At 34.0% G+C, this 115,343-nt stretch carries 100 protein-coding genes and 1 tRNA gene (2 of these 101 only partly in view); 48 read left to right on the forward strand and 53 right to left on the reverse strand.

Annotation, left to right across the window (positions count from 1 at the left end):
- Both B0A68_RS16120 and B0A68_RS16125 read left to right on the forward strand, forming a co-directional pair.
- Positions 1 to 192 carry the 3' portion of a TlpA family protein disulfide reductase gene (locus B0A68_RS16120; RefSeq protein WP_035686642.1) on the forward strand. 804 nt of this gene lie to the left of the window's left edge, so 192 of the gene's 996 nt are visible here — the last part of the coding sequence; its start codon lies off the left edge, out of view; it ends in the stop codon at positions 190 to 192.
- Positions 193 to 402: 210 nt separating this feature from the next.
- Positions 403 to 750: a toxin-antitoxin system YwqK family antitoxin gene (locus tag B0A68_RS16125; protein WP_035686640.1), complete on the forward strand. Its 348-nt coding sequence runs from the start codon at positions 403 to 405 to the stop codon at positions 748 to 750.
- 44 nt (positions 751 to 794) lie between these two features.
- On the opposite strand, the gene B0A68_RS16130 is transcribed toward B0A68_RS16125, so the two are convergent.
- From B0A68_RS16130 to B0A68_RS16160, 7 genes are all read right to left on the reverse strand, one after another.
- Positions 795 to 1,907 (reverse strand): PepSY-associated TM helix domain-containing protein, encoded by a 1,113-nt coding sequence (locus B0A68_RS16130; protein ID WP_035686638.1) that lies wholly within the window; start codon positions 1,905 to 1,907, stop codon positions 795 to 797.
- Between the two features lie 120 nt (positions 1,908 to 2,027).
- Positions 2,028 to 3,575 (reverse strand): PepSY-associated TM helix domain-containing protein, encoded by a 1,548-nt coding sequence (locus B0A68_RS16135; protein WP_035686636.1) that lies wholly within the window; start codon positions 3,573 to 3,575, stop codon positions 2,028 to 2,030.
- A gap of 3 nt (positions 3,576 to 3,578) precedes the next feature.
- Complete coding sequence (locus B0A68_RS16140) at positions 3,579 to 3,881, reverse strand: hypothetical protein (protein WP_035686634.1); 303 nt, start codon at positions 3,879 to 3,881, stop codon at positions 3,579 to 3,581.
- Position 3,882: 1 nt separating this feature from the next.
- Complete coding sequence (locus B0A68_RS16145) at positions 3,883 to 4,215, reverse strand: hypothetical protein (protein WP_035686632.1); 333 nt, start codon at positions 4,213 to 4,215, stop codon at positions 3,883 to 3,885.
- Between the two features lie 61 nt (positions 4,216 to 4,276).
- A complete protein-coding gene (locus B0A68_RS16150; RefSeq protein ID WP_035686629.1) occupies positions 4,277 to 6,745 on the reverse strand; it encodes a TonB-dependent receptor in 2,469 nt (822 codons plus the stop codon).
- 218 nt (positions 6,746 to 6,963) lie between these two features.
- Entirely contained in the window at positions 6,964 to 8,202 is a 1,239-nt protein-coding gene (gene odhB / locus B0A68_RS16155) for a 2-oxoglutarate dehydrogenase complex dihydrolipoyllysine-residue succinyltransferase (protein ID WP_035686627.1), read from the reverse strand.
- Between the two features lie 77 nt (positions 8,203 to 8,279).
- Positions 8,280 to 11,054: a 2-oxoglutarate dehydrogenase E1 component gene (locus tag B0A68_RS16160; protein ID WP_035686625.1), complete on the reverse strand. Its 2,775-nt coding sequence runs from the start codon at positions 11,052 to 11,054 to the stop codon at positions 8,280 to 8,282.
- A 114-nt stretch (positions 11,055 to 11,168) separates the two neighbouring features.
- On the opposite strand from B0A68_RS16160, the gene B0A68_RS16165 reads away from it, so the two are divergent.
- Positions 11,169 to 11,720, forward strand: coding sequence for a hypothetical protein (locus B0A68_RS16165; RefSeq protein ID WP_035686624.1), 552 nt, complete (start codon positions 11,169 to 11,171; stop codon positions 11,718 to 11,720).
- A 46-nt stretch (positions 11,721 to 11,766) separates the two neighbouring features.
- Entirely contained in the window at positions 11,767 to 12,165 is a 399-nt protein-coding gene (locus B0A68_RS16170; protein ID WP_051892706.1) for a hypothetical protein, read from the forward strand.
- Positions 12,166 to 12,178: 13 nt separating this feature from the next.
- Here the strand turns inward: B0A68_RS16170 and B0A68_RS16175 are convergent, their stop codons facing one another.
- Together B0A68_RS16175 and B0A68_RS16180 are read right to left on the reverse strand one after the other, a co-directional pair.
- Complete coding sequence (locus B0A68_RS16175; protein ID WP_035686623.1) at positions 12,179 to 12,532, reverse strand: hypothetical protein; 354 nt, start codon at positions 12,530 to 12,532, stop codon at positions 12,179 to 12,181.
- Between the two features lie 50 nt (positions 12,533 to 12,582).
- Positions 12,583 to 13,557 carry a polyprenyl synthetase family protein gene (locus tag B0A68_RS16180; protein ID WP_035686622.1) on the reverse strand — a complete coding sequence of 325 codons (975 nt, stop codon included), beginning with the start codon at positions 13,555 to 13,557 and terminating at the stop codon, positions 12,583 to 12,585.
- Between the two features lie 258 nt (positions 13,558 to 13,815).
- Between B0A68_RS16180 and B0A68_RS16185 the strand changes: the two genes are divergently transcribed.
- The 6 genes from B0A68_RS16185 to B0A68_RS16210 all read left to right on the forward strand — a co-directional run bounded on the left by B0A68_RS16185 (position 13,816) and on the right by B0A68_RS16210 (position 22,191).
- A complete protein-coding gene (locus tag B0A68_RS16185) occupies positions 13,816 to 14,337 on the forward strand; it encodes a YceI family protein (protein WP_035686621.1) in 522 nt (173 codons plus the stop codon).
- A gap of 107 nt (positions 14,338 to 14,444) precedes the next feature.
- Complete coding sequence (locus tag B0A68_RS16190; RefSeq protein ID WP_035686620.1) at positions 14,445 to 15,044, forward strand: TetR/AcrR family transcriptional regulator; 600 nt, start codon at positions 14,445 to 14,447, stop codon at positions 15,042 to 15,044.
- 70 nt (positions 15,045 to 15,114) lie between these two features.
- Positions 15,115 to 16,449: a TolC family protein gene (locus B0A68_RS16195; RefSeq protein WP_035686618.1), complete on the forward strand. Its 1,335-nt coding sequence runs from the start codon at positions 15,115 to 15,117 to the stop codon at positions 16,447 to 16,449.
- A 9-nt stretch (positions 16,450 to 16,458) separates the two neighbouring features.
- Positions 16,459 to 17,526 (forward strand): efflux RND transporter periplasmic adaptor subunit, encoded by a 1,068-nt coding sequence (locus B0A68_RS16200; protein ID WP_035686616.1) that lies wholly within the window; start codon positions 16,459 to 16,461, stop codon positions 17,524 to 17,526.
- Positions 17,527 to 17,616: 90 nt separating this feature from the next.
- Positions 17,617 to 20,793, forward strand: coding sequence for an efflux RND transporter permease subunit (locus B0A68_RS16205; RefSeq protein ID WP_035686615.1), 3,177 nt, complete (start codon positions 17,617 to 17,619; stop codon positions 20,791 to 20,793).
- Positions 20,794 to 20,946: 153 nt separating this feature from the next.
- Entirely contained in the window at positions 20,947 to 22,191 is a 1,245-nt protein-coding gene (locus B0A68_RS16210) for a TCR/Tet family MFS transporter (RefSeq protein ID WP_035686614.1), read from the forward strand.
- 66 nt (positions 22,192 to 22,257) lie between these two features.
- On the opposite strand, the gene B0A68_RS16215 is transcribed toward B0A68_RS16210, so the two are convergent.
- The 6 genes from B0A68_RS16215 to B0A68_RS16240 all read right to left on the reverse strand — a co-directional run bounded on the left by B0A68_RS16215 (position 22,258) and on the right by B0A68_RS16240 (position 33,016).
- Positions 22,258 to 26,106, reverse strand: a complete 3,849-nt coding sequence (locus tag B0A68_RS16215) for a T9SS type A sorting domain-containing protein (protein ID WP_035686613.1) — start codon at positions 26,104 to 26,106, stop codon at positions 22,258 to 22,260.
- A 153-nt stretch (positions 26,107 to 26,259) separates the two neighbouring features.
- Positions 26,260 to 26,697, reverse strand: coding sequence for a retropepsin-like aspartic protease (locus B0A68_RS16220; protein WP_035686612.1), 438 nt, complete (start codon positions 26,695 to 26,697; stop codon positions 26,260 to 26,262).
- Positions 26,649 to 29,333, reverse strand: a complete 2,685-nt coding sequence (locus tag B0A68_RS16225; protein WP_240475264.1) for a CHAT domain-containing protein — start codon at positions 29,331 to 29,333, stop codon at positions 26,649 to 26,651. The genes B0A68_RS16220 and B0A68_RS16225 overlap by 49 nt, the downstream gene beginning before the upstream one ends.
- A 129-nt stretch (positions 29,334 to 29,462) precedes the next feature.
- Positions 29,463 to 31,415, reverse strand: a complete 1,953-nt coding sequence (locus B0A68_RS16230; RefSeq protein WP_035686611.1) for a PKD domain-containing protein — start codon at positions 31,413 to 31,415, stop codon at positions 29,463 to 29,465.
- A 184-nt stretch (positions 31,416 to 31,599) separates the two neighbouring features.
- On the reverse strand, positions 31,600 to 32,574 hold the full coding sequence (locus tag B0A68_RS16235; protein WP_035686608.1) for a hypothetical protein: 975 nt from the start codon (positions 32,572 to 32,574) through the stop codon (positions 31,600 to 31,602).
- Between the two features lie 142 nt (positions 32,575 to 32,716).
- Positions 32,717 to 33,016 (reverse strand): hypothetical protein, encoded by a 300-nt coding sequence (locus B0A68_RS16240; RefSeq protein WP_035686605.1) that lies wholly within the window; start codon positions 33,014 to 33,016, stop codon positions 32,717 to 32,719.
- Positions 33,017 to 33,141: 125 nt separating this feature from the next.
- On the opposite strand from B0A68_RS16240, the gene B0A68_RS16245 reads away from it, so the two are divergent.
- The 7 genes from B0A68_RS16245 to B0A68_RS16275 all read left to right on the forward strand — a co-directional run bounded on the left by B0A68_RS16245 (position 33,142) and on the right by B0A68_RS16275 (position 41,096).
- Positions 33,142 to 33,726: an RNA polymerase sigma factor gene (locus tag B0A68_RS16245; protein WP_035686602.1), complete on the forward strand. Its 585-nt coding sequence runs from the start codon at positions 33,142 to 33,144 to the stop codon at positions 33,724 to 33,726.
- Positions 33,727 to 33,728: 2 nt separating this feature from the next.
- Complete coding sequence (locus B0A68_RS16250; protein WP_035686599.1) at positions 33,729 to 34,454, forward strand: tetratricopeptide repeat protein; 726 nt, start codon at positions 33,729 to 33,731, stop codon at positions 34,452 to 34,454.
- A 118-nt stretch (positions 34,455 to 34,572) separates the two neighbouring features.
- Complete coding sequence (locus tag B0A68_RS16255) at positions 34,573 to 36,234, forward strand: S41 family peptidase (RefSeq protein ID WP_035686597.1); 1,662 nt, start codon at positions 34,573 to 34,575, stop codon at positions 36,232 to 36,234.
- A 32-nt stretch (positions 36,235 to 36,266) separates the two neighbouring features.
- A complete protein-coding gene (locus B0A68_RS16260) occupies positions 36,267 to 37,928 on the forward strand; it encodes a S41 family peptidase (protein WP_035686594.1) in 1,662 nt (553 codons plus the stop codon).
- A 170-nt stretch (positions 37,929 to 38,098) separates the two neighbouring features.
- Positions 38,099 to 38,878 carry a TatD family hydrolase gene (locus B0A68_RS16265; protein ID WP_035686591.1) on the forward strand — a complete coding sequence of 260 codons (780 nt, stop codon included), beginning with the start codon at positions 38,099 to 38,101 and terminating at the stop codon, positions 38,876 to 38,878.
- 63 nt (positions 38,879 to 38,941) lie between these two features.
- On the forward strand, positions 38,942 to 40,078 hold the full coding sequence (locus tag B0A68_RS16270) for a 1-acyl-sn-glycerol-3-phosphate acyltransferase (RefSeq protein WP_035686588.1): 1,137 nt from the start codon (positions 38,942 to 38,944) through the stop codon (positions 40,076 to 40,078).
- Positions 40,068 to 41,096, forward strand: a complete 1,029-nt coding sequence (locus B0A68_RS16275; RefSeq protein ID WP_035686586.1) for an asparaginase — start codon at positions 40,068 to 40,070, stop codon at positions 41,094 to 41,096. Before B0A68_RS16270 ends, B0A68_RS16275 begins: the two co-directional genes overlap by 11 nt.
- Positions 41,097 to 41,180: 84 nt before the next feature.
- Here the strand turns inward: B0A68_RS16275 and B0A68_RS16280 are convergent, their stop codons facing one another.
- Positions 41,181 to 42,413, reverse strand: a complete 1,233-nt coding sequence (locus B0A68_RS16280; protein WP_035686584.1) for an MFS transporter — start codon at positions 42,411 to 42,413, stop codon at positions 41,181 to 41,183.
- 90 nt (positions 42,414 to 42,503) lie between these two features.
- Here B0A68_RS16280 and B0A68_RS16285 point away from each other — a divergent pair, with 90 nt between their 5' ends.
- The 3 genes from B0A68_RS16285 (at position 42,504) to B0A68_RS16295 (ending at position 45,333) form a co-directional block, all read left to right on the forward strand.
- Positions 42,504 to 43,373, forward strand: coding sequence for a LysR substrate-binding domain-containing protein (locus B0A68_RS16285; RefSeq protein ID WP_035686581.1), 870 nt, complete (start codon positions 42,504 to 42,506; stop codon positions 43,371 to 43,373).
- A 60-nt stretch (positions 43,374 to 43,433) separates the two neighbouring features.
- Positions 43,434 to 43,520 (forward strand) — tRNA-Ser (locus B0A68_RS16290).
- Positions 43,521 to 43,842: 322 nt separating this feature from the next.
- The gene (locus B0A68_RS16295) at positions 43,843 to 45,333 is read left to right on the forward strand and encodes a serine hydrolase (protein WP_035686579.1); all 1,491 of its coding nucleotides are present in this window, start codon (positions 43,843 to 43,845) and stop codon (positions 45,331 to 45,333) included.
- A gap of 68 nt (positions 45,334 to 45,401) precedes the next feature.
- Here B0A68_RS16295 and B0A68_RS16300 read toward each other — a convergent pair whose 3' ends face one another.
- The gene (locus B0A68_RS16300) at positions 45,402 to 45,779 is read right to left on the reverse strand and encodes a DUF5640 domain-containing protein (protein WP_035686576.1); all 378 of its coding nucleotides are present in this window, start codon (positions 45,777 to 45,779) and stop codon (positions 45,402 to 45,404) included.
- A 141-nt stretch (positions 45,780 to 45,920) separates the two neighbouring features.
- On the opposite strand from B0A68_RS16300, the gene B0A68_RS16305 reads away from it, so the two are divergent.
- The 3 genes from B0A68_RS16305 to B0A68_RS16315 are packed head-to-tail and all read left to right on the forward strand — an operon-like array spanning position 45,921 to position 47,351.
- On the forward strand, positions 45,921 to 46,511 hold the full coding sequence (locus tag B0A68_RS16305; protein ID WP_035686574.1) for a hypothetical protein: 591 nt from the start codon (positions 45,921 to 45,923) through the stop codon (positions 46,509 to 46,511).
- A gap of 42 nt (positions 46,512 to 46,553) precedes the next feature.
- Positions 46,554 to 46,982, forward strand: a complete 429-nt coding sequence (locus tag B0A68_RS16310) for a hypothetical protein (protein WP_035686571.1) — start codon at positions 46,554 to 46,556, stop codon at positions 46,980 to 46,982.
- Between the two features lie 33 nt (positions 46,983 to 47,015).
- Positions 47,016 to 47,351 (forward strand): hypothetical protein, encoded by a 336-nt coding sequence (locus B0A68_RS16315; protein ID WP_035686568.1) that lies wholly within the window; start codon positions 47,016 to 47,018, stop codon positions 47,349 to 47,351.
- Between the two features lie 137 nt (positions 47,352 to 47,488).
- On the opposite strand, the gene B0A68_RS16320 is transcribed toward B0A68_RS16315, so the two are convergent.
- From B0A68_RS16320 to B0A68_RS16330, 3 genes are all read right to left on the reverse strand, one after another.
- The gene (locus B0A68_RS16320; RefSeq protein WP_035686565.1) at positions 47,489 to 48,247 is read right to left on the reverse strand and encodes an SGNH/GDSL hydrolase family protein; all 759 of its coding nucleotides are present in this window, start codon (positions 48,245 to 48,247) and stop codon (positions 47,489 to 47,491) included.
- A 66-nt stretch (positions 48,248 to 48,313) separates the two neighbouring features.
- The gene (locus B0A68_RS16325) at positions 48,314 to 49,096 is read right to left on the reverse strand and encodes a DUF3050 domain-containing protein (protein ID WP_035688327.1); all 783 of its coding nucleotides are present in this window, start codon (positions 49,094 to 49,096) and stop codon (positions 48,314 to 48,316) included.
- A gap of 87 nt (positions 49,097 to 49,183) precedes the next feature.
- A complete protein-coding gene (locus B0A68_RS16330) occupies positions 49,184 to 50,365 on the reverse strand; it encodes an acyl-CoA dehydrogenase family protein (RefSeq protein WP_035686562.1) in 1,182 nt (393 codons plus the stop codon).
- 1,619 nt (positions 50,366 to 51,984) lie between these two features.
- Between B0A68_RS16330 and B0A68_RS24865 the strand changes: the two genes are divergently transcribed.
- A complete protein-coding gene (locus B0A68_RS24865; RefSeq protein WP_394332271.1) occupies positions 51,985 to 52,278 on the forward strand; it encodes a helix-turn-helix domain-containing protein in 294 nt (97 codons plus the stop codon).
- 147 nt (positions 52,279 to 52,425) lie between these two features.
- Here B0A68_RS24865 and B0A68_RS16340 read toward each other — a convergent pair whose 3' ends face one another.
- From B0A68_RS16340 to B0A68_RS16350, 3 genes are read right to left on the reverse strand one after another with little or no spacing between them, the layout of a single operon-like run.
- On the reverse strand, positions 52,426 to 52,566 hold the full coding sequence (locus B0A68_RS16340; RefSeq protein WP_089069757.1) for a TIGR04149 family rSAM-modified RiPP: 141 nt from the start codon (positions 52,564 to 52,566) through the stop codon (positions 52,426 to 52,428).
- A gap of 38 nt (positions 52,567 to 52,604) precedes the next feature.
- Complete coding sequence (locus B0A68_RS16345; protein ID WP_089069758.1) at positions 52,605 to 52,748, reverse strand: rSAM-modified peptide; 144 nt, start codon at positions 52,746 to 52,748, stop codon at positions 52,605 to 52,607.
- Between the two features lie 5 nt (positions 52,749 to 52,753).
- Complete coding sequence (locus B0A68_RS16350; RefSeq protein WP_035686555.1) at positions 52,754 to 52,936, reverse strand: hypothetical protein; 183 nt, start codon at positions 52,934 to 52,936, stop codon at positions 52,754 to 52,756.
- Between the two features lie 429 nt (positions 52,937 to 53,365).
- On the opposite strand from B0A68_RS16350, the gene B0A68_RS16355 reads away from it, so the two are divergent.
- The 5 genes from B0A68_RS16355 to B0A68_RS16375 all read left to right on the forward strand — a co-directional run bounded on the left by B0A68_RS16355 (position 53,366) and on the right by B0A68_RS16375 (position 60,558).
- On the forward strand, positions 53,366 to 54,922 hold the full coding sequence (locus B0A68_RS16355) for a vitamin K epoxide reductase family protein (protein WP_035686552.1): 1,557 nt from the start codon (positions 53,366 to 53,368) through the stop codon (positions 54,920 to 54,922).
- A gap of 34 nt (positions 54,923 to 54,956) precedes the next feature.
- Positions 54,957 to 55,139 (forward strand): hypothetical protein, encoded by a 183-nt coding sequence (locus tag B0A68_RS16360; protein WP_035686550.1) that lies wholly within the window; start codon positions 54,957 to 54,959, stop codon positions 55,137 to 55,139.
- A gap of 692 nt (positions 55,140 to 55,831) precedes the next feature.
- Complete coding sequence (locus B0A68_RS16365) at positions 55,832 to 56,857, forward strand: hypothetical protein (RefSeq protein ID WP_123947519.1); 1,026 nt, start codon at positions 55,832 to 55,834, stop codon at positions 56,855 to 56,857.
- A 215-nt stretch (positions 56,858 to 57,072) separates the two neighbouring features.
- A complete protein-coding gene (locus tag B0A68_RS16370) occupies positions 57,073 to 59,265 on the forward strand; it encodes a peptidase domain-containing ABC transporter (protein ID WP_035686538.1) in 2,193 nt (730 codons plus the stop codon).
- A 3-nt stretch (positions 59,266 to 59,268) separates the two neighbouring features.
- On the forward strand, positions 59,269 to 60,558 hold the full coding sequence (locus B0A68_RS16375) for an HlyD family secretion protein (protein WP_035686536.1): 1,290 nt from the start codon (positions 59,269 to 59,271) through the stop codon (positions 60,556 to 60,558).
- Here the strand turns inward: B0A68_RS16375 and B0A68_RS16380 are convergent.
- The 3 genes from B0A68_RS16380 to B0A68_RS16390 form a co-directional block, all read right to left on the reverse strand.
- Entirely contained in the window at positions 60,555 to 61,262 is a 708-nt protein-coding gene (locus B0A68_RS16380) for a tRNA1(Val) (adenine(37)-N6)-methyltransferase (RefSeq protein WP_035686535.1), read from the reverse strand. The genes B0A68_RS16375 and B0A68_RS16380 overlap by 4 nt on opposite strands.
- A gap of 114 nt (positions 61,263 to 61,376) precedes the next feature.
- Entirely contained in the window at positions 61,377 to 61,901 is a 525-nt protein-coding gene (rimM, locus tag B0A68_RS16385) for a ribosome maturation factor RimM (RefSeq protein WP_035686533.1), read from the reverse strand.
- Positions 61,902 to 61,916: 15 nt separating this feature from the next.
- A complete protein-coding gene (locus B0A68_RS16390; protein ID WP_035686531.1) occupies positions 61,917 to 62,483 on the reverse strand; it encodes a 30S ribosomal protein S16 in 567 nt (188 codons plus the stop codon).
- 206 nt (positions 62,484 to 62,689) lie between these two features.
- Here B0A68_RS16390 and B0A68_RS16395 point away from each other — a divergent pair, with 206 nt between their 5' ends.
- A complete protein-coding gene (locus B0A68_RS16395) occupies positions 62,690 to 63,172 on the forward strand; it encodes a DUF6252 family protein (RefSeq protein ID WP_035686529.1) in 483 nt (160 codons plus the stop codon).
- Between the two features lie 133 nt (positions 63,173 to 63,305).
- A complete protein-coding gene (locus B0A68_RS16400) occupies positions 63,306 to 63,662 on the forward strand; it encodes an RNA recognition motif domain-containing protein (protein ID WP_035686525.1) in 357 nt (118 codons plus the stop codon).
- Positions 63,663 to 63,786: 124 nt separating this feature from the next.
- Here B0A68_RS16400 and leuB read toward each other — a convergent pair whose 3' ends face one another.
- From leuB to leuC, 5 genes are all read right to left on the reverse strand, one after another.
- Positions 63,787 to 64,848 carry a 3-isopropylmalate dehydrogenase gene (gene leuB, locus B0A68_RS16405; protein WP_035686522.1) on the reverse strand — a complete coding sequence of 354 codons (1,062 nt, stop codon included), beginning with the start codon at positions 64,846 to 64,848 and terminating at the stop codon, positions 63,787 to 63,789.
- 125 nt (positions 64,849 to 64,973) lie between these two features.
- Complete coding sequence (locus B0A68_RS16410; protein WP_035686520.1) at positions 64,974 to 66,494, reverse strand: alpha-isopropylmalate synthase regulatory domain-containing protein; 1,521 nt, start codon at positions 66,492 to 66,494, stop codon at positions 64,974 to 64,976.
- A gap of 232 nt (positions 66,495 to 66,726) precedes the next feature.
- Positions 66,727 to 67,323: a 3-isopropylmalate dehydratase small subunit gene (gene leuD, locus B0A68_RS16415; protein WP_035686517.1), complete on the reverse strand. Its 597-nt coding sequence runs from the start codon at positions 67,321 to 67,323 to the stop codon at positions 66,727 to 66,729.
- A gap of 11 nt (positions 67,324 to 67,334) precedes the next feature.
- Entirely contained in the window at positions 67,335 to 68,171 is an 837-nt protein-coding gene (locus B0A68_RS16420) for a hypothetical protein (protein WP_035686515.1), read from the reverse strand.
- Between the two features lie 37 nt (positions 68,172 to 68,208).
- Positions 68,209 to 69,603, reverse strand: coding sequence for a 3-isopropylmalate dehydratase large subunit (gene leuC, locus B0A68_RS16425; protein WP_035686514.1), 1,395 nt, complete (start codon positions 69,601 to 69,603; stop codon positions 68,209 to 68,211).
- Between the two features lie 661 nt (positions 69,604 to 70,264).
- Here leuC and dnaE point away from each other — a divergent pair.
- Both dnaE and B0A68_RS16435 read left to right on the forward strand, forming a co-directional pair.
- The gene (dnaE, locus tag B0A68_RS16430) at positions 70,265 to 74,800 is read left to right on the forward strand and encodes a DNA polymerase III subunit alpha (RefSeq protein ID WP_035686511.1); all 4,536 of its coding nucleotides are present in this window, start codon (positions 70,265 to 70,267) and stop codon (positions 74,798 to 74,800) included.
- Positions 74,801 to 74,978: 178 nt separating this feature from the next.
- The gene (locus tag B0A68_RS16435) at positions 74,979 to 75,938 is read left to right on the forward strand and encodes an outer membrane beta-barrel protein (RefSeq protein WP_035686508.1); all 960 of its coding nucleotides are present in this window, start codon (positions 74,979 to 74,981) and stop codon (positions 75,936 to 75,938) included.
- A 96-nt stretch (positions 75,939 to 76,034) separates the two neighbouring features.
- Here the strand turns inward: B0A68_RS16435 and B0A68_RS16440 are convergent, their stop codons facing one another.
- The 4 genes from B0A68_RS16440 to B0A68_RS16455 all read right to left on the reverse strand — a co-directional run bounded on the left by B0A68_RS16440 (position 76,035) and on the right by B0A68_RS16455 (position 82,273).
- Entirely contained in the window at positions 76,035 to 77,030 is a 996-nt protein-coding gene (locus tag B0A68_RS16440) for a Gfo/Idh/MocA family protein (RefSeq protein WP_035686505.1), read from the reverse strand.
- Between the two features lie 184 nt (positions 77,031 to 77,214).
- Positions 77,215 to 79,323: a prolyl oligopeptidase family serine peptidase gene (locus B0A68_RS16445; protein ID WP_035686502.1), complete on the reverse strand. Its 2,109-nt coding sequence runs from the start codon at positions 79,321 to 79,323 to the stop codon at positions 77,215 to 77,217.
- A gap of 223 nt (positions 79,324 to 79,546) precedes the next feature.
- Positions 79,547 to 81,754 (reverse strand): TonB-dependent receptor, encoded by a 2,208-nt coding sequence (locus B0A68_RS16450; RefSeq protein WP_035686500.1) that lies wholly within the window; start codon positions 81,752 to 81,754, stop codon positions 79,547 to 79,549.
- 165 nt (positions 81,755 to 81,919) lie between these two features.
- Positions 81,920 to 82,273, reverse strand: coding sequence for a hypothetical protein (locus B0A68_RS16455; protein WP_035686498.1), 354 nt, complete (start codon positions 82,271 to 82,273; stop codon positions 81,920 to 81,922).
- Positions 82,274 to 82,540: 267 nt separating this feature from the next.
- Between B0A68_RS16455 and B0A68_RS16460 the strand changes: the two genes are divergently transcribed.
- The gene (locus B0A68_RS16460) at positions 82,541 to 83,200 is read left to right on the forward strand and encodes a porin family protein (protein ID WP_316930992.1); all 660 of its coding nucleotides are present in this window, start codon (positions 82,541 to 82,543) and stop codon (positions 83,198 to 83,200) included.
- Here the strand turns inward: B0A68_RS16460 and B0A68_RS16465 are convergent.
- Positions 83,195 to 83,800: a hypothetical protein gene (locus B0A68_RS16465; protein ID WP_035686492.1), complete on the reverse strand. Its 606-nt coding sequence runs from the start codon at positions 83,798 to 83,800 to the stop codon at positions 83,195 to 83,197. The two genes, B0A68_RS16460 and B0A68_RS16465, sit on opposite strands and share 6 nt — an antisense overlap.
- Before the next feature lie 89 nt (positions 83,801 to 83,889).
- Here B0A68_RS16465 and B0A68_RS16470 point away from each other — a divergent pair, with 89 nt between their 5' ends.
- The 6 genes from B0A68_RS16470 (at position 83,890) to B0A68_RS16495 (ending at position 89,935) form a co-directional block, all read left to right on the forward strand.
- Positions 83,890 to 86,358, forward strand: a complete 2,469-nt coding sequence (locus tag B0A68_RS16470) for a bifunctional UDP-N-acetylmuramoyl-tripeptide:D-alanyl-D-alanine ligase/alanine racemase (RefSeq protein ID WP_035686481.1) — start codon at positions 83,890 to 83,892, stop codon at positions 86,356 to 86,358.
- 67 nt (positions 86,359 to 86,425) lie between these two features.
- Positions 86,426 to 86,809 carry a large-conductance mechanosensitive channel protein MscL gene (gene mscL / locus B0A68_RS16475; RefSeq protein ID WP_035686478.1) on the forward strand — a complete coding sequence of 128 codons (384 nt, stop codon included), beginning with the start codon at positions 86,426 to 86,428 and terminating at the stop codon, positions 86,807 to 86,809.
- A gap of 88 nt (positions 86,810 to 86,897) precedes the next feature.
- Positions 86,898 to 87,512 (forward strand): hypothetical protein, encoded by a 615-nt coding sequence (locus B0A68_RS16480; RefSeq protein ID WP_035686476.1) that lies wholly within the window; start codon positions 86,898 to 86,900, stop codon positions 87,510 to 87,512.
- Positions 87,513 to 87,650: 138 nt separating this feature from the next.
- On the forward strand, positions 87,651 to 88,640 hold the full coding sequence (locus tag B0A68_RS16485; RefSeq protein WP_035686473.1) for an aspartate-semialdehyde dehydrogenase: 990 nt from the start codon (positions 87,651 to 87,653) through the stop codon (positions 88,638 to 88,640).
- A 175-nt stretch (positions 88,641 to 88,815) separates the two neighbouring features.
- A complete protein-coding gene (locus B0A68_RS16490; protein ID WP_035686472.1) occupies positions 88,816 to 89,424 on the forward strand; it encodes a DUF1877 family protein in 609 nt (202 codons plus the stop codon).
- Between the two features lie 118 nt (positions 89,425 to 89,542).
- The gene (locus tag B0A68_RS16495; protein WP_035686470.1) at positions 89,543 to 89,935 is read left to right on the forward strand and encodes an immunity 22 family protein; all 393 of its coding nucleotides are present in this window, start codon (positions 89,543 to 89,545) and stop codon (positions 89,933 to 89,935) included.
- A 59-nt stretch (positions 89,936 to 89,994) separates the two neighbouring features.
- Here the strand turns inward: B0A68_RS16495 and B0A68_RS16500 are convergent, their stop codons facing one another.
- The 4 genes from B0A68_RS16500 to B0A68_RS16515 form a co-directional block, all read right to left on the reverse strand.
- Complete coding sequence (locus B0A68_RS16500; RefSeq protein ID WP_026982672.1) at positions 89,995 to 90,312, reverse strand: 2Fe-2S iron-sulfur cluster-binding family protein; 318 nt, start codon at positions 90,310 to 90,312, stop codon at positions 89,995 to 89,997.
- Between the two features lie 57 nt (positions 90,313 to 90,369).
- Positions 90,370 to 90,849 carry a hypothetical protein gene (locus B0A68_RS16505; RefSeq protein WP_035686469.1) on the reverse strand — a complete coding sequence of 160 codons (480 nt, stop codon included), beginning with the start codon at positions 90,847 to 90,849 and terminating at the stop codon, positions 90,370 to 90,372.
- 182 nt (positions 90,850 to 91,031) lie between these two features.
- Positions 91,032 to 91,271: a NifU family protein gene (locus B0A68_RS16510; protein WP_035686467.1), complete on the reverse strand. Its 240-nt coding sequence runs from the start codon at positions 91,269 to 91,271 to the stop codon at positions 91,032 to 91,034.
- Positions 91,272 to 91,367: 96 nt separating this feature from the next.
- Positions 91,368 to 92,498, reverse strand: a complete 1,131-nt coding sequence (locus tag B0A68_RS16515) for an Mrp/NBP35 family ATP-binding protein (protein ID WP_035686465.1) — start codon at positions 92,496 to 92,498, stop codon at positions 91,368 to 91,370.
- A gap of 413 nt (positions 92,499 to 92,911) precedes the next feature.
- Between B0A68_RS16515 and B0A68_RS16525 the strand changes: the two genes are divergently transcribed.
- Entirely contained in the window at positions 92,912 to 94,528 is a 1,617-nt protein-coding gene (locus tag B0A68_RS16525) for a L,D-transpeptidase family protein (RefSeq protein WP_035686461.1), read from the forward strand.
- 63 nt (positions 94,529 to 94,591) lie between these two features.
- Here B0A68_RS16525 and B0A68_RS16530 read toward each other — a convergent pair whose 3' ends face one another.
- The 4 genes from B0A68_RS16530 to B0A68_RS16540 form a co-directional block, all read right to left on the reverse strand.
- The gene (locus B0A68_RS16530) at positions 94,592 to 97,024 is read right to left on the reverse strand and encodes an ABC transporter permease (protein WP_035686458.1); all 2,433 of its coding nucleotides are present in this window, start codon (positions 97,022 to 97,024) and stop codon (positions 94,592 to 94,594) included.
- A 4-nt stretch (positions 97,025 to 97,028) separates the two neighbouring features.
- A complete protein-coding gene (locus B0A68_RS24780) occupies positions 97,029 to 97,151 on the reverse strand; it encodes a hypothetical protein (protein ID WP_262486754.1) in 123 nt (40 codons plus the stop codon).
- A gap of 7 nt (positions 97,152 to 97,158) precedes the next feature.
- Positions 97,159 to 97,866 (reverse strand): ABC transporter ATP-binding protein, encoded by a 708-nt coding sequence (locus B0A68_RS16535; protein WP_035686456.1) that lies wholly within the window; start codon positions 97,864 to 97,866, stop codon positions 97,159 to 97,161.
- Positions 97,867 to 97,987: 121 nt separating this feature from the next.
- A complete protein-coding gene (locus B0A68_RS16540; protein ID WP_035686454.1) occupies positions 97,988 to 99,232 on the reverse strand; it encodes an efflux RND transporter periplasmic adaptor subunit in 1,245 nt (414 codons plus the stop codon).
- A gap of 157 nt (positions 99,233 to 99,389) precedes the next feature.
- On the opposite strand from B0A68_RS16540, the gene B0A68_RS16545 reads away from it, so the two are divergent.
- Together B0A68_RS16545 and B0A68_RS16550 are read left to right on the forward strand one after the other, a co-directional pair.
- Positions 99,390 to 100,733 (forward strand): sigma-54-dependent transcriptional regulator, encoded by a 1,344-nt coding sequence (locus B0A68_RS16545; protein ID WP_035688326.1) that lies wholly within the window; start codon positions 99,390 to 99,392, stop codon positions 100,731 to 100,733.
- Positions 100,734 to 100,735: 2 nt separating this feature from the next.
- Positions 100,736 to 102,061 (forward strand): sensor histidine kinase, encoded by a 1,326-nt coding sequence (locus B0A68_RS16550; protein ID WP_035686451.1) that lies wholly within the window; start codon positions 100,736 to 100,738, stop codon positions 102,059 to 102,061.
- Positions 102,062 to 102,227: 166 nt separating this feature from the next.
- Here the strand turns inward: B0A68_RS16550 and B0A68_RS16555 are convergent, their stop codons facing one another.
- From B0A68_RS16555 to B0A68_RS16575, 5 genes are all read right to left on the reverse strand, one after another.
- Positions 102,228 to 102,554 (reverse strand): MGMT family protein, encoded by a 327-nt coding sequence (locus tag B0A68_RS16555; protein ID WP_035686448.1) that lies wholly within the window; start codon positions 102,552 to 102,554, stop codon positions 102,228 to 102,230.
- A gap of 153 nt (positions 102,555 to 102,707) precedes the next feature.
- Positions 102,708 to 103,346: a LysE family transporter gene (locus tag B0A68_RS16560; RefSeq protein ID WP_035686444.1), complete on the reverse strand. Its 639-nt coding sequence runs from the start codon at positions 103,344 to 103,346 to the stop codon at positions 102,708 to 102,710.
- Positions 103,347 to 103,387: 41 nt separating this feature from the next.
- A complete protein-coding gene (gene trmB, locus B0A68_RS16565) occupies positions 103,388 to 104,065 on the reverse strand; it encodes a tRNA (guanosine(46)-N7)-methyltransferase TrmB (RefSeq protein WP_035688325.1) in 678 nt (225 codons plus the stop codon).
- Between the two features lie 158 nt (positions 104,066 to 104,223).
- Entirely contained in the window at positions 104,224 to 105,606 is a 1,383-nt protein-coding gene (locus B0A68_RS16570; RefSeq protein ID WP_035686442.1) for an ammonium transporter, read from the reverse strand.
- Between the two features lie 262 nt (positions 105,607 to 105,868).
- Positions 105,869 to 106,357 (reverse strand): nuclear transport factor 2 family protein, encoded by a 489-nt coding sequence (locus B0A68_RS16575; protein ID WP_035686440.1) that lies wholly within the window; start codon positions 106,355 to 106,357, stop codon positions 105,869 to 105,871.
- A 164-nt stretch (positions 106,358 to 106,521) separates the two neighbouring features.
- Here B0A68_RS16575 and B0A68_RS16580 point away from each other — a divergent pair, with 164 nt between their 5' ends.
- On the forward strand, positions 106,522 to 107,175 hold the full coding sequence (locus B0A68_RS16580) for a hypothetical protein (protein ID WP_035686438.1): 654 nt from the start codon (positions 106,522 to 106,524) through the stop codon (positions 107,173 to 107,175).
- 77 nt (positions 107,176 to 107,252) lie between these two features.
- On the opposite strand, the gene B0A68_RS16585 is transcribed toward B0A68_RS16580, so the two are convergent.
- The gene (locus B0A68_RS16585; RefSeq protein WP_035686430.1) at positions 107,253 to 107,567 is read right to left on the reverse strand and encodes an HPF/RaiA family ribosome-associated protein; all 315 of its coding nucleotides are present in this window, start codon (positions 107,565 to 107,567) and stop codon (positions 107,253 to 107,255) included.
- A gap of 347 nt (positions 107,568 to 107,914) precedes the next feature.
- On the opposite strand from B0A68_RS16585, the gene B0A68_RS16590 reads away from it, so the two are divergent.
- Entirely contained in the window at positions 107,915 to 108,145 is a 231-nt protein-coding gene (locus tag B0A68_RS16590; RefSeq protein WP_035686429.1) for a hypothetical protein, read from the forward strand.
- A 197-nt stretch (positions 108,146 to 108,342) separates the two neighbouring features.
- Here the strand turns inward: B0A68_RS16590 and B0A68_RS16595 are convergent, their stop codons facing one another.
- Positions 108,343 to 110,802, reverse strand: coding sequence for an AsmA family protein (locus B0A68_RS16595; protein WP_035686428.1), 2,460 nt, complete (start codon positions 110,800 to 110,802; stop codon positions 108,343 to 108,345).
- Positions 110,803 to 111,038: 236 nt separating this feature from the next.
- Between B0A68_RS16595 and trxA the strand changes: the two genes are divergently transcribed.
- Entirely contained in the window at positions 111,039 to 111,356 is a 318-nt protein-coding gene (trxA, locus tag B0A68_RS16600; protein ID WP_035686427.1) for a thioredoxin, read from the forward strand.
- A 51-nt stretch (positions 111,357 to 111,407) separates the two neighbouring features.
- On the opposite strand, the gene B0A68_RS16605 is transcribed toward trxA, so the two are convergent.
- Positions 111,408 to 113,486, reverse strand: a complete 2,079-nt coding sequence (locus tag B0A68_RS16605) for an ATP-binding protein (protein ID WP_051892703.1) — start codon at positions 113,484 to 113,486, stop codon at positions 111,408 to 111,410.
- Positions 113,483 to 114,190 carry a LytR/AlgR family response regulator transcription factor gene (locus B0A68_RS16610; RefSeq protein ID WP_035686424.1) on the reverse strand — a complete coding sequence of 236 codons (708 nt, stop codon included), beginning with the start codon at positions 114,188 to 114,190 and terminating at the stop codon, positions 113,483 to 113,485. The genes B0A68_RS16605 and B0A68_RS16610 overlap by 4 nt, the downstream gene beginning before the upstream one ends.
- A gap of 203 nt (positions 114,191 to 114,393) precedes the next feature.
- Between B0A68_RS16610 and B0A68_RS16615 the strand changes: the two genes are divergently transcribed.
- Together B0A68_RS16615 and B0A68_RS16620 are read left to right on the forward strand one after the other, a co-directional pair.
- Positions 114,394 to 114,930: a hypothetical protein gene (locus B0A68_RS16615; protein WP_051892701.1), complete on the forward strand. Its 537-nt coding sequence runs from the start codon at positions 114,394 to 114,396 to the stop codon at positions 114,928 to 114,930.
- 58 nt (positions 114,931 to 114,988) lie between these two features.
- A protein-coding gene (locus tag B0A68_RS16620) for a DUF4082 domain-containing protein (RefSeq protein ID WP_035686422.1) crosses the window boundary here: on the forward strand, positions 114,989 to 115,343 show its 5' portion. 239 nt of this gene lie beyond the right edge of the window; the window shows 355 of its 594 coding nt (coding positions 1-355); the start codon lies at positions 114,989 to 114,991; the stop codon falls past the right edge of the window.

The raw sequence follows: 115,343 nt of genomic DNA on the forward strand, positions 1-115,343 counted from the left end.
ACCGATAAAAATCTTGGAGGCACACAATTGTTTGCAGATAAAGATTGGGAATCTGAATTTGTTACCAATTATGGTGTAACTGGTATTCCTAGATTTATTTTGATAGATCCGCAGGGAAATGTTGTTAATTCAGATGCCTTCAGACCATCTGATCCAGCTCTTGATAGTCAGCTAAATACATTATTAAAGTAATTTATTACGAAATATACAACGTTATCGTAAAGTGGCTTTTTTAATAAAAACCCAATAAAACCAAGGCATGAGCTTTGGTTTTTTTATTTCTGCACTTTTTCCAATGTTAAGTTTTTACTCAATGTTACCAAATTGTTAAGCAAAAGTTTTTTTAATGTAAACAATTAACTATATTTGGTAAAGATTTGATAACATTAATACCTAAAAGATATGAAAAAGTGTGTAATTTTAGTTGCAATATTGTTCTCTGGAATTTTAGTTGCACAAGAAGGTAAGCCAGAATTAGAAGCTGTTGGAAACAAAGTAAAAGCTACTTATTATTATGAGAATGGTAAAGTACAGCAGGAAGGCTTTTTTAAAGATGGTAAATTAGACGGAGTTTGGGTATCGTATGATGAAAATGGGAATAAATTGGCCGTAGGAGAATACACAGACGGGTTGAAAACAGGAAAATGGATTTTCTTTAATGAAAAAAATCTTTCTGAAGTTGCTTTTGAAAACAGCAGAATAAGCTCAGTTAAAAATTTACAAAAAAATGCTGTAGCAAATAGAAATTAATAAGATTTCAAGATAATTTAGAACCGCCTGATTGGGCGGTTTTTTTATGCTTTAGATTTTTTGCTTTTGTGATTTCTTCCATACCAAATTATAAATCCGGTAACGGGAAGCGTTGAGGCAAATAAACTCACTATAAAAGCAATAATTTTTCCGGGTAAATCTAGAATTTGTCCAGTATGAATGCCGTAATTCATTTCTACAACCTGAAGACCTAAACTTTTTGAATCATACGAATCGGTCTGAATTAATTCTCCATTATTCGGATGAAAATAATAATTGCTCTGGTGATCATAACGCAAAGTATGAGGATAGGCTCCAGTATTGATAATGTCGCCTTTCTTTTGTGGCAGCATTACATAAAACATTTCGGCTTTTGGATTTTTTTTCATGGTTTGATAAAAAGCCTTATCTATCGCGGCAGCAGTATTATACTCAAATTTTGTTTTATCGATTATTGGTTTTTTGGTTTCAAGAACTTTGTCTCCACCAAAATTGAAGGTTTTATAAATTCCGTCTCCAACCCAATCGTAAGTAAAGGTTAGACCTGTTACGGCGAGAATCAAGGCGATAAGTGCAATGTAAAATCCAGAAGTATTGTGCCAGTCATAATTAACCCGGCGCCATTTTGCATTCCATTTAATGGTAAAACTTCTTTTGATATCGCTTTTTCGTTTTGGCCACCATTGTATAATTCCTGAAATTAATAAAAGGATAAAAATTATAGTTGCACCGCCAATAATATGTTTTCCGATATAATCTGGAAGGAGCAGGTATAGGTGTATGTATTCAACAATGATAAAAAAGTCAGTTTCTGGATTTTCGATTTTTAAATGTTCTCCAGTGTAGGGATTAAAATAGAGGTATAAACTTCCTAAATCAGAATAGGTATAAACTATCGCAGCTCTATTTTTTCCATAAAAAGAAACCATCGATTGTTTGTAATTCGGAAGAATTTCTTTTGCTTTTTCCTGTAAGACCGACGGCAGTATGAATGGTTTATTTTGAGGTTCGACCAAACGCCATTCTTTGCGGGTTACATCTTTTATCTCGTCATGAAAACAAAATATACAGCCGGTAATACTTATTATAAAAACAATAAGCCCGGAAATTAATCCGAGCCATTTATGTAGAAAGCGTATTTGTTTTTTGAATCCCATTTGACAAATTGTGAAAGATTTGATTTCTTTCTTTAGAATCAGCTCAAAAGCAAAAGTAATTCTAAATGCACAATCCGCAAATTATATCAATTTATTTTGGTCTTTTTTCGCGAAAGCGGTTTATTCCACTTTGACCTTTTTTAATTTGAAGGAAACATATAATGTAATAGAAGCTAAAACAATCCAGAAAATATCAATGAAGAAAATCTGAAATTGATTTTGAGCAAAAGTTTTCCAGAACCAGTTGCCACTGCAGATACCATTTGCAATTGGAATTAAAAATCCTAAAATGCTTCCAGAAATTAAACACCACTTATTAGTAAAGTTGATGTCTCTCTTTAAAAGGAAAAATATAATCAATACTGCCCACGTAATAAAATAAACATTGTAAATATTGGTTTGACTCAATGGGTGAAACACCTTGCAGGCAATAAAAGCAATAGCAGTTACAGGATACATACTGAGGCAGAGCGCTAAATATATCCTAACAACAGAATTGTTGAATCGACGTTTTTTCTCCGGAAGATTTTTTTTGTCTCTGGCAACCAACCAAATCATAACTCCGGAAATAATCACAAAACAAGTAATTATTCCTAATACAAAACTGATAATTTTTAAAGCATATCCTCCGTAATCACCAAAGTGTATTCGGTACAAAACGTTTTTAACAGCATCTAAATAGGTATTTTGAGTTATTGGATCTTTTTTGGCAATTATTTTGCCGTCTGCAATCTTATAAATTATTTTACCAACAGCAGTAAATCTTTTTTCGGCAGGTATTTCTCCTTGAACTAAAACATGCATGTTGGCATCGCCATAATTCTTAATTTCTACACTTGTGATTTGAAAATCTTTCCACGTGTTTTTTGTTTTTTCAACAAGTTTATTAATGCTAAAAGGATTAGCTAATTTTTTATTTTCAAATTTAAAATCAGGATTGTAATATTCTAAATCATCGTATAATTTTTTATCATCTCCCTTATACAAAGCCATTACGCTTGGTGCAACAATGAGAATTTTGATCATAAAAAAGGCTCCGGTTACAGCGTAAACAAACTGAAAAGGAAGACCAATCATTCCCAATGAAGTATGAGCATCTGTCCATAAGGTTTTTAGTTTTTCCTTTGGACGAAACATGTAGAAATTTGATACAATTTTGTTCCAATGCAAAAGAACACCAGTTACAATTGCAAACAGAAAAAATAAAGCCACAAAACCTGAAAGATAATAGCCGATAGGATAAGGAACCTGAGCCAAAAAGTGGAGTCTGTATAAAAATTCACCTAGAGAATAAGATTCTTCATAAGTATGAGTTTTGAAGTTTTCTGTATCCAGATAAAAAAATGATCCTTCTTTTTGTTTGGCTGGAGCCAAAGTATCTTTGGTTCCTTCCATGTAAACATTTACACGTCTTTCTTTACTTCCATTAGAAATTGAAATATTTCTTCCGGCCAGAGTGTATTTTTTATCTAATAAATCTAATGTGGAGTCGTAGTTGATTTGTTTTTCTTTTGTTATTGAAACAGATTCGCCACGCTCCCAATTGATTATTTCATCTCTAAAAAAAGAAAATGATCCTGCAAAGAAAATAACAAATAATACAACGCTTATCACAATACCACTAACGGTATGTGTATGAAAATAAATATTATAGTTTCTGTTATTCATGAATTATTTGGTAATAGGGTTATTAGTTTGTCCGAGATAAATAATACCGCAAAAAAATAAAGTGAGCAGTAAATAGATGCCCCATATTTTCCAGCCGCTTTTTGCTAAGAAAGCCACAACCATTAAGGCAACCCATAGAATAAAACCTGTAAAAGCCATTGTGATCAGAACATTTACGCGATTGAACCAAGAAGCCAAAGCTAAATGAAAAGTTACAGAAACAAAATAACCGCCAAGTATGGCCGCTGTTATTTTGAGAAAACGCTGTCCTTTAGACTGCGTCAGGTATTTAGGATTTGCAGGCATATTAATAGTAATAAATTTCGAATAGTCCGGCTAGTACAAAAAGTACTGCAACTGCTTTGCTGTTTAGAACTTTCAGCGGTTTTAATATTACAATTAAACTGGAAATTGTCATTAGCTGAATAAAAAACAATAAGGTTCCGCAACATAAAGACATACTCAAAAACCATAAAGAATAAGCAAAGAGAAGTAAAATCAAGCCTGTGATTTTAGTCTGTTTGGGATTGCTGCTCATCCATTTTTCAAAACTGTAATTATAAGAAAGTACTGCTCTTTTAGAAGTGTAATAAAACATATAAAAAGAGATAAAAACGAAAAGACTGGCTATTGTTATCATGATTTTATAATTTTAAAAAGCATCTTTCTAATTTAGAAAGATGCTTTTGTGTTATTTTATCTTAGAATTTGTAGGTGAAACTTGCAGCAACTGCTCTTGGATCTTTAGGATGTATTGTTGACCAACCATCATAAATTTCTTTGTTTGCAATGTTGTTTAATTTAACTGTGATAGTAAATTTTTCGGCACTGTAAAATAAAGATGAATTTAGGACTGTGTACTCAGGAATAGTAAATGTTCCAGAAACTTTTCTATTCATAATCATATTGTCACCAACATAATTTCCTCCAAAACCTAAACCAAAACCTCTTAAGAATCCGTTAGTAAATTTGTAACTAGCCCAAAGGTTAGCCAGATTTCTAGGACCTGCATTTTCAGATCTGCGACCTACAAAGTCAGGATCTCCTTTTAGTAAAACAGCATCATTATAACTGTATCCAAGGATAATATTCAAACCGTTAATTGGGTTTGCAATAAATTCAGCCTCAAAACCTTTGTTTTTCTGGCCTCCATCCTGGAATGTAGTTTGATTGTTTGGTTGCGGCGTAGTTGGATCTGCCGGATCTATATACGGAGTTTCTACTACATAAACCTGATCTGTAACTTCTATATTGTAATAGCTGAAAGTAGCGTAAAGTTTATCTTTGAAAAGATTTAATTTTGTTCCAACTTCAAACTGATCTGCATGTTCTGGATTAAATATTAACGGCGTTGTAATAGTAGCCTGACGGTTTTGACCCGGAGCAACATTCACAAATCCGTTCATGTAATTTGCAAAAATAGAAACCTTGTCTAAAACTGGCTGGTAAACTAATCCAAATTTTGGAGAGAAACCAGTTTGGTTGTATCCGTCATTTTTAGCATTCATAAAACGATCGGCACGTAAACTTAACATAGCAGATAATGCAGGTGTAAAGTTTATTACATTTGAAACATAAGCACTGTAAGTTTCTTGTTTAGTACTATTGTCATTTCTTGGGCTGTTTCCTATAATAGCATCAGATCCGGCTTGTGTCAAATTTCCGGTATCACCGTTAGAATTTTGTCCAACAAAGTTGTTAAAAGATTGTAAATCATCTCCGATATAAACATATCCATTTCCAAAATATCCAGTACTACGATCGCTTGAAGTTCTTTTGAAGTAATCAAAACCTACAACGATTCTATTTCTAATGCTTCCGATTTTAAAATCACCATTAAAATTTTGCTGTACATCTGTTGTTATACTTTGATTGTCCTGATCTGTAAAATAACGAGCTAAAACAATTCCGTTTGTAATTGGCGTAAATTGTGTTCCTTCATACAAATAAGTATAATTTCCTTTTGATCTTGCTGAGCTGTTAGAAAACACAGTTTGAGAACTCCATTGATCAGAAAATTTATAGTTCATCTGAGCTTGGATGTTGAAAGAAGGAGTTTTCATTGTAAGTTCATTACTAGTGTAAGAACGTTCGTTGTCGTATTTTAATTCATTAATATTATGAACTCTTAATGGAGCGCCTCTGTCTAAAAACAACATCGTTGGGTTTGTAGATTCGTTGCTCATAAACTCAGTATTAACCAAGAATGATAGTTTATCATTTACTTCATATGATAATGAAGGTGCTACAAAGAAAGATTCTCTAAAACCCGCATCCTGAAAACTATTTTGTTTATTGTAAGCTGAATTTATTCTGAAGTTTAAAGTTTTTTTCTCATTAAGAGGTGTGTTCAAATCTACAGTTGCACGATTTAAACCGTAGCTTCCTACTGTGTAGTTTATTTCTCCTCCAAATGTTTTGTATGGTCTTTTTGTAGTAGTGTTGATAAGTCCTCCATAAGAAATTAAGCTGCTTCCAAACAAAGTTCCAGAAGGTCCTCTGATAATTTCAACTCTATCAATATTTGCTGGATCTAAACTTCCGTTAGTTAAACCCGGTAAACCATTTACCATTGTAGGCTGTACTGGGAATCCTCTTAAAGAATAGTAAGCGGCTCCATCTCCTGCACGTCCTGTTGCAGCCCAAAGCGGTGTAATACCAGATGCATTTTTTAAGGCATCGTCAAAATTGGTAACTACTTGTTCTTTTAGCAATTCTCCTGTAATAGTAGTATAAGATTGCGGGTTTTCTAAGTTTTTAAGAGGTAATCTCGAAACCTGCTGGTTGTTTTTACGTGCAAAATGATTTTTTTTGTTACCATTTACAACTACTTCGCTTAAGTCTTCTGAGTTTGAAGTAATAGTGAAGTTTTGAGTTAAATTATCACCTTCTTTGATTACAACTGTTTTTTCTTGTGTAATGTATCCTACTGATGAAACTTTTAAAGTATAAGTTCCAGGTTTAATATTTTTTAAAGTATAATTACCAGATTCATCTGTAGTCGTTCCTGATTTTGTGCCTTTTAAAACAACAGAAATATTCTCTTGAGATTCGTCATTATTTAAAGTAATTTGACCTTTTATAGTTGCTTTTTCCTGTGACCACACTGTTGTGCCTGCTAGCAGAATAAAACAGAAATTCAAAAACAATATTGTAAATTTAGATTTCATTTTTTATTTAGAATTGATTTTAATAGCGCAAATTTAACGGTATAGGATTAACTACACAAGCTATTCTTATTTATTCTAAATAAAATATTTTTTAAAGGGTAAAAATTACATTTTTTTAAAAAATTAACAATTATTCATTGATTTAATTCTGTTTTATATTAAAAAAAGCCTGTTCAAATGAATGAACAGGCTTTTTAATCTAAGTTAATCGAATGATATTACAATTCTAAAGCACGTTTAGCATCGCCATTCATCAATAATTCTAATGGGTTTTCCAAAGCTTCTTTAACAGCAACCAAGAAACCAACAGACTCACGTCCGTCAATAATTCTGTGGTCATAAGAAAGTGCCACATACATCATTGGGTGAATCTCCACTTTTCCGTTTACAGCAATCGGACGCTCAATAATATTGTGCATTCCTAAAATTCCTGATTGAGGAGGGTTGATAATTGGAGTACTCAACATACTTCCAAAAACACCACCGTTTGTAATTGTAAAAGTTCCTCCAGTCATATCATCAACTGTAATTTGACCGTCACGAGCTCTTAAAGCTAATCTTTTGATTTCAGCTTCAATGCCTCGGAAAGTTAGTAATTCAGCATTACGAACAACAGGAACCATTAGTCCTTTTGGTCCAGAAACTGCGATCGAGATATCAGCAAAATCGTAAGCGATTTTGTAATCACCATCCATCATTGAGTTTACATCCGGATATAATTCTAAAGCTCTTGTAACGGCTTTTGTAAAGAATGACATAAAACCTAAACCAAGACCACCATGTTTTGCTTTGAAAGCATCTTTGTATTCGTTACGAATTTGGTTGATCGGAGTCATGTTTACTTCGTTGAAAGTAGTAAGCATGGCAGTTTCGTTTTTAGCCGAAACTAATCTTTCTGCTACTTTACGACGTAACATTGATAATTTTGTGCGCTCAGATCCACGGCTTCCACCAGTTGGAGTTCCCATAGAAGGGACTGCATTTACAGCATCATCTTTAGTAATTCTGCCGCCTTTACCAGTTCCTGAAACTGTTGCCGGAGCTATATTTTTTTCGTCTAATATTTTTCTTGCTGCAGGAGATGGAGTTCCAGCTGCATAACTTGTTGCTGCAGGAGCTGCTTTTGGTGCTTCAGCTTTTACTTCTGCCTTTGGAGCTTCTGCTTTTGGTGCCTCAGCTTTTGGAGCTTCTGCTGCCGGAGCGTCACCTGCAGGTTTTGCTGCATCAGTATCAATTAAACAAACTACAGCACCTACGGCAACTGTATCACCTTCTTCAGCTTTTAGTGTAATTACACCGCTCATTTCAGCAGGTAATTCAAGAGTAGCTTTATCTGAATCAACTTCAGCAATAGCCTGATCTTTTTCTACATAATCTCCGTCTTTTACTAACCAAGTTGCAATTTCAACTTCTTTTATTGATTCCCCTGGTGATGGGACTTTCATTTCTAAAATCATCTTTGTTTTTGTTTAAGGTTTTTATGGTTTAAAGTTTCACGCTGCTAAACCTGAAACTTTAAACTTGAAACATTTTTTTATCTAAATAAATCTTTATCGAATACCATTCTAATTGCATCTGCATGACGACGTTTTGCACGTGTATAACTTCCAGATGCTGGTGCAGCGTATGCTTTTAATGACGCCAATCTCCATTTTACAAGATCAAAGTTCATTAACATAAAACTGTAAGCTCCCATGTTTTTAGGTTCTTCCTGAGCCCAAACATAATCATCTGCATTTGGATATTGTGCAATAATTGTTTTTAACTGCTCCACTGGTAACGGGAATAATTGCTCGATACGAACCACTGCAACGTCGTTTCTTCCGTTATTTTCTCTTTCGGCAACAATATCGTAGTAGAATTTACCAGTAACAAAAACTAAAGTTTTTACTGCTTTTTTATCTACTGTATTATCGTCAATTGTTTCCTGGAAACTTCCGTTTGCCAATTCATCAACTGTTGATACACATCTTGGATCACGTAATAAACTTTTTGGAGAGAAAACTACCAAAGGTTTACGGAAATTGGTTTTCATTTGTCTTCTCAACAAGTGAAAGAAGTTAGCAGGCGTTGTACAATCTGCTACATACATATTTTGTCTTGCGCAAAGTTGTAAATAACGCTCCATTCTTGCAGAAGAGTGTTCTGCACCTTGACCTTCGTATCCGTGAGGCAATAATAAAACAATACCATTTTGGTTGTTCCATTTATCTTCACCACAAGAGATATATTGGTCAATCATGATTTGAGCACCGTTAGAGAAATCTCCAAATTGTGCTTCCCAAATTGTTAATGCATTTGGATTAGCCAATGCATATCCGTAATCAAAACCAAGAACACCATATTCTGATAAAAGCGAGTTGAATACGCCAAATTTTCCTTTTTTGTTTTCAATAGCATCCAAAAGAATTACTTCTTCTTCAGAATCTTCCACTTTAACTACCGCGTGACGGTGAGAGAAAGTTCCACGCTCTACGTCCTGACCAGAAATACGAATATCAAATCCTTCAGTCAAAAGCGAACCGTAAGCCAATGCTTCTGCAGTTCCCCAGTCCAGAGTATTATTGTCATATCCTGACTTTCTATCTGTAACGATTTTAGTTATCTTATTGATGAACTTTTTGTCTTCTGGTAATGTTGAGATTGTGTTTATGATAGAATCCAATCCTTTTTTGTCAAAAGTAGTATCTACTTTTTGAAGCATTTGAGTATCTGTTACCTGAACAAATCCGTCCCATTCGTTTTTCATGAATGGAGTTATGATGGTCAAATCTTTTTTACGAGAAGCTTCTAAATTCTCCTCAAGATTCAATTTGTATTCTTTTTCTAAAGCATTTACATAAGAAGCATCAATTACGCCGTCAGACAATAATTTCTCAGCATAAATATCTCTTGGATTTTTATGTTTTGCGATGATTTTATATAAAACCGGCTGTGTAAAACGAGGTTCGTCACCTTCGTTATGGCCGTATTTTCTATATCCTAATAAATCGATAAATACGTCACGTCCAAATTCCATTCTGTAGTCTAATGCAAATGATACTGCGTGTACAACAGCTTCAGCATCGTCAGCATTTACGTGTAATACTGGAGATAAAGTTACTTTGGCAACGTCTGTACAATAAGTAGAAGAACGAGCGTCTAAATAGTTTGTTGTAAAACCAACTTGGTTATTGATTACAATATGGATTGTTCCTCCAGTTTTGTAACCGTCAAGCTGTGCCATTTGAATGATTTCATACAAGATTCCCTGACCTGCAATTGCAGCATCTCCGTGAACGGCGATCGGTAATACTTTAGAGAAATCGTCAGCATAATATTTGTCTTGTTTAGCTCTTGTAATTCCTTCAATTACAGCTCCAACCGTTTCTAAGTGAGAAGGGTTTGGTGCCAAATTGATGTTGATGCTTTTTCCAGATCTGGTTTTTTTGTCGGCAGTAAGGCCTAAATGGTATTTTACGTCACCATCAAAATATTCCTGATCGTAATCTTTACCGTCAAACTCGCCAAAAATATCCTGAGTAGATTTATTAAAGATGTTTGCCAAAACGTTCAAACGACCACGGTGAGCCATTCCCATTACGAATTGTTCAACACCTTTTTCTGCTGCCTGCTCGATTAAAGCGTCTAAAGCCGGGATGATAGATTCTCCACCTTCTAACGAGAATCTTTTTTGACCTACATATTTAGTATGCAGAAAGTTCTCAAAAGAAACAGCTTCATTTAATTTATTTAAGATCGTTTTCTTTTCTTCTGTAGAGAAATTAGGCTGGTTAACATTAACAGCCAGTTTTTCCTGAATCCATTTTACAACACCAGGATTTCTGATGTACATATATTCGATACCAATATGCTGACAGTAAATAGCTTTAAGACGATTTACTATGGCTTCTAGAGAAGAAGGTGTCATTCCTATTGTCTGCGCCGCATCAAAAACAGTTGAAAGGTCAGCTGCTGATAATCCGAAGTTCTCGATATCTAAAGTTGGAGATGAAATTCTGCGGTCACGAACTGGGTTTGTTTTGGTAAACAAATGCCCGCGCGTACGGTATCCATCAATTAATTTTAGAACGTTGAATTCTTTTTGTAATTTGTCTGAAACCTGAGAGTAATCTGTGCTTGGGCTAGTCACGTACTCAACGATTTGCTGCACTGGATTTTCGTCGTTATAAACCGTTTGTCCAAAGTCGAAACCTTGAAAAAAACTTCTCCAGCTAGGTTCAACACTGTCTGGATTTACTAAATATTGATCGTATAATTGTGCAAAAAACTCTGTATGCGCTGCATTTAAAAATGAAAACCTATCCATAATATTTGAATATACTTTTTGTTAAATAGAATGGCAAAAGTACAACAATCGACTTTATTTAAACCTTTTTTTTACGTACTTTTACGTAAAAATTTGTTAAAATAAACGTTAACTATGAGTAAAATTCAATTTTCAATCGATTGCAAATGCTATTTTGTGATTTTTGCAGTCTTATTCTCCAGTTATACATTTGCACAGCAAACGTATGTTATTGATAACAAAAATAATTTTTGGGATAAAGTACAGTTTGGAGGCGGCTTAGGTTTAGGTATTGGTTCCGGCTATACCGATATTTCTGTTATGCCGAGCGCTATATATAATGTCAATCAAATTGTTGGAATTGGAGTTGGATTACAATTTGGTTATCTGGCTTCAAAAAATTACTACGATTCCTTTGTTTACGGCGGAAGTTTAATTACACTCGTAAATCCAATTCCAGAAATTCAGTTATCTGCAGAATTAGAACAAGTTCGCGTGAACACAAATTATGATTCTAATAATGTAAGACCGGCTTATTCTGATGATTTTTGGAATACCGCACTTTATCTTGGGGCGGGCTATAGAACCGGAAGTGTCACCATTGGAGCGCGTTATGATGTTTTATTCAATGATGAAAGAAGTCTTTACGGATCGGCATTTATGCCTTTTGTGAGGGTTTATTTTTAAGTTGCTGAGTTTTAAAATACGGATAATAAAGAAATATATTTAACACATGATAGAACCAGAATTTAGATGTGGGACTAACGATGCGATGATTGCAGTAGCAAAAAAGTTAGATATATTGTATGATAATTCTATGCAGGATTGGTCTTATATAATTGCCAATTCAAATGAAATTGAAAAATATTTTACTTTATATAAAAATATTTTAGATGAAGATGAAAAGTTTGTCTTAATGGAAATTATGATTCAGGCTATAGAAGATCAAGATAAAGAAGAATTATTTGTAAAATATTTGAATGAAGTGAAACACTTATTACAAGAGGATTTTCATATTCATGAATCTACAATCTTTTATTGGTCCTGTTTTGATAATGAAAATATTGAAGACTGCTGGAAAATTAGTCCTTTTATGAGAGTATTAAGTAAAAGCAGAAACTTAGCGACTTAATAACTTATCAGCTTTATTTATAAAAATTCCGAAACCAAACCTTCTGCCATTCTCTTTTTAAAATCAAAAAAGAAACCTGTTCGGCCAGAATTACCAAATCAGAACCATCAAGTTTTTTTATTTCGATTTCAGAAACATCAATAATATAAAGCAGATTCAGGTATTCAGCAAATTTGTACTGAATCATCCTGTAGATTTTTTCGTGAAGCTGAATTTTTAATTCGTCAGGCTCAATGCTTAACGGAAAATCGATTCCTTCATTGGCCAAATTAAAATCTTTATTAATTTGTTCAATAAGATTCAAATATAAAGTCTCCGCTTGTGCCTCGGCTAATAATGATTCTGTATTTATCGGTGCTACAAACATGTATTTTAGATTTTAGATTGCTGATTTATGATTGTAGATTTTATTGAAAGCTAAACTCTTCTTCCCATTAAATTTTCACCAAAAGTTCTAAGGGTAGTTTTCTTTTCGGCGTCGAGATTCATTTTTTCTAAAGTTTCAAAAGCTCTAAAAGTGTACATTTCTATAGCTTCCTGAGTTGCTTTTGATGCGCCTGATTCATTAAAAATGGCTTTTGCCGTTTCTATTTTAGCGGTATTATCTTCTAATTTTAAATTGAATAAATTCTGTAATTGAACCGATTTGTCCGAATTAGAAAATTCTAAAGCTTTAAGGTATAAAAATGTTTTTTTATTCTCAATAATGTCGCCTCCAACTTGTTTTCCAAAGGTTTCAGGATCTCCAAAAGCATCTAAATAATCATCCTGAAGCTGAAATGCCAAACCTAAATTAAGTCCGAAATCATAAATTAAATCGCTTTCTTCTTTAGAGGTCTTAGCTACAATTGCGCCCATTTTCATTGCAGCGGCAACTAAAACAGCTGTTTTGTATTCGATCATTTTTAGATAATCCGGAATAGTGACATCATTTCTTTTTTCAAAATCAACATCCCATTGCTGGCCTTCGCAAACTTCAAGAGCAGTTTTGCTGAAAAGTTTAGCCAGATCTCTAAAAACTTCAGATTCGTATTGTTCAAAATATTGATACGCCAAAATCAGCATAGCATCACCAGAAAGTATTCCGGTATTTAGATCCCATTTTTCATGTACGGTTTCTTTTCCTCTTCTTAAAGGAGCGTCATCCATAATGTCATCATGAACTAAAGAGAAATTATGAAAAACTTCAACTGCCATAGCGGCCGGAAGAGCTGTTTCGTAACTCGTATTAAAAATTTCTGCAGCCATTAATGTTAGTACAGGACGCATACGTTTACCACCAAGACCTAAAATATATTCTATAGGCTCATAAAGATTTTTAGGTTCTTTCTGTATGTTTTGGTTTTTTAAATAAGTAATAAAAAAATCTTGGTACTGACTAATATTGTGCATAAAAATGAAAATCTGATTTACGAGGTTCAAATATACAATTCATATGTGAATTATCGCTTTTTAAAGACTAAATGGTTACCAAGATTTAAAGTTGGCTGAATCGGCTTATTTTAATGTGTTAAAATAATTTAAAAAAAACTTGGAAACTTTTTTGGTGTTTACAGTTTCCTGTTTATATTTGCATCGGAAACTCCGAACACTAAAAAAGTTTCCGCGAGAAGTTTAGATCATTTATAAACTAAACAAAACCAAATATTTATGAGAACAACATGGACCTTAGATTCTAGCCAATCAGATGTTTTAATTAAAATGAGACATTCAATAATTGCCTATTTAGGAGGAACTACAAATAAATTTGACGGCTACGTAAATATTGAAGACAATGAGATTGAAGATGCATCAGTTGAGTTTTCTTTAGATATTAACAATAAAATTGACAGTTTTCAGCAAGTAGATACTTATTTGCAGCTTCAGGATTTTTTTGATGTGAATGAACATCCTATTATAACTTTCAAATCGACCTCATTTCAGAAAGTAAACAATAATATCAATTTCTTTAAAGGTGATTTAACTATTAAAGACGTAACCAAAGTTGTAGAGCTTGATGCTGAGTTTATTGGAGTAAACACTTATAATGGGGAGCAAAAAGTTGCTTTTGAAATAAAAGGAGACATCAAACGTCAGGATTTTGGATTAGACTATAATTCGTTTAATCATAATGGAGGTTTGGCTTTAGGAAAAGATATTAAACTCATTGCAAACCTGGAATTCTGCATATAAATCTTACGGGCTCAAAAAATTAATGTAAAAATAGTACAATTATAACGGAAACTGCTTTTAGAATTTAAGTTTCCATTCTATATTTGTAGTACAATTTGAAAATTAAAATGAAAGAGAAAATCATATCAAAAGCAAGCGAGTTGTTTTTAAAGCTTGGTTTTAAGAGTGTTACAATGGATGATATTGCAGGGGAAATGTGTATTTCAAAAAAAACGATCTACAAATATTTCTGTAATAAAGAGGTTTTAATAGAAGAAAGCACAACGTTAGTTCATAGACAAGTACATGAAATTATAGATACGATAGTCGCTAAAAATCATAACGCGATTCATGAGAATTTTGAGATTCGTGAAATGTTTTGCGAGATGTTTAAAAACAATATCGATTCGTCTCCTATCTATCAGTTAAAAAAGCATTACCCTGAAATCTATCATAAAGTTATGACGCATGAAATAGAGCAATGCAGTCAGTGGTTTAGAGAAAATATCGAAAAAGGTATACGAGAAAATTTATACAGAACAGATTTGAATATTGATGTTTATGTAAAATTTTATTACACTTTAATTTTTCATATAAACGAAACCACAATTTCAGACAAAGAATCGCAGCAATTGGAATTGGAAGCTTTAGAATATCATACAAGAGCGATGTCAACTCCGTTAGGAATAATAGAATTGGAAAAACAGCTTAAAAAAATTATTAATTAATCATCAATCAAAATATCATCATACTGTTTAAATAAGATGATGAGATTCAACTTTAAAAATAAATTGTAATATGAAAAGAATCCTTCTTATATTTTTGTGTTCCATTGGCATATCGGCCAACGCACAAGTAACCACTTTAACCTTAAAGGACGCGGTAAACTACGCGCTTCAGAATAAGGCTGATGCTAAAAAATCAAAACTGCAGGTTGAAAACAGCGAATATAAAATTCAGGAAGTGCGCTCTAGAGCATTACCTCAAATTTCTGCAAACGGAAATTTAACTTATAATCCAGTTATTCAGACAACGGTTATTGATGGAGCAGGATTTAACGCGCCAGGAACTACAATTCAGGCAGCATTTGGTCAAAAATGGACATCAACTGCTGGGCTTTCCTTAACTCAGACAATATTTGACCAATCTGTTTTTACAGGATTAAAAGCAGCAAGATCTACTCGTGAGTTTTACCAGATCAACGATCAATTAACAGAAGAACAAGTTATTGAAAGAGTTGCAAACAACTACTATTCTGTTTATGTACAACAAGAAAGATTGGTTTTGCTGGACAGTAATTTGGTTAACACTACAAAAGTTCGTGATATTGTAAAAGGACAATTTGACAACGGTTTGGCTAAAAAAATTGATTTAGACCGTATCATCGTAAAAATGTCAAACATTGACACAGAGCGTCAGCAGATTAAAAACCAAATTGCTTTGCAGGAAAATGCATTGAAGTTTTATATGGGAATGCCGATTGAAACTCAAATAGTATTGCCAAAAGAAGAATTTGAAGTTGGGCCGGCGGCACTAACAGAACAGCCAAATGTTGAAAACAGAACAGAATATCTGCTTTTGAAAAAACAAGAAGAGCTTTTAGTATATAACAAAAAAGCAGTTGAAGCAGCATATTATCCAACACTTTCATTATCTGCAGGATACAATTATATTGGTCAGGGTCCAGAATTTCCTTGGTTTGCAAAACCTGAAAAAGGAGTTTATTGGTCAGATTTCTCTGCAATTGGATTAAACTTACACGTACCAATTTTTACAGGTTTTGGAACTCGTGCCAAGGTAAGACAAGCAGATGTAGAAATCAGATCGCTTCAGGAAGATATTAAAGACACAAAACTTTCTCTTGATTTAGATTACAGAAATGCTATAACACAGATCGAAAATAATCTTGTTACGATCGAGAATCAAAAAGAAAATATGCGTCTGGCAACAGAAATTCTAAGCAATACAAAAAACAATTACCTTCAGGGATTAGCATCTTTAACCGATTTACTGGATGCAGAAAATGCATCACTTGAAGCTCAAAATAATTATACAAGAGCAGTTTTAAATTATAAAATTGCCGAAATATCTCTAATCAAATCAAAAGGCGAACTTAAATCTCTTATTAAATAACTAATTACAATGAAGAAAACTATTATAACAATCGTAATCATAATCGCAGCTTTGGGTGTGATTGGATATGTCTTAAATAATAATAAGAAAGAAAATAAAGCAAAAACAGATATCGTTGCAGAAAAAAATGCTGCAGTTTCAGTAAAAGTATCTGATGTAAAAACAGAAGAAATTTCATTGGATTTTGTTGCAAACGGAAACTTTCAGCCGATCCAAGAATTGACTTTTTCTGCTGAAAAATCTGGAAAAGTAATCAGCGTTTTAGCTAAAGAAGGGGACTATGTAAGAGTAGGACAAACGTTATTAACCGTAAGAGGTGATGTAATTAATGTGAGCGCACAACAAGCACAGGCAACTTTTCAAAATGCAAAATCTGATTACAGCAGATACGAAAATGCTTTTAAAACTGGTGGTGTAACTAAACAACAATTAGATCAGGCAAAATTGGCTTTGACAAATGCTGAGTCTAATTTGAAACAAGCTAATATTAATGTTGGAGATACAAGAGTTAAAGCTCCAATAAGCGGATTTATCAACAAAAAACATATTGAGCCAGGATCTATTTTAACTGGAATGCCGGCAACTGCATTGTTTGATATTGTAAACGTTTCTAAATTAAAATTAGTAGTTACAGTAAACGAAAATCAAGTTGCAAGCTTAAAAGTTGGAAACCAAATTAATGTAACGGCTAGTGTTTATCCTGATAAAAACTTCTCTGGAAAAATTACTTTTATTGCTTCAAAAGCAGATGAGTCTTTAAATTTTCCAGTTGAAATTGAAATCACAAATAACTCAAACAACGATCTAAAAGCAGGGATGTACGGAACAGCAAATTTTGCTTCAAACCAACAAAAACAACATCTTATGGTTGTACCTAGAAATGCTTTCGTAGGAAGTGTGAGCAGTAACGAAATATTTGTTGCAGAAAACGGTGTTGCAAAATTAAGAAAAGTAACTGCTGGTAGAATTTTGGGTGATAAAGTAGAAATTATCAACGGATTATCTGATGGAGAAAAAGTAATTACTACAGGTCAGATTAACTTACAAGACGGTAATACAGTAGAAATTATTAAATAATTATTGGCTTTAAGCCTTAAGCAATAAGCTTTACGCCTTTTAAAAAGCATAAAGCCTATAGCTTACAGCCTATAGCATAAAGCAACAAATATGAAATTAGCCGAAATATCCATAAAACGTCCGTCGTTAGTAATTGTATTGTTTACAATTCTAACACTTGGTGGATTGTTCAGTTACAGCCAATTAGGCTATGAGCTGATCCCAAAATTTGAACAAAACGTTATTACAATTTCTACTATCTATCCTGGAGCATCTCCGAGTGAGGTTGAAAATACTGTAACTAAAAAAATTGAAGATGCGATTGCGTCTCTGGAGAATGTCAAGAAAATTGACTCAAAATCGTACGAAAGTTTGTCTATTGTTTCGATTACATTGACCTCAAACGCAAAAGTCGATTTCTCTCTAAATGATGCACAGCGAAAAATTAATGCCATTATTAGTGATTTGCCAGATGATGTTAAGACTCCGGCACTGACCAAATTCTCGCTGAGTGATTTACCAATCATGACGCTTGGTGCCAATGGTAAAATGGACGAAGCTGAATTTTATGACTTAATTGACAAAAAAATTGCGCCTATTTTATCTCGTGTACAAGGTGTGGCGCAGGTAAATATTATTGGTGGTTCTGAGCGTGAAATTCAGGTAAATCTTGACGCTGTAAAAATGCAGGGTTATAATTTGTCTGTTCCTCAGGTACAGCAAAATATTTTGACTTCGAACTTGGATTTCCCAACAGGAAACATTCAGACTCGTAATCAAAAAATATTAATTCGTTTAGCAGGTAAATATAAAAATGTTGAAGAATTAAGAAACTTAGTAGTTTCTTCTCAAAACGGAATTCAGGTTCGTTTAAGTGATATTGCCGATGTTCAGGATACGCAGAAAATTGCAGAGAAAATATCGCGTGTAGATCAAAAAAGCGCTATTGTATTACAAATCGTAAAACAATCTGATGCCAATGCGGTTGCAGTAAGTGAGCAGTTATTGAAAACAATTGCGATTCTTGAAAAAGATTATAAAGTAAACAGCTTAAAACTAGAAGTTGCAAAAGACAGTACAATTTTTACTCTTGAAGCAGCAGATTCTGTTGTACACGATTTATTAATTGCGGTAGTTCTGGTAGCTTTTGTAATGTTGTTCTTCCTGCACAGTATTAGAAACTCGCTAATCGTAATGGTTTCGATTCCGGCATCTTTGATTGCTACATTTATCGGAATTTATTTAATGGGATACACTCTGAACTTAATGAGTTTATTAGGATTATCTCTTGTTGTAGGTATTCTGGTCGATGATGCGATTGTGGTCCTCGAAAATATTTACCGACATATGGAAATGGGTAAAAGCCGTATTCGTGCGTCTTATGACGGAACAGCCGAAATTGGCGGTACAGTAACTTCGATCACATTAGTAATTGTGGTAGTGTTCTTGCCTATCGCGATGAGTTCTGGATTGGTTTCTAATATTATTACACAATTTTGTGTTACGGTAATTATATCAACTTTGCTATCACTTTTAGCTTCGTTTACTATCATTCCTTGGTTATCCTCTCGTTTTGGAAAATTAGAGCATATTGAAGGGAAAAATTTCTTCGGAAGAGTAATTCTTGGTTTCGAAAGTTATTTAACTCGTTTCACGAACTGGGTTTCTGAATTATTGACTTGGTGTTTAGATCATTATATTAAAACGATCTTAGTTGTATTGGTATTGTTCTTCGGATCGACAATCGGATTAATGGGAGGTGGATTTATTGGTGGAGAATTCTTTGCATCATCTGATAGTGGAGAGTTTTTAGTTCAAATTGAAATGCCGAAAGACGCTTCATTAGAACAAACCAACTTCATGACTCAAAAAGCCGAAGCTTACTTAAAATCTCAAGAATACGTTCACAGCCAGATTACTACTGTAGGACAAACCAGTGAAGGTTTTGGAGCATCGCAGGCAACGGCTTACAAAGCTGAGATTGACGTAAAAATGATCGAACAAAAAGACCGTACGGATGATGCGAATGTTTACGCAGCAAAAATCAAACGTAAGTTAGAAAAAGTTCTAGTTGGTGCAAAAGTAAAAACGGTTCCTGTAGGTATCTTAGGTACTGCCGAAGATGCAACTTTAGGATTAATCGTAACAGGTCCATCTACAGAAAGTGCTATGGCATTTGCTAAATTGGCTGAAGCCGAATTAAGAACGATTCCTGGAACAACAGAGATTAAATTAACGGTTGAAGACGGAAACCCTGAGGTTAACGTAAAAGTAGACCGTGATAAAATGGCTGCTTTAGGATTAACACTTCAAACAGTAGGTTTAACTATGCAGACTGCTTTTAGCGGTAACACAGATGGTAAATACAGAGCCGGTGAATACGAATACGACATCAACATTAGATATAATGCATTCGACAGAAAAAGTATTACTGACGTAAGTAACTTGATTTTTGTAAATGCTGCAGGACAACAAATTAAATTGTCTCAGTTTGCAGATATTACAGAAGGTTCTGGACCTAGCCAGTTAGAGCGAAGAGACAAATCGGCTTCGGTAACGGTAAAAGGACAAAACGTTGGGGTTCCATCAGGAACAATTGTTGGAATCTGGCAGGAAAAGCTGGATAAACTGAAAAAACCAGCCGGAGTAAATTATATCTGGGGTGGAGATCAAGAGAACCAATCTGAAGGATTTGGTACTTTAGGAATCGCTTTATTAGCAGCTATTATTTTGGTTTACCTTGTAATGGTGAGTTTGTATGACAGTTTCGTGCATCCATTTGTAGTATTATTTGCGATCCCGCTTTCGTTTATCGGGGCGATGTTAGCACTGGCTTTAACAAACAACTCATTAAATATCTTTACGATCTTAGGTATTATCATGTTGATTGGTCTGGTGTGTAAGAATGCGATCATGCTTGTCGATTATACAAATCAAAGAAGAGCTGCAGGAGAATCAATCAGAACGGCATTAATTCAGGCGAATCACGCTCGTTTACGTCCGATCTTGATGACTACAATTGCGATGGTATTTGGTATGTTTCCAATTGCATTAGCATCTGGAGCTGGAGCTGAATGGAAAAACGGATTGGCTTGGGTAATTATCGGAGGATTAATTTCTTCTTTATTCCTGACCTTAATCGTAGTTCCGGTTATTTATAACATCATGGAGAAAATCATTGCTAGAGTAAGCAAAGGAGAAAAAGTCGATTACGAAGCTGAAATGGTTGCTGATTATGAGCATACTGAATTAAGCGAAGACGGTTTTAATCCGAAACATACTCATTAATTTTGATTTAATTTTCAATAGTGAAATTCTAAGTTAGGATTTCAAAATTTAAAAAATCCCAAATTCCTCCCGACCTTTCGGGATTAGGAATTTGGGATTTTTTTATTGTTAATTTAAAAATATGTTTATTTGTATAATCTTACTAAAATTATTATGCTACAAAAAAATAAATCTGCGGCGATTGGTTTTATTTTCATAACCATGTTAATTGACATTACAGGATGGGGAATTATTATTCCGGTGATTCCAAAATTAATTGAAGAATTGATACATGGCGATATCAGCGAAGCGGCAAAAATTGGAGGCTGGCTGACTTTCGCGTATGCGATAACCCAATTTGTTTTTGCACCCGTAATTGGTAATTTGAGTGATAAATTTGGCAGAAGACCAATTATCTTAATATCTCTTTTTGGTTTTTCATTAGATTATCTGCTGCTGGCTTTTTCGCCTACAATAATTTGGTTATTTATTGGCCGAATAATTGCAGGAATTACCGGAGCAAGTATTACCACTGCATCAGCTTATATTGCAGATGTGAGTACACCAGAAAACAGGGCAAAAAATTTCGGATTAATAGGCGCCGCTTTTGGACTAGGTTTTATTATCGGGCCGGTGATCGGCGGATTATTAGGACAATATGGTTCTCGAGTTCCATTTTATGCGGCAGCAGTTTTATGTATGGTTAACTTTTTATACGGATTTTTTATTTTGCCTGAATCCTTAAAAAAAGAAAACCGAAGAGAATTTGAATGGAAACGCGCCAACCCAATTGGAGCCATTCTTGGTCTAAAAAAACATCCAACTTTAATAGGTCTAATTGCAGCTATATTTTTTTTATACGTTGGATCTCATGCCGTACAAAGCAATTGGAGTTTCTATACCATTTACCAATTTAACTGGGATGAAAAAATGATCGGAATATCATTAGGAATAATCGGATTGTTAATTGGACTTGTACAAGGAGTATTAATTCGCTGGACCAATCCAAAATTAGGAAACGAAAAAAGTATTTATCTGGGGTTGGCATTTTATACTATCGGAATGGTACTGTTTGCTTTTGCTACAGAAAGCTGGATGGCATTTGTAATTTTAATTCCGTACTGTCTGGGCGGTATCACCGGACCAGCTTTGCAATCTGTTGTTGCCAGTAAAGTAGCGCCAAGCGAACAAGGAGAAATCCAAGGAACTTTGACAAGTTTAATGAGTGCTTCTGCAATTATAGGGCCGCCAATGATGGCAAACACTTTCTACTTTTTTACTCATAATGACGCACCATTTAAATTTGCGGGAGCTCCTTTTATTTTAGGTGGATTATTAATGCTGTTGAGTACTGTTTTGGCTTATTTATCATTAAAAAAGCATCACGCTCCGAAAATAGAAACAAGAGAAACTACATAAAAATTACAATAAAAAAAAGCCTTCATTATTTACAATGAAGGCTTTTTACTATTGATTTTGAAGTCTTTATTTCTTTATAATTTTAGTTGTTTTCTCTTTTCCTTGAGAAGTTACTTTTAAAATATAAATCCCGGTAGAAAGATTCGATAAATCGATTTCAGATTGGGTATTATTAATTTTCTTTATAAGAATTGAATTCCCTGAAACAGACAAAATCTGAACCTCATCAATTATAGAAGTATTGTTTACTGTTACTATATTTTCTACAGGATTCGGATAAAATCTAAAATCAGTAAAATCAGCAGCAGTTAAAACTGATTTAGCAGGTCCTTCTGTAATTTGTACAGCAGAAGACGTTTTACCAGTTGTACTTGGCGCTGCAGTTTCAGAAATACTAATACCATTGTATACTGATGTACAATTTCTGGCATCTTTAACTTTTACCAGGTAAGTTCCGGCAGGCACATCATTAAAAATATTTGATGTTTGAACAGCTGTTACACTTCCAGTCTCATTTACAAGTTCATAAGTATATGGAGCAGTTCCTCCCGTTGTATTAACAGTGATTTTGTTATCTGTAATTTCAACATTTGAGGCCAATACAGCAGGTTCTGTTATTGTAATAACTTTGATATAAGTACACTGATTGCTGTCTTTTACTCCTATTTGGTAAGTGCCTGGAGATAGATTTGAAAAAGTATCACTGCCCTGATAAGAACCATTATTTAGTTTATAGGTATAAGGTGCTTTTCCTCCAGAAGCAGGTGCTTTTATAACTGCATTATTACTTCCGTTACAATCTATTTCAGAGATAACTGCTGTTGGAATTATTACCCTGTTTAAAGCAGGAATTGTGGCATAAATTGTTGTAATATTATTTTGAACATCTTTAATTTTAATATTGTAAGTTCCTGAAGGTAAGTGTGCTACATTCGAAGGAGTGTAATTATTACCATTAAAGGAGTATGCAGCAGGTATTTTGCCCACTGTATTTATCGTAATTGTACCTGGTGAAGTGCAGGTAACAGGTGTAACGACAGCCGTAGCAGTAAGAATTGTAGAAGCAAGATTTACTCGGGTTACAGTTCTTAAACATCCTTTGGAGTCTTTAATTAATACATTGTAAGTTCCTATTAATAAATTTGCAAGATTACTAGAAGGTTGAAAAGGTATTAAAGTTACGCCATTTTCTGATTGTAGTGAATAGAGGTATGGGGCAGTTCCTCCATAAGGGACAATTACAATTCTTGCGTCTCTGCTGTTAACAGTAGTACTGTTTGTAATAGAAATTTGGTATGATATAAAGTCCGGTTGTCCTATTTTAACATTAGCTGTTGTAATACATCCGGCAGCATCTCTAACATTTAAAATATAGTCACCAGCAGCTAAATTATTAAAAACTTTAGAGGTACTGTATTCATTTCCTATCGAATAAGTATAAGGTGCTACCCCTCCAGCTGCATTTACAATTAGAGTTCCGTCATTAGATCCGTAACAATTTGTATTTGTAGTTGTTGTGACAATTGCAACAGGTTCATAAGGTTTAACAGAAATATTAGCGTACGCCCGACTGCCCGCTGCATCTTTTACATAAATAGTATAAAAACCTGTACTCAAATTGCTTAATCCTGTATTGGAGGTTGTATAAGTTGCACCCTTGTCATAAGAGTAAAGATAAGGAGCAACACCTCCAGATGGATTTATACTTAAGGAAGCAAAATTATTTGTACAAGTAGTAGGAGTTCTAACTGCATTTAATATAATAGGAGATTGAATAACGATATTAACATTATTATTTTCGAAAGTACATCCGTTTGAATCTATAACTGTAAAAGTATATGAACCTGGTTTAAAACCACTCCACGCTATAATTTTTTCGTTCTGAGCAACAATTTCGCCAGTAACATTATTTTTTATATTATAGGTATAGGGAGCGGTTCCTCCCGTTGATACGGGTGTTATTCTTGCACCAACATACTCATCTTGAGTTTCGGTAATTACATCAATATTCATTGCAAGACTGTTTGGCTCAGCAATATTTAAGTAATGAGATCTGTTGCATCCTTTGGCATCCTTAACCGTAACAGTATATGATCCTGCAGTTAAATTATTAAAAACATTAGTGCTTACAAAAGCAGCACCATTCAAAGAATAAGTATAAGGAGAAAAACCTCCCGAAGCCATTACAGTAACTTCCCCAGTCGCAGAACCATTGCATATGGCATTTTTTATAGAAATTGTACTTTTTAAAACATTCGGCGGTGTAACGCTCAAAGACATATTTTTTATGCATCCTTTTGAATCTTGTACCGATACGGTATAATTTCCAGCCAATACATTATAAAAAGTATTGCCTGCCTGATACCCATTACCTATAGAATATACGTAAGGAGCAGTTCCTCCAATCGTAGTGACAGTAAGTGTTCTGTTTCCATCGCAATCTTCGTTATCAGTCAAAGACGAAGTAATTGTTAAAGGAAAAGGAGATTCAGAAACAAATTGTGTGTTAAATTGACAGCCATTAGCATCTCTCACGATCACACTATACAGTCCGGGAAATGCAGAATAACTATTTGAAGGTCGATAAGTAGCCCCGCCATCAAACGAATAGAGGTATGGAGACTGACCTCCAGAAGCAGTTACAACTATAGAAGAGGAAGAACAATAATCTGCTGTTTGATTTATAACTGCAGACAACGGAATAATTGGATCAATTACAATTTCATTTGTTATAGAAGTACAATTCTGAGCATCTTTTACAGTAATATGATAAACTCCTGATGCTAAATTTGGAAAAGCATTAGAAGATTGAAACGGACTGCCATTTATCGAATATACGTAAGGCGCCGTACCTCCCGCAGCACTTGCATTTATTGAAGCAAGACTGACACAATCAATATTTTTTGTCACACTGGCCGCTACTGTTAAGACAGGAGCCGGATTTATGTTAATCCCTACAGTAGTTTCATAGTTCTGAGTATCCTTAACTTTTATATAATAAAGACCAGGAAATACATTTGAGAATATATTCGAAACGTTGTAAGTAAGTCCGTTATCAATTGAGTATGCGTATGGAGGCTGGCCGCCGCTTGCCGTAATCGTTACAACAGCCGCAGGATTATTGCAATTTATAGGAGTTGCCGTAACCGCTGCTACAACCGTAGAGACTGCAGAAACAGTTACAGTTTTTTGTGTAACACATCCATTTGCATCTCTAGTCCACAATAAATGATTTCCCGGCGCTACATTATCAAAAATATTATTTGGCTGATAGACAGATCCATCCAGAGAATATTGATACGGTAAAGTTCCTCCGCTGGTGAAAGCCGTTATTTTCTGATTTTGTATTAATGGATATATTGTAAGCATCACAGGTTCGGTAACATAGGTCTCTACAGTTGTCTCACATCCCAATGCATCCGTAACAATAATACTGTAATAGCCTCCAGATAGATTATTAAAAACATTCGTATTTTGAACAGTCTGCCAATTTAATTTATAAGTAAAAGGAGCTTTTCCGCCAGAAGTATTTACAACTACAGAACCATTCTTTTCTCCTGCACAAGTAACCATGTTTGTTTGGAGCGATGCAGTTAACGGATCGGCTACGATCAAATTAAAATAATTGGTTGTAACTGCGCCATTATATTCTATTCTGGCATAAATAGTTTTAGAAGGAGCAGTGCTTACATATTGACTGGGTGTTTGAATTGCATTTACATTATTACTAGCATTTTCAAGACTTTCATAATAACGGATATCAGCTGGCACCTGATTTATGGTACCAAGTAATAAAGATCTGCTGTTAAGTAAATTAAAAGTAGTTACTCCCGCACAATTCACGAGATCACCTGCCTGAGAATAAAATAAATTGGAAAATAGTAGAAAAATAAAACAAAGTAGAGTTTTTTTCATAGTAAAAAATTTGTTAAAATTGGTCTAACAAATGTAAATAAAAAACCCAATCGTCAAAGAATTATAAAGTAAATATTGTTAAAAAAATGTAAAATTCTTTTTCAGTTTCATTAAATAATTTCCCTTAATTTAACCTGGAACCAATTTTATTCTTTATTTCAAATACAAATAATGATTATAATAATCTATAATCGCCTTTCCTTCCAGCAGAACATCGGCACCAATAATACCGTGAACAGGTTTTGCTTTATAAGATTCTAAAGCTTCATTTACATGCGAAAGATCAAAAATAACAATACTGAAATCTTTGTTTTTCCAACTTCCCAATTGCAGTTTATTTTGAGCAGAAATCTGCGTTTTCATCCCAGTGCCGCCAGCTCCGGATGCTTTGGTTTTAGATTTTTTTGCGTCCAGTTCAAAACGTTCAATACATTCAAATCCAACACAGGAATTAGAAGCGCCGGTATCTAAAATGAAATTTCCCGAAATGCCGTTTATTTTGGCTTTGATCTGTAAGTGCTGTGTTTTGGTGACTTTAAACTTTATTTTTTTGTATTTCTCTTTTTTGAGAACTTCGTGAAGATTTTCCATTTTCGATAAGGATTGAAACCCAAAAATAAGCCAATTAGAATCAAAAAGCTAATCGCATAATAGATATAATTTCCTGATTTTTCTTCTGACGATATTGATCCATAATACACAAACGAACTCCAATAATACGGTGATTTCTTGACATTCGAAATCGCTTTGTCGTTTAGATAATCCAATTTAGCCTTCGTATTGGCTTCAAAAAAGGAACCATTATTTTTAATGTTTTTATAGAAATCGGTCATAAAAACCGATGTTGTATAATCATTTACTTTCCACAGAGAAAATAACAAATTCTGTGCACCTGCAAACTGAAAACCTCTCGCTACACTCATTGCGCCTTCAGCTTTATACAATTTTCCGATTCCGGTCTCACACGCACTTAAAACCACTAAATCCGGATTGATATGCAGATTATACAATTCTGAATATAAGATTTCCTGATCATAAAATTTAATGCTCGCCGGAGTTTCAATATCGCCCGAAGAAGCGTGTGTGCTTAAATGCAAAATAGAATAAGCAGCAGCATTATTTTTGAAATTCTGATAAGAAGCATCAGAATTTTCTAAATATTTGCCGTTAAAATTACTTCTAATAGCTTCTAATTCTTTTTTAGAATAACTCAGTTCAAAAGGAGTGCCTTCGAAAACCGGAAAAACGCCCAAAACCGTTTTTTCTAATCTAGAAACGGGTTTAGAACTCAGATAAATATTTGCCGAGAGATTATAAGCAATCTTAAAATCATTCAGTAAATAATGCATTTTAGCAAAATTTGTTGTCTTAGATTCCTGCGTAATCAAAGCTTCAAAAGGAAGAAAATTCAAAATTCCGTCGGGAACAATGATGAGGTTTTGGTAAACAGAATTATTGGGGAGTTTTAAAATATTAAAAACATCTTTTCCGCATTTTTGATAACCTGCAATATCATTTGTAATAGCATCAGGAGAATTGAAATAATCTACAAATTGCACAATTTTAGGTATTGAGACGTGTGTAGTATTTAAGAGATTTAATTGAATTGTATTATTTTGTAAAGTGAAATAATATTGATTGTCAAAACCCATAAAATAATAAACCATCATGGCTTTATCATCTTCCAATTTTGAAAATAAAGCTTTTAAATCAGATTTTTCAGGAAGATAATCCAGATTTTTTAATTGGATTTTTTTAAGCGAAATCATCAATTCATTTTCCTTTTTTATGAATTGATTTATTTTTGAAATATCAGCTGAATCTCCCTTTTGCTGTTCTTTTAAAATAGCATTATTTAAATTTTGAAGTTCGTGCAACAGCTGTTTTTCTTCTGCAGAAGCACTTTTAATATTAGAGCGATAACGTTGCAAAATTCCCGATTTTGTTCGTTCAGCCAATTCAAAAGCTTCTTCCAGATAGTGAGTTTTGCCTTCTTTTTTGAATAATTCATTATAAATCAAAATGCATTTCTCCGTACGATTTCGGGATCTCAATTGCATAAGGATTTTAGAGTTTTCATATATCAGACTGTTCATCAGTAAATCTTCAATATAAAAAGAAAGATCAAAGGCTTTCAATGCTTTTTTGGGCTGCTTTATCTTTAAAATTTCTGCCTGTAAATCGAGCGCATCTACTAAAACTGTTTCTGTGTACAACTGACTTTGCTCCGGAAGAATATTTTTTGAATTATAATTTGGAAGTAGAATTTTAAAAACAACCGAAATCTGTTTCGAACTTTCATCAAATTTTCTTTCATCAAAAAGCAATAACGCTTTTTCATAATACAGCTTAGCTAATTTTCTCGGCTGTTGGGTTTTTGTTTTAAGAAGAAGTTCTTCGGACTTTTTTAAATAAGAATTCGCAGTTTCAAAATTTTCCCTTTGGCGATTAAGCACTGCCAGATTTTGATAAGAATTGGATACAGTTTCCGTTTGATTTTTCTCGTCCTTGAGATATTTTACAGCCAGTTCAAAAGCTTTTGTTGCATTTTGATGAATTTCGGGCCGTATCAGATTTCCTGTTGAACTCAGTAAATAATTATTCCCTAAATTATTTAATAAAATCCCTTTCTGAGAATTGGATAATTGCTCTGTTTTTAAAGTGTTTTCTAAAAGTTCAATTGCCAGAGAAATTTTGCCAGAACCCTGATATACATTCGATAAATTCAAAATCGCAGCAAACTTTTGCTTTTGTCCTTCAGGATAATTTTTAGCAGTATTGACAATAAAAAAATATTGTTTTATAGTGTTTTCGGCACTGTCATAATCGCCCAGAACAGTGTATAAATTGCCCAAAGGTTTGAGGCAGAATTCAATTATGTCGTAATTAGAAAGTTTGTGTTTTTGATAAATCTGCCAAGCCTTTTCGTAACTTGAAATTGCATTTTCAGTCTGCCCAAACTGGTTTTCATAATAGGCTTTATTGCAATTTAAAACTACAATTGCCAACAATTCATCTTTAGTTTTTGGTTTCGGATTTTTCCAAAAATCAGCTTCAGTATTTTTTAAATTTTGTAACGCTTTCGCGGAAGGATGAGCAGCAAAAACATCAACAGCATTATATATTTTATCTTCTTGAGAAATAGAATTTTGCCCAAAAACATTCAAATTTATAAAAAAGAAAATTAAACCATATAAGTGATATAAGTTCATATTATTTCTTTGCATATAATTTGAGTTAATCATCAAGGTTATATCAATTTTTAATGCCTTTATTTTTCACCGATATAAATATAAGTCAAAAAATAAAAAACCTGTTTTTAATATGAACTTATATCACTTATATGGTGAAATAAATTAAAACTTCCATATTCCATAAACCTGAAAATAATTAAAATGCTGCTCAAAATTTATCACATAACGTGCGCCCAAACTCGGACCAATTCTGGCAAAACCCGCAGTTAAATCAAATAAAAGACCAGTTTTAATATCTGTAAAAGAGTTTTTAGCAGTATTGGAAGTTGTGTTGGAGCTAATTAGAAAATTCTCTTTATCACCTTCAAAAATGTCTCTTTTCATGTTTTGATTCTGCTCAGAAGAAACATTTACATTGGCTTGAATTCCAGCTCCGATTCCGATATAATTATTAATGTTGTACCGAATCAAAACAGGAATTTCCCAATTGATGTTTTTATTTTCGGTTGTAGTAGTGGTTCGTATTAATTGTCGGGTTCCGTTTGCATTTGTGTTTATTTCGTTTGAAACAGAAACTGCACTATTGTATTGGTTTAAAGCATTTACCCATTCTGCCTGCCAGTAAAAGCGATACGATTTAAAAGGCGAAATCGTCGCACCAACAAAATAACTGGTCGATTTTTCTAAATCAGGATAAAAATTATAACCTGCTTTTGCACCAATCGAAATTCCGGGCATAAATCGTGTAGTGGCATAATTGGTAATTATAGGTTCGTTTTTATCAAAAATAATAGAAGTTCTGCTTTTGGTTTTTACTTTATGAAAGTCTTCACCAAACTTCATAGAATATTTTACAAAGCCCTTTGTACTGTCTTTTTCCTGTACATTTTTCTGCTCCGTTCCAGGCAGGTAAATATTTTTAAAAGTAAAAATGATTTGTTTTTGTTTAATAATAGTATCCAGACAGCTTACGGTTGGTTCTTCGCCTTTGGGACAAATCGGACATTCTGGATACATGCTTTCGATCTGAAAAGTTTTCTTGTCGAACATGTCCGGAATATCTGTTTCTAAACGGATTTTTCGTGCCGGACCTTCGCCATTATTTTGAAAACGTGTTTTAAAATTTACTCGTTTAAAACGAACCAGCCTATAATTCATAAACCGTCCGTTTGATCCCATTTTGTTAGGATCGTGAGACGTTACAATTTCCATTTCGAGGTTTTTAATCTTGTGGTTTTTATAACTTCTATTCGGTACAAAAATTCCGCGCATTGTAACTGTTGCACTGGTATCTTTGATCATTTCTGGAGTGGTTTTAAACGTATAAAAAACATTACGTGTTTCTCCCGGATTAGCATCATAAAATTCTAAAACCGAAACATTATTATAGGTTTTATCAGCGTCTAAAAGTGAAGCGTCAAGATCTTCTTCGGTTGTTGTATTTCGGTATTTTTTAGGTTTGAAATTCCCTTCGGCGGAAGCCATAAAAGTATTCGAATCGTTAAGATCATTTACAGAAGCGACTAAGTTTTCTTTTACTTCACGTTCGCCCGCATACGTTCTAAAGTCACTCAATTCGAAGTTATTGTGTTTGAATTGCTTTTCATTATAAAAGAGATATAATTTTCCGCTCGAAACATAATTCTCAAGATTTTGATAACTCACTACGACTACCATTTCCTGCTCCGGAATGGGATCGCAGTTTTTAATAAGTGCAAAACCATTCTGATCTGCAATTGAAGCAATGTCTTTATAATTAGGATCTGTAACGTCATTTACAGCCACTTTTTTCGGTCGCGTTGCAGGAGGTTTTCCGTTGTCGTAATTGTTTGTTACGGCCAGTCGTGTGGTGTAAACTCCCTTCTTTTTATACACATGTTTTGGTGCTGCTTCCTTGCTGTAATGCCCGTCGCCCAATTCCCACAAATACGAATAACTTGGCTTTGGAGCCCCCGCAATCGGAATCAGAGGCGGCGTTTCTGGTTTATAGGAAACGGCATTTCCGTTTTGGATAAAACCAATAGCAGCTCTTCGGGTTATGGTGTCTTTTACTTTCGTTTGTGAGAAAGAAAATACAGAAAACAGAAGAAAGAGAATAGATGATAGTAGTTTCATAACCAGATCTTTTTAGCCCTGATAGTAGTGGAAATCTTTTTTCTGGCTTTTTTAGCCGGGAAAAGATTGAAACGAATAGCAGGATTAGCTTCTGAAAATCATCAGAATTAATTTTAAAACGGGATTAAATGTAAAAAAAAGCGGTGAGCAAATCACCACTTTTTCTCAAAAAGTATTTAGTAAGTTACTGAATAGCATTGATTGCGGCTATCAGCTGGGCTTCTGTACCGACTGTTGTTTCGGCTAGAGTAAAAGTATAAACATCTCCTGCCGCAACCGTAACAGCTTTGATTGCATAACGCCATTGACCGTTGTCTTCTGTTGCAAAAATCACATGGCATTTTAATCCAACCGGAATTTGTCCGTAATGTTCACTAAAGAATCCTGCTGTTGTATAAGTATCCAGTTTAGCAAGTGCATTGTTTCCTTCGCCATCATAAGACAAATAAACAGCACTATTCGTATTGTCATAGCCATCTGGAGCATCTACAAGAAGTGTTGTTTTTGGTCTTGGATCACTGTAAAAACGATCAACATTTGTCCATCCAAAGTTTCCAAAAGTTACATAATAGTTGTTTCCTTCACCTTGTACACCGCCTTTTCCGTCTGCGCCTCTTGCATCTTTCCAGGCCAATTCTCCTTTTTCATCAATTACTCCGGTCCATAAAGTCATTAAATTATCAAAACCATCCGTTAAACTTGTTGGAACAATCATATTCAAAGTGCAGGAAGTCTGAAGTTCTACACCGCCCTGAGTGGCTTTAATGAAGAATTCTCCACCAGAAATCAAAAGGTTTTTCTTTCCGTCTGCGGTAATTCCCATTGTTGGCTTGTTGGTTACCAGCATATTTCCTTTATCAAAAAGCTCGATATATTCAATGTTTACCTGTCCCGTAACAGCAGTTCCGTTTTTAGTCAAACAATCACCATTAATATTCACTTTAACACCTTTTGCAGAAGTAAATGTAACCACACCAGTTCCGGCAGTTATGGTAAAGTTTTGTGTATTTCTTTTAATTCCTTTTTCAGTAATTCCTTTAAAAGCCGCTGTAGTTGGAGGAAGAATTAGATTATCGCCGTTGTTGTCGCTGTTGTCGCAGCTTACTAAAGTAGTTATAGCAAATAATAATAGTCCGATTGATTTAAAATTTGTTTTCATAATATTCAGTTTAAATAGTTAATTTTTAATAGATGTTTATTGCGGGAAAATTGTTACCCCTGTTTCTAATTATTTTTTGTTTTATATAGATAGATCAACAGCCGTTTAAATTTGTTACCCCTGTTTTTTATTATTTTTTAAATTATTTTGAAAGGCATTTATCTTCAAACAGATTTCCGTCTTCGTCTACCGCAACCAAAATGTTTTTTTTCTGTGAATATGTAACAGTAAAATAAATCCAGACAAACGCCCAGAGTCCAAGTGTCATAAAAGTGATTAAGAAATGAAAAGGATGATTAATTGCTTTTTTTTCTTTGGATAAAACTACATAAGGTAATTTTTCGTCGTGCTCTACAATCACAAAACCATTTCTGATTCTGGTCGAAAGCATTTTCTCAAACTGATGAATATTTTTGTCATTTATAAATTGATAACTTTCCATTTCTCTTAATTTTTTATTGTTTTTAAAAGATTTTATTACTTATATCAATTTAATTCTGCAATTGTTACCCTTTTATTTGAGATTTATTTAATATTCTTTTCTAAATTAGCTGTAAAAAGTTTTTTATGGGTAAAAGTAAAATTCATCCTGATCAGATTTATATTGAAGGACTTGCTGCAAATGATTCGGCAGTCATTCAGTCTATCTATAAAAAGTATGTTCCAAAGGTCGTTTTGTTTATTATGAACAATTCTGGAGACAAGGATCAGGCGCAGGATGTGGTGCAGGAAATCATGATTTTGCTTTTTAATCAGGCCAAAGCCAAATCCCTTCAATTGACTTGTCCTTTTGATGCCTATTTTTTTCTATTGTGTAAAAGGAAATGGCTTAACGAATTGAAAAAAACTGCTAATCAGGGGGTAACAATTCAGGAAGACATTGTATCTATGAATGAATCTGCACTTGAGTTGATTGCGCACACAGAAGAATTTGACCAAAAACAAGAACTTTTTGATACCATGTTTCAAAAATTGGGAGAAAAATGCCAGGAATTATTAAAGCTGAGTTTTTCTCTTCAATCAATGGAAGAAGTAGCCGAAAAATTGAATGTTACTTACGGTTATGTCCGCAAAAAGAAATCGCTTTGTATTGGCCAGTTGACACAATGGATTCAGGAAACTAAAAACTTTAAATCATTAAAAAATAATTAGTCATGAACGAAGAACGCTATATCTTATTTGACCAATATCTTCAAGGAGAAATGACTGCTGATGAAAAAACTGCTTTTGAAAAACAATTATCTGAAAATCTGGAATTGGCTGCAGAATTGGAGACTTTCAAAGAAATGCATCTGCAGTTAGAAAATAAGTTCCAGCATGAACAGGAAAGAGAAGCGTTTAGAGAAAATCTGACCAAAATATCAGACAAGCATTTTAATAAAACTAAACCCAAAGTGGTATTGCTTAAACCGTGGTATTATGTTGCAGCGGCATCTGCAGCGGTTTTATTCGGATTGTTCTTTTTTAATTACAACCAGAATCCTGTTTTTTCAGATTATAACAATCCGGAACATGCCGCTTTTACAGAACGATCAACCGCAGATGAAACTTTAAAAGAAGCCGAAATCTTTTACAATAAGAAAAAATACAACAAAGCAATTCCGTTTTTTGAAACAATTCTGCAAAAAAATAAAACACCAGAAATTCAGTTTTTTTACGGCGTTTCTCTTTTAGAAGAAAGCAATTTTGTAAAGGCAGAAGCTGTTTTTAACGAATTAAAATCAGGTAATTCTGTGTACAAAGAAAAAGCAGTTTGGTATTTAGCATTATCAAAACTAAAACAAAAAGATTATAAAGGCTGTAAAGAAATATTGCAGACCATCTCTCAGGATTACGAAGATTATGATGAAGTAGAGCTCCTTTTGGATCAGTTGGATTAAGTTTTATTGTACAATAAATAAGGAACAACAATCGGATTTAGAATTTTTTTTCTAAATTCGATTTTCTTTTTATAAGAATTTACCCAAAAACAATTTAAAACCTAACCAGATTCTGTGCATGAAAAAAATTACCCTGTTTTTTCTTATTGTATTTACTCAAAGCATTTTTTCCCATACCAAAATTACTGAAACCGAAAAACTTACTGCAACTTGTAAAGTATGGGGTTTCTTAAAATATTATCATCCAAAAGTAGCCGGCGGAGGAGTCGATTGGGATAAACAGCTTTTAGAAAAACTTCCTGAAATAGAAAAAATACAAACCCAAGAAGCGTTTTCATTGATTCTGGAAAACTGGATCGATGATCTTGGTCCGATTAAAGAAATTGCACCAATTGCCATACCAAAAGATGTGGACTATTTTGATAAAAACTTTGATTTATCTTGGATTAAAAGCAATAAATTATTCTCTAAAAAACTTTCGAATAAACTTAAATTTATAGAAAATAATAGATTCCTAGGCGAGCAATTTTATATTTTTGGATTAGAGCGTGTAGGAAACATTGGTTTGAAAAATGAAAGTAATGCGCATCCAGACTTTACAGATAAGAATTCAAAACTTAGAATGGTATTTATGTTCTGGAACGTCGCAGAATATTTTTTCCCTTATAAATACCAAATGGATCAGAATTGGGATACCACTTTAGAAAAAATAATACCTCTTGTTCTTCAGTCTGAGAATCAGGATGATTTTTATCTGGTAATGAAAAAATTAACTTCTAAGCTGGATGACAGTCATACAGACTTTTATTTGTATTCATCTTCAGAAAATGTTCCCAAACTAAAAACATATTTTCCTGCTGACGCAAAAATAATTGAGGAAAAACTCGTCGTTACAGAAATTTTTGCAGATAGTCTGGCTCAAGCAGAAGATATAAAAGTTGGAGATGTAATTACTAAAATAAACGATAAAACAATAAAAGAGTATATTTTGGAAAATAGAGATTTGATCTCTGCCTCTAATGAACCTAAATATTTAGATAAACTGGTTAAAAAACTTTTAATAAGCAATTCGGATATTGTGAAAGTAGAGTTTTTAAAAAATGGCCAATACAATACAAAAACAATGACTTGGTATGATTATCATGATTCACATAGAAATGAATTTAAAAAAGGAGCAAGAAAGAAGGAAAAATTTAAACTTTTAGATCATAATATTGGTTACGTAGATATGGGAATAATAACCGTCAAAAATCTTCCTGATATGATTGCAACGCTAAAAGATGCCAAAGCAATCATTTTTGATGTAAGAAGTTATCCGAAAGGGACTTACCTCGAAATTTCAAAATTTATAAGTTCTAAAGAAAAGAATTTTGTTGTTTGTATGGTTCCAGATTTAAATTATCCGGGAAGGTTTAAGTGGAACAGCCCGCGAAAAAGCGGTTTTGATAGCAAAGATAATTATAAAGGAAAAGTAATCGTTTTGGTTAACGAGAAAACCCACAGTAATGCAGAATGGACAGCGATGAGCTTTCAGGCTGCGGGCAATACCACTGTTATTGGAAGCCAGACTTCTGGAGCAGATGGAAATATCTCCGTGTTTAATTTTAAAGGATTTCGTACTTTATTCTCAGGAATTGGAGTGTTTTATCCAGATAAAAGAGAAACCCAAAGAATAGGAATCGTACCAGACATTGAAGTAAAACCAACCATAAAAGGAATTCAGGAAGGCAGAGATGAGGTTTTGGATAGAGCTTTATTGTTTATTGAAACTGCGAAATAATCCAAAACTATTGATATTAAACTTAAATTTTGATGAAAAAAATTACTTTAATTTCCCTCCTTGTATTTTGTCAAACTATTTTTAGTGCTTCTAAAATTACCGAAACGGAAAAACTTGCTGCAACCTGTAAAGTATGGGGTTTCTTAAAATATTATCATCCAAAAGTAGCCGGAGGAGGAGTCGATTGGGATAAACAGCTTTTAGAAAAACTTCCTGAAATAGAAAAAGCACAAACCCAAGAAGCGTTTTCATTGATTCTGGAAAACTGGATCGATGATCTTGGTCCGATTAAAGAAATTGCACCAATTGCCATACCAAAAGATGTGGAATATTTTGATAAAAACTTTGATTTATCATGGATTAAAAGCAATAAATTATTCTCTAAAAAGCTTTCGAATAAACTTAAATTTATAGAAAATAATAGATTCCTAGGCGAGCAATTTTATGTGGGCACAGCAGAAAATGCCGGGAATATTTCTCTGAAAAATGAAAGTTATAAACATCCAGATTTTACAAATAAAAATTCAAAACTTCGAATGATATTTATGTACTGGAATTTAATAGAATATTTTTTTCCGGACAAATACCTAATGGGGCAGAAATGGGATACAACTTTAGAGAAAGCAATCCCACTTGTAATTCAATCTGACAATCAAGATGATTTTTATCTCACTATGAAAAAATTAGTATCCAGAATAGATGACAGTCATACAGAGTTTTTTATATATTCTTCTTCGAAAACCTCAAAAATTAAGAGATATTTTCCTGCTCATGGAAAAATAATTGATGATAAACTGGTTGTTACAGAAATTTTGGGAGATAGTCTTGCACAAGCAGATGATATAAAAATTGGAGATATAGTTACTAAAATTAATGATAAAACTATAAAAGAAATTATCTTAGAAAATAGAGATTTGATTTGCGCTTCTAATGAACCTAAATATTTAGAGAAGCTGGTTAATACTATTTTATTGAGCAATTCAGATACTGTAAAAGTAGAATTTTTTAAAAATGGCAAGTACATTACAAAAGAAATGACGTGGTTTAATTATCATGATTCTCATAGAAATGAATTTAAAAAAGGAGCACAAAAAAAGCCGGAAAAATTTAAACTCTTAGATCATAATATTGGTTACGTAAATATGGGAGTTATAAAACCGAAACATATCCCGGACATGATAGCAGTCTTAAAATCTACGAAAGCAATCGTTTTTGATATGAGAAATTACCCGAATGGGACTTTTAAAGAAATTGCAGAATTTATAAACCCTCAGGAAAAGAAATTTGCCATTTATACACATCCGGATTTGAGTTATCCGGGAAAATTTAAATGGAGCAGCGGCACTACAATTGGTTTTGACAACAAAGATTATTACAAAGGCAAAGTTATTGTTTTACTAAACGAGAAATCTCAAAGTCAGGCAGAATGGACGGCAATGTGCTTTCAAACTTCAGGTCATACAACTATTATAGGAAGTCAAACCGCTGGTGCAGACGGGAATGTTTCTGAATTTGATTTTGAAGGATTTCATACCTTATTCTCAGGAATTGGAGTCTTTTATCCAGACAAAAGAGAAACACAAAGAATTGGTATCGTGCCAGATATCGAAGTGAAACCAACAATTCAGGGAATTCAGGAAGGAAAAGATGAGGTTTTAGACAGAGCTTTAACATTTATTGAAACAGGGAAGTAATTTTTTTGTCCTGTCATTCCTGAGAAACGAAAGATCACATCGGTAAAACCTACACAACAAAACCCGGCAGGTTTTAAAACTTGCCAGATTTACTATACGCAATGTCCAATTGCACAGAATTGCTATTCTTTTAATATTGTCGTAATTTTGACCACTTTAAAATTATAACCTTGAATTCGACACCAATAATTACCGATACACACACGCATTTATATTCTGAAGAATTTGATCAGGATCGTGACGAAATGATTCAAAGAGCGATTAATGCCGGAATCACACGTTTTTTTATTCCCGCAATCGATGCAGCGGCAACGCAGTCAATGTACGATTTAGAGAAAAATTATCCTGAAAATATATTTTTGATGATGGGTTTGCATCCCACTTACGTGAAAGATAATTATCTGGACGAATTAAAGCATGTAGAAACCGAATTGTCAAAGCGAAAATTCTACGCTGTCGGCGAAATCGGAATCGATTTATATTGGGATAAAACCCATCTTAAAGAACAGCAAATCGCTTTTAAAACCCAGATTCAGCTGGCAAAACAATACAAACTTCCAATCGTAATTCATTGTCGTGAAGCTTTTGATGAAATCTTCGAAATTCTGGAAGAAGAAAAATCTGAAGATTTGTTTGGGATTTTTCATTGTTTTTCCGGAACTTTATTACAAGCACAACAGGCAATTTCGTATAACATGAAATTAGGAATTGGAGGCGTGGTAACGTTCAAAAACGGAAAGATAGATCAGTTTCTAAATCAGATCGCTTTAAAACATATTGTGTTAGAAACAGATTCGCCCTATTTAGCGCCAATTCCGTATCGAGGAAAAAGAAACGAAAGCAGCTATTTGGTCAATGTTATTTCAAAACTTGCAGCTATTTATGAGGTCTCTGAAGAAGAAATCACAGCAATAACAACACAAAATTCAAAAGACGTTTTTGGGATTTAACTTATGCCTTACAAAACTTTAATTTTTTTTTTGTTCTTTTGCCCACTTAAATCAAGATAAATAATGCAGAAATTTGATGCCATTCGACCGTTTTATGATTCCGAAATAAATGAAGCTCTTCATGATGTTGTAAATCACCCGATGATGAAAACAATGATGAACTTTACTTTTCCGGAAGTTGAAGATGAGGTTTGGAAGGATCAATTAAAGAAAACGCACTCGATTCGCGATTTTCAATGTAATTTTATTTACAATACCATTCAAAAAGTTTTAGAAAAAAGCTCTGAAGGCTTAACAACTTCAGGTTTTGAGAAACTGGAAAAAAACACTTCATATTTATTTATTTCCAATCACAGAGACATTCTGCTGGATACAACTCTGCTTAATGTTTGTTTATTTGAACATGGTTTAGTAATGACCGCCTCTGCAATTGGAGATAATCTGGTAAAAAAAGCTTTTCTGGCAACATTGGCAAAACTAAACAGAAATTTTTTGGTTTTAAGAGGATTAACGCCTCGTGAAATGCTGCAAAGTTCAAAATTACTGGCCGAATATATGGGACAGTTACTGCTTCGCGAAAATCGTTCGGTTTGGATTGCACAAAGAGAAGGAAGAACAAAAGACGGAAATGACGAAACAAATCCCGGAGTTTTAAAAATGATCGGAATGGGATCTGATGAACCAAATTTAATGGATTATTTTAAGAAATTAAGAATCGTTCCGGTTTCTATTTCTTACGAATATGACCCGACAGATGTTCTAAAAATGCCGCAATTAATGGCAGAAGCAAACAATAAAGTATACGTAAAAGATAAAAATGAAGATTTCATGACCATTTTGAGTGGTATCATGGGAACTAAAAAAAGAATACATATTTCTGTAGGCGACGTTTTAGATACAGAAATTGATCAGATTGTAGCCGAAAACGATAATGCCAATAAACAAGTTCAGGCTTTGGCACAAACTATCGACGATACAATTCTGAAAAATTATCAGTTGTGGCCGACCAACTTTATTGCCTACGACATCTTAAACGAAACCAATAAATTTTCGCATTTGTATAAAGAAAGCGAAAAGTCTCTCTTTGAGCGTCGTTTAGAAATGAGAATCGGAAGCGATAACCCTGTTACAAGACAAGGTTTTCTGGCGATGTACGCCAATCCGGTGGTCAATAAATTAAAATACCAAGATGTCATCTAAAGCCAAAATACTGCTGATTTATACCGGAGGAACCATCGGTATGAGTAAGGATTTTGAGACCGGTGCGCTCAAAGCTTTCAATTTTAGCAAATTGTTGCAAAAAATTCCAGAGTTAAAACAATTGGACTGCGAAATCGAAACGGTTTCTTTTGAGAATCCAATTGATTCTTCTAACATGAATCCCGAAATGTGGACTAAAATTGCCGCAATTATCGAGGAAAACTATATCAGTTTTGACGGCTTTGTGGTACTTCACGGATCAGATACTATGTCTTATTCGGCTTCGGCACTGAGTTTTATGCTGGAGAATTTAGCAAAACCTGTCGTGTTTACGGGATCACAGCTGCCAATAGGAGATTTGCGAACTGATGCAAAAGAAAATCTAATAACAGCAATTCAGATTGCATCTCTTCAGGAAAACGGGAAACCCGTAATTCATGAAGTATGCTTGTATTTTGAATACAAATTGTACCGCGGCAACAGAACTTCAAAAGTAAATGCGGAACATTTTAGAGCTTTTACAGCACCAAATTACCCAGAATTGGTAGAATCCGGTGTTCATTTAACGCTTAATTCTCACTTGTTTCTTCCTATAAAAAATGACGCTAAATTAATTGTTCACAAGAACTTAGATAATCATGTAGCGATTATAAAAATGTTTCCTGGAATGAGCGAAATCGTTTTGGCTTCTATATTATCGACTCAAGGTTTGAGAGGCATTGTTTTAGAAACTTACGGTTCCGGAAATGCACCAACAGAAGATTGGTTTTTAAATTTAATTAAAAAAGCACTTGAGTCAGGTTTACATATTGTAAATGTTACTCAATGTTCTGGCGGAAGCGTTAATATGGGACAATACGAGACCAGTACGGCTTTAAAATCTCTTGGAGTTATTTCGGGAAAAGATATTACAACAGAAGCAGCAATTACAAAACTAATGTACCTTTTGGGACACAATATTCCGAAAAATGAGTTCAAAGATATTTTTGAAACGTCATTGCGCGGGGAGATTTCTTAAGTGAAATTTCACCATATAATTGGAATGGCAGAGAACTTTGTCAAAGTTTTAAACTTTGACAAAGTTGTGGAAAATAGGAATTTATTAATTTTTGTATTCAATAGGACAAGTTTCTAAATCCTCTGTAGTTTTTTGATTTTTATAATACACATAAACAATCACAGAAATAACACAGATAATTCCCTGAATTGCAACGGTTGTTCTTACGCCAAGCGAATGAGAAATGTATCCGATAATTAAACTTCCAACCGGAATCATTCCCTGATACGCCATCATATAATAACTGATACTTCTCGAACGCATGTTTACCGCACTTTGAGTCTGAATGTAGATATTGATAGACGAAGTTTGTCCCATCATTCCAATCCCGCTCAAAGTCATACAAATCAATGCGATAGTTAAATTGCTCGAAAGTGCCAAAATTATAATACTGAACCCCATTAGTAAACTTGCAGCAATCATAAATTTATTCATGTTTTTAGATGATTTAAGATTGGCAATATAAACGGCAGCCAATACAGAACCAATTCCGGCAGCACTTTCAAACCAGCTGAAAGTTTCTGCGTTTCCGCTAAAGATGTCTTTGGCAAATACCGGCATCAGCGTATTAAAAGAAATTACAAACATACTGCTGCACATCAGCATTAACAGCATTCTGGCCATTTCGGTTTCTTTTTTTACATAGTCCAGACCTTCAATAAGATCGTCAAGCATTTTTAGTTTGTTTTCTGATTTGATGTGTGGTGTGATTTTCATCATAAATAAAGAAATCAAAACCGGAACATAGCTAATGAAATTCCCAATAAAACAAATGTCTTCGCCATAGGTGTGCAGAATAATTCCGGCAAGTGCGGGACCTGCAATTCGGGCAAAATTATTAAGCGTAGAGTTTAGCGCGACTGCATTTGGGAGATCTTCTTTGTCGTTAACAATATCGATCATCATAGTTTGACGGCAGGTCATATCAAAAGCATTAATAATTCCCTGAATCAAGCTCAGCGCCAGAATAAAATTGATATTGTATATTTTAAGATAAATTAGCAAAGCCAAAGTTCCAGCCTGAAGCATTGCCAAAGACTGCAGTACAATCATAGCGCGGTGTTTGTCGTAACGCCCAATAACACTTCCTGCAATAGGTGCTAAAAACAGGGACGGAATCATACTTAAAAAAGTCGCTAATCCCAGCAAAAATACAGAACCGGTTATACTATAAACCATCCAGCTTACGGCAGTTTTCTGCATCCAGGTACCAATAACTGAAACAGACTGACCATAAAAAAACAATTTGAAGTTTTTTGATTTTAACGCTTTAAACATATCCTTAAATATTTTATACAAAGTTCGTGATTATGATTTCATTAGAAAAATTAATAATTTTACTGATTATAAGTAGTAAAACTTATCTATATGGAAATTTATCAACTTCAGTATTTTATTAAAACAGCTGAGATTTTGCACTTTACCAAAGCTGCCGAATTGTGTTTTGTTACACAGTCCGGACTTTCGCAGCAAATTAAAAAACTCGAAGAAGAACTGGGAATGCCTTTGTTTAAGCGAATCGGAAAAAAAGTACAGCTCACAGAAGCGGGTTCTGTTTTTCTGATTCACGCCAAAAAAGTGGTAGAAAACGTAGAAAATGGTAAACAAGCCATCGAAGATTTAAACGAAATGATTGGCGGTGAACTAAGAATAGGCGTTACCTATATTTTTGGACTGCTGATTCTGCCTGTTGTTAATGCCTTTGCAAAAAGATACCAAAATCTTAAAATTGTTGTAGAATATGGCACAACAGAAGCTTTAGAGCAAAAATTAATGAATAACGAATTAGACTTGGTTTTGGTTATTACCTCGCACGAAATAGATCTTCCTGTTCAGAAAGTGCCTTTGTTTACTTCGCAAATGGTTATGGCGGTTTCCAAATCACATTCTTTGGCGGTTCTGGATAAGATTGCGTTTAAGAAAATAGAAGAAATTCCGCTGGTTTTACCGGGAAAAGGATCAAACTCCAGAGAATTTGTCGAAGAATTGTTCGCCAGAAATAAGATGAAACCTAAAATTTCGATAGAATTAAATTCTATTCACGCTTTACTGCAAATGGTACACGACAGTGATTTTGCTACAATTGTGGCAGAAAAAGCCTTAAAAGGCTGGGACGACCTCAAAGCAATCCAGATTACAGGAGTGCCGACCAAAAGAGATTCGTTTATGCTCACGATTGGGAGTTATCAAAAAAAGGCTGTAAAATTGTTTATGGAAGAATTTAGGAAAAGCATTTAAAGTAATATTAGATTTTACTTTTGTAACTCAGATTTTTTTGTGTTCTTTGCAGACCAATTTAGAGAGGTGTCCGAGTGGTTGAAGGAGCTAGCCTGGAAAGCTAGTATATGGGTAACTGTATCGAGGGTTCGAATCCCTTCCTCTCTGCAAAAGCAAACCGCAATTTCATAAAATATGAAATTGCGGTTTTTTCGTTTTTAAAATTACAGGATTTTCTGCGATAGCTATTTAATTTATTCACTTTAATATATTTTTTTAGAAAAAAAACGAGCTGTTTAACGTATTCATTTCTATTGGTTTACTGTTATTTGTGATGGGATTCAAAATTATTATTACAAAAAGATGTAGCATTTTCATGATAGGTTCGTCTTGATTTAAAATGCTTGAATTTGTCTGATTTACAAAAAATCTAAGTAAAAAAGATGTAGCAAGTATCAATCATCAATCAAATATTAAATCAATCACCATCATGAAAATTAATTTTTCTAAATCTCTTCTTGCGTCTTTTTTAATCACTTTAGTAAGTTTTAATGCTTATTCACAAAAAGAACAAACCGCCGACAGCATAGATGTTTTTCTTAAAGCTAAAATGGAAAAACTTCATATTCCAGGGCTTCAACTTGCAGTTGTTCAACACGGTAAAATAGTAAAAGAGAACAGTTACGGAATTGCTAATGTCGAAAACTCTGTCAGCGTAACCGATAAAAGTATGTTTTCTATTAATTCCTGCACAAAGGCATTTGTGGGTGTTGCCGTAATGCAGCTTCAGGAAGAAGGGAAACTAAATATAAATGATCCTATTTCTAAATACTTAGATGATTTGCCTGCAGCGTGGCAAGGTTTAACGATCAAACAATTATTTGCGAATATTTCCGGACTTCCAAATATTATAGATCCAGCAGAAAATTTACTTGCCGATACTGAAGAAGGGACTTGGGAAAAGGTTAAGACACTGCCGATGGAGTTTAATACAGGAGATAAATTTCGTTATAATCAGACAGGATATGTTATTATAGGCAGAATTATTAATAAGTTGAGCGGCGTGCATTTTACAAAATTTATACAAGAACGCCAGTTTAAAACAGCAGGGATGAAACAAACTCGTTTTGGAGATTCTAATGATGTAATTCCTAATTCGGCCGGAACTTATACCACACAAGATATTGTTAAAGGTAAATGGATAACTACAGATAGTGTGAGAATTGGGTATTCTAAATTCCCGGAGTATTTTAGAACTTGTGCAGGAATAATTTCTACAGCAGATGAAATAGCAAAATGGACTATTGCATTACAAAGCGGAAAGTTATTAAAGGACAAATCAAGTTTAGATTTGCTTTGGAATCCAGCAGTTTTAAACAATGGGCGTGTGCGCGGCTTTAATAAATTGGTAAATGGTTACGCAATTGGATGGCCAACTGTTACGAGAGAAGAACATCCTGCTGTAGGGCCAATTGGTGGCATGAGATCTGCATTTTTTATTTATCCAAAGGATGATGTTTCTATAATTGTCCTGACGAATCTTCAAGGTGCAAATCCTGAGTTTTTTATTGATGAAATTGCAGGTTATTATATTTCTGATATGAAAGAATCGAATGGATTTGGATTATCGGCTTCGGTTAAAAAGTTAAGAAAGGAACTGATCAAACAGCATTATAACAATGCATTGCAGCTGGCAGTAAATCTTAAAAAAAATAATCCTGAATTTAATTTGGGCGAAAACGAATTAAATGATTTTGGATATAAATTGCTAGGTGAGGGGAAGCAGGCAGAAGCCTTAAAAATCTTTAAACTTAATGTAGACCTTTATCCGCAAAGCGCAAACACTTATGACAGCTATGCAGAAACGCTGGCTGGTGCGGGAAATAAAAAAGAGGCGATTAAAAATTATAAAAAAGCATTTGAATTAAATCCTAAAAATATCAATGCTCAGGAGCAAGCCAAGAAATTAGCAAGTTTGTAAAAGAATATTTTTGAAAATATGGCAAAAGCCCTTGCAGAATTTATTTGCAAGGGCTTTTATTTTTGAGGTTAATCACTAATTTTCTTAAATTTATAAGAACAGCCTTCATCGCAAGTTAAATAAGTTGGAGAAAGATACATATAACCTTTTTCTAATTTAAAGTTTTCTATAAATGTTCCTGATGGAGTTTCTATTTGAGTTGTAAACCCCTCACAATCGTAATCTAAGGTTAATTTGTCTGATGAAACGGTGTATTTGCCCGTAAGACATTTGGTAAATCGAGAAGACTTAAATGTTCCATCAGTATTAAAAGTATAAGTGTAGCCATTTTGAGTTTTATGAAGTTTCCATGTTCCAATGATGTTATTTGTATCTAAATTTTTATCATCATTACTACATCCTGTCAAAACAAATAATACGGTTAAAGTTAAAAGTAGTTGTTTCATGTTTATTATTGGTTAAATGGTTTTATATATTAATAATAAGATGTTTAAAGTAGTAAAAGGTTGCTTAGTAATTTATTTTTCAGGTAATAAACATAAGAAAAGAATTCCTAAATTAGTTTTTGAACTTGATAATTCATTATTATGAAATCAATACTATATTCTTTTATTATTTTGATTCTCTTATCGGGATGTGCCTCATTTTCTGATAGAATTGTGAAAGACCATAAACAGGAATTAATACAAAATGATTTAAAAAAATTAGAAGGACATTATGATTTGTTTCCAGACAGCAGTTATGATAGAAAAGGTAAACTGCAAACAATAGAACCAGAAGATTCTAAATCGGGACACAATCTCAATTATTTTGTAAAATCTCCAGAAGCAAAATACAGTTATGATAAAGGTTATACAATCGAAATAAAAGTTGTAGGTCCAGATCGATTAAAGTTTATTACCAAAAAAGAAAATGTTGCAATCGATAGTGTAGAGCTGAGCGGAAAATTAAAAAACGGACTTTTTTATCTTGATAATACGTACTTAAAGCGCAATGGGATTCCCTATATTGCCGGCGGATATACAAACTACAAAACAAGAATCGGACTCACAAAAGACAACGGACTTTTGGTCAATTATGCTTATGATAATTCTGGAGCGCTTTTGTTTTTATTTTGGGCAGGATCCGACTATAATTTAGCATATCACTATCGACGATTCGAAACTATACATCAATAACAGATTAGATATAATCATACAAATAATCAATAATTTAAAAAGATGACAGGAAACTGGAACGGTTATTACAAGTTTGATAATGAAAGAATTCAAAACGCAATGGGTTTTGAAAAAACAAATTTTACAATAGTAATTGATAATTACGAAGGTGGTAATTTTCAGGGAAAAGTAAACGATGATGTTGCTACCGGCGGAATGAAAGAAACCGGTGATATCTTTGGCAAGGTAAATAAAAATGCAGTGAGTTTTAAAAAACTGATGCCCAAAAACTGCGTTATAGACCAAAACGGAAATCGAGCCACTTTAGAGAAAAAACATCCAGTACTGTATTATAAGGGTACTTTTTCAGAAGATAAAACAGAATTGAGCGGCAAATGGTTTTTTAAACGAAGGTTTTTTTTGCTGTATGGCATTATTCCGATACTTTTTAGTCCTGGAAAAGGGACTTGGAGCATGAAAAAAACCGCTTAAAGTTTTCCAAATAATTATAATCCTCAAATACAGATGTATAAATATCACTTTCGTCCCGGTTATCAATCTGAAGAACTTTTAATAGATATTTTTAACGGAGCTGAAAACGAAACTTTCGTTTCTGATTTTATAAATGCAATTCATGAAATAAAACCACAAATGATTGATATTCTGGATTTATGGATGAACGATGAAATATTAATGACGTACGATTCTGAAGTTGGAAAATTTACTATTTCAAAAGATATCTGGGGTTTTGCTTTTATAATGGCTGATAATAATCAAGAAGGTCTGGCTCTTATAAATTCGATTTTAGAAAAGTCAGAAGAGTTTGAGAAAGTTGAGGTTGATTTTGAAAATTATAAGTAAAACGGAAACGTCTTATCTAGCCCCGATAACAGCGGCATTTTTTGTGGTGGTGTTCACCACAAAAGATACAGCGGATAGCGGGACTAAAGGTGTTCTGAAAACTGAAATTTCTGCTCCTTAAAATTTGCCGTACTTTTTTATTTTTGCTGCAAAACGACTTTTACTTTTGGCATCATGCGCTCTACAAACCTTGTGTAGGCTATTTTAGATGGATGTAAGCCATCATTTGCTACAAGATCAGGATTTGCCAATCCTTGTCGTGTTATGTCTGTAATGGACACAAAAACAACTTCATTTTTAATACAATAGTTTTCTGCAAAAGTATTATACTGATCTATTGCAGCAGAAATCTTTGTACTTTGATCTCCGGCAACACTCTTTCCAAAAGGCGTATAAGCATAATCTGGAATAGAAACTACGATAACATTTTTTTTGTTTCCTTTTGCCAGTTCAATTGCTTTGGTTACCAATTCTGGAAATTCTTTTTCGTAAACAGAAAAACTTCTGCCTTGATATTGATTGTTTACGCCAATTAATAGTGTAACTAAATCATAGTTGGGTTCCAGATTTTGAGAATTTATGGACGATAATAAATTAGAAGTTGTCCAGCCGGTAGTTGCAATTATTTTTGACGAAATTGAATTGAAGTACATGGCTTGTAAGCTGGCTTTGAGCTGTTCTGGAAATCGGCAGGTCTCACACACGCTTTGCCCAATGGTGTAACTGTCGCCCAGCGCGAGATAATTTACGCTCGATTTAATAGGCAGGTTAGGATTTGGCACTGGAGCGTCTATTACAGGTCCGGCAGCAGGTTCTTTTGGCATTTCTTCGGCATTGCAGCTGAGTAATAGCACAGAAAAAAAAAGCGTAACTATTGGTTTAAAATGTAGTTTCATAATTTGTTCAAATTAGATTTCAGGCAGTTTTAAACCAATAGTTACGTTAAATATATTGTTTTGGTTTTATACCATTTCGGTCTTCATTATGATTTCTTCTTCGATGGCATTCCACAGTCCGATTCGTTTTTCCAGAGCAAGAATCGAAACTTCTTCCACTTCTTTCCATTTTTGGGCATCATCTTCACATAATTCGGTAATCATCTTCATTGCCATTGGTCCGTGCTCGTCTGCATCGAGTTCGATATGTCTTTCAAAATAATACAGCAGCTTAGCTAAATTAGCATCTGGAAGGTTTTTCTGAAAATTTTTAAGAATTTCGGTAAACATACTCGGAATCAGGTCTTCTCTTCCAAAAGTAAAAGCAGCAGCAATTTCATGTGGTTTTCCTTCTTCGATTACTCTAAAAGTAAAATCTAAAAAGGCTTTTACATTTGGATGGAGCGAACTTTGTTTGATGGCTACAAATATGTTCTGAAGCGAATTAACTTCAGATAAAAATTTTATAACTCCATTAATGTCAGCGCCGCAATCTTGCATCGCCTCCAGATACATTTCGTAATGGCTTTGTCTTCTGCCGTCTAGTGTTAAATCTGTTTCTTCGGCAAGTACAATTTCGTTGATTAAATATCTGGTTTCAGGATTTTTGGTAGCAAACCAAGGTGTTGTTGTACAGGTAAGTTTGGCTTGTAATGCTTTTAGCAGCGACATAAAATCCCAGACAGCAAAAACATGCGATTCCAGAAAACTGTGCAAATCGTCTATGTTTTGGATTTTATTGTATAATGAATGTTGTAAAAGCTGGTCTTTTTGAGGTTGAATGCTAAGGTTTATCTTTTCGATATTCATTTTTGGGAAAATTTTGGTGCAAAGATAAAAAGCTTCTTGATTACAAGAAGCTTTTCGCATTGATTTTGTATATAATTTAATAAATGTTTACGATTTAAATGCTGGAATTCCAGTTACATCCATTCCGGTAATTAGTAAATGTATGTCATGAGTTCCTTCATATGTTATTACGCTTTCAAGATTCATCATGTGGCGCATAATCGAATATTCCCCCGTGATTCCCATGCCTCCAAGCATTTGTCTGGCTTCGCGTGCAATATGAATTGCCATATCTACATTGTTTCTTTTTGCCATAGAAATCTGTGCTGTTGTAGCTTTTCCTTCGTTTCTTAAAACTCCCAGACGCCATGTAAGTAACTGTGCTTTTGTGATTTCGGTAATCATTTCGGCCAATTTTTTTTGCTGTAATTGTGTGCCTCCAATAGGTTTGCCAAACTGGATTCTTTCTTTTGCATAGCGCAAAGCGGTATCATAACAATCCATTGCAGCTCCGATTGCGCCCCAAGCGATTCCGTATCGAGCCGAATCTAAACATCCAAGTGGTGCGCCTAAGCCCGATTTGTTTGGTAAAAGATTCTCTTTTGGCACTTTTACATTATCAAAAATCAATTCTCCTGTTGATGAAGCACGAAGCGACCATTTATTGTGAGTTTCCGGAGTTGTAAAACCCTGCATCCCGCGTTCTACAATTAATCCGTGAATTCTGCCTTCTTCATCTTTTGCCCAAACTACAGCAATATCTGCAAATGGCGCATTCGAAATCCACATTTTAGCACCATTTAAAAGATAATGATCTCCCATGTCTTTAAAATTGGTAATCATACTTCCGGGATCAGAACCGTGATCGGGTTCTGTTAAGCCAAAACAGCCCATAAATTCACCTGTGGCAAGTTTTGGTAAATATTTCATTCTTTGTTCTTCGTTTCCGTATTTCCAAATAGGATACATTACCAAAGAAGATTGTACAGATGAAGTTGATCTTACACCAGAATCACCGCGCTCTATCTCCTGCATAATTAAACCGTAAGAAATTTGGTCTAATCCCGCACCTCCGTATTCAACAGGAATATAAGGGCCAAATCCTCCAATTTCTCCAAGTCCTTTTATTATTTGTTTAGGAAATTCTGCTTTTTGAGCGTACTCTTCTATTATAGGTGAAACTTCTCTTTTTACCCATGCGCGGGCAGATTCGCGAACTAATTTGTGCTCGTCTGTTAATAGATCGTCTAAATTGTAATAATCTGGGGCTTGAAATAAATCTGGTTTCATCGTTAATTGTTTTTTAGCAAAACAAATTTACGGAATAAAAATATAACAAAACCTTGTTGTTTTGTTATATTTGTTAAACGGTAAAAGAAAATTAATAGGATTTTGGCAAATTAAATGTAGTTTATTGATAATTTATGCGCTATTTTTGAATTCCAAAAACAAATTAAATGAGGCTGGTCATCTCTTTTTTATTTTTCTTTATATTAAGTACTGGTGTGGCTCAAAAAAAAGAGCTTACCGAAAAAGAGTATTTAGAACTGCAGGATAAAATTCGATTCAGCATGAACACGAATTTTGATCAAGGGCTGAAGTATACCAATCAAATGCTGCAATCTAATAATAATAAGCATTTGGCTTTTGCCAATGGAGCAGCTTCGTATCTATATCAGTTAAAAGGAAATCGAACTAAAAGCGATCAGAAATATGCATTGGCACTTTCGTATTTGAGTAAAATGCCTGAATCTGACGAAAAAAGCAGAGTAAATTCTTACCTATATAATTACAGAGGCTTAACCGAATGGAAGAGAGGTAATTTTAGTAAAGCACTTGGTTCTTATCAAGACGGAATAAAACTGTCTACTAAGATTGGAGATGTTATTCAGGTTGTAAAATTTAAAGGAAATGTAGCGTTACTTAATGAAGAAGTTGGAAACTACGAGTTGTCTATAAAGATTCTGAAACAAAATGAAAATTTTCTAGATCAGAATGAAAATTTATATGAAAAAGAGCAGTTTCAGAACGCTAAAAGTAATATGTATACCAATTTAGGTAATTCGTATGAAGGGTATTTTATGAAAAACAGAACCAAGACACACTTATTGGATTCTGCAGCCTATTTTTATAAAAAAGCAATTACCTTCTCTCAAAAATATACCGACAATAAAATTACTGCCAAGCTGAGTTTGGGTAATATTTATTTGATGAAAAATGATTACGAAAATGCTGAAAAAGTCTATTATGATGTTGCTTTTTATGCAAAACAGAATAGCAGTGAGCAGTTTTTTCAGGTCGCAACATACAATTTGGGTGATTTATATTACGCTACCAAAAAATATGATAAAGCACTTGTTTTTCTGAAGCGAGTAGATTCTATTTCGCTGAAAAGCAAAACCTTTGATAATAGTTTTTTTAAGTCAAACTACATTCAGGCAAAAATTTACAATCTAAAAAATGAACCCGAACTAGCTTATAAACATTCTAAGATTTATCTGGATGCCTACGAAAAATTTGAAAGCAAATTAAGAGACGAAGCCGTAGAGGTTAACTATAAATTAGGCGTTGAAGATCTTGGAGATGAAATGCTTAACATTCAGGAAAAATATAAATATGAAGTTTTATGGAATAAAGCATTAAAAGTATTTTACGTTTTGCTTGTTGTTGGAATTGTCTTTTTATTGATAAAAAATATTAGAGATAAAAATAAAGCGCATAAAAAAATGAACGCTTTGATAGAAGAGTTTAAAGCTAATTTGGAGAAAAAAGAACATCCAGAAGAAATAATTGAAGCAGAAACTGCTGAAATTGAAGATGTAACATTCAAAAAGGAGAATGCCAATTTAACTATTGACGAAGCCAAAGAAAACAAAATTGTAGAAAAACTGCTTGCCCTGGAAGAAAAATTGGAGTACTTAAATGCAGATTTCACACTTGCTTATGCCGCAAAAAAAGTAAAAACAAATACAACCTATCTGTCTTATATAGTAAACAAGCGATTTGGTAAATCGTTTGGAGAATATTCTAATGAGCTAAAAATCAATTACGTAATTAATGAGATGATTACAAATCATTTATACCGTAAATATTCAACACAGGCTATTGCAGAAAGTGTTGGGTTTAAGAATGCGGTATCTTTTGCAAAATCATTTCGCAAAAGAACTGGAGTATCTCCAGCTCAGTTTGCGAATAATATTTAATTAAGAAGTTTTCTTTATTAATAATTTTTAAAAGTTTTAAAGATTTGATTTACAATAATCTCTTCACTTTTATTGGATTTTTTTCTATTCGAGTGCCCCGTGCATCTTTATAGTTTTGAGTTTTTCAGCTTTAGCTTAAACAAGTTTTTAGCCGTTACCGCTTCCTCCGCCTGTTTTTCCCGGATCTGTAGGCGGGTCTTCACCGTCGCCTCCTCTAAGCATTTTTTGTTGTTTCGTTGATAATTTCTCGTTTTCGAAATCTTCAAATTTTATTTTTGTATTTTTCATGAGTTTATGGTTTAGTTACTAGAATGATTAATAGGTTATTAGCCGTTTCCGTTTCCGCCTCCTCCTTTTCCTGGATCTATCGGAAGTGGTGGATCTCCGTCACCGCCTCTAACTATTAATTGCTGCTTTTTTGAAAGCTTTTCTATTCTAAAATCTTCAAAATTTAATTTTACTGTTTTCATAATTATTAAGTATTTGGTTTAATTACAGGTTGAATAATTCTTTGTGTTTCCTCCTCATCATTATTACCGCTTCCGCCGCTTCCTTTTCCCGGATCAATATCTCCATCTCCGCCACGAACTGTTTTTTGTTGTTTTTTTGATAATTTTTCGTCTTGAAAATCTTCAAATTTTAAGGCTTTTTTCTTCATTTTTGTGTGTATTATATTTAAGTTTAAGGATAATCTTATGGATAAAATCCATGCGTAAATGCTTGTTTTTTTTTTGATTTTCGAACCTGATTAAGCCCAATTCCGGACTCTATATTTATGCATTTACAAACTTAAAATTGGGGGAGTTTTTAGTCTGTTTTTTTCATGTGTTTACATGAGTAGGTTCTAACTTTATCAAAACTATAGAAAAAGAGAAACCTTTGGTCGAAAATAGACTTTTGAGACTTTTGTGAGAGATAATTTGTGCTTAATGTATTGATATACATGGTTTTAAAACTATATCTATACTAGGTATAATTTATAAATTGTATGTGGTATAATTGATAAAAAGTGTACTATCGCACATTTTTTATCAATAAAAACTACAATATTTGCATCATAATTATGATTTAAAAGCGTCGAAAAAAGATGTTGAAACTAGTCCAAAAATTTCTTCAGATAAATAAGTACTCGGATATAAAAAATGAGTTTAAAGATTTATTTCTTTCTCATCCAAATTATCCAAGCTTATTTGCGATTACAGATTCTTTCGATTTGCTTTCAATTGAGAATGCAGCCGTGAGAGTTTCGAAGGAACAAATTGTTGACTTGCCTTCAAATTTTTTAGCCTATTTTAAAGACGAACTTATATTGGTAGAAAGAGCAAAAAATTTCGTTCGTATTAATACCGTTAAAAATGCCAGTCAGAAATTATCTTATGAAAATTTCCTTTTAGATTGGAATGGAGTAATTGTTGCCATTGAACCAAATAATGTTGTGGCTAGAGAAAATCTAAAAGTTGAATATAATTGGCTAAAATATTTTCTGCCTCTTTTGCTTTTAACAGGATTATCTTTTTTTTACAATACATACAGTTTGTTTAGTATTATTTTTTTACTAACATCGATTATAGGATTAGTGATAAGCTTTTTTATAGTGCAGGAAAAACTAGGAGTAAAAAATAGTGTGATTTTAAAATTATGCAATTTAAGTTCAAACTCTTCTTGTGATTCTGTTATCAATTTTAATGAAGAGAATGAAAGCAGATGGGTTAATTTTTCAGATTTGCCTTTATTGTTTTTTAGTTCCAGTGTTATAGCGCTTTTGGTGCAGCCATTTAATTCGTCTGTTTTTATAGGTTTTTTGAGTCTATTGTCGATTCCAATTTTAGTTGGTTCAATTTGGATTCAGAAATTCGAGATCCAGAAATGGTGCGTAATGTGTTTAGTAGTTTCATTTTTGATTTTTTCTCAAAGTGTTATTTGGTTTTCATCAGACTTATTTACACTGACTTTTAATATCGAGGCTATTTTCCCTTTTTTGTTTTCGTTCATTTTGTTTATTCCAATCTGGGCAGTAATCAAATCAATGCTGAAAAACAGTCTGAACAGTGAAAACTCATTAAAAGAGCTTAAAAAATTCAAAAGAAATTATTCGCTGTTAAATTTCTTGTCAAAAAAAGTGCCTCATACAAAAGGTTTTGAGGATTTAAGAGGATTAACTTTTGGAAATAAAAGTGCAGCAGTAAAACTTTCAATTGTTATTAGTCCGAGTTGTGCACATTGTCATAAAACATTTCAGGAAGCATTTGACTTGGTTTTAAGATTTCCTGATAAGATATTTTTGAATGTTTTATTTAATATCAATCCGGAAAATAATGATAATCCGTACAAAGCCGTTGTAGAAAGGCTTTTAACGATAAATAGAGCGACTCCGGGAAAAACTGTAGAAGCAATTTCAGATTGGTATATAAAAAGAATGGGACTCAAAAAATGGTTGAAAAAATGGCATGTAGATTCTGTCAGCATGATGATCAATCAGGAGATACAGAAACAGTATGAGTGGTGTTCTAAAAATAATTTTAATTATACACCGGTCAAAATTGTAAACGAAAGATTGTTTCCTAACGAATATGAGTTAAACGAACTAAAATACTTCTTAAATGATTTTATAGAAGATATACAGGTTTTAGAAAAGACAGCTTAAAAACAAAAATTTGCTAAACTAAAAAATTGCAATTATGTTAAAAAATATTTTAAAACTGAAAGGCGCAGAGGAATTAACTGCAAGTGAGCAAAAAACAATTATTGGCGGAAATGCACCAATATGCGAAGATGGTTTTATCGCTAAACGATGTACAGAATTTGGAACTGTTCCTTCGTACTGGAGCTGTCTTCCTGTAAGTTATGTGGGAAGCTGTTAAGAAGCGATTTAAGATATAAAGTAATTTATGCTTGCTAATTTGAATAACTAAATAGTAACAGAGATTTAGAGTTACTCTGTTACTATTAAAAAAACGGTATTGTTTATGCTTAAGAAAATTTTAAATCTGGAAGATGTTCAAAGTATCAGTAAAAATGAACAGAAAACTATTAAGGGAGGAATTCCTGAGTGCTGGATTTATGCGATAGAAGCAGGATGCATTTTAATACCAAGCGGTGGTAACTGCCCCATAGACACCTCACCGGGTATTTGTGACACGAACCGTCTTTGTTGCTAATTTTTAACTTTTTTAGAAAGTAATACGATAAAGCCTTATTTAGAATTTAGTCATGTTTTTTTTGAATGTATAGGCGCTCAATCGTGGAACATTGAGCAATTTCCCCACATTGATGATTGGTGTTGGGATTCTAAGGAATATGGGCACTGGGTTAATTTTATTTGGTTAGGGTTAACCAAGTGCCACATCCTTGAGAAATTGTGTTACTTATAAATGTTTTTAAATATAACAGAGGAGAGAATATCTTCTCTGTTTTTTTATGTACAAAAATTAGAATCTTTCCAGATGCTTTTAATTATAAAAAAAACCTTTAATATCATAAATTTGAATTTTAAAAGAAAAAGATTATTTAAATAAATGCCACACAATTTCTAAAATAAGAGAACCAGAACAATATGCTTTTTAAAATAAAATTATTTTTTATAATTTTCCTATTGATGAATTTGAATTTATTCTCACAAAATGAAGAATCTAAGTACATTAGTCAAAATGGTTTTAGTCAGGTAAATATAATTTCAAAAAAAGATACAATCTCTTTTTTAACAACCAATGTCGATACTAAAAAAGCAAAGCCAACTATTCTATTTTTACAGGGCTCGTTACCCAAACCGATAATTTTTCATGATTCGACAGGAGCAAGTGTTACTGCATTTCCATTTGAAATTGACACGTATTTAAAGCGCTTTAACTTTGTTGTTATTGCCAGACATGGCATTCCGATAGTGGGATCTTATGAAAAAGATACGGGCGGATACTTAGATAAAAACGGCAAAGTTCCAGCTGAATATGTCAAATACGATAATTTAAAATACCGAACATTTCAAGCAAAGTCTGTTGTAGATTATCTTTATAAACAGAAATGGGTTCAAAAAGATTCTATATTTGTTATTGGTCATTCTGAGGGATATAGAGTAGCAGCCAAACTTTCAGAGAATAACAGGAAAATTGCGAAGTTAGTTTGTATGTCAGCCAATCCATTTAATAGAATAGCTGAATACGTTTTAAAATCAAGAATAGAAACGTTATCAACAGCGTCCGATAGTTTACTTCAAAAAGAAATTGAAAGCGATATTAAAAGCTTTAAAAACATTCCTAAGGATATCGAAGTATATAAAAATGACTATGAAGACTATAATTGGATGAGCTACAATAGCGTCCTGTCTTTTGACAGCTTTTCAAAATTTAAAAATCCTATTCTTGTCACCTACGGAACAGAAGACAGAGGGTCGCTAAATAATGATTTACTTCCTTTTTTGCTAAGGAAGACAAAATTAACAATGTTTGTTTATCCAGATCTAGATCATAATTACAGTAAAAAAGAAATTGATAAAAATGGAAATGAACTAGAAAACAGCTATCATTGGGATAGAGTCTTTAAGGATATACAAAATTGGCTTCTACGGAATAGTATGAAAGAGTAGATTTTAGTTTTAGAATTATAAAACAGGAACTATAATGCTTGTCATTTTTAGCTAAAGTTCATGTGTTTTTTGAATTCATTTTAATTGTTAATTATTTTTTTAATTGAAATAAAGGAAAAACAATTAATTTCTAATTTCTAGCTTGTAAATATCATATTTTTGTAAGACATAAAGCACTAATACTATTTGCATAATGATTTAATTTTAACTTTAAATTGAAAAAATTTCCCAATTACAAACAGGCAGATCGTAAAGATTGTGGTCCGACATGTTTAAAAATTATAGCTAAACATTACGGTAAAACAATTCATATTCAGGAGTTGAGAGACAAAAGCGAAACAACTCGTGAGGGAAGTAATATGCTTTTTCTGAGTGATGCTGCCGAAAATATTGGTTTTAGAACTTTAGTTGTAAAATTAGCTGCAGAAAGGCTGGATGAAGCACCTCTTCCCTGCATTCTGCACTGGAATAAAGATCATTATGTTGTTTTATACAAAATAAAGAAAAACACCTATTATATTTCTGATCCTGCATTTGGCTTAATCGAGTACAACAAACAGGATTTTATTAAATTCTGGATAGGAAACAATGCCGATGAATCTACTAAAGAAGGCGTTGCGCTATTGATAGAAGCAGCACCAAAGTTTTTTCAATCTGAATTTGATAAAGAAGAAAATAAAGGATTAGGATTTCGCTTGTTGGCACAATATGTTTTGCGATATAAATCATATTTAGTACAACTGAGTATAGGTTTGCTTGCAAGCAGTTTATTGCAGCTTATCTTTCCTTTTTTAACCCAAAGTATTGTAGACGTCGGAATTCAAAATCAAAACTTGAATTTTATTTATTTAATACTTTTTGCAATGCTTTTTGTATTTGCAGGAAGAACAGGTTTAGAACTCATTCGGAGCTGGATTTTGCTCCATCTTTCAACCCGCATAAATATTTCATTAATTTCAGACTTCTTTATAAAATTAATGAACCTGCCCATTTCTTTTTTTGATGTAAGAATGACCGGAGATATCATGCAGCGGATCAATGACCATAAGCGAATAGAGAAAATCCTCACCACATCATCGCTCAATGTTCTGTTTTCTGTAATAAATATGTTTGTAATGGGAGCCGTGCTGGCATATTTTAACCTGCAGATCTTTCTGGTGTTTTTTGCCGGAAGCATTCTTTATTTTGGATGGATTACGCTGTTTTTAAAAAGAAGAGAAGTTCTGGATTATAAACGTTTTTCTGAAGTTTCCCAGGAACAAAGCAAAGTAATGGAACTCATAAACGGAATGCAGGAGATCAAACTCCACAACGCAGAAAAACAAAAACGCTGGGGCTGGGAATATGTGCAGGCAAGGCTTTTTAGAGTTTCTATAAAAAGTCTGGTTTTAGAGCAGACTCAAACCATCGGCTCCTCTGTAATTAATGAACTGAAAAATATTTTCATCATATTTCTTTCTGCAAAACTGGTAATTGACGGCTCTATTACGTTAGGGATGATGCTGGCCATAAGTTCTATCGTGGGAAGTTTAAACGGGCCGATTACACAGCTTATTGAGTTTGTTAGAGAACTTCAGGATGCCAAAATATCTTTGGCAAGATTATCTGAAATTCACGAAAAAGAAGATGAAACACAGCAGGAAACCCATCAGACAAACGAAGTGCCGTATGATTCAGATATTGAAATCAAAAATCTTTCTTATCGCTATTTAGGCTCAGATATTCCGGTTTTAGATAATTTAAGCCTGATCATTCCCACCAATAAAGTTACTGCAATAGTCGGCGTCAGCGGAAGCGGAAAAACAACTTTAATGAAATTGCTGCTTAAATTTTATGAACCTGAGAAAGGAGAAATATTGATAGGGAATTCAAACCTTAAAAACATTTCACAAAAAGCCTGGCGCTCCAAAATTGGCGCAGTAATGCAGGAAGGATTTATTTTTAGCGACACCATTGCCCATAATATTGCTTTTGGAGTAGACAGAATTGACAAACAGCGCCTGGTTTATGCCGCAGATGTAGCAAACATAAAAGAATATATAAGCGAACTGCCTCTTGGTTTTAATACAAAAATTGGTGCAGAGGGAGTAGGCATGAGCACCGGCCAGAAGCAGCGGTTATTAATTGCAAGAGCCGTTTATAAAAATCCGGAAATCTTGTTTTTTGATGAGGCAACTTCGGCTTTAGATGCAAATAATGAGAAAGAAATAATGCGGAAATTAGATCTGTTCTTTAAAGATAAAACTGTCGTTGTAATTGCGCACAGATTAAGCACGGTTATGAATGCCGACCAGATTGTGGTTTTAGACAAAGGAAAAATCATTGAAATCGGAAGCCATTCGGCATTAGTAGAACAAAAAGGGAATTATTTTGAACTGGTTAAAAATCAACTGCAATTAGGAAATTAAATCATGACTGAAGAATCGTTCGAATTAAGAAGTGAAGAAGTGCAGGATATCCTCACTAAAGTGCCGCACTGGATGATCAGATGGGGAACGGTCTTAATATTTGCCATTATTCTGATGCTCTTTTTTGTGTCGTGGTTTATTAAATATCCGGATGTTGTTACTACCGAAATTGTAATTACAACCAATATTCCGCCGGAAAAAATCGTTTCAAAATCCTCCGGCCGTATCGAAGCGATTCTGGTTCACGATAAATCACTGGTATCAAAAAACAGCACTCTGGCTATTATTGAGAATACGGCCAGTTATAAAGATGTTTTTTTATTAAAAAGCATTGTAGACCAATATGATGTAAATGATTCTGCAAAAGAATTTCCTTTTGAGAAACTCAAAAACAAACAGCTGGGCGAAATTGAAAGCGCTTATGCGGTATTTCAAAAAGATTATCAGGCACAGGAACTAAATCAAAATTTACAGCCTTTTGAAATCGAAAACAGAGCGCAGATTTCAGAAAAGATTCAAATTAAAGAAAGACTTGAAATCCTGCAGCAGCAAAAAGTAATTAACGAAAGTGAATTACAGCTTCAGAAAAATGAAATTGCGCGTTTTGAGACTTTGTTTAATAAAGGAATTATTTCGGCTCAGGAAATGGAAGCCAAAAAACTAAGCTACCTGCAGGCTACTAAAAGTTATAAAGGGCTTTTATCGTCGATTTCTCAATTAAGATCTTCTTTGATAGACAATACAAAATCAAGCCAGAATTCGCATATAAACAGCACTAAAGAAGAGGTTAATCTTGGGCGCAACATGGCCCAGTCGTTTTATCAGCTCAAAAAAGTGATCAAAGACTGGGAACTGGCCTATGCCATACAATCTTCTGTAAGCGGCGTGGTTACTTTTCTGCAGGTCTGGACAGAGAATCAAACCATAAATGTGGGAGATAACGTGTTCTCGATTATTCCTAATGCCAAAAATAGTTTTATCGGAAAAGTAAAAGCACCAGCCTTAAATTCCGGAAAAATAAAAATCGGGCAAAGGGTAAACATACGACTGGCTAATTTTCCAGACAGAGAATTTGGTGTTTTATACGGCAAAATTCAAAACATTTCTTTGGTGCCCGATAAAGAAGGTAATTTACTGCTGGATGTTGCCCTGCCAAACGGATTACAGACGTCGTATAAAAAACAAATCATTTTTCAGCAGGAAATGAAAGGAAGTGCAGAAATTGTAACCGAAGATCTGCGATTAATCGAAAGAATTCTATATCAGTTCAAAAGTATTTTTGAACAAGTTTAAAACTTCAAATAAAATTCTTTTGTAAGCTCAATATATTCAGGAGTATAAACATGTCTGTCGATTTCAATAATCAATTCGTTAATTTCAATTTCAGAATTTTCATTTCGGCTGAAAGCCAATAGACTACGTTTAATCTCTGATTTTGGTGTTCCTTTGATACGAGTGATTTTTATTGGATATAATTCTGATTCTTTGGCAAGAGCGATAAATTTTTCTTCTTCTTTGAATGGTAGAATTAAGGCGAATATTCCGTTTTCAGAAAGTAATAAATCGGCGGCCTCAACTAATTCTTCAAAAGGCATTGCATCTTGAAAACGAGCTAAATCGCGTTGTTCATTTTCTGTTTTATAATCTTCAGCATAAAAAGGCGGATTTGAAACGATCAAATCATATTCGTCTTCCGGCTCATCAATAAATTCATCTAAACCGGCGTGAAAGCAAAATAAACGGTCTCCCCAAGGCGAATTTTCAAAATTATCAACTGCTTGTTCATAAGCGTCTTCATCAATTTCCAAAGCGTCAATTTGTTCCGCATTCGTTCGTTGTGCAAGCATCAATGCAATAATTCCAGTTCCAGCGCCAATATCCAATACACTAAACGGGTTGTGATGAACAGGAGCCCAAGAACCAAGTAAAACACCATCTGTGCCAACTTTCATAGCGGTTTTATCTTGTTTAACAGAAAATTGCTTGAATTGAAACACTAGAGTTAAGATTTAAGATTAACGATTTTTGATTTCAGATGGACTGAATATTAAGACAAGACTTTTAATAGTAAGATTTAAAGTGAGTCTAAAATGTCTAACAAAAAATCTAATTTAAAGGTACATTTCTACCAATCCTTCTGGCAGATTCATGATCACTTTTTTGTTTTCACGGTCAATTTTTACTAGAAAATGGTCAATCATAGGAACCAAAATTTCGACTTCACCATTTAAAACCTCAAAAAGAGGTTGTGCAGAAGTATCGTTTACTGAAGTAATTTTTCCGAAAACACCTAAACGCTGGTCTTCGATTTCAAAACCAATAACTTCGTGAAAATAAAATTTGTTGCCGGTAAGTTTTGGCAGCATTGTTAAAGGAAGATAAACAGCATTTCCAACTAAGGCATCTGCTTCTTCCTCATTATTTACATCTTCAAAACGAACTCTTAAGAAGTCGTTTTTGTGTAAAGAACTTGTTTCAATAAAAAAAGGAACCAAGTGTTTGTTATGTTCAACAAACACTGATTCCAGATTTTCGTATAACTCAGGTTCGTCTGTATCTAAATAGATCAGAACTTCACCTTTGAAACTAAATTTTTTAGCGATTTTACCTAAATAAAAACATTCTTCTTTACGCATTATCGCTTAATATAATTATGCTTCAGTTGTTTCGTTATTCTCTTCAGCAGCAGGAGCTTCTTCAGTAGATTCTTCTACTTCAGCAACTTCTTCTTCAACTGCAGGAGTTGCAGCAGCGATAGCATCAGCTTCAGCCTGAGCTGCAGCAGCTAAACGTTTTGCGTTAACTTCTTGTTCTGCTTTCAAAGCTTTAGCTTTAACATCAGCTTGTGCTTTTGTTAAACCTTCTTTTTTAGCATCAACTTTTCCAGCTTTAGCTTCTAACCAAGCAGCTAATTTAGCATCAGCTTGTTCTTGAGTTAAAGCTCCTTTACGGATACCTCCATCAAGGTGGTGTTTTAATAAAGCACCTTTGTAAGAAAGAATTGCTCTTGCAGTATCAGTTGGTTGTGCACCATTGTGTAACCATTTTACTGCGCTGTCAAGGTTTAACTCAACAGTTGCTGGGTTAGTGTTTGGATTGTAAGTACCGATTTTCTCTAAGTATTTACCATCTCTTTTTGAGCGTGCATCTGCAGCTACAACCCAGTAAAAAGGTTTTCCTTTTTTACCGTGTCTTTGTAATCTAATTTTTACTGACATAATCGTTTGATTAAATTTTGAGGTACTCGACCTCTATTAATTAAGGGCGCAAAGATATAATTTTTTTCTGAATTGGCATTCAAAATTATATTAAATAGACAAACTTGGTTTTTTGTACAAAAAAGAGTGTTTTTTGGTTCAGATTTTATTATTTGTTCTAAATGAGATACTTTTGCCCGGAATCTTTTTTCAAATACCACCACACTATGAAAAAATATATGTTTTTACTGGCTTTGATGCTTGTGTTTTTTTCTTGTTCAGAAGATGTAAAATTTAATAATCCGGCATTTCAGGGTGTAAAGGATAATGTTTTCTGGAGAGCTCAAGTATATACCGCTTCTATGAGTACAAATGGTAATTTGATTATTCAGGGAAGTCTGGGGCTCGAAAAAGTAACATTAACAATAGCTTCTCCTGCCTTACAGACTAATATGCTTGGAGTTGACGATGTTTCTAAAGCATCCTATATTAATGAATATGCAGCGAAAGCAATTACTTTTTCGACAGGAAAAAACATAGGAAACGGACAAGTTACAGTTACTGAATTTAATGCTGAAGCAAAAACGATTTCAGGGACATTCAAATTTACTGCATTAAATTTAAATGAAAGTGATACAGAAAATTCAAAAGTAAACTTTACCGAAGGAGTTTTTTATAAAGTGCCGATTTCTACTGTCATTGAGTATTAAGTTTTTCTTTGATTTAGGCATGTTTGAGAGAGATATACTTTTTAAAATCAAAATAAAAACATAAATAAGCTAATATATAGTAGATTAGAGAAAAATAAGATTACATTTGTGAGATTATTATAAATAAGTACATATGAACATTTTTGTTGGAAGCCTTCCATTTAGTATTGAGGAAGCAGATTTAAGAGAGTCTTTCGAGGCTTACGGAGCAGTTGATTCAGTTAAAATTATTACTGATAAATTTACTGGAAGAAGCAAAGGTTTTGGTTTCGTAGAGATGCCAAACGATGCGGAAGCTCAAAAAGCAATTGATGAATTGAACGGAGCTACTGTTCAAGGTCGTGCAATTGTGGTTAATAAATCTGAACCGAAACCAGAAGGTGAAAGAAGAAGCTTCAATAATAACAGCCGTGGTGGAGATTCACGCGGAGGTTATGGTGGAGGAAACCGTGGTGGAAATGACCGTGGTGGTAACAGAGGAGGATATTAATATTTTTTTCTAAATATATAAAAGGGATCAACGAAAGTTGATCCCTTTTTTTGTGGTAAAATTTTGTTTCAGGTTTCAGGTTTCAAGTTTCAAGTTGGAAAACCTGAAACCTGAAACAAAAAAACTATAAATTAGCAACTAACCAATCTCCAACTTCGCTGGTTTTGTATGATTTACTTCCTTTTACAGCTAAATCTTCTGTAACAACTCCTTCTTCTAAAGATTTGTTTACAACCGCTCTAATCGCTTCGGCTTCGTCTTTTAAGCCAAAAGCATCTTCGAACATCATTGCAGCAGATAAAATAGTCGCTAACGGATTAGCAATATTTAATCCGGTTGCCTGCGGATAAGATCCATGGATTGGTTCGTATAGTGAAGTGTGTTCTCCAACAGAAGCAGAAGGCATTAATCCCATTGAACCTGAAATTACAGAAGCTTCATCGGTTAAAATATCTCCGAATAAATTCTCCGTAATTAAAACATCATAAGAATTTGGCCATTGAACTAAGCGCATTGCTACAGCATCAACAAATTCGTAAGAAACGGTAACTTCAGGATAATCTTTTTCCATTGCTTGAACTGTTTCTCTCCATAAACGTGAAGTTTCCAAAACGTTTGCTTTATCAACGCAGCATAATTTTTTGCTACGAGTCATTGCCAATTCGAAACCTTTTTTAGCCAAACGCTGAACTTCGGCTCTTGTGTAAACACAGTTGTCAAAAGCAGTTTCTCCACCGTCTCTTCTTCCTTTTTCTCCAAAATAGATTCCGCCGGTTAATTCTCTTAAGAAAACTAAATCAGTTCCTTCGATTCTTTCTCTTTTTAAAGGTGAATTATCAATTAAAGAAGGAAAAGTAAAAGTTGGACGCACGTTAGCAAACAAACCTAATTTTTTACGCATCAACAATAATCCTTGCTCCGGGCGAACTGGCGCACTTGGATCATTATCGTATTTCGGGTGACCGATTGCTCCAAACAAAACGGCATCAGCTTTCATGCAAACTTCATGTGTTTCATCAGGGTAAGGAACTCCAACAGCATCAATTGCTGCAGCGCCTGTAAGAGCTGGTGTCCAGGTTATTTCGTGATTGAATTTTTTTGCAATAGCATCAGATACTTTTACGGCTTCATTAATTACTTCAGGACCAATTCCGTCTCCTGCTAAAAGGGCTATGTTTAATTTCATTCTATGTGTGTTATTTAAGGTTCAAAGGTTTAGAGGAACAAAGGTTCAAAGGTTCAAAGGTGTTGGAATGTAAACTTATTTTTTAGTCTTTGTCCCTTTGTTCCTCTGAACCTTTGTCCCTAATATTAAGCTATTACATTAAGCATCTTTTGTGTTGCAATAATAGCTGCAACGGTTTGATCTGAATCTAATCCTCTTGTTTTAAATTCTTTACCGTTGTTTACCCAAGTAATAATCGTTTCGCATAAGGCGTCCGAACTACTTCCGGGTGGAATTCTAACTGCGTAATCAATCAATTTTGGCAGTGTTAATTTTTTGCTTTTGTATATTTTTGACAAAGCATTCATAAAAGCATCAAACTGACCGTCGCCCTGAGCATTTTCTTCGATGATTTCGCCATCGATTTTTAAAAGCAAAGTTGTTGACGGGCGCATCCCTTTTGAATGCATTAGTACATAAGATTCTATGGTGATTTTATCTTCATAAGTATGACTGTCCAAAACATCTGATATAATGTATGGAAGATCTTCTTTAGTAACGGTTTCTTTTTTATCACCCAATTCGATGATTCTTTGAGTTACCAATTTTAAATCTTCCTGGTTTAATTTTAAACCCAATTCCTGAAGATTTTTTTCGATATTGGCTTTTCCAGAAGTTTTTCCTAGAGCGTATTTTCGTTTTCTTCCAAAGCGTTCCGGAAGTAAATCATTAAAATATAAATTGTTTTTATTATCGCCATCAGCATGGATTCCTGCAGTCTGCGTAAAAACATTATCTCCTACAATGGGTTTATTGGCCGGAATTCTATATCCGGTAAAAGTTTCCACCAGTTTACTTACAGTATACAAAGAAGTTTCCTTTATGTTGATGCTGACTTCTGGCAGATAATCGTTTATTACAGCAACAGTACTTTCAAGCGGAGCATTTCCGGCGCGTTCTCCCATTCCGTTTACGGTTACGTGAAGTCCGTTTATACCGGCTTTTATGGCTTCCATAACGTTAGCGATACTTAAGTCATAATCGTTATGTGCGTGAAAATCAAAATGAATCTGTGGATATTTTGCTCTAATTTTAGAAATAAATTCAAAAGTCTGAGACGGAATTAATACGCCTAAAGTATCTGGGAGTAAAATTCTTTTTACGGGCTGCGTTGAAAGAAAATCCAAAAATTGAAAAACATATTCTGGAGAATTTCGCATTCCGTTGCTCCAATCTTCTAAGTAAACATTGGTTTCAATATTATTCTCTTTTGCTAATGTGATAATTTGTGCAATCTCAGAAAAGTGTTGTTCTGGTGTTTTTTTTAATTGATGCGTCAGGTGGTTCATTGAACCTTTAGTCAACAAATTCTGCACTTTGGCACCGGCTTTTTTCATCCATTCAATGGAAACACCGCCGTCTACAAAAGAAAGGACTTCGATACGATTAATATATCCTCTTTCATTTGCCCAGTTTGTAATTCCTTTTACAGCTTGAAATTCACCTTCGCTCACGCGTGCCGAAGCAATTTCGATTCTATCAATATTTAATTCCTCCAGCAACAATTGTGCAATGGTTAGTTTTTCTGCAGCAGAAAAAGATACTCCTGAGGTTTGTTCACCATCACGAAGTGTCGTATCCATTATTTCAATTTTTCTTTTTTCCATATTGAAAATCTATGATTCTGATTTAATTTGACGCAGATTTTACGGATTTGCTATCACGAAGACGCAGATTCACGAGGATTTTTTTACTTAGTTAAAAAATGAAATCTGTTTTTTTTTCGAGTTTTTGCGATAGCAAATCTGTTTAATCTGCGTTCTGTGTTTTCTAAGTTAATTTAGAAAGACCCGACAGGTTTCAAAAACCTGTCGGGTCTACTATATCGAACAAGATTTTTTAGTAAGGAAGTTTATCGGCGAAAGCCACAATATCTTCTTTAATATTTTGTAAATAATCAATGTCATCAAAACCATTAATCATGTTGTTCTTTTTGTATCCGTTGATGGCGAAAGATTCTTGCTGACCCGTTGCCAATAAAGTAATGGTTTGGTTTGGTAAATTAATTTCTAATTCTGTTTTAGGATCAGCTTCAATTGCTTTAAAGATTGTATCAGCAAATTCAGGGCTCACCTGAACTGGCAAAACACCAATATTCAAACAGTTTCCTTTGAAGATATCGGCAAAGAAACTTGAAACTACAGCTCTAAAACCGTAATCGTAAACTGCCCACGCAGCGTGTTCTCTAGAAGATCCAGAACCGAAGTTTTTTCCTCCAACCAAGATTTTTCCGCTGTAAGTTGAATCGTTTAAAACGAAATCTGCTTTTGGAGTGTCGTCTCCGTTATATCTCCAGTCTCTAAAAAGATTGTCTCCAAAACCTTCACGTTTTGTAGCTTTAAGGAAACGAGCCGGGATAATTTGATCTGTATCTACGTTCTCAATTGGCAGCGGTACTGCGCTGCTGGTAAGTATATTAAATTTATCGTATGCCATTGTTGTTCTTTTTATTTTATTCTGTTTTTTATTTCCTCAAGGATGTAAATATTTAATTCTAGTCCACTTTTGCCTTCAGGTAAACTAAAATCGCTAATGATTATTTGTTTTATTATTTCATAGCCATTTAAAGCATCAACATTACTGAAAAAAATATTCTCCCATTTTTGTATTTTATCTGGATCTTTTAACTCGATTCCATTATCATAAAAATTAATAGGCAGAAAATTTATCTCTTTTAAAGAAACACTTTCTTTTTTTTGATCCTGGTTATATTTTAAATAAGTAATTGAATACTCTAAACATTGTTTGACTCTTTTCGAAATCTCTTTTATATCTTCAGGCTCATTAGGTTTTTTTCTCCAAAGATTGTATTGTTTTTGAGTGTAATCGAATTTTGAATTGTTTAATTCTTGATTCTCTTTTGTAAAAACAAATTCCATGTCTTGTGTAATAACTTTATCCTTGCCGATTATGTTAAACTTTAATTCTTTGTCACTTACAGAATGAATTTTTAGGAAAGGTTTTGTGATTCTGTTTTCAGTAAATGATAATACAGAATCAGTATCGTTAAGAGACCAATTTCCTTCAGTATATACTCCACTGTAAGCACCTAAAGTTCCTTTAAAACTTTTCTCTTTCTGAAGAAACAAATAATTTGTTTCGAAAAAACTACTCCCGAATAAGTTGCTAAGATTCAGATTAGAATTTTTGTATCTTAAACTTGGATCGTCTAGTATTTTAGAATTTACACTTTCAAAATTCCATTTTCCAACAATTTTGTCTTCTAAAGATTGATTGCAAGAATAAAAAGCTAAAATTGTAAATGCTAATACTATTTTTTTCATAAATGTGTCTTACCTGATATTAATCTTTGCTCTAAAATTAAAATAACTCTCTTGGGTCTGTTAGTTTTCCTGTAACAGCAGCAGCGGCAGCCATAATTGGACTTGCTAAAAGCGTTCTTGAACCAGGACCCTGACGACCTTCAAAGTTTCGGTTTGAAGTACTTACAGCGTATTTTCCTGCAGGAACTTTATCATCGTTCATCGCTAAACAAGCAGAACAACCCGGCTGACGTAATACGAAACCAGCTTCAGTCAAAATATCTAAAATACCTTCTTCCTTAATTTGAGCTTCCACAACGTGAGAACCCGGAACTAACCAAGCAGTAACATTATCTGCTTTTTTTCTTCCTTTTACAATTTCGGCGAAAGCCCTGAAATCTTCAATACGTCCATTTGTACAGCTTCCTAAGAAAACGTAGTCAATTGGTTTTCCAATCATCACATCATCTTCGTGGAAGCCCATATAAGCTAACGATTTTTTATATGTTTCCTCGCCGCCTTCTACTTGGTTGGCGTTAGGAATATGTTTAGAGATACCAATTCCCATTCCTGGGTTAGTACCATAAGTAATCATTGGTTCAATATCTGAAGCTTTGATGTTTAATTCAGCATCAAAAACAGCATCAGCATCTGTTTTTAAAGTTTTCCAGTATTCAACAGCTTTAGTCCATGCTTCACCTTTTGGAGCATAAAGTCTTCCTTCAAGGAAATCGAAAGTAGTTTGATCCGGAGCGATCATTCCTCCACGAGCACCCATTTCGATACTTAAATTACAAACCGTCATACGGCCTTCCATAGTCATGTTTTCGAAAACATCACCAGCGTATTCAACAAAATATCCTGTTCCTCCAGAAGTAGTCAATTGCGCAATAATATAAAGTGCAACATCTTTTGGTCCAACACCTTTACTTAGTTGTCCATTTACGTTGATACGCATTTTCTTTGGTTTTGGCTGCATAATACATTGCGTAGAAAGCACCATCTCCACCTCAGAAGTTCCAATACCAAAAGCAATTGCGCCAAAGGCACCGTGAGTAGATGTATGTGAGTCACCACAAACAATAGTAGCACCTGGCAAAGTAATTCCGTTTTCAGGACCTACTACGTGTACAATTCCATTTTTAATGTGGCCTAATCCCCAGTGCGAAATTCCGTATTCGTTGGCATTATCTTCAAGAGCTTGCAGCTGATTAGCTGACAAAGGATCCTGAACTGGTAAATGTTGGTTTATGGTTGGTGTATTGTGATCTGCAGTTGCAAAAGTACGCTCTGGGTATAAAACCTTAACGTCTCTGGCTTTTAATCCTAAAAAAGCAACAGGACTCGTAACTTCATGAATGAAATGACGGTCAATAAAAAACACATCTGGTCCATCTTCAATTTTACGCACTACATGTGAATCCCATACTTTGTCAAATAATGTCTTACTCATTTTTTATTTTTTTTAATTGTAATTCTATAATCACAGCAATTCCCTGTTCATTATAATAGCCAAACAAAAGTAAAAAAAGATACAAAATCTCAAATTTCAATATTTCATTATATACGATGCCCAAACTAAAATACCAATTACGAAAGTGCTTTTGTTAATTCAATTTTGACAGAAAAATGATTTAAAACCCCATTTTGTTTTTCTTTTTCGGCTTTAATTTTGCTTGTTTGTTTTTTCTTTTAATAGTTTGCAAATTTATCTCAAAATCACTATAAAATATAAAGATTAATTCGAAAATATGTAACAAATTGAATCAAAATAGTAATAATTGTTAGTTTTGGTTTCTTTGTTATAAGAAAGCTTTTTTGGTTTTTTAACCCTTTTAAATGAGTTTTTTGATTGTTATTTAGAATCAATAAATCCTCTGAATACTACGACATCCAAGAAGTGTATTTTTATCAAATTTTATGAATTTTAAGAGAAAAACTGATTACTTAATAAGAATCACTTTTTAAAGATTTAACCGTTTTCTATCTCTAAAAAAAGGCGTAAATTTGAACTTCCTCCATAATTTGCAAAGCAGTTTTTTATACTCCATATAATCAGATATTTATATTGGAAAAACTTGGGATTTGGAGTTTAATTTTTGTATTTTCATTCTATGTATTTAATATTCGATACCGAAACAACCGGATTACCAAAACGCTGGGACGCTCCCATAACCGATTCTGATAACTGGCCTCGCTGTATTCAGATCGCGTGGCAGCTTCATGACGAAATGGGAACGCTTATCGAGCATCAGGATTATTTGGTAAAACCAGAAGGATTTAATATTCCGTATGATGCAGAGCGTATTCACGGAATATCGACTGAATTGGCTGAAGCCGACGGCATTTCGCTTGCAGAAGTTTTGGAAAAATTCAATATCGCTTTAAGCAAAACCAAATTCATTGTTGGGCAGAATTTAGGTTTCGACGTTAATATTATGGGCGCCGAATTCCATAGAATGGGAGTGGAGTCTCAAATGAGTTCAATGCCGGTTCTGGATACTTGTACAGAAGTTACGGCTTCATTATTACAGCTTCCCGGAGGTCGCGGAGGAAGATTCAAACTTCCGACTTTGACCGAATTGCACAGTTATCTTTTTAATAAACCTTTCGCGGAAGCGCACAATGCAACTGCCGACGTTGAGGCAACTACGCGTTGTTTTTTGGAATTGGTTCGAAGAGAAGTTTTTACAAAAGAAGAACTAGACGTTCCAAAAGAATATTTCAGAGAATTTAAGGAAAGAAATCCACAGGAATTTCCTTTAATTGGTTTAAAACACATCAATTTAAAAGCAGCTTCTGATAAAATCAGAGAGCAGATTAAAGCTTTGCAATCTGATGACAAAGGAACTGTAGTTTCTGAATCTGATAAAGCTGATTTTAAAGCAGCAAAATTTGCGCATTTACACAATCATACACAGTTTTCTGTTCTTCAATCAACGATCGGAATTGGGAATATAGTTTCGGCTACAGCCAAAAACGGAATGCCGGCCGTTGCGATGACAGATACCGGAAACATGATGGGAGCTTTTCACTTTGTGAGTGCCGTTATGAATCACAATAAAGCAGCATCTGGAAAAAATAAAGCTTTGGTTGAAGCTGGTGAAGAGCCAACAGAAACTGAAATAAAGCCAATTGTGGGCTGTGAGTTTAATATCTGTGAAAACCATTTAGATAAAAGCAAAAAAGACAACGGTTATCAGGTTGTTCTGATGGCCAAAAACAAAGCAGGTTATCACAATCTGGCAAAAATGGCTTCGATTGCGTATACCGAAGGATTTTACTATGTCCCAAGAATTGACAAAAATATTGTTGAAAAATACAAAGAAGATATTATGGTTTTGTCTGGGAATTTATACGGAGAAATTCCGAGTAAAATCCTAAACATTGGAGAAAACCAAGCCGAAGAAGCTTTAATCTGGTGGAAAGAACAATTTGGCTCAGATTTCTATTTAGAAGTAATGCGTCATAATCAGGAAGATGAAAATCGTGTAAACAAAACCCTGATTGAGTTTGCTCAAAAACACAATGTCAAATTAATAGCGACAAATAATACCTATTATTTAAATAAAGAAGATGCCAACGCGCACGATATTTTACTTTGCGTAAAAGACGGTGAAAAGCAGGCAACACCAATTGGCCGTGGACGAGGTTATCGTTACGGACTGCCAAATCAGGAATACTATTATAAATCAGAAGAAGAGATGAAAAAACTCTTTTCTGATCTTCCCGAGGCCATTATTAACATTCAGGAAATCATTGATAAGGTCGAAGGTTATTCGCTTTATCGAGATGTATTGCTTCCTAAATTTGATATTCCAGAAGAATTTTTTGTAGTCGAAGACGAAGCGGACGGTGGTGTGCGAGGTGAAAATAAATATTTGCGACATCTAACTATGGTTGGAGCAGCAAAAAGATACGGCGAAATTACAGAATCAATTCAGGAACGTTTGGATTTTGAGTTATTGACGATTTCAAACTCCGGATATCCGGGTTACTTTTTGATTGTGCAGGATTTTATTGCCGAAGCCAGAAATATGGACGTTTCGGTTGGACCAGGACGTGGATCTGCAGCGGGTTCTGCCGTTGCCTATTGCTTGGGAATTACCAATATTGACCCGATTAAGTACGATTTGCTTTTTGAGCGTTTCCTAAATCCGGATCGTGTATCGATGCCCGATATTGATATCGATTTTGATGATGAGGGTCGTGGTCGTGTAATGGAATATGTAATCAACAAATACGGAAAAAATCAGGTGGCCCAGATTATCACGTATGGTAAAATGGCAACCAAATCTGCGATTCGTGATACGGCTCGTGTATTGGACTTACCATTATTTGAAGCTGATAGAATTGCAAAACTGATTCCGGGAATGATGCCGTCAAAATGGAATTTGGCGCGTTTTATTTCGGAGAGTGAAGAAGAGGTCAAAAAAGCCCTTCGTTCTGATGAATTTGAGAATGTAAAAGAATTGATCGCCATTGCCAATGAAGATGATTTGGCAGGAGAAACCATTCAGCAGGCAAAAATTCTTGAGGGATCGATGCGAAATACCGGAATTCACGCTTGTGGAGTAATCATTACACCATCAGATATTACGAATTTCGTTCCCGTGACCACAGCAAAAGATTCCGATTTATATGTAACGCAGTTTGACAACTCAGTTGCAGAAAGTGCCGGATTGCTTAAAATGGACTTTTTGGGTCTAAAGACCCTTACGCTGATAAAAGATACGGTAAAACTAGTAAAATACAGAACAGGAAAAGAGCTGGATCCAGACACATTCCCGATTGATGATGAAGAAACGTATGCACTTTTCCAAAGAGGAGAAACGGTTGGAATCTTCCAATACGAGTCGCCCGGAATGCAGAAATACATGAAAGATCTGAAACCAACGGTTTTTGGAGATTTAATTGCCATGAATGCACTTTATCGTCCGGGGCCTTTGGAGTATATTCCATCTTTCGTTCGAAGAAAAAATGGAGATGAAGAAATCAAATACGATTTGGATGCCTGTGCCGAATATTTATCAGAAACTTATGGAATTACGGTTTACCAAGAGCAGGTAATGCTTTTGTCTCAGTCTTTGGCAGGATTTACAAAGGGTGAGGCCGACGTTTTGCGTAAAGCGATGGGTAAGAAGCAAAAAGAGGTACTGGATAAAATGAAGCCTAAGTTTGTGGAACAAGCCTCAGCAAAAGGTCACGATGCAAAGATTTTAGAGAAAATCTGGAAAGACTGGGAAGCTTTTGCGAGTTATGCCTTTAATAAGTCGCACTCAACATGTTATGCCTGGATTGCTTATCAAACAGCATTTCTAAAAGCGCATTACCCTGCTGAATATATGGCGGCAGTACTTTCGAATAACATGAACGATATTAAGCAGGTTTCCTTTTTTATGGAAGAATGTAAACGTATGGGATTACAGGTTTTGGGCCCAGACGTAAACGAATCGTACTATAAATTCACCGTAAATGATGATTATGCCGTTCGTTTTGGAATGGGAGCGATCAAAGGTGTGGGTTCTGGAGCGGTAGAAACTATTGTAGAAAACAGAAAAGACGGAAGATATAAATCGATTTTTGACTTGGCAAAGCGAATTGATCTGCGTGCTGCCAATAAAAAAGCTATCGAAAACTTAGCACTTGCAGGTGGTTTTGATTCGTTTGAAGGAACCACAAGAGCGCAATATTTTCATGATGATGGTGACGGAATAACTTTTTACGAAAAAGCAATTCGTTACGGATCGAAATTTCAGGAGAATGAAAATTCATCGCAGGTAAGTTTATTTGGAGAAACCAGCGAAGTTCAGATCGCAGAACCAGTCGTACCGCCATGTGAAGACTGGAGTACGATGGAAAAACTGGCCAAAGAAAAAGAAGTGGTAGGGATTTACATTTCCGGACATCCGCTGGATGATTTTAGATTTGAGATGAAATACTTCTGTAATGCCCGATTAGAAGCGCTGAAAAGTATGAATGAATATGTGGGGAAAAATCTAACTTTTGCCGGAATTATAAATAATGTACAGCATCGTGTGGCTAAAAACGGAAAAGGCTGGGCGGCTTTTAATTTAGAAGGTTACGATGAGAGTTTTGAGTTTAAGATTTTTGGTGAAGAATATTTAAAATTCCGTCACTTTTTGATTCAGAATAATTTTGCCTTCCTAAAAATATTGATAAAAGACGGCTGGGTAAATCATGATACAGGTAAAAAAACAGATCCAAGAATGCAGTTTGTTGAGGTAAGGCAACTGCAGGATATTTTGGAAGCTTTTGCTAAAAAACTGATTTTATTATTGAACATTAAAGATCTTCAGACAGACTTTATTCATAGATTAAGTCATTTATTTAATGCTTATAAAGGTGATAATACAGTGACTTTTGAAATCATGGAATTAGAAAAAATAAAACGTTTGGTTGAGGTAGAAACTCCAACGGATTTTGAGGAAACTGAAGATGCTGTTTTTGAGGAAGAAAACGACAGTGAAGATACCGTTCAGGAGACTAAAATTCAGGAAGTAAATGAAGTAGAAGAAATAAAAGTAGTTACTAAATTAACGATGCCAAGCAGGCGTTTAAAAGTGAAAATTTCTAATGAATTACTACAGGAATTAGAGAAAATGCAAATTAATTTTAAATTGAACTAAAAAATTAACAGTTAAAATTTAGAATAAATTTAGTTTTAAATGTTAAAAATATGCATGCATAATACTTTTTTAATATTATTGCCCGAAATTACAACGATTTCGTTACAAGTCTAACCATACAAACTTTACGATTATGTTAAAATACTCTAAATTTGTATTAATTAATTAAATCAGAGATATGAAAAAGAACCTATTTTTATTAGGACTATTAATTTGTTCTATGGCAACAATAGCACAGACACAAACAACAGATAAACCAGAAAGCTGGTATTTTAAATTAGGCGGATCTTATTTCATGCAGACCGCTGCAACAGAATTTCCAACTGTATCAGGAGCATTACCTAATACTGATGTTTATGCAGCAGATGGTACAACTTTAGTTTCAAGAGAAACAAATCATGGTTCTTTTGGTGAAGGTTTTCGTAGTGGCTTAACTGCTGGATACCGTTTTTCACCACGTTTAGGTGTAGAGTTAGGACTTAATTATTTTTCTAGTGCCAGCAAAACTATGGTTGAAACAACTAATAGATTAGTAGCTGCAGGACCAACTTTTGCAACAGGTAGAGCAGAAGGAAGAATTAGAGCTTTTGATGTCGCTCCGGCACTTGTTATGTTTTTAGGAGAAGCTCATGGTTTTGAACCTTATACTAAAGTAGGTGTAATCGTTCCGGTTCATGGAGATTTAACAATTGAAACAAACAGAACTTATACAAATCCAGCAGGAGTAACTAAAACTTATACTAAAGATGTTGTGAAACCAAACCCAACAGTTGGATTCTTAGCTGCAATTGGTACATCTTACAAATTAGGAACTCATATATCTATTTTTGCTGAATTGGAATACCGTAATTTTACAGTACACGGAAAAACAAAAGAAACTGAAGTGTATACTGAAAATGGAGTTGATAAATTAAATACTCCTACTACTTTCCGTGCAGATGCATCATATTCTGCAAGTCATGTTGATTATGTTAAACAATTAAACAGCACTTCTAATAATCCTTTATTTAACCCTAATACAGCAACAACTACAATTCCTGGTGATACCACTAGACCAAATGAAGCAATGAATGACATCAGTTCTTTTGTTGGGATTTCTGGTTTAGGTTTGACTTTTGGACTTAAATACAGTCTATAATTTTATTCCGCTATTATATTTTACAGAAAAGGATATTCGAAAGAATATCCTTTTTTTGTGGTTTTGTCATTTCGATTGAAAGGAGAAAAGACAATACTATGACTTCAAATCTCTAAACTCCTTCAAAACTTCATCAATAACCCAAGTGGTTCTCGCGCCAGAAATTCCTTTTGACGGCGAAGCTCCTTCATTGCCCAATAGTTCTGCAACGACAGTTTCTATAAACGGCTGCTGAATATGAAGCGGATTTTCGATAGTAATGCTTTCTTTTTCACCGTTTATATATTGAACATGAATTGGGTCATTTCCAAAGGTAGAAAAAGAAATTCTTCCTTTATCGCCGACAATTTCAGTATTGTCATAACGCTCAAAACTGGCAAAATTCCATAATCCAGAACCGTGAACTCCATTTTCGAATAAAAAAGACATCGAAACAGTATCTTCAGCAGGGTAAGCCAAAAGCTGAGAGCTCGCATGTCCGCGAACAGATTTTATAGGCCCAAAAACAAAATCTAAGAAATCTAAAGTATGGCAAGCCAAATCAACAAATATTCCGCCTCCGGAAATATGAGGCATAACTGTCCAGGGAAGATTAATTTCGTCGTCGTAACGTTCTTCAAACGGATGATATAAAACACAGTTTACATGTCTTACAGTTCCGATTTTGCCTTCGTCAATAAGTTCTTTTATTTTTAGGAATCTTGGCAGGCTTCTTCTGTAATAAGCAACAAACAACGGTACATTGTTTTCTTTGCAGATGCTGATCATTTCGTTGCATTCTTCAAAAGTTAAAGCCATTGGTTTCTCTACATAAACTGGTTTTCCTGCTTTAGCGCATAAAATAGTATATTCTTTATGAGAAGATGGAGGTGTTGCGATATATACAGCGTCAACATCGGGATCATTTATTAAATCTGCTGCATTTGAGTACCATTTGGGAACATTGTGACGCTTGGCATAATCTTCGGCCAATGCTGCATCTCTGCGCATCACGGCAACCAGAGCTGAATTTGGTGCTTTCTGAAATGCGGGACCGCTTTTTACTTCGGTAACATTGCCACAGCCTATAATTCCCCAATTTATAATTTTCATTTTTGATCTTTTTAGTTATTCAAATTTAAGAGAAAAGAATTGCTTAAAAAAGGTTTGCCACGAATTACACGAATTTTCACGAATTGCTTATTTTCAATTGGCTTAAAAAAATAAGCCACGAATTCACGAATTTAATTGGTGTAAATTCGTGTAATTCGTGGCTAAAAAAATTTAAGCGTTAGTCTTACTTTTTAGGCAAAGCTTTAAAACCCATATTATAAAGTGTGAAAGCTTGAATATCTACATTTTCCTGAATGCTTGCAGCAACAGATTTTCCTGCTCCATGACCTGCTTTTACGTCAATACGAATTAAAACCGGATTCTCTCCTGCTTGTTTTTCTTGTAATTCTGAAGCAAATTTAAAACTGTGTGCCGGAACAACACGATCATCATGATCGCCAGTTGTAACCATAGTTGCAGGATATTTAGTTCCTTTTTTAACGTTTTGAACAGGAGAATATCCTTTTAAATATTCAAACATTTCTTTACTGTCTTGTGCAGTTCCGTAATCAAAAGCCCATCCTGCACCAGCTGTAAAAGCATTGTAGCGTAACATATCCATAACTCCAACTGCCGGAAGCGCTACTTTCATTAAATCTGGGCGCTGTGTCATTGTTGCCCCAACTAGTAAACCTCCGTTTGAACCTCCGCGAATTGCTAAGAAATCTGAAGAAGTGTATTTTTGAGCAATTAAATATTCGCCTGCAGCTATAAAATCGTCAAATACATTTTGTTTTTGCAGTTTTGTACCCGCATCATGCCATTTTTTCCCGTATTCACCGCCGCCTCTTAAGTTTGCTACAGCATAAACACCTCCGTTTTCTAACCAAACAGCATTGGCAATACTGAAACTTGGTGTCAGACTGATATTAAATCCTCCGTAACCGTATAAAATGGTTGGATTTTTACCGTCTAATTTCAATCCTTTTTTATAAGTAATGATCATCGGGATTTTAGTTCCGTCTTTAGAAGTGTAAAAAATTTGTTTAGACTCGTAATCTTCACTTTTAAAATCTACTTTAGGTTTTTGGTATATTTCAGATTTTCCAGATTTTGGATCAAAAGAAAAAATAGTTCCCGGAGTAGTGTAATTTGTAAAACTGTAATAAATTGTTTTTTCTTTCTTTTTGCCTCCAAATCCGGCTGCAGTTCCAACAGAAGGAAGTTTAATTTCGCGAACTAATTTTCCGCTGTAATCATATTGTTTTACCAGCGAAACCGCATCTTTTACATAATTGGCAAAGAAATAACCTCCACCCGTAGAAGGAGCTAAAACATTTTCGGTTTCTTTAATAAAATCCTTCCAGTTTTCTGGTTTCGGAGCACTTACATCAACTGTTACGACACGTTTATTAGGAGCATTCAAATCAGTATCAATAAATAATTTGCTTCCTTCGTTTTCGATAATGTTGTTTTCACTATTAAAGTTGTCCACAATAGTTACAATCGGACTGTTTGGTTTTGTCAAGTCTTTAATGTACAATTCGTTTCCGTAAGTAGAATTTGCAGCAGAGATTACCAGATAATGATCATCTTCTGTAACGTAACCGCCAACATATCTTCTTTTTTCTTCTGCTCCAAAAATTACTTTATCTTGTTTTTGTGAAGTTCCTAATTTGTGGAAATACAATTTATGCTGATCTGTTTTTGCAGACAATTCACTTCCTTTTGGTTTTTCGTAGCTTGAGTAATAAAAGCCTTCGTTGCCCAGCCAGGATACACCGCTGAATTTTACATCAACCAAAGTATCTTCTAAAACTTTTTTAGACAAAGCATCAATAATAATAACTTTTCTCCAATCGCTTCCTCCTTCAGAAATAGCGTAGGCAGCTTTTGTTCCGTCTTTAGAAAAATCCAAACCTCCAAGAGAAGTTGTTCCATCTTTTGAGAAGGTGTTTGGATCTAAAAAAACTTCGTCTTTGCCATTATCTCCTTTTCTGTAGATAACAGATTGATTTTGCAGACCATTATTTTTAGAGTAATACGTGTGTTTTCCTTCTATAAAAGGCGCACTTATTTTCTCAAAATTCCAGAGCTTTTCCATTCGCTTTTTAAGTTCTTCGCGAAACGGAATTTTATCTAAATAACCATAAGTTACTTCGTTTTGAGCTTTTACCCAAGCTCCGGTTTCAGCAGATTTATCGTCTTCAAGCCAGCGGTAAGGATCGCTTACTTTTGTATCAAAATAAACATCTACAGTTTCGCCTTTTTTAGTTTCAGGATACTGAATTTTGTTCTGACCAAATGAAATTCCTGCAGTTGTAATTGCCATTATAAGAAATGTTTTTTTCATTGTTTAAGTTTAACGGTTGTAGCAAAAATAGCACTTTTTGTGAGATTGGTAAATATTTAACCGCAAAGCGCGCAAAGTGTTTTTCACAAGGTTCGCAAAGTTTTTTATTTAAATCTCGCAAAGCCGCAGAGTCGAAAAGAAAATAAACTTTGCGCCCTTGCGGCTTTGCGTGAAATAAGTTAGCGTTCCTTGCGTAAATCTTAGCGTTCTTTGCGGTTAAAGACTAAAGATTAAAATTTACACCTAAAACGATATTTCTTCCAATATTTGGAATTCCGTCTGTTTTTAATCTTGAAAGATGTGCGATATAACTTTTATCGAATAAATTGTTTCCGTTTAAATTCACGTCAAAAGCAGTTTTTCCTAGTTTAACAGTTCCTCCAAAACCTAAATTTACCAAAGTATAACCTTTAGAAGCAGTTTCAAAACCACTTACATTATCCTGACTGAAAGTAGAAGAAACATTTAGAGATGCAAAACCTTCGCTAAGCCAGTTTTTGATGTTAAATTCTGTTCTAAGCGTATTGTTCCAATTATTGGCAGGAATTAAAGGAAGATAATCATTATTGTCTTTTTTACCTGTTACAGTTTCAAAACTAGTTTCAAAATGCAGCCAATCTAACGGATGAGGATGAAAATGCAGACCAATTTCTCCTCCATATAATTTTGCATTGTCCTGAACGTAAGCAAAAACATCGTTATCATCCAGAACATCTCCAGTTGGAGAAGTATAGATGTAATTATTGATATGATTGTAAAATCCGTTTACGAAAAATTCAAAATGGGTATTTTTATATTCTAAATTCAAATCGGTTTGAACATTTTGTTCTGTTTTTAAATTTGAATTTCCAATTTCGTATCGATTCGTTCCTTCGTGAACTCCGTTTGAAGTCAATTCGGCTAAATTTGGGGCTCTAAATCCTGTGGCCACATTCAATCGAAGCGTTAACGGTTCTGCCAGTTTTGTTTTATATCCTAACGACGCATTAAAACTATCAAAAGATTTGTCTAAAGCTTCAAAATATCCTTCTTCACCTTCAGTTCCATGAGCCTGAGAAGTAATGTTTCGGTTGTCAAAACGTAATCCGGCTTGTACAACACTGTTGTCCCATTCGTAATTTGCTGTTCCAAAAACACCAAAATCATTTGTTGTTGCATCTGGAATTAAATATTCTTCTCCAGAATTGGTATTGGTCTGGTGCATTCCCTGCACTCCAAGAATTGTTTCGATTTTACCCAATTTAGGGAAGTGATATTTAGCATTGTAATTAAAAGTGTTTAATTTCATGCGTAAAGATGCTTCATTGCTGTCTTCAAACTCGCTTCTGTCATTTGAAATATAACCCAGATCAACATCTAATTTTGAGTTTTCAAAAAAGATGACATTGTTTAAACTCAATAAATGATTAAAGATGCCTTGTCTCGGAAATTGTGTGTCTTTGCTTGAAGACTGTTCGGCGATTCCGTCTTCTGGAATACCAATATCAAGTTTGTTATAGTTGTATCTCAAAACACTTGAAAAACTCGAATTGCTGTATCCGATTCCGGTTTTAAAATCAGTTTCGTTATAACGTGAATTGGTTACACGGTCACCATCTGCAATTTTATAATCAGAATGGGTGTTAAAACTTCCTCTGGCCAGAAATTTCCAATTATCTGTAGAAGTTTTTAAGCCGATAGAAGAATTGCTTCCTTGTGTGTTTGTGAAATATTTTTGACTGAAATTGGCTTTGAAGGTATTAGCATCAGCAAATTTTTCAGGATTAAAATATAAAACACCTCCCAAAGCATCAGATCCATATAATAGAGAAGCGGGACCTTTTATAACTTCGACACTTTCGATTCCGGCATCGTTTAAACCCAGACCGTGTTCGTCTCCAAACTGCTGATTCTCGATACGAACGCCTTGCGAATAAACCAAAACACGATTACCGCTAAGTCCTCGAATAACCGGTTTTCCTATAGAAGTTCCTGTAGAAATCTGAGACACTCCAGGAATTGTGGCCAAACCTTCTATTAAGGTTGAAGTTCCCTTTTGCTGTAAGGTTTTAATGCTTTCGTGTTCTACTTTCATTACGTTTTGCGATTGCAGTTTGTTAAAAGGAGTTGACACAATTACTTCATCCATTTCTAGAATAGATTCTGCTAAAGTGATGTCTAAAGTATTTTCTTTTAATAATTTAGCAATTGTGTTGTTTTGCGTTGTATATCCTATAAAGGCAAAAGAAAGGTGTAAACTTCCGTTTGGAAGATTGCTAAATTGATATTTCCCATTTGTATCTGTAGTAGTTCCTTTATGCAATTCTGGTGCATAAACAGAAACTCCCGGCATTGGCTGGTTTTGAGAATCGGTTACAGTTCCCGAAACAGAATTTTGAGCAGAAAGAATGCTGGAAAACCCTAAAATAAGGGCAATTATTATTTTTTTCATTTGAAAATGATGCTATAGTTAATGGATTTTCTTTTTAAAATAAAATGAAACTAACAGTAAAACTTTCCGATCCCAATGAATATTTGGACTGGAAAATTGAACTGATTTTTGCAAATCAATTTAAAGCGAAACAATTGTTTTTTTTGAATTCGATTATTCGAAAAATTAAGAAACTAAAGTTGCGGGAGGACCGCGTAATAAATAAGAGCTTCCGGAAAATGTAAATATATTTTCTTCGGCAGTAAAAAAATAAGGAGTTTCTCCCTGAAAAGTTTGAAAGTGAAATGAAAAATTATCAGGAATTATAAAGCTTCCGAAAACAAAATCGCAGACGTAACATAAATCAAAATTATGATGCTGATGCGTTATTTCGCCATTAGGATCATTGTAATCATGATGGCATTGTTTTTCTGAAAGCTGTTTTACAATATGCTCATAACTGTGTATGGACTGAAACAGCATTGAAAACAATACTATTACAGCAAAAGAGAAACTTAGTATGAGCTGTTTTTTCTTCATTTCCAGCAAAGGTATAAAAGATCTCCTGAAAATTGATTTATTTTTTAGATCTCTGGCGCTGGTTTGTTGAAAATAATGCAGTAAATCATTTTAATCCGGGTAAAAAAGAGAATATTTGTTTTCTAATCGTATCCTGAGGCAGCATTATATTATATTTGTAAGTAAAATAAATTAACTCCAAAAAACGTTTACCTGATAACCTTCAAAAAAACAAAAGACAATATGCGATTCATTTTTAGCTGCTTATTTTTAGTAACGTTTTTCAATATGTCTGCACAGGAAGAAGTTAAACCTGAAATTAAGCCGTTGGTAAAAATCGATTCTTTGTATCGCGAAGATCAGTTTTACTTTTCGGTAACCTATAATATGTTTACAGATGTTCCTGTAAAATTCAGGCAGAATAAATTTTCGCTTGGACTTTCTGGTGGTTTTCTTCGGGATATACCTTTAAATAAAAGCAGAACAGTAGCTTTTGCTACAGGATTAGGGTTGAGTTATCAGAATTATTTTCAAAATCTTACCATTTCTAAAGATGCGGATGGTGCACGGGTTTACGGTGTAAATGATTATGGAGAATTTGTCTCTAACCGATACAGACAGTATGCAGTTGAGATGCCGGTAGAATTTAGATGGAGAAATTCGACTTTTGAGAGTACTAAATTCTGGAGGATTTATGGCGGAATGAAATTCAGTTATATATTTTCGAGCAGTTCTATTCTGGACGATGGAGAAAATACATACAGAATTAACAACAATCCAGACATCAATAAACTTCAGTACGGAGTTTATCTTTCTACAGGTTATAATACCTGGAATCTTTATTTGTATTACGGCTTAAATCCTTTATTTAAGTCTGCAAAAACTGTTGCAGGAGATAATGTTAATATAAAATCGCTTAATGCCGGGCTGATTTTCTATATCTTATAACCACAAAAACAAAAACAAAACCTGTGGCATAACACCAATTATCAATCCGAGGAAAATCTCTTTTGGAGTATGTGCTCTCATTTCTAATCGTGATGATGCAGTAATACCAGTCATTAAAACCAAAAACGCAGACCAATACGGATTTTGCATCTGCAGATGAATGTTAAGTCCGATTACAAAAATAGTCAGACTGCTAACAGCAAGCATATGCAAACTGGCTTTAATCTTAAAAAGAGAACAGATTAAAGCTATAATAGTACTGAACAAAGCACCCAGAAAAAAGAAATGCAGCTCTGGATAACGAAGAATAACAATGCTTCTTTTTACCAATAAAATATACAAAAAACACTGTAGAACAAGCGGAATCCTGCGCTCGGCAGTTTCAGGAAGCATAATAGATTTTACATGTCCCGTTGAGCGAAGCAACAGAAAAAACAAAATTGGAACCGCAATTGTAATGATCAAAATCTGAAACAAAACAAAGTACTTTTCCTGATTAGAAAAAAGATCTTTTTTGCAAAAAAGGTAAAATAAAGTGGCATAGATCGATATAAATATCGGATGCAGGATATAGGAGAATAAAGGGAGGATTTTTTTCAAAGCAACAAGATTTGTGGTTTCAACAAATATAAGTAAATATAATTTTTAGGCGTGAATTTCATTAATTTTGACAAAAAGAAACTTTATAAATGAGCATAAATTTAAAAAGCCTTGTTTCGGTTCTTGATGCCGAATGGAATGGCTCAGATATCGATATTTTTGTTGATCACATTTCGATTGACAGCCGATCTTTACAAAACGGACCTCAAACATTGTTTATTGCCCTTTCTGGTGTTAATAATGATGCTCATTTGTATATAGCTGAACTAATAGAAAAAGGAGTTCAGAATTTTGTCGTGCAGTATATTCCGGAAAATGTTAAAGGCAAAGCCAATTTTTTTATTGTAAAAAACACCCTAAAAGCACTCCAGGAATTGGCGGCTTATTACAGGAATTTATTCCAGATTCCGATTATTGGATTAACGGGAAGCAACGGAAAAACAATTGTAAAAGAATGGCTTAATTTCTTATTGAGCCCAGATTATAATATCATCAGAAGTCCAAAAAGTTACAACTCGCAGGTTGGTGTGCCGCTGTCTGTTATTGCGATTAACGAGAAACACAATTTAGGAATATTTGAAGCCGGAATTTCGACCGTTAACGAAATGGCTAATCTGGAGAAAATCATCAAGCCGACTATTGGTGTTTTAACGAACATTGGTTCTGCACACGATGAGGGCTTTTTAAATTTAGTCCAGAAGATCGATGAAAAATTGATTTTGTTTAAAGATTGTCCGGTAATTATCTATCAAAAAACTGAAGTTGTCGACTCTTGTTTGACCCAGTTTGCTGCAGAATATATGATGCATCCGCGAAAGCTGTTTTCTTGGAGTTTTACAGATAACAGCGCCGATGTTTTTATTCTGAAAAAAGAAAGTAAAAACGAGCATACTCACATTCAATATCAATATAAAGGAGAAAATTTTAGTTTAGAAATTCCGTTTAGCGATTCGGCTTCTGTAGAAAATGCTATTTCCTGCTTGTTAGTTTTGTTGTATTTTAATTATAATCAAGAAGTTATTCAAAGTCGAATTGCGATGCTTTATCCCGTTCGAATGCGTCTTGAAGTGAAAAACGGAATTAACAATTGCAGTATCATAGATGACAGTTACAGTTCTGATTTTCAATCGCTCAAAATCGCTTTGGATTTTCTGGAAAGTCAAAAGAAAAACGCATCCAAAACAGTTATTTTATCTGATATTTTTCAGAGCGGCTTTTCTAAAGAAGAATTGTACTCAAAAGTGGCCCAGCTGATTTCAGACAATAAAGTAAATCGTGTAATTGGTATTGGATCCACAATTTCTTCTTTTGCGTCTAAATTTGCCAACAGCCGAATGTTTCAAAACACGGCCGATTTTATTAATGAAATAGAAAATCTTAATTTCAATAACGAAACAATTTTAATAAAAGGAGCACGTTCTTTTCAGTTTGAAGAAATTGTTTCGCTTCTTGAAGAGAAAACACACGAAACAGTTCTCGAAATTAATTTGGATGCTATTACGCATAATTTTAATTACTTTAAATCTAAGCTTAAACCAGATGTTAAAATGATGGTTATGGTAAAAGCTTTTGGTTACGGAAACGGCGGTTTAGAAATCGCAAAATTACTCGAGCATCATAAAGTCAATTATTTGGGTGTGGCTTTCGCCGATGAAGGAATTTCACTAAAAAACGGAGGCATCACGCTGCCAATTATGGTGCTAAATCCAGAGTCTACCAGTTTTCCTTCGATTATTCAGTATCAATTAGAACCTGAAATTTATAGTTTAAAAGGATTAAATGCCTTTTTAAAGATTGCCAGAGAGAAGAATTTAAAAGATTTTCCGATTCATATCAAAATAGATACCGGAATGCATCGTTTAGGTTTTGAAGACAACACAATCGATGAATTAATCGTGACTTTAAAAGGAAATTCGACCGTTCGTGTTCAAAGTATATTGTCACATTTGGCAACAAGCGATGATCTGCAGCATTTTGATTTTGTAAATCAACAAATCGATTTATTTGAGAAATTGTCATCAAAATTAATGTCAGAATTGAATATAAATCCGATTCGTCATATTTTAAATACGTCTGGAATCAGTAATTTTCCTGATGCGCAATATAATATGGTGCGTTTGGGAATTGGTTTATACGGAGTTTCTAATGATCCGGCAGAACAAAAATATCTTGAGAATGTAGGCACTTTAAAATCGATTATTTCGCAGGTGCGCACTATTCCCGCGGGCGACAGCGTAGGTTACGGACGTCGTTTTATGGCTGAGAAAGAAACAAAAATTGCAACAATACCAATTGGTTATGCAGACGGAATTTCGAGATTATGGGGAAATGAAGCAGGTTTCGTAGTCATTAAAAATCAAAAAGCAAAAATTGTCGGCAGTGTCTGTATGGATATGCTGATGGTGAATGTAAGTCATATTGATTGTAAAGAAGGCGACTCCGTAATAATTTTCGGCGAAAGCCCAACAGTTATCGAAATGGCCGAAGCTTTAAAGACTATTCCGTATGAGATTATGACGAGTATTTCGCAGCGCGTGAAACGAGTATTTTTTAGATAGTGTAAGGTACTTTCGGGAAAATTGCTTATTTTCGATCTTCATTTATTAAAATCTAAAACTAACAATTATGAGTATAATTTCGGAATTTAAGGAATTTGCAATGAAAGGCAACGTAGTCGATTTGGCTGTCGGTGTAATTATTGGAGCGGCTTTTGGCAAAATAGTAAGCTCATTAATTGAAAATGTAATAACGCCATTGATCTTGAAGCCGGCCTTAGATGCCGCACATTTATCTACTATCGAAGAATTGACTGCTTTTGGTGGTGTAAAATACGGCTTGTTTATTTCGGCAGTAATTAACTTTATAATTGTTGCTTTTGTTTTATTTTTAATCATAAAAGGAATAAATAACCTTAAAAAGAAAGAAGAGCCGGCACCAACTGCACCAGCAGGACCAACTCAGGAAGAACTGCTTATTCAGATTAGAGATCTTTTAAAGAATAAACAATAAATAATATATACCGCTGCACTAAGTCTAACTTAACCGCTTCTTGATTGAGGCGGTTTTTTTTTAATCTAATACTAAAGATTGTAAGAATATGAAAATACAGGTTTTAAATGAGCGAGTTCAGAAGCTTTTTAGGAGCGGTTCATATTCTATGGATACAACTAAACAAATTGAAGCAAAGCTTAAAACGTTAAAGAAAGAAAAGGGAGTTGCTATTTCAGATCTGTTGCTGTTTAATTTGAATAATAAAGATTTAAAAGGAGTGAACGCTATACTGGGCTTTTTGATGGCTGTTTATGATTTTGAAGGAGAAGAAGAGCAGATAATAAGTCTTGCCCTGATTAAAATACTGGCAAAACTTACGCCATTGTATCGTAAATCAGGTAATCTGGAGATAGAAACTTTGTATTACTTGATTTTTGATATTATTTTTCAGAATACGGGGCTTATAGAAGAATTAGATCTGAAATCAAAAGAGGCTCTGATCTGTGAAATTATTGAAATCTCAAAATTGAAATACTCAGAAGACAAAACCAAGGATAGTGATTTACTAATGGCACTTCAAAAAATTATAGATATCGGATTTTATTTTGGAGATCAGAAAGGAAAAAAAATGTTGGAAAGTGGCTTTTTGAATCATTTCGATGAGTTTATTGCAGGTTGTGCAAAAGATGAATTGGAGACAAATTGGCCTGATAGCATTTAAAATTATTTGTACTTAGATAATTTTACACATTGTTTGATTTGTAACATTTTGTTATTTTTTGTGAAGCCCCTTGTTTTGTTTTTTATTATGGCTACTTTTGCAGAGTAGATTAAGATTAATGATATTAAAAATATAAAAATGAGAATAGCAGTTGTAGGTGCTACCGGAATGGTAGGCGAGGTAATGCTTAAAGTTTTAGCAGAAAGAAATTTTCCTGTTACAGAATTAATTCCCGTTGCATCTGAAAGATCAGTAGGAAAAGAAATTGAATATAAAGGAACAAAATATAAAGTAGTAGGTTTACAAACAGCAGTTGACTTAAAAGCTGATATTGCGGTTTTTTCTGCAGGAGGTGATACATCTTTAGAATGGGCGCCAAAATTTGCAGCTGCCGGAACAACCGTTATTGATAATTCATCTGCATGGAGAATGGATCCTACAAAGAAACTTGTAGTTCCGGAAATCAATGCTTCATCTTTAACAAAAGAAGATAAAATTATTGCAAACCCAAACTGTTCTACAATTCAGATGGTTTTGGCTTTGGCTCCTCTGCATAAAAAATACAACATTAAAAGAATCATTGTTTCTACTTACCAATCGATCACAGGAACTGGTGTAAAAGCGGTAAAACAATTAGAAAACGAATACGCAGGAATTCAGGGTGAGATGGCTTACAAGTATCCAATTCACAGAAATGCAATTCCACACTGCGACAGTTTTGAGGAAAACGGATACACTAAAGAAGAAATGAAACTGGTTCGTGAAACTCAAAAAATTCTTGGCGATAATACCATTAGAGTAACAGCGACAGCAGTTCGTGTACCAGTTGTTGGCGGACACAGCGAGGCAGTAAACGTAGAATTTACAAATGATTTTGATGTAAACGAAGTTCGCGAAATTCTTCATAATACAGACGGAGTAACGGTACAAGATAATTTAGACACCTTTACGTACCCAATGCCATTATACGCTGAAGGTAAAAATGATGTTTTTGTTGGAAGAATTCGTCGTGACGAAAGCCAGGAAAATACACTAAACATGTGGATTGTTGCAGATAACTTAAGAAAAGGCGCTGCTACAAACACGATTCAAATCGCTGAATATTTGATTCAGGCTGGTTTGGTTTAATTTGAAAAATTAAAGAAAATTGTTATAAAGAAAAAACCGTAATTGCAGTGATGTAATTACGGTTTTTTCGATTTTATCAATGTCTTGTTTTTTAGTTTTATGGTTTTTTAGAGTTGATGATATTTTGTAAAAGCCTAATGATATATATATTTATTTCAATCAAAACATTCGAATTATGGGATTAGATCTACGATTATTCGCAATTTCATACGAAGCAAATTTTGTTCTTGAAAAGGCAAAATCAAATCTTTATTATGCAATAGACTTCGATAAGATTTTAGATACCGAAACTCTAAAGTTGCATTTAAGGATGATTCAGAAAAATCCAGAGGGAATACCAGAAAATATAATGCAAGAGCTAATTGAAGATTCAATAAAAGTTATCAATTGTTATCCTAATAAAAATAAAGATAATTACAGTTTTTATAGTTTTACAAGGGGTTATGAAACGTTGAATTATCTTTTAAAAGAGTATTTAAAAGACAAAATTAATGTTGAAGTTTCTGAGCTGTTTTATTCGGGAATTGAAATCGAAAATGAATCGCAATTTGTGCGATTTCATTATATAGATAAAGAAGAGGTACAAAGAATATATGAATTACTAGAGCCAATTGAGTTTAATGAACTTATCAAATATTATCATTATGACATCATGATTGAAAATATTTACAAATTGGTACTTTCTGATCGTTTTAAATTTTTGGAGGAAGAATTTAATAATCTTAAGAAATTTTATTTTGAATCAAAAATGATTGATGCTTTTGTAATTATTAAAATTTCATAATTGTTATAAAGAAAAACAGTAATTGCAGTGATGTAATTGCGGTTTTTTTGATTTTGAAAGGAATATAAATTGTACTTTGCATTAACATAAAATCAAAATTATTAAAGAGATTAAAATTATGAGAAAAGAAACCAGTCATTTTTGGTTTGGGAACTTTAAGACCGAAGAGCAGTATTTTGATTTTGTTGGTGAAAGTGAAGATTATTATCTAGAAGATGAAGAAGACGATGAAAAATACATTTCTGAATTTGCAAGATCGCAAGGGAAACATTTTTTAGATCATGATTTTATGGAAAGCGGATTTGCAAATGAAGCGATTTCGTTTGAAGAAAAATTCAAAATCTATTCTTATTCACCCCAATGGATTAAAATAGCCAAAGAAAGGCTAGAAGATCTAGACTACGATTTATCTCAAATTAATACGGTTGTTTTTATAACAAAAGAGTTAATTAAAAGCCCGGTGTCAATTGACAATCTATTGTATATTGGAGAAATCGAGTACGAAATTTAAAAAGAAGTATCTTAGAAAATAAAAAGGCGAGAATCAAATTCCCGCCTTTTTAATTATTTTTAATATTCAGGAGCCAGTTCTAACTCCAGTCCTTCCAATTCTGTAGTAATAGGGATCTGACAGCCTAAACGACTATTAGATTTAACATAAAACGCTTCAGAAAGCATGGCTTCTTCCTCGTCTCCCATTTCTGGTAATGCCACATCGTTTAGAACATAACATTGACAGGAAGCACACATGGCCATTCCTCCGCAGGTTCCTTCAACAGGAAGCTCGTATGCTTTGCATAACTCCATTATGTTCATTGCCATATCAGTTGGAGCTTGTAATTCATGTATAACTCCTTCTCGATCTTTAATCTTTATTAATACATCCATTTTTATATTTGGAATTTATTGACTGGATTTTATAACGTGAGAAAATCCTAATGTATATTAACTATTTGGTTTTGTGCTAAAAGCAAATTCCCTTCTTTTGTTTTCTTTAAGGCGCATTTGAACACCAAGAATATTATCATCTTTTTCCATAATAGTTACTACAGCAACTACAGAATAATAATCTTTATCTGATTGGAAAATTAATGTTCCCTCATAAGTCGAGTTTAATATGCCCTGCTTATCAGTTGCTTCTGTAATTTTTTTAGGATGAGAAAATGCAGCTGTACTGTAAACAGCCTTGTTTGATAATTTCCCTCTTCCTTCTACAAAATCATACAAAAAATCATAATTTCCAATTCTTAAGCTTCCTGGTTCATCGTTTGGATTAACAGAAAATACAATCTTTCCGGCGTATGCAAAGTCTGCCCATTCTTCTGCTTCATTTACCCAAGCTTTATCAACAATAAAAGTTTTACTTTGTCCATAGCTGACAGAGACAAGAAAAATAGATAAAAGCAACGTGTAAAATTTTTTCATAAAATTTAAGATTTAGGGTTATGCCGGCAAATTTAATTTAAAATTGTAAAACAGGCTTAACTCAAAATCTCAATTTTTTATGGTGTTTTTTGTCGCATCTTTAAAAAAAGAATAGAATATGATGTTATTATTGATAATTTTACAACTTTTCGTACTAAAAAGTTTTGCTATTATCTCCAATATTACATTATGTTAACCACCGTTTCTATCTGCGGTGCATATTTTTTTATTGTTGTTTCAACTCCGGCTTTCAGTGTCATCTGATTTACGCTGCAGCTAATGCATGCTCCTTCTAGACGAACTTTAACGTGTTTGTCATCATCTATAGAAATAAGTGTTATATCTCCTCCATCAGATTTTAAAAACGGTCTGATTTCATCAAGAGCTAATAATACATTGCTTGTTAATTCTTCTGTTGTCATAATTTTATCAATTAGAAAATTTGTCAATTAGGGAATGAGATAATTATCAAAATTAACAATCATCTCATTTTCTAATTATCTCCTTATCTTATTATATTAATTCTTTTTTACTGCTGAACATCCAGCCATTGTTGTAATTTTAATAGCTTCGGTTTCAGGCAGACTTTCGTTTCTGCTTACTACTTCCTGCACTACATTTCTTGTGATTCCTTCAAAAATAGCTTCAATTGGAGAAGCTGTTTGAAGAGCTGCCGGACGACCATAATCTCCAGCTTCACGAATAGATTGTACAATTGGCACTTCTCCTAAGAAAGGAACACCCAAATCTTCTGCAAGATTTTTTGCACCTTCTTGTCCAAAAATATAATATTTGTTTTCTGGTAATTCTTCAGGTGTAAAGTATGCCATGTTTTCTATAATTCCTAAAACAGGCACATTAATGTTATCCTGCATAAACATAGCAACTCCTTTTTTTGCATCGGCAAGAGCAACAGCTTGCGGCGTACTTACTACAACAGCTCCTGTTATAGGCAGTGACTGCATAATAGAAAGGTGAATATCTCCGGTTCCTGGAGGTAAATCCAGAAGCATAAAGTCTAATTCTCCCCAGTCTGCATCAAAAATCATTTGATTTAAGGCTTTTGCAGCCATTGGACCTCTCCAGATTACAGCTTGACTTGGTGCTGTAAAGAAACCAATAGAAAGCATCTTGATTTCGTAACTTTCAATAGGTTTCATTTTTGATTTTCCGTCAACAGTAATAGAAACTGGCTTTTCGTTCTCTACATCAAACATAATCGGCATAGAAGGACCGTAAATATCAGCATCAAGAACTCCAACCTTAAATCCCATTTTTGCCAGAGTTACGGCTAGATTAGCGGTAACAGTAGATTTTCCGACACCTCCTTTTCCAGAAGCAACGGCAATAATATTTTTAATTCCAGGAATAGCACGACCTTTAATTTCGTTTTTCTCAGGAGTTTCAACTTTAATATTTACTTTAATTTTTGCTTCTGGCGATACCAATTCGTGAATTGTTTTTTTGATATCGTCTTCAGCTCTTTTCTTGATATGCATTGCAGGAGTGTGCAGTATTAAATCTACTACAACTTCATCGCCAAAAGTAATAACATTAGCAACGGCGCCGCTTTCTACCATATTTTTCCCTTCGCCAGCTATAGTGATTGTTTCTAGAGCTTTAAGAATTTCTTTTCTGTCTAATTTCATTTTGATGTGCTGTTTTCTATGAATGAAATCAATTTAAGGTATTGTCTTTATTTAAACTGATTTCAGACTGCAAAGATAACAGATTAAGTTCGGATTTATACCCTTTTAAATTGGATTTATCGATATACAGATTGTTCAAAACGATGATTAAAAATATATTGAATGCCAGTAAATCACATTTTATAAAATAAAAAGTATGACGGTATGCTTTTATAAAGATCAAAAAAGATAAATTTTGGATCTTAAATTTTGCAGTTTTATAGATAAATTCTCGCAAAAAACACGTACATTTGATAGCCTTAAATCTATGATTTCCAATTATTAAAAAATTTGTGAAAGCTTGTTTTTAGAGTGCTCTATTGGTCTTTCCGTATTTTTTAATAAATTTTTTTTAAAATTTAAATATAAAAAATATGCGAAATTTTACTTTTCTTCCTGTTGTTGCTTTGAGTTTTTTTATATTTTCTTTTAAATCTGTACCTGAAGATTCAAATTATAAAAAGACGTATCATTCTTCAGAAAAACATTCTGTCGCTGCCACTTATATTTCTATCATTTCTATTGATGCAGCAGTGATTAATGATTTCTTTAAGCGGTATCCCAAATTAAAAAAATATCAAAAAGACGTTCAGGAAATTTATAAAACCAAATCGTATAAATCTATTTGGTACGATGAAAAAAACATTAGTGAATTTGGGGCATTATTATATCAAAAAGTAAACGTGCTGAAAGATCAGGGAATAGACAGCAAAATGCCTTATAAAGAAATAATTGATCAGGCATTTAACGAAAGTGATAATATTGATCCGCCAAAAATAGACACAGAATTACTCCTAACCAGCATGTATATTTTTTATGCCAGTAATGTTTATTCTGGCGTAGATCCGGCAACGTTAAAGAAAATTGGATGGTATTTACCGGCCAAAAGTATTTCGTATTCCAAAATTTTAGATTCTCTAATTGTCGATACAAATCGATTGAATGAAGACGATAATCTTTTATTCAGTCAATATTACAAGCTGAAAGATGCCTTAAAAAAATATCGTAAAATCGAAACCGATAATCTTTGGCAGAAAATTACAATTGACAGTGCTAATTATAAAGATTTGAGACCCGATGATACCAGCGTTGCCATTAAACAAATTAGACAGCGTTTGTTTGTTGTGGGAGATCTGAAACGCGATTCTCAAAGTGATGTTTATGACGAAGAATTAATGGCGGGCGTTTTGAATTATAAAAAAAGATACAATCTCAAATTAAATTATGCCATAACGAGAGATCATATCAATCAATTGAATGAACCCATCAGCAAAAGAATTAAAACGATTATGCTGAATATGGAAAGATGCAGGTGGATTCCGACCAATTTGTCTAAAGCAAGTGAATATGTAATGGTTAATATTCCGTCCTTTAGAATGTTTTATGTGAAAGACGGACAATATGCACTGGTTTCGGATATTTTCGTTGGTAATAGGCTGAGTGAAACGGTGATATTCAGCGGTACTATGGACCGTATCGTTTTCAGTCCGTATTGGTATGTTCCGAACAGCATTATTCAAAACGAATTAAAACTCCAGATTGCAAGCAATAAAAACTATCTGGCCGAACATAATATGGAATGGAATGGAGGGAAAGTGAGACAAAAGCCAGGGCCTAAAAACTCTTTAGGATTGGTAAAATTTATGTTCCCAAATCCGAATGATATTTATATGCACGATACGCCTGCAAAAAGTTTGTTCGAATTTGAAAACCGTACTTTTAGTCATGGCTGCATTAATGTGAAAGAGGCAAAAAATTTGGCTTTGGCTATTTTAAAAGATGATCCAGACTGGCCGGCAGATAAAATTGATAAAGCTATGAGCGGTGAAAAAGAAACGACTTGTATGCTTAAAAATAAGATTCCGGTGTATATTGGATATTTTACAGCTTGGGTTCAGGACAATGGCGAAATAAACTTTTTTCCAGATGTTTACAGCCGTGATGAGAGTTTAGATAAATTGCTTTATTCTGATTCTGTGAGCATGAAATAAAAATATTAAACCCGGCAGATTTAGAAAATTGCCGGGTTTAAGTAAAAAAAATGGTCTACAAGCTTATTCGTATTTTAAATATTTTAAAACATCTATTTTCGTAACCTGATATGCTTTTGCTAAAACAATTAGCAATGTTAGAATTAATAGTGAAACCAATGCAATGCTAAATGGAATTACAGAAATATTAATTCTGAAAGCAAAATTCTCCAGCCATTTTTGCAATAAAATATAAGCTGGCACAATCCCGATTGCAAATCCCAATAAGCAGAAAACGATATATTGTTTTGATAATTCTTTCAATAAAACATCTGTTTCTGCACCCAGCGTTTTTCTAATTGCAATTTCTTTCAGTCTTCTCTCCATCGAAAATGATGCCAAAGCAAACAATCCGAAGATGGCAATTACAATTACAACAAGATTTAAAATAAAAAACAGGTCTTTTTGTTTTACTTGTTCCTCGTATGTTTTGGCAAATCCTTTATTTACAAATTCGTAGAAAAAAGGATAATCCTGATTAACATTTTTCTCAAAATAAGTCTTGAGTTTAGCTAAGGTTTCCGTTAAATTATTTGGAGAAACTTTGACAAGGATATTTTGAAAATTGTACGTTTTTAAAGTTTTCATATTCACAAATACCATTGGCGGCACTTTGTTTTGTAATCCTGTAATATGAAAGTCTTTCACCACTCCAACTACCTTAAATTTTAAGCCGTCAGAACCACCATCGCTAAACCCGGATGTTATCACCGTATTTATAGGATTTTTTAGACCCAGCGCTTTTACACAAGCTTCGTTGATCAGCCAGTTGTTTATCGTATCCGAAGCATATTTTGGAGACAGATTACGGCCTTTTACAACTTTAATTTTCATCATTTCAAGAAAATCAAAATCCATTTCTACATTTCGGGGCTGTACAAACATACCATTATGGGTAAAACCAGAACTGGAGTTTGTACTATAACCTAATGTTCCGGCAAAAGTAGATACATTTTCGACTCCCGGTATTTTTAGAATCTCCTGTTTAGTGGTGTAATATTTTCCTCCTTTAGTTTTGTAATCATCATAATTGAATGCAACTCTAATGACCTGACTGCCGCTAAAGCCCAAGTCTTTATTCATCATGTAATTAACCTGCGAGTTTACAATTAAGGCACCAATGATAAAAAATGCCGCGATGCCAAATTGAAAAATAAGCATCGAATTTCTAATCCAGATACCGCTTTTACTTCGGGAGAAATTGCCTTTTAAAACCTTCAAAGTTTCGAAATTTGAAATATAAATGGCAGGAAAAATACCAGCAAGTCCAATGACTAATACAAATATAAAAATGAGCTGCAGGTAAAATTCACTGCCATTCAAAATCAAAGTCTTTTTCAGGAAAGTGTTATAATACGGTAATGATATTTCTACAATTGCCAAAGCAAAAAGAATAGATAAAACAACAACTATGGCAGTTTCAAAAATAAACTGTGATATGATTTGAGATTTACTTGCACCAACAATCTTACGAACGCCTACTTCTTTTGCACGCTTAATAGCAGACGCTGTCGCCAGATTAATGTAGTTTACCAGTGATAAAACTAAAATCAAAATAGAGAGACCAACCATGATATAAAGCAATTGAAGATTACCGTCTCCTTCAGGAAAATTTCTTCCTCCAGAAGACTTAGTTCCGTGCAGGCGTGATTTTTCCAGTTGATCTATAATAACCGTAATCTCACCGTTTTCCTTTACATACTGCTCAACCGTCTGCCCGCTTTCTTTGGCATCTTTTAAAGTTCGGTTAACAAAATTTACATTTTGCATTTTCTTTAAAACAGCTTCAGGATCAGCGTTTTTCTTGATTTTAATCATCAAGCCGTAGCTGAAATTTCCCCAGCTGTTGAGATCATTTTCGCGGACAATATCACCAAAAACATATTCTGGTTCGATAGAAGAAGGCGATATAATTTGATAAACAGATTTTATTACATAAGATTTATTGTCATAAGTAATTATTTTGCCTATCGGATCTTCATCTGCAAAAAGCAGTTTTGCCTGTTCCTCAGAAATGGCGGCGCTGTTTTTTTCTTTTAAAATATTTTTTTTGGCACCTTTTATAATTGGGAAAGGGAACATATCAAAAAAACCATTGTCTGAAACGGTAATTTTTTTAGCTATAATTTTTTTACTTCCAAATTTAATTACACCATCATTATACCAGGTATTCATAAACGAAATCTGCTCAATTTCAGGAATAGTCGCTTTGCAGGTATTTCCAAACGGAATTGAACAAGAAGCCCAAATATCTCCGGTAATACCAATTTTATTCAGAACCATATAAGAATTTTCTTTTTCAGAATTCCATCGATTGTATGCATTTTCGTTGTTCCAATATAAAATCGCAAAGATGACACCTGCAATCCCAATACTAAGTCCTAAAACATTTAAAAATGAAAACAGTTTGTTTTGCTTTAAATGATAAATAAAAATTTTAAACCAATTGTAAATCATCGCGTTATTGTTTTAGAATTATTTCGGTTACGGTACGAACAGAAACAGTATTTCTGTTTTCTAATGTCGTTATTTTGCAAAGAAATCCTGCCAGGATTAAAATTGCAGTTACAATAAATTTGATCATTTTGATTTTATTTAGCATCCATAAAAACATCCACATTTCTCTGGTTTAATCTTTCAGAGAAAATAACGCCATCTTTCATATGGATAGTTCTTTGAGAAAAAGAAGCATCATAATCAGAGTGGGTCACCATCAGGATTGTAGCACCTTTAGCATGCAGATCGGTTAAGAGTTCCATTACTTCATTACCATTTTTACTGTCTAAGTTTCCGGTTGGCTCATCGGCAAGAATGATTTTAGGATCATTTACCAATGCTCTTGCAACAGCAACTCTTTGCTGCTGTCCTCCCGAAAGCTGCTGCGGAAAATGTTTTAAACGGTGAGAAATGTTTAATTTTTCAGCAATCGCTTCAATTTTTTGCTTTCTATCAGATGCTTTAACATTGTTGTAAAGCAAAGGCAGTTCGATATTATCATAAACCGAAAGCTCGTCGATCAAATTGAAATTCTGGAAAATAAATCCGATATTTTCTTTTCTTACTTTGGCTCTTCCTTTTTCTTTTAAGCCGATCATTTCCTGATCTAATAATTTATAGCTTCCGTCTGAAGCGCTGTCAAGCAGTCCGATAATATTTAATAAAGTCGATTTTCCACAGCCCGAAGGTCCCATAATTGTTAAGAAATCTCCTTTTTGAATCTGTAAATTAATGCCGCTCAAAGCTGCAGTTTCGATCTCTTCTGTTTTAAAAACTTTGGTTAAATTCTGAATTGTGATCATAATTTTTTAGGTTTTAATGTTGTTAAAATGTTTTTTGATTGATGATTGAGTTTTTTTTGTTTCAAGTTTCAGGTTTTCCGCAACGTAACTTGAAACCTGAAACCTGAAACCTGAAACCATTTTACTCTCTATTAATTGATAATTCTTCAATGTCTTTATAATCTGCATAAGTTGAGGTAATTACAGATTCGCCTTCTTTTAGGCCTTCCAAAACTTCAAAATAAGAAGGATTTTCTCTTCCTAATTTTATATTTCTTCGTTCTGCTTTGTTTCCTTTTACTACAAAAATCCATTTCCCTGCTGTTTCCTGATTAAAGCTTCCTTTTGGCACCACCAAGGTTTTATTTTTCTCCGATAAAATTAGTTTTACCCCAAAGCTAAGTCCGTCCTGCAAAGTGATATTTTCTTTTGATGCAAAAGCCAGTTCTACTGTAAAACGGCCTCCTTTTACTTCGGGAATTACTTTGGTTACCAGAACTTCTAGCGTTGTGCCTTTATATTCTACCTGACCTTTTAAACCTTCTCTAATTTTCTCCAGATAAAATTCATCTACCGCTGCGACAAGTTTATATCCTTTATTAGAATCGATTCTGCCGATGCTTTCTCCAGCTTGAAATGTTTTTCCTAAAACAGGTTCAAAAGAAGTCAGTCTTCCAGATTCTGGTGCCGTAATCAAAAAATTCTTTTTATTGTTTCTTAAAATATCCAGACTTTTTTCCATTGTTTGTATCGAACGGTTAATTTGAGAAATCTGAACCTGATTGCTTTGTTTTTCTTTTTGAATGCTCTGCTGAATCGTTCTTTTTCGTTCTTCCTGAAAACGTAGACTTTCTTTAAAAGTATTCCAGTCATTTTTTGAAATCACCTCTTTGGCAAACAATTTCGAATTCATATCGTACAATCTTTTAGCATCATTATAATCATGTTCAATCAAAACGAAATCTTTTGTAAGGTTCAATTCCTGATTTCTAATGTTTAATTTTCCGTTATTCAAATTATTAATTTGTTCTATAATAGCAGTTTCCTGCGTTAGGTAATTAAGTTCTGTATTTGGGTTGTACAAACGTGCCAGTGACTGGCCTTTGCTGACCATTGCCCCATTTTCTACAAAAATCTCTTTTACAGATCCTCCTTCGGTTACGTTTACCAGCATTACATTTAAAGGCTCAACTTTTGCCTGAAAAACAACAAAATCTTCAAAAAACGCTTTTTCTACTTTCTGAACAGTCAATTCATCTGCTTTTACATTTAAACTTCTTTTACTGTTAAAAGAAAAAAATACAATTACAGCCAAAGCTAAAAAAACGCCTATTACTATTGTTAAAGATCTAAATTTTCTATTTTTACGAGGAATTATCGTGTCCATTTTTTTAATAATTTACTGATAATCAATAGGTAAATACTGTGCCAGTAAATTTATTATTTGTAAAGTGTTGATTTTAAAGAAGCTTTAAAAACATTCTAAAAAAGGAGTGTTCGATAATGAACAGTTGACCGTTCAGAATCGGACAAAAAAAGACAGCATGCGAAAAAAACAAGCTCAAATATTAGTTGTAGACGATCAGGAAGAAATTCTTTTTTCGGCAAAAATGATTCTCAAAAAGCATTTTGAATCCATTTTTACAACCAGCAGTCCCAAAAAAATCATCTCAATTCTAAACGAAAATGAAATAAATGTCGTCTTGCTGGATATGAATTACCGTATAGGTTTTGAGGATGGACGCGAAGGAATTCACTGGCTTAAAGAAATTAAAACACTTTCGCCTAAAACAATTGTGATTTTGATGACGGCTTTTGGTAAAATCGAAACCGCTGTCGAAGGGATAAAAATTGGCGCTTTTGATTATGTTTTAAAACCGTGGCATAACGAAAAATTGCTTGATATAATTGATAAAGCAGTTCTTGAAAGCCGAAAAAACACTAAAAAAGTTTTAGTCGAAAACTCAGGCAAACGATATTTTAACGGTTCCTCTCCTAAAATAAAACACGCCTATACAATAGCCGAAAAAGTAGCCAAAACCGATGCAAATGTTTTGATTTTGGGCGAAAACGGAACAGGAAAATATGTCTTCGCAGAGTTTATTCACCAAAATTCAGAAAGAAACACAGAACCTTTTGTGCATGTAGATTTGGGTTCTTTGAGCGATAATTTGTTCGAAAGTGAACTTTTTGGATATGCCAAAGGCGCTTTTACAGACGCAAAATCAGATACGGCCGGAAGATTTGAAACAGCCTTAAACGGAACGATTTTTTTGGATGAAATTGGAAATATTCCGCTTCATCTGCAATCTAAATTGTTACATGTTCTGCAGACCAAAACCGTTACGCGCTTGGGAGAAAGCAAACCAAGACCTTTAAACGTCAGAATAATTGCAGCAACCAATAATGATATAAAAGCCGAAGTAAGAAACAAGACATTCCGCGAAGATTTATTGTACAGAATCAATACAATGGAAATCAATATTCCTGCTTTGCGCGAAAGAAAAGAAGATATTGTGCCGATGGCCAATTTTATATTAGAACAGCTTGCCGAAAAGTACAATCAGACTGGCTGGCGTTTTGATGATAATACGGCTTCGTATTTAGAAAAATATCCGTGGAAAGGAAATGTGCGTGAAATGGAAAATAAAATAGAACGCGCTTTGATTTTGGCCGATAATAATACAATTTCTGTAACCGATCTGGATATTCTTGACTTTGAAGATTTTCAGGATAAAGATGATAATCCATTATCTGAAATGGAAAAAATGGCAATCGAAAAAGCTTTGTTTAAGCACAGTGGCAATATTAGCAAAACAGCTGAAGAACTGGGTTTGTCACGCGCCGCTTTGTACCGCAGGATTGAAAAATACGATTTAAAAAGTTAATCATGAAAAACCAAAAACTTTATAACGGTTTGTTTGCAAGAATTTTGCTGACAATGATATTGTTTTTCTTGTGTGCTTTTCTGATTGGCAGAACGTTTTATTACAACGCCGTTTTAGTGGGTCTTTTTGGAATTATATTGTTGTTTGAAATGTATTTTTATGTCAAAAATCAATTTTCATTTCATGATAAAATACTGCTTTCGATTTTAAAAAAAGATTTCTCGGCCAATTTTCCGGAAGATAACAGAAATGGCAATTTTAAGAATTTATATCTTGTTTATGACGCTTTAAAAGTTCGCGAAAAAGAACAAACTTCTAAGGAACTGATCTATAAGTCTATTTTAAACAATATTGATACAGCGTCTCTGATTTTAGAAAAAGAAAAGGATTCCTGGAATGTTTTTTTAATGAATGACTGTTTCTCGGATTTATTCAAAGTACCGAAAGTAAGTCACTGGAAATATCTTAAAAATTACCTTCCGTCGCTTTGTGATGAAATTGAAAAAACGGGTTTTACCGACCTAAAATCTGCAGTTAACATTAAAATCGAAGATCGGGACTTACAGACTTTTGTATTGCAGACTTCAAAAACACAAACGTATGATAAAGAATATTTTATCATTTTATTGGATAGTATTCAGCGTGTAATTGAGAAAAAAGAAAAAGAAGCGTGGGTTAATTTAATGAAGATTATCTCGCACGAATTAATGAATTCCTTAACGCCGATTCGGGCACTTTCGCAGAATTTACTTCATATTGTCGATCAGGAAAAACTCGAAGAAGAAGATTTTGAAGACATTAAAAGCAGTATTTCTACGATAATAAACAGAAGTGATCATCTGCAGGTTTTTGTCGAAAATTACAGAAAACTAGCAATGCTTCCGACTCCGAGCAAACAAATGACGCCTATAAATGCTCTTTTTGAAGATTGTCTGCGTATTATGAATCCGATTTTGAGATCAGAAAATATTGTATTGGAAAACGAAATCAACAGCTCTCGTTCGATTTTGATTGACAAAAACCAAATGGAACAGGTTATTATTAATTTAATTACCAATAGCATATTTGCTCTTAAAGAAAAAACAGAAAAAAAACTAGTTTTGTCTAGTTATACAGAAAACAACCGCTTTTTTATTGTGATTTCTGATAACGGAAAAGGTGTTGATAATGAGATTAGAGATAAAGTATTTCTTCCGTTTTTTACCACTCGCAAAGACGGAGCGGGAATTGGTCTTACGCTTTCTAAAAATATTATAGAAGCGCACGGCGGTTACTTAAGTTTTCAAACCGATGAAGATAACACAAGCTTTGTAATTTGTCTGATTTGATTATTTGAACCATATAAGTGATATAAGTTCATATTAAGTATTGTGTATAAATCTCTCGCAAAGAAAATTAAAAACTTTGCGACTTTTCGTTTTTGCGAGATTAAATGACAAAGTAAATCAAGACAATATTTTAAATGAACTTATATCACTTATATGGTGAAAACTTTTAAAGTTCAACTTCTGGTTTCCAAAAGTGTTTTTCAAGATCTACGATTTGATTATCGATTATTTCAATGCCTTCGCTTTCCAGTAATTGCTGCATTAAATTTGTTCCGTCAAAATGGTGTTTTCCGGTCAAAAGTCCTTTTTGGTTTACAACCCGATGCGCAGGAATATCTTCCATGTTATGACAGGCATTCATCGCCCAGCCTACCATTCTGGCAGATCGCGCTGCTCCCAGAGCTTTTGCAATAGCACCGTAAGAAGTTACTTTTCCGTATGGAATCTGTCTTGCAACTGCATAAACTCTTTCGAAAAAATTTTCGTCAGCCATAGTTTTTTTGCCGAATTATACGAATGAACACGAATTTTAAATTTACAATCTATTTAAATCTTCTGTCATTCCTAATAGTTGTCAGGATAAAGCATTAAGAATACAATTAAATAACTGCCTGCTTAGATCTTTTAAAATCTGCGGCTCTAATTATTATCCAAAATAGTAATTCAAAATATTAAAAAGTGTTACCACAGCAATTATACCTGTAATACTGCCAATAATGGTATTCATATTTCGCATGATATAATCGGTTTTCTTTTCTATTCTTCCAAAGAAAGCAATATAGCTGTACAAAACTGCAAATGATCCTAGAACAGAACCCAATACAAAGGTAAAAATAATGCTGTTTTCAAATACAAAAAGATGGTACGAAGCCAAAGTAACACTTACCACAACATAATATGGAATAGGGAAGAAGTTTAATCCGGAAAGAAGCATTCCCAGAAAAAAACGACTCTTTTTACTGCTTTTTTTAATCTTTGATTTTTTCTTGGTTGAAGGATCTTTGGCAATAAACAAAAAGTAGATGGTTAAGATAGAGAAAATCACAAAACCCACTTCACGCAGTAAAGTCACCACATCTGGCCGATTGTCAATTACCTGTGCAAATAAAACAGCAAGATATACCTGAAGAAAAATTACCAGAACGGCACCAATTACAAACCATAAGGCATTCTTTTTTCCTTCTTTCAAATTTATTTTGGCTGCAGTCATGTTGATTAATCCTGGTGGAATAATCCCAATGAAAGCGGCAATAAAACCTGAAATAAAAGGAGTAAGTAAAACCATTTAGTTGTTTTGGGGCGTTAAATATTTGTTTTTAAAATTAATTAATCCTTAATTTTAAAACGAATATACGTAATTGCCTTGTTAATTTCTAAATATTGTTTTTCATAAAAAGTCTGAAAAGCAGTTACTTCTTCCGGGCTTCCTTCGTTTTTATAAACATTATGGTTCGCATACAATACTTCGTGTCCTTCACCATGAAGAAGTCCAAGTGTGTAGCCATGCATAAATTCGCTGTCGGTTTTAAGGTTTACGACACCGTCTTTTTTAAGGATTTTTTTGTACAATTTCAAAAATTCAGAATTGGTCATTCTGTGTTTTGTTCTTTTGTATTTAATCTGCGGATCTGGAAAAGTAATCCAGATTTCGTCTACTTCACCTTCAGTAAAAATATGATTAATCAACTCGATTTGAGTTCGGATAAAAGCAACATTATGCAATCCGGTTTCTACAGCCGTTTTGGCACCGCGCCAGAAACGCGCCCCTTTAATATCAATTCCGATAAAATTTTTGTTTGGATATCTTTCTGCCAGTCCAACAGAATATTCTCCTTTTCCGCATCCTAATTCTAAAACTAAAGGATTATCATTTTTAAAGAAATCAGAATTCCATTTTCCTCTTAAAGGCATTAGATTGCCTACAACTTCTTCTCTTGTTGGTTGAAAAACGTTTTGAAATGTTTCGTTTTCTCTGAATCTTTTTAGTTTATTTTTACTTCCCACTTTTACAAAAATTTTCAGCAAAATTAAGGAATATAAACGAAGTAATTAAAGTTTAAATTTATTTGCCACGAATTACACGAATTTTCACGAATGTTTTAGTGGTATTCTGTAAAATGGACACAATAAGAATTAGTGTAATTCGTGGCAATAAAATATTTTTAACCGTAATGTGGTTCAGTAATCGGCTGAGCTTTTGGGTCAAGTGATTCATCGTGCTGCGATAAATCCAGTCCGATATGTTCTGATTCCTCAGAAACTCTTAGCGGAATAATAAAATTGGTTACTTTGAATAAGAAATAAGCTCCGAAGAAAGTAAAAATCGAAACCAAAACCAATGCCATCATATGGTGTCCGAATACGCTCCATCCTCCGTGCAGTAAACTTGCATTTTCTCCATGAGCAAACACAGCCGTTAGGATCATTCCCATAATACCGCCGACACCGTGGCAGGCAAAAACGTCTAAAGTATCATCAAATCTTTTTGAGAAACGACAGTTTACAGCAGAATTTGAAACCAATGCCGTAACAAATCCGAAGAACATACTTTCTGGCACAGAAACATATCCTGCAGCAGGCGTAATGGCAACCAAGCCCACAACGGCACCGATACAAGCACCAAGAGCCGAAACTTTTCTTCCGTTCATGCGATCGAAGAAAATCCAGGTCAACATCGCCGCTGCCGATGAAGTTGTAGTGGTTGCAAAAGCCATAGCGGCAGTTCCGTTGGCGGCAAGAGCAGATCCAGCATTAAATCCAAACCAGCCAAACCATAACATTCCTGTTCCTAATAATACAAACGGAATATTGGTTGGAATATGAAGACTATTTTTTCTTTTACCTAAAACAATAACTCCGGCCAAAGCTGCAAAACCAGAACTCATATGCACGACAGTTCCTCCGGCAAAATCTTTTACTCCAAAATAACTTCCTAAAACTCCCGTAGGATACCAAACGGCGTGGCATAATGGAGCATATATAAAAATGGTGAATAAGCTGATGAAAACCAAATAAGAGATAAAACGAACACGTTCTGCAAACGATCCCGTGATAATTGCCGGACAGATAATAGCAAATTTCATCTGAAACAAAGCAAAAAGCATAAACGGAATCGTGCTGGCTAATTTTTTATGAGGCAGTATATTGACATAATCCATAAAAGCAAAAGTAGTCGGATTGCCAAAAAAGCTGTAAAAATGATCTCCGGAACCAAAACCTACGGGATCTCCAAAGGCAAGACTAAAACCAACCACAACCCATAAAAGTGTTACGACGCCTAAACAGATAAAACTTTGAAGCATAGTCGAAATTACATTTTTCTTACCGACCATTCCTCCGTAAAAAAAGGAGAGTCCTGGTGTCATAATCAAAACAAGGCAGCACGAAGTCAGCATCCAGGCAACATCTGCAGGAACTATAGTATCGAGAGTGCCAAATTCTGCTAAAACATAATTATTCTCAGTTACAGTTGGCCAGAATGCACCAATTGTGCATACGACACTAATCATGATAAAGGAAATGATCCAGCGTTTTTCTATTTTCATTTTAAAATACTTTGTTTAACCCTATTTTTTTTGGGGTCAAAGTTAAAAAAAATAAAATATTTAGACTTTAGAGCCTGTTAAAAGAGTGGTGTGTGTTTTATTTTAGTTGATTTTTTAAAATTCAGCATCATTTTTTGATACAATCTTATTTTGCACTTCCAATTTGAGCCTAATATTGTCAATTGCATTATAATTAAATTGTCAGTCGTTTTTGTAAACTGCTATAAAAGTTATGTTTATAATAAGAAAGTGTCAAATTGTTTTATTTCTGTTTGAGCTTCGTAATTAAAAAATCTTCGATTGGTGTTTTAATCTTTGTTACGGCATCAACCTCATCATTAGGAATAGTCATAGATAAAACATAGTGCTGAATTTTCCATTCTTTTCCTACTTTAATCAAAACGCCGGAACCGCGGCAGATTTTCATCTGTGTATTGAGTAATTCATCAAACCAGGCAATTTTTCCAGATTTATCAAAAAAGATGTGACGTTCTAAAGCGGTAAAATTCCAAGTGGTACCTTTATCAAAATAAGGTTTTGCCCAAGCTTTAAAAGCAGGTTTTGTCCAGTTTTCTGTGGCATCAGTTCCAATATAAACAGCATCGTCTGCAAGAGTGTTGAAATAAGCATCAAATTTTACATCGGCTGCTGCTTTGTGCCACGTATCCAGGGTTTGAGTAATTTTGTCTTTGTCGGTCTGAGCGTTTGCAAGAGAAACGGCTAATAAAAGAAGTAGAATTGTTTTTTTCATGAGTAGTATTATTTGACTTTAAAGGTATTAATTTTTTAAATTCTAAGAAATATACAGTCAGATTGATTTAAACAATGAAACTTTAAGCTAAAATTATCTTATAATACTTATATGGTTTAAATTCAAAAAACAAGTATATTTGAAAGCTTTAAAATACTACCACTATGAATCCTAAAATCTTACTATATTCTTTGGCCATTAGTTCTGTATTTCTTGTTTCGTGCAAAAAAGAATTAGAACCTCAGGAAAGCACATCAAATTCTGAATTGATTAGACTGGGACTGGCAAAAGATACGACCAAAACGGCAACGCCTGTTGCGCAGGCATTACCTGCCAACCCAAATACCGTTTTAAGCGATACCAAAGGTTTAAATCCGGCACACGGACAACCTGGACACCGCTGCGATATTGCTGTTGGCGCACCATTAAATTCTGCTCCTGCGCAAACTACTGCAGCGCCGGCGCAGACGGTTCAGGTAAATCCGAATCAGCAGCAGCAAACAGTTGTAACGACAACAACGGCACAACCTGTAAAAACAGCTAAAGGAATGAATCCGCCGCACGGACAAGCGGGTCACAGATGTGATATTCCGGTTGGAGCGCCTTTAAATTCTCCAGCAGTAAAAACTACTGCAGCTTCAACACCGCAGAGTGGAACGGCGACACAAAATTTTACAGTTACACCGCCTGCAGGTTCCAATGTTCCGGCATTGTTGAGTACAGAAACCCAAGCAGTAGCAGAAGGAATGAATCCAGCTCACGGACAACCAGGTCACAGATGTGATATTGCAGTTGGAGCTCCGCTGCCAAAATCGTAAACAAGATCATCAAATTGATATAAACAAAAAAGACGTTTCTAAATGAAACGTCCTTTTTTATTAAAAGTCCAACACAATTAGTGTGCGTTTATTTTTTCGTAAGTTGTAGTAAGAACTTTTTTAGCTTTTGCCAAAGCACCGCTAAAAGCTTTTTCAAGAGTGTCTGAATGTTCTGTAACAGTGATTGGCTGTAATTTTACAGGACGAATTTCGATTACGCATTTCTTATCATTAAGGCTGAATTTCTCGCCGTTTTCGTCTCCAAAATGCACTTCTACGCGAGTTATTTTATCTTCAAAGCGGTCTAAGCTTTTTTCTATCTCTGCAGAAAAATACGATTCTAATCTTGCGCTTCCTTCAATGTTTTTGTCGGTGTTGATTTGTACTTTCATAATCGGATTATATTTTAATGATTGTTTCTCAAAGCTATTTTTTTTAGATTAGAAAGCCAAACGAGTTAAGGAAACATTATGAAATTTTTTAATGATGTGTTTATCAATTTTGTAATTTAGAAGGAAAAAAAAATTGAATTTAGTCTTCTAAATATAAAAAATAAGAAAAAACTTATAATTAATTTAATTTTTAGTATTTTAGCAGTCCTAAACGTTAAAAATTATGACTTCAAAAAAATTCTTGCCCGCGTGGTATGGTGGCGGTATTGGAAACAACTGCAACGCTTTTAACGGCGTAGGACACCTTAGCTATGCGGGTTTTATATTTTTCCTAAACGTTAAAAATTATGAGTACAAACACCCTTTCAAAAGAAACAGAATTAAGATTAGCCGATCTTTTCAACAATACAATTGATTCGAAAAGTATGGCAAAAACAATCCGACAAGTAAATTATCTGCTTGCCTTGAATGTAATGAAAAATGAAATCGGACAGCCCGAGACCATAAATCTCGAAGATAATTTCTACTGGTTGAATAAATTAGCAGAAACTCTTGATCCTTATCTGGATGCTGAATGATTTTATAGAATTGAAAAAGCCACTTGAGAGAGTGGCTTTTTTGTGTTCTTATAAAAATAATAATAGCTCTGATGGGATAAAAAATTGAAGAACAGCAGGAAATAGCTTCTTAAAATTTCAATCTTTGTCGATCTACTAGTGCGATTCCTCATTCTTCGGAATGACAAGATTATGGGATTTGTGGTTTATTTAGGATTTTACTTCCCCTTCTTCCCCCATTTAATCTTCATCTTTCCTTCTTCATCTACAGCAAGTAAATGCAATACAATGCCGCGTTCTCTTACAGCATCGCGTTCTTCCTTGCTTTCTATTTGAGCATCGTTTTTTGAATTACGAAGCGGAACCGTCAGTGCGAGATTAGTGCCTCGGCCGAAAGAATAAATGCCTTCTATATCAAAGTTGAGAACGCTGGAACTTATCGTAAGATCGTTAATGTCTATTTGTTCGCCCCGAAGTGTAAGATCACCCGATAAATCGCTGAAAGTTATGTTTTTGACATCACGAAACGGAAAAGCAAACTTACCAACCTTTACTATTGGATCAAAATTGATCAAAGCTCCCTGATTGACATTAAATTTTAAATTCCCGCGCATAGAATTTACAATCAAATCGCCTTTAGCGCTCATCAATCCCGTAACATTGGCGTTGCTGCTGAGTTTTCCTTTTATATTTCTTGGATCAAAAGATTTAATCTGGAAGTTGTTGAAGGATTTTAAAAAACTCGCAATATCTACGCGGTTTACCTGCGCTACAGAACTAAAAATGTAATAATTTCCTTTTGGCTCGATAGCACCATTAAATGTTATTGTGCCTCCGGAAGTTTGTACGCTTCCGTTTTTGAGCAATAATTTGGAGTCCAGCATTTGCAGCGTTGCTCTGGTATTGGTCGCGGTTAGCGCGCCGTAATTGAGATTATCTGCTTTTAGGTTGATGATTACACTGCATTTTTCGATTACCGATTTCATCTGGTTCGAGAAATTGACATTCTTTTTGGCAGATTTTTGCTGTGTGGCTGCAGACTGTGATTTTCTCAACACGCCCAAAAATTGTTTTACATCGATATTTGGGCAGTAGATATTCCAGTTTACGACCATTTTCTCTGGTGCGTCGTAATAGAGATTTAAGAAATTATCTATTTTTCCGTTGATCTGAATGATGTTTTTCTTGTGTTTGTACGCTATTTTTTTAATATAAAGCGCCTGTTCTGTAAACGACAATTGTACCGCGGTTTTCTCTGCGCGAACGTTTTTAGGAAGATAATCAAACGTGGCGTCTTTTATATCGACATCGCCAATAAAACGCGGTTTGGTAATGTATAAATCTACAATATCAAACTGAAATTTTAAATTGGCTCGCGCATGACCGCTTTCAAAATGAAACATTTTTTCATTCATCATTTCATTTAGTTTCGTAACATCAAAATCAGAATTTACAATTCCGGTTGCAATGGGTTTTTCTAAATTGCTAATTACAGCCTGCGGAATTTTTAGCGGAATGTTTTCATAATCGCCGCTAAAATGCGTGAGAACAACTGCCGAATTAGCATCGTTAAAGCCGTTGGCAGGTTTAAAATTATTGGTAAAAATACCGTTGAAACTGCAATTGGTAAACAAACCGTCGGGAATAGTAAGTTCGTTGTTTTTAATAACCGCCTGCACTACTATTTTAGGATCGCCTTCGGCATTAAAATCACCATTTATAGCACAGTTTACTTTTATTGGTTTCTTTAAATTGAACTGATCCAGTTTAGTGCTGATATTTCCGGACAATAAATCTGAGGCACTTTTCCATAAAATAGAAGTATTGATATTGATTCCGAACAGCGCATTTTTTCCAATATTAAAATAGGCTTTAATATCAAATTTATCTGAGCCGATTTTGAGTTTTTTGGTTTCGATATTTAGAAGCTGTTTTTCATCAATATAAGCAATATCAAAATTGCCTTCGAGTTCTCTGGCTTTGGCAAAACTTCCATGAACGGTATTAAACGCCAGACTGTTTATTTTGGTTTTCAGATATAAATTGGTCTTCCAGTCTTCATCGTCAAAATTTATTTTCGATTCTAATTTTACAACTTCAAAATCAAACAATTTATGACCTAAATGATTGTCTATTGTTAAATGTACGTTGTTGAGGTTTATATCGTCAATTGTAGTTTCGCGTGTTTCGCCTGGAGCAATTTTTTTCTTTTTTGGTTTAAAGATATTTACATTAGAATAACCATTTTCGGCTTTGTAAATATAAATGTCGGCATCATTAATCAGGATTTTATGAATGTTGATTTCGTTTTGCAGTAAACTCCAAATGTTTAAGCGAGCTTCTATTTCTTTGGCTTTTAGTAAAGTATGTTTGTGAATGGCCCACTGATTGTCTTTAATCTCGACTTCTTTTAAGGCTAAAGTAAAATTGGGAAAACCAGTGAGAAACTTGTACTGAAAATCTTCGACATGAAATTTCCCGTTTATATTCTCATTGATTTTGATATTGATTTTGGCAATAATTTCGGTTTTATTCTGATTAAAATAGAGTGCTAGTCCGCCACAGGCAAGTAAAACAAAGACAATTAAACCTAAAACGAATAAACCGAATCGTTTTAAGTATTTCCTGAAAACAGCTGTCTCAAGAAAAGTTTGTATTTGATGTACTATTTGTGGCATTTGTATCAATTTTCCTAATCCTTAAAGTTAAGACAAAAAAATATGCTATTGCCTAAAAAAGACCTTCAGTTTGCGTACAATTAAACTTACTTTTACTAAACATGGTTTATATATAAAAAATGACAATGCATTTATAACGAAAACTAATTTGCGGATGGTGTTTGATTAATTTTAAATTTTTAAATTTGTACTGTAGTTTGAAATTAACAATCAGACATAATTTAAATATAAATATTATGGCATTAGCAATAACAGATGCTACTTTTGATGAAGTAGTTTTGAAATCAGATAAACCAGTAATGGTAGATTTTTGGGCAGCATGGTGTGGTCCTTGTAGAATGGTTGGTCCAATTATTGACCAATTAAGCGATGAGTACGCTGGTAAAGTAGTTGTTGGTAAAGTAGATGTAGATGCTAACCAAGAATTTGCTGCAAAATACGGTGTGCGTAACATACCAACTGTTTTAGTTTTTCATAAAGGTGAAGTAGTGGGTAAACAAGTAGGAGTTGCTCCTAAACAAACTTACGCAGACAGCTTAGATGCATTGTTGTAATCGTTAAGATTATAATTTATATAAAAAAGGCTTGACATTGTCAAGCCTTTTTTATTGGAAAGAAATAATAAAAGAAGTTCCTAAATCTGGTTTGCTGTTTACTTCTATCTTGCAATTTATGGTAGCAGCGAGATCTCGAATTAAGTGCAGTCCGAGTCCGGATTTAATTCCGATTACTTCAGAATCATTGTATAATGCTTTAAATTGTTCCTGCGTACCGCCAGATCCATTATCAGTAATAGAAAGATAATTTTGGCTGTTTGCTGTCCAGGCTTTCCAGATTATTTTTCCATTTTGGTTTTTATCGAGAGCTTTTATGGCATTTCCTGTTAGATTTCTGATAATCGTTTTCAGGTAATTTTCATCAGTATCTAAGATAATATCGTCTGGATTTTCGAATGTAATTACGATGTTTTCTACACTCGAAAAATGTTTTTTTGTTTCTTCGAATAAAACACTGACAGGGACTTTTTGAGTATGCGGTTTAAAGTTTTCCATCTGGCCTTTGCTCCATAATAAAATATCCTCCATAGAAGACAGCAGATTTTCGGCGCCGGACATAATTTTTGTCTGCATTCGCAAAGCCGTTTCCTCGTCTATAAGTTCCGGACTTTCTTTTTGAAGATGCAGAAAGTGAATTAAATTTGAAACCGGACTTCGTAAATCATGGTTTAAAATACCAAAAAAACGTGCTTTTATTTTATTGGCTTCATCCAGTTCCTGATTTAAAAGCTGTAGTTTTTGATTTGTTTTTTTGCGGTTCCGGCTCTGATTAAACAACAGCAATCCGATAATAGCCACAAGCAGAAGTCCGCCGATTAAAAAATAGCGCTGTTTGGCAGCATCTTCAATCTGAATGTTTTTTATCGTATTCTGAATCGATAGATTCTTTATTTCCTGGCCTTTGGTTTTGTTTTGATATCGGGCTTCGGCATTGGCAATGTTTTGTTTGGCAGATTGCTGCATCATTTCGTCATTGGCTTTGCTGTAAATTTCGTTGTATTTGTAAGCTTCTTTCCAATTGGCTACTGCGGCATAGCTTTGAGCTAATTTTTTATTAATATTTACAAAAGATTCCTTGTCGTAGTTCAAAGCATTTTGAGAAGCTTTTTTGAGTGTTTCAATTGCCTTTTGATATTCGCCTTTTTCATATAAAACTCTTCCCATTACAGCATTGGCTTCCATTATAATATCGTTGTCATTGGATTTTTGTCCAAATCGAATTGCTTTCTGCGCGTAACGATAAGCAGTATTTATTTGTCTTTCATTGGCATAATATTCAGACATGCTTCTGTTTGCAAAACTTAAATTAAGAAATAAAGAATCTTTTTTGGTCGGATAGGTATAGATGAGCTTATAATATTTTTGAATACTGTCTGTCTTTTTTAGCGGAACAAAACACTGCAGATAATAATTACAAGAAAATGCACTAATATAAGGAGAGGTTTTAATGTAAGGATTTGCATAATTTAAATATTCAATTGCTTTGTCGTATTGTTTCATTTTGGTGTACGCTGCAGCAATCTGACAATACGAAACGCCTATTGTTTCTTCGTTAGGAACTGTTTTTTTGAGTAGTTTTTTATAATTAACAGCTTTTAATTGATAGTGAATAAAGGTTTCATATTCTGCATTATCAAGATAATATTCTCCCAGACTTCCGTTGAGTACAGAATGCGTGTAAGTGTTTTTTGTAGTGTCTAGAATTTGTTTGATATATTGTATTAACTGTTTTCTTTTTGAAGTTTGATTAAGCGCATAATACGTATAATTAAGACGCATTAAAATCGAAGTTTGGTTTTTAAGATGCCTGGCTTTTTTGGCGTGTTTTAGTGCAAGCTCATAATTCTCAAGTGCTTTTTGGTATTGGTTGTTGCTGAATTCGTAGGCGTTACCTTTATAAAAATAAAACCGGCTTAAATAAGCAGGATGATTTTTTGCAAGTGTAATTCCTTTTTCTGTCGCCCGCAGCAGTTTTGGATAATCTTCTGCGTCTAAGATTTCATTGCAGTATTTCAGCCAGACTTTTAGTTTTTCATTACTGGTTTTGTATGGTGCTAAATTGGGTTCCTGCTGCGCAAAAGCAGTAAAGCTGATAAAATATAAAAGCAGGAAACCTATCTTTCTCATGAGATCAGGTTTAGGTTTTCCTTATAACTTCTCCCAACCGGAATAGCAGTATTGTTGTTTAAAATAATTTCGCTGGAATTAATCTTCTGAATAAACTGTTTCTGAACCGCATAACTTCTGTGAATACGGATAAAAGACTGAAAATGATCTTCTTTTAAAAGATTTCCGATGCTGGACAAAACGCAGTGTCTTTTTTTATCAGTAATAATCAACGTGTAATCTTTTAGAGCTTCAAGGTATAAAATTTCATGAAGTTTTACTTTGGTCTGTTCGTGGCCTTCTTTTATATAAATCGTATCACCGCCAATACTTGCTTCAAAAAGAGAAGCTTTTAGTTTGATTTCCATAAACTCCTCGATACGGCTTATGGTTTGTGTAAAACGGTCGAGCTTTAATGGTTTTACAATAAAATCTAAAGTTTCGATCTGAAAACTTTCTACTGCATGCTCCGGATGCGCAGTGATAAAAATACAAACCGGAATTTCTAAGGTTTGCTTTCTAAAATCAATTCCGTTTAAGCCCGGCATATCAATATCCAGAAACAAAATGTCAATTTTTTCTTTTTCTAAAAAAGGGAGCGCATTTTCTGCCGATTCAAAAACACCTAAAATATCCAGAATCGGGAATTTTTTAGCAAATGATAATACAGTAAGACGGTCAATTTCGTCATCATCAACAATAATACAAGTGTATTTTTTCATCATTCAAACTTAATTTATGTTGTCTGTCTATTTAAAATGTTGTTCGTCTATTGGCTGTTTTGGGCTTGAACTTATTGGCGCAAATTTGTCTTGTAATTAATTCAGGAGCTGTAAAATAAACATCAAATATAGCTTTCTGAGTGTTACAAAAATAATGTTATTGAATTAAAAAAGAACCATTTGACCAATTTAAAACTAAAATTATTATGAAATTTTTAAAATCCATTTTTACAATTTTATTACTTGCAATTTTCACGATTTCTTGCAGCAGTGATGACGGAACAGACGGAACAAACGGAGTTGATGGACAGCCAGGAGCAGCCGGAACAGCAAATGTTATTTACAGCACATGGCTGACAGCACCAACGGCAGTTGCAGAAACGATAGACGGTACTTCTGGAATGTCTACGACTATTAATGCACCGCAACTATCAGCAGACATTCTGGCAAAAGGAACCATATTGGTTTATATGTCTTTTGGAACCGGTACATACACACTGCCTTACACATCAACAGCTGGCGGAGCGGCTAATACGGTTACAGCTATTTCTACATTACAAAAAATCAAACTATTCAGATTCAGACATGATGCAGCAGGAACAGTAGGTCTTCCAACAACGCTTAGCTGGCGCTATATTTTGATTCCCGGAGGAGTTGCTGCAACTACATCAAAAACGGTAAAGCTGGATTATTCTAAAATGAGCTACGAAGAAGTCTGCGCACATTTTAATATACAACAATAGTTTCTGAGAATACATAAAACAATACACAAACGAAATAAGAATTAAAACCAAAATTATTATGAAAACTTTAAAAAACATTTTTGCCATTTTATTAGTTGCGATTTCTGTTGTTTCCTGCAGCAGCGACGACGATAAACAAGAGTCTGTAAAATATGCAGAAGAAAATCCTTTAGACGCTTATATGGCAGGTTCAGGATTTAGCCAAAAAGCAGTTGATGTAAAAAATTCCGGAATTTACGAGTATGGTTTCAGCTTTAAACCAAAAGTAAACGGAAAAATAAATTCCCTAATTGTAAAAATTCCAGACGTAAATACTGCGTTAAGAATCACTTTGTGGGATGCAGCAACAAAAACAGTTATAAAATCTGAAACCATAAGTGTTCCTACAGCAAATGTTACAGTAGAAAAAGTAA

The organism is Flavobacterium reichenbachii, from assembly GCF_002217435.1.
GTDB lineage: Bacteria > Bacteroidota > Bacteroidia > Flavobacteriales > Flavobacteriaceae > Flavobacterium > Flavobacterium reichenbachii.

Bases quoted from the DNA above. Each gene is read 5' to 3' on its own strand.
- B0A68_RS16125 (WP_035686640.1), top strand. From the start codon at position 403: ATGAAAAAGTGTGTAATTTTAGTTGCAATATTGTTCTCTGGAATTTTA.
- B0A68_RS16130 (WP_035686638.1), bottom strand. From the start codon at position 1,907: ATGGGATTCAAAAAACAAATACGCTTTCTACATAAATGGCTCGGATTA.
- B0A68_RS16135 (WP_035686636.1), bottom strand. From the start codon at position 3,575: ATGAATAACAGAAACTATAATATTTATTTTCATACACATACCGTTAGT.
- B0A68_RS16140 (WP_035686634.1), bottom strand. From the start codon at position 3,881: ATGCCTGCAAATCCTAAATACCTGACGCAGTCTAAAGGACAGCGTTTT.
- B0A68_RS16145 (WP_035686632.1), bottom strand. From the start codon at position 4,215: ATGATAACAATAGCCAGTCTTTTCGTTTTTATCTCTTTTTATATGTTT.
- B0A68_RS16150 (WP_035686629.1), bottom strand. From the start codon at position 6,745: ATGAAATCTAAATTTACAATATTGTTTTTGAATTTCTGTTTTATTCTG.
- odhB (WP_035686627.1), bottom strand. From the start codon at position 8,202: ATGATTTTAGAAATGAAAGTCCCATCACCAGGGGAATCAATAAAAGAA.
- B0A68_RS16160 (WP_035686625.1), bottom strand. From the start codon at position 11,054: ATGGATAGGTTTTCATTTTTAAATGCAGCGCATACAGAGTTTTTTGCA.
- B0A68_RS16165 (WP_035686624.1), top strand. From the start codon at position 11,169: ATGAGTAAAATTCAATTTTCAATCGATTGCAAATGCTATTTTGTGATT.
- B0A68_RS16170 (WP_051892706.1), top strand. From the start codon at position 11,767: ATGATAGAACCAGAATTTAGATGTGGGACTAACGATGCGATGATTGCA.
- B0A68_RS16175 (WP_035686623.1), bottom strand. From the start codon at position 12,532: ATGTTTGTAGCACCGATAAATACAGAATCATTATTAGCCGAGGCACAA.
- B0A68_RS16180 (WP_035686622.1), bottom strand. From the start codon at position 13,557: ATGCACAATATTAGTCAGTACCAAGATTTTTTTATTACTTATTTAAAA.
- B0A68_RS16185 (WP_035686621.1), top strand. From the start codon at position 13,816: ATGAGAACAACATGGACCTTAGATTCTAGCCAATCAGATGTTTTAATT.
- B0A68_RS16190 (WP_035686620.1), top strand. From the start codon at position 14,445: ATGAAAGAGAAAATCATATCAAAAGCAAGCGAGTTGTTTTTAAAGCTT.
- B0A68_RS16195 (WP_035686618.1), top strand. From the start codon at position 15,115: ATGAAAAGAATCCTTCTTATATTTTTGTGTTCCATTGGCATATCGGCC.
- B0A68_RS16200 (WP_035686616.1), top strand. From the start codon at position 16,459: ATGAAGAAAACTATTATAACAATCGTAATCATAATCGCAGCTTTGGGT.
- B0A68_RS16205 (WP_035686615.1), top strand. From the start codon at position 17,617: ATGAAATTAGCCGAAATATCCATAAAACGTCCGTCGTTAGTAATTGTA.
- B0A68_RS16210 (WP_035686614.1), top strand. From the start codon at position 20,947: ATGCTACAAAAAAATAAATCTGCGGCGATTGGTTTTATTTTCATAACC.
- B0A68_RS16215 (WP_035686613.1), bottom strand. From the start codon at position 26,106: ATGAAAAAAACTCTACTTTGTTTTATTTTTCTACTATTTTCCAATTTA.
- B0A68_RS16220 (WP_035686612.1), bottom strand. From the start codon at position 26,697: ATGGAAAATCTTCACGAAGTTCTCAAAAAAGAGAAATACAAAAAAATA.
- B0A68_RS16225 (WP_240475264.1), bottom strand. From the start codon at position 29,333: ATGCAAAGAAATAATATGAACTTATATCACTTATATGGTTTAATTTTC.
- B0A68_RS16230 (WP_035686611.1), bottom strand. From the start codon at position 31,415: ATGAAACTACTATCATCTATTCTCTTTCTTCTGTTTTCTGTATTTTCT.
- B0A68_RS16235 (WP_035686608.1), bottom strand. From the start codon at position 32,574: ATGAAAACAAATTTTAAATCAATCGGACTATTATTATTTGCTATAACT.
- B0A68_RS16240 (WP_035686605.1), bottom strand. From the start codon at position 33,016: ATGGAAAGTTATCAATTTATAAATGACAAAAATATTCATCAGTTTGAG.
- B0A68_RS16245 (WP_035686602.1), top strand. From the start codon at position 33,142: ATGGGTAAAAGTAAAATTCATCCTGATCAGATTTATATTGAAGGACTT.
- B0A68_RS16250 (WP_035686599.1), top strand. From the start codon at position 33,729: ATGAACGAAGAACGCTATATCTTATTTGACCAATATCTTCAAGGAGAA.
- B0A68_RS16255 (WP_035686597.1), top strand. From the start codon at position 34,573: ATGAAAAAAATTACCCTGTTTTTTCTTATTGTATTTACTCAAAGCATT.
- B0A68_RS16260 (WP_035686594.1), top strand. From the start codon at position 36,267: ATGAAAAAAATTACTTTAATTTCCCTCCTTGTATTTTGTCAAACTATT.
- B0A68_RS16270 (WP_035686588.1), top strand. From the start codon at position 38,942: ATGCAGAAATTTGATGCCATTCGACCGTTTTATGATTCCGAAATAAAT.
- B0A68_RS16275 (WP_035686586.1), top strand. From the start codon at position 40,068: ATGTCATCTAAAGCCAAAATACTGCTGATTTATACCGGAGGAACCATC.
- B0A68_RS16280 (WP_035686584.1), bottom strand. From the start codon at position 42,413: ATGTTTAAAGCGTTAAAATCAAAAAACTTCAAATTGTTTTTTTATGGT.
- B0A68_RS16285 (WP_035686581.1), top strand. From the start codon at position 42,504: ATGGAAATTTATCAACTTCAGTATTTTATTAAAACAGCTGAGATTTTG.
- B0A68_RS16295 (WP_035686579.1), top strand. From the start codon at position 43,843: ATGAAAATTAATTTTTCTAAATCTCTTCTTGCGTCTTTTTTAATCACT.
- B0A68_RS16300 (WP_035686576.1), bottom strand. From the start codon at position 45,779: ATGAAACAACTACTTTTAACTTTAACCGTATTATTTGTTTTGACAGGA.
- B0A68_RS16305 (WP_035686574.1), top strand. From the start codon at position 45,921: ATGAAATCAATACTATATTCTTTTATTATTTTGATTCTCTTATCGGGA.
- B0A68_RS16310 (WP_035686571.1), top strand. From the start codon at position 46,554: ATGACAGGAAACTGGAACGGTTATTACAAGTTTGATAATGAAAGAATT.
- B0A68_RS16315 (WP_035686568.1), top strand. From the start codon at position 47,016: ATGTATAAATATCACTTTCGTCCCGGTTATCAATCTGAAGAACTTTTA.
- B0A68_RS16320 (WP_035686565.1), bottom strand. From the start codon at position 48,247: ATGAAACTACATTTTAAACCAATAGTTACGCTTTTTTTTTCTGTGCTA.
- B0A68_RS16325 (WP_035688327.1), bottom strand. From the start codon at position 49,096: ATGAATATCGAAAAGATAAACCTTAGCATTCAACCTCAAAAAGACCAG.
- B0A68_RS16330 (WP_035686562.1), bottom strand. From the start codon at position 50,365: ATGAAACCAGATTTATTTCAAGCCCCAGATTATTACAATTTAGACGAT.
- B0A68_RS16340 (WP_089069757.1), bottom strand. From the start codon at position 52,566: ATGAAAAATACAAAAATAAAATTTGAAGATTTCGAAAACGAGAAATTA.
- B0A68_RS16345 (WP_089069758.1), bottom strand. From the start codon at position 52,748: ATGAAAACAGTAAAATTAAATTTTGAAGATTTTAGAATAGAAAAGCTT.
- B0A68_RS16350 (WP_035686555.1), bottom strand. From the start codon at position 52,936: ATGAAGAAAAAAGCCTTAAAATTTGAAGATTTTCAAGACGAAAAATTA.
- B0A68_RS16355 (WP_035686552.1), top strand. From the start codon at position 53,366: ATGTTGAAACTAGTCCAAAAATTTCTTCAGATAAATAAGTACTCGGAT.
- B0A68_RS16360 (WP_035686550.1), top strand. From the start codon at position 54,957: ATGTTAAAAAATATTTTAAAACTGAAAGGCGCAGAGGAATTAACTGCA.
- B0A68_RS16365 (WP_123947519.1), top strand. From the start codon at position 55,832: ATGCTTTTTAAAATAAAATTATTTTTTATAATTTTCCTATTGATGAAT.
- B0A68_RS16375 (WP_035686536.1), top strand. From the start codon at position 59,269: ATGACTGAAGAATCGTTCGAATTAAGAAGTGAAGAAGTGCAGGATATC.
- rimM (WP_035686533.1), bottom strand. From the start codon at position 61,901: ATGCGTAAAGAAGAATGTTTTTATTTAGGTAAAATCGCTAAAAAATTT.
- B0A68_RS16390 (WP_035686531.1), bottom strand. From the start codon at position 62,483: ATGTCAGTAAAAATTAGATTACAAAGACACGGTAAAAAAGGAAAACCT.
- B0A68_RS16395 (WP_035686529.1), top strand. From the start codon at position 62,690: ATGAAAAAATATATGTTTTTACTGGCTTTGATGCTTGTGTTTTTTTCT.
- B0A68_RS16400 (WP_035686525.1), top strand. From the start codon at position 63,306: ATGAACATTTTTGTTGGAAGCCTTCCATTTAGTATTGAGGAAGCAGAT.
- leuB (WP_035686522.1), bottom strand. From the start codon at position 64,848: ATGAAATTAAACATAGCCCTTTTAGCAGGAGACGGAATTGGTCCTGAA.
- B0A68_RS16410 (WP_035686520.1), bottom strand. From the start codon at position 66,494: ATGGAAAAAAGAAAAATTGAAATAATGGATACGACACTTCGTGATGGT.
- leuD (WP_035686517.1), bottom strand. From the start codon at position 67,323: ATGGCATACGATAAATTTAATATACTTACCAGCAGCGCAGTACCGCTG.
- B0A68_RS16420 (WP_035686515.1), bottom strand. From the start codon at position 68,171: ATGAAAAAAATAGTATTAGCATTTACAATTTTAGCTTTTTATTCTTGC.
- leuC (WP_035686514.1), bottom strand. From the start codon at position 69,603: ATGAGTAAGACATTATTTGACAAAGTATGGGATTCACATGTAGTGCGT.
- dnaE (WP_035686511.1), top strand. From the start codon at position 70,265: ATGTATTTAATATTCGATACCGAAACAACCGGATTACCAAAACGCTGG.
- B0A68_RS16435 (WP_035686508.1), top strand. From the start codon at position 74,979: ATGAAAAAGAACCTATTTTTATTAGGACTATTAATTTGTTCTATGGCA.
- B0A68_RS16440 (WP_035686505.1), bottom strand. From the start codon at position 77,030: ATGAAAATTATAAATTGGGGAATTATAGGCTGTGGCAATGTTACCGAA.
- B0A68_RS16445 (WP_035686502.1), bottom strand. From the start codon at position 79,323: ATGAAAAAAACATTTCTTATAATGGCAATTACAACTGCAGGAATTTCA.
- B0A68_RS16450 (WP_035686500.1), bottom strand. From the start codon at position 81,754: ATGAAAAAAATAATAATTGCCCTTATTTTAGGGTTTTCCAGCATTCTT.
- B0A68_RS16455 (WP_035686498.1), bottom strand. From the start codon at position 82,273: ATGAAGAAAAAACAGCTCATACTAAGTTTCTCTTTTGCTGTAATAGTA.
- B0A68_RS16460 (WP_316930992.1), top strand. From the start codon at position 82,541: ATGTCTGCACAGGAAGAAGTTAAACCTGAAATTAAGCCGTTGGTAAAA.
- B0A68_RS16470 (WP_035686481.1), top strand. From the start codon at position 83,890: ATGAGCATAAATTTAAAAAGCCTTGTTTCGGTTCTTGATGCCGAATGG.
- mscL (WP_035686478.1), top strand. From the start codon at position 86,426: ATGAGTATAATTTCGGAATTTAAGGAATTTGCAATGAAAGGCAACGTA.
- B0A68_RS16480 (WP_035686476.1), top strand. From the start codon at position 86,898: ATGAAAATACAGGTTTTAAATGAGCGAGTTCAGAAGCTTTTTAGGAGC.
- B0A68_RS16485 (WP_035686473.1), top strand. From the start codon at position 87,651: ATGAGAATAGCAGTTGTAGGTGCTACCGGAATGGTAGGCGAGGTAATG.
- B0A68_RS16490 (WP_035686472.1), top strand. From the start codon at position 88,816: ATGGGATTAGATCTACGATTATTCGCAATTTCATACGAAGCAAATTTT.
- B0A68_RS16495 (WP_035686470.1), top strand. From the start codon at position 89,543: ATGAGAAAAGAAACCAGTCATTTTTGGTTTGGGAACTTTAAGACCGAA.
- B0A68_RS16500 (WP_026982672.1), bottom strand. From the start codon at position 90,312: ATGGATGTATTAATAAAGATTAAAGATCGAGAAGGAGTTATACATGAA.
- B0A68_RS16505 (WP_035686469.1), bottom strand. From the start codon at position 90,849: ATGAAAAAATTTTACACGTTGCTTTTATCTATTTTTCTTGTCTCTGTC.
- B0A68_RS16510 (WP_035686467.1), bottom strand. From the start codon at position 91,271: ATGACAACAGAAGAATTAACAAGCAATGTATTATTAGCTCTTGATGAA.
- B0A68_RS16515 (WP_035686465.1), bottom strand. From the start codon at position 92,498: ATGAAATTAGACAGAAAAGAAATTCTTAAAGCTCTAGAAACAATCACT.
- B0A68_RS16525 (WP_035686461.1), top strand. From the start codon at position 92,912: ATGCGAAATTTTACTTTTCTTCCTGTTGTTGCTTTGAGTTTTTTTATA.
- B0A68_RS16530 (WP_035686458.1), bottom strand. From the start codon at position 97,024: ATGATTTACAATTGGTTTAAAATTTTTATTTATCATTTAAAGCAAAAC.
- B0A68_RS24780 (WP_262486754.1), bottom strand. From the start codon at position 97,151: ATGATCAAATTTATTGTAACTGCAATTTTAATCCTGGCAGGATTTCTT.
- B0A68_RS16535 (WP_035686456.1), bottom strand. From the start codon at position 97,866: ATGATCACAATTCAGAATTTAACCAAAGTTTTTAAAACAGAAGAGATC.
- B0A68_RS16540 (WP_035686454.1), bottom strand. From the start codon at position 99,232: ATGGACACGATAATTCCTCGTAAAAATAGAAAATTTAGATCTTTAACA.
- B0A68_RS16545 (WP_035688326.1), top strand. From the start codon at position 99,390: ATGCGAAAAAAACAAGCTCAAATATTAGTTGTAGACGATCAGGAAGAA.
- B0A68_RS16550 (WP_035686451.1), top strand. From the start codon at position 100,736: ATGAAAAACCAAAAACTTTATAACGGTTTGTTTGCAAGAATTTTGCTG.
- B0A68_RS16555 (WP_035686448.1), bottom strand. From the start codon at position 102,554: ATGGCTGACGAAAATTTTTTCGAAAGAGTTTATGCAGTTGCAAGACAG.
- B0A68_RS16560 (WP_035686444.1), bottom strand. From the start codon at position 103,346: ATGGTTTTACTTACTCCTTTTATTTCAGGTTTTATTGCCGCTTTCATT.
- B0A68_RS16570 (WP_035686442.1), bottom strand. From the start codon at position 105,606: ATGAAAATAGAAAAACGCTGGATCATTTCCTTTATCATGATTAGTGTC.
- B0A68_RS16575 (WP_035686440.1), bottom strand. From the start codon at position 106,357: ATGAAAAAAACAATTCTACTTCTTTTATTAGCCGTTTCTCTTGCAAAC.
- B0A68_RS16580 (WP_035686438.1), top strand. From the start codon at position 106,522: ATGAATCCTAAAATCTTACTATATTCTTTGGCCATTAGTTCTGTATTT.
- B0A68_RS16585 (WP_035686430.1), bottom strand. From the start codon at position 107,567: ATGAAAGTACAAATCAACACCGACAAAAACATTGAAGGAAGCGCAAGA.
- B0A68_RS16590 (WP_035686429.1), top strand. From the start codon at position 107,915: ATGAGTACAAACACCCTTTCAAAAGAAACAGAATTAAGATTAGCCGAT.
- B0A68_RS16595 (WP_035686428.1), bottom strand. From the start codon at position 110,802: ATGCCACAAATAGTACATCAAATACAAACTTTTCTTGAGACAGCTGTT.
- trxA (WP_035686427.1), top strand. From the start codon at position 111,039: ATGGCATTAGCAATAACAGATGCTACTTTTGATGAAGTAGTTTTGAAA.
- B0A68_RS16605 (WP_051892703.1), bottom strand. From the start codon at position 113,486: ATGAGAAAGATAGGTTTCCTGCTTTTATATTTTATCAGCTTTACTGCT.
- B0A68_RS16610 (WP_035686424.1), bottom strand. From the start codon at position 114,190: ATGATGAAAAAATACACTTGTATTATTGTTGATGATGACGAAATTGAC.
- B0A68_RS16615 (WP_051892701.1), top strand. From the start codon at position 114,394: ATGAAATTTTTAAAATCCATTTTTACAATTTTATTACTTGCAATTTTC.